This is a genomic window from Streptomyces sp. BK022, from assembly GCF_004217355.1.
Taxonomy (GTDB): domain Bacteria; phylum Actinomycetota; class Actinomycetes; order Streptomycetales; family Streptomycetaceae; genus Streptomyces; species Streptomyces griseoluteus.
This window is the reverse complement of record NZ_SHKU01000004.1, coordinates 863,942-951,417: the sequence shown is the minus strand read 5'-3', so window position 1 is coordinate 951,417 and position 87,476 is coordinate 863,942. Positions and strand designations below refer to the sequence as shown.

The window sequence follows — 87,476 nt, the reverse complement described above, 5'->3', positions numbered from 1 at the left end:
CCCGCGGAGCGGGTAGGAACGCGCTGCGCGCGTCCAAGGGAAACCCGCCCTGCTTCGCAGGGCGACTGGGCTCGCTTCGCTCCCCCAGGAAAGCAACCCCCGCTGCGCGGGGGTTGCTTGACGGAGTGTTGATTGGGGGCCGGCTTCGCTCGGCCCCCAATCAACCGTACTGCTTCGCAGTACGGTCGGCAGGTCCGCTTCGCTCCCCTGCCTCTGGCTTTCCGGCTTCGCCTCCAAGCCTGGCCCGCTGCGCGGGCAGCTGGCTAGAAGAGGTGGCGGGTTGGGGCATTATCCTCCGCTTGAGCTCAGACGGAGTCCTCTTGTCCAAGCTCACATGGCGTCGGGGATGGCCCTGTCATAGTGGGGTGGAAGCTCGGTCTCCGAGCAATGCAATCAAAAATGACTGCGGATAAAGTCTACGCTCAACGGGTAGTGCCTCTGGCGGGTGGCCCCGGGTAAGAGGTGATGTGCTGTGTCGACTCGGTGGACGCTCCGTCCCCATCAGGTCGAGGCTGTCGACGCGGTGGTGCGGGCATTGGAGCAGGTTCCTGGTGCAGGGTCATCAGGTGGCGTGCGGGCCCAGGTTGTCGCCGCTACCGGAACGGGCAAGAGCCTGATCGCCGTGCACGCGGCACGGGCTCTGCGTGCACGGCGGGTGCTGGTGCTGGTTCCCACGCTCGGGCTGCTGACGCAAACGGTGTCTGTCTGGCGTGAGGCGGGGCGCCGAGGCCCGATGTTCGGTGCCTGTTCTCTGTCGGGCGAGGATGCGCAGGTTCTTCAGTGCACCACCGATGAGGCGGAGTTGGTGGGGTGGGCTTCCGGTCTGGAGTTGGTGACGGTCTTTGCCACGTATGCCTCATTGGGGTTGGGGGTCTTGGAGCGGAGTCATCGCTCGGGGTTGGGCGCCTGGGATCTGGTGGTGGTGGATGAGGCGCATCGGACGTCGGGAGCGTTGGGCAAGGCGTGGGCGGGGGTTCATGACAACGCGCGGGTGCCGGCGTTGCGGCGCTTGTACATGACGGCTACGCCACGGCTGTGGGAGGTGACGGATCGGGAGGGGCCGGGGGGTGGTGAGCTGGTTGCGTCGATGGATGACGAGGCCCTGTTCGGTCCGGTGGTGTATCGGCTGTCGTTGTCGGAGGCGATTGAGCGGGGGCTGGTCGCTCGGTACCAGGTGGTGTGTGTCGATATCACGGATCCTGGGCTGTCCGTGGTCGAGTTGGCCGGGGGTGCGGGAAGGACGGCGCAGGTTCGGGGTGTGCGGCTGGCGGCCTTGCAGACGGCGGTGGTAAAGGCGGCCGCGGAGCGGAAGCTGAGGCGGCTGCTGACGTTTCATTACCGCACCAGTGAGGCTGAGGCGTTCTCCAGTGGTCTTGGCGCGGTGGCGAAGGAGTTGTGGGAGAGCAACCCGGAGCTGTATGCGGGGCCTGATGCGGTGTGGGCTGACTGGTTGTGTGGGGAGCACAAGCCGGCGCACCGGGGGCGTGTGCTGGAGAAGTTCGCGTCGGAGCCGGAGGGTGATCTGGGGGCGGCGTGGGTGCGGGTGCTGTCGTCTGTGCGGGTGCTGGGTGAGGGGGTGGATACCAAGGAGTGCGATGCGGTTGTCTTCGCGGACGTGCGGGGGTCGGCTGTCGACATCGTCCAGGCGGTAGGACGGGCGCTGCGGATGCAGCCCGGGGCGGGCAAGGTCGCCTCGCTGGTGGTGCCAGTCTTCCTCGGACCGGGTGAGCAGCCTGACGAGATGCTGCTCTCTCGGGCTTATGGGGAGCTGGTGAAGGTTCTCACGGCGTTGCGGGCCCACGACACCCAGGCCGTGGAGCAGTTGGCCGTTCCCCAGGTGGCCGGCGGCGCTGCCGCCGGGGAGGCGGTCCGGGCGGCGGGCGAGGTGAGCCAGGCTGCCGGGAAGTTGCTGTCGTTCTCCCGGCCGCGGGATCCGGCGCAGTTGGCTGCGTTCATCAGTCTGCGGGTGCTGCAGCCCGAGACGCAGTTCTGGCGGCGGGGTCTGGCTGCCGCGCTCGCCTACCGCAGCGACCGTGGTGATCTGGCGGTGCCGTACGAGTACCGGACTCCGGACGGGTTTGCCCTGGGGGTGTGGATTGCCCGGCAGCGTTCCTCGCGCAACCGCGGGGAGCTGAGTGAGGAGCGGGTGGGTCAGCTGGATGAGCTCGGCATGATCTGGGCGCATGCGGAGGTCGCGTTCGCCGAGGGGCTGTCGGCGGCGCGGGGGTGGGCGGCTGAGCACGGGCACCTGCTGGCGCCGGCTGATGCCATGTGGGAGGGCTATCCGGTGGGACTGTGGCTGAAGAACCAGCGGGCCGTCGCGCGGCAGGACAAGGGCGGGCAGGGAGCGGTTGGGCTGAGTGCGCAGCGGCGGAGGGCCTTGGAGAACATCGACCCGTCCTGGTGTCCTTCCTGGTCGGTGTCCTGGCAGCGGTGCTTCCATCTCGCCCGGGTGCACGTGTGCAGCGGGGAGGTGCTGCCTGAGGAGGCGGGGTGTCTGGTGGTCCAGGGGGAAGATCTGGGGCAGTGGGCGGTGTCGCAGCGGCGTCAGTGGGGCACGCTGGGGGCGGCGCGGCAGTGGCTGCTGCGGGAAGCGCTCGGGCTCGGGCCGCTGCAGGACAGCGAGAAGGTCATCGCGGTGCCGCGTCGTACGCGGGCGCAGGTCTGGGCGGCGAACGTGGCGGCTGCCCGCCAGTACCAGAAGCGGGAGGGGCACCTGGAAGTGCCTCACCGGCACGTCGAGGAGGTAGGGGGCGATGCATGCGCACTAGGGGTGTTCATCGCCAACAGCCGCGCCCGCCGCGCGCGGCTCGCGCCCGAGCGGGTCGAGGAGTTGTCCGAGCTGGGGATGCGGTGGGTGTAGAGCGCGGCTCTTCACGAGAGAGTTTGCTGGGCGGGGTGAGCGGGCGGGGTCCAGTCGGGTTGGGCCGGTGAGTCGTTCTCTCTTGGGGCGGGCGGAGGTCAGTGGAACAGTGCTTGTGCCAGTACGGCCTGGAGTTTTCCGCCAGCGGCTGCGGTGGGGTCACCGGCCAGACCCGTGCACAAGACGACGCATTCCTGTGCCTGCAGCATCTGCCACATAGCGTCGGTGACCCGGCTGTGGTCGCTGTTGCGGATGATCGTCGGCTGTCTCCCTGCGGGCTCGGCGCCGTGCAGGCATTCGAAGGCTCTGGTCTGGGTACCGAAGATGGCCGTCCACTTGTGGCTTGGCTTGGGGATGCCGGGAGCCTGCCAGGTCGGCCAGGCGAAGAAGTCTTTCAGCTGCCTGGCTTCTGGCATGCCGCCGGCTGCGTTCAGGGCGAGGAGGACGGTGCGTGTGGTGGCAAAGCTGGTCTCTACCTGCCGGCCTTCTTGGCGCGCGCTTTCGATTTTTCGGGTCTGCAGGCCGACGTGGGTGACGCTGAAGTTCAGCGCGGGAAGCAGTGCTTCCTGGGGGGTGCCCAGTTGTGCGGTCATGCTTCCAGGATGGTGTCGGACGGATTTTTGGTTCATGGTTTTTCGGTGGTTCGCCACTAAAGTATATGGATCAACTGGATTTTGGCGTATCGAGTCGTTTCGTGTCTGCGATAACGGTGCTGCTTGCCCGTTGCCGGCCCAGCGCGTTGTGCGGGATGCATCAAGGATGCAGTTCCTCGGCCTGGTCGCCGAGCAGTAGTCCGTCGGGGATCTGGTGTCAGAGGCGGTCCATCGGCTGGGCCGCTGCTGCATGGTTCAGCCTCGTCGTGGGCCGTGCGGCTGTTCGCCGGCTGGCTAGTTCAGGTAGAGCGGGAGCAAGGCGCGCGTGAGTTGCTCGCCCCGGGTGGTTACAGCGGTGAAGTCGGCTCGGTTCATTGCCGCGAAGTTGGTTGGGTAGGACGCGACTCGTTCCCGGGGCACGAGATCGGCGGGCGGGGCGGGCAGTCGGTGGTCCTGCATGCCGAGGTAGGCGAGTGTGAAGCCGTCGATGCGCCCGGCGGCTCCCCACTCGTGGAGTCGGGCGCGGCCTGCGTCCTGGTTCTTGCGGTGTACGACCTCGAATGAGCGGCGCAGGCGTCCGGCGAAGAAGTGCGGCGCTTTGGCGGGCAGTTCTCCCGGCCCGGCGTCACAGGCGACGATGTAGGACACGTCGAAGACCTGGGGGGTGAATGCGGGGTTCCTGCCGGGTTCGAGGACGGACAGGCCGAGGTTGTCGAACACGCCGCCGTCGGTCAGCAGAACGGTCTGGCGCTGGCGCTGGCCGGAGCGTTCGAAGGTGAAGGTGCGTTCCAGAGCTGGCAGCAGGACGGGGAAGGCCGCGGAGGCGGCGACTGCGGTGGCGACCTGGACGGGCTCGGTGATGGTGCCGTAGCGGGAGCAGCTGCTGAGGGTGCTGCCGAAGCGGACGGCGTTGGTGGTGGCCAGGTCGGTGGCGGTGAGGACGGTGTCGAGGCCGGGATGGGTGACCTGGTCCATGGTCTTGGTGCCGAAGGCCCGCTCGGTGAGGAGAGTGGCCAGGGCGTCGGTGCGGTTGACGGGGCGGGCGACGGTGACAGTGCGGGAGAACAGGCCCCGGGCTGCGGCCCGGCTTGCGGCGGCGAGGTTGCGGGTGGCGGCGGCAGGGGTGAATGCCTTGCGGATGATGTCTCTTTGCAGGCCGGTGCGCAGCAGTTCGGTGGTGTGGGCGTCGAAGTCCGCGAAGTCGGCGGGTCCGTAGGCCCACAGGGCGGCCAGGAGGGAGCCGCCGGAGATGCCGGAGACGACGCGGATCTGGCTGAGGAGGTCGCGGTCGTTCAGAGCGCGCAGGCAGCCGAGGTGGAAGGCGGCTGCGCGTGAGCCTCCGCCGGACAGGGCGAGGCCGATGTGGCGGGTCATGGGCGGGCATCGTCCGATCGGCGCGGGGCGGGCAGTCGGTGAGGCTGGGTGGCGTAGCCGCCGGGCCACCAGGTGATGTCCGGCTGCCCCGCGGTTACGCGGGGCAGCGCCGGGGTGGGCACCGGGGTGTCGGTGCGGTCGGCGAAGCGGGCGTAGAAGTGGGGTGGCTTGTCGTCCTCGAGCCAGGCCTTCCACACGTGGGTGGGGCCGCCGGCGATGAGGACCAGGGCGCGGGGCGGGGTGTCGTCGAGGGGCAGCGTGAGAGTGCCCATGGCGGCGAGGTCGGTGGGACTGGGTCGGGCCGGGCCGTGGGGGTGGGTGTGCCACATGCCGAGGAAGCGGGTGGTGGCTTGCGTGGCCGTGCGGCGGGCTGCGAGGTGTTCTCGGATGCCGGTGGTGCCGTGCTCGAAGTGGTGCTCGCTGAGCAGGGAATCGGGAGGCGGACCAGTGGCTTCGTCGATCCACAGGATGCGCGTGGCGTCGTCGATGGCGCCCAGGAGCATGCCACCGGTTTCCACCTGGGCGCCGCGGACGCGGGCACCGCGGCGGGCTTCGGCGCGCATTTCGGCGAGGGCGGCCGTGCTGATGCGGACCTGGTAGCCGCCTTCCTCGGTCAGGACGGTGTCGTTGGGCCAGGTCCACCAGCGGGCACCGGGCAGGGCGGGGTCGCTGGGGCCGGTGGGTGAGGGGACGGTGAGGGCGGCCATGGTCTGCTGGGGCTCGGGGGTGGCCAGGGCATGGAGGATGCCGGTCATGAGTTGGCCGGCCAGGCCGGTGACGTCGGCGGCGGAGCCGGTGAAGGTGGCGTCCGAGCAGCCGGGTTCGGGCTGGAAGAGGTCAGTGCGCGGTTGGACGGGGAAAAAGTCGTCGAGGATGTCGGCGTGGGCGCCGGTGGTATTGGCGCGGGCGGCGAGCCCGGTGCGGCGCAGGATGTCGCTGCCGGCGCCGGTGGCGCGGGTGGGCGAGAAGGCGACGATGCCGCGGGTCGCCTTATGGCCGATCATCACGGTGGCCAGGGGTGGCCAGGGGGTGGGGTCGGTGGCGCGGACGGCTTCGAGGTGGGCGCGCACGATGCGGTTGGCGGTGGCGTCGATGATCAGGTCGAAGGAGTGCACGTCGGCGTCGGCGAGGGTGCTGATGATGTTGCCGGGCAGCGGTTCGACGCGGGTGGTGTGCGGGGTGATGGCGGAAAGCCGGTCGGCGAGCGTGCGGCACTTGGAGAGGCCGATGTCGGCGTCCGTGTAGGGCTGGCGGGTCAGGATGCCGGGGTGGATGAGGGACTGGTCGGCGACGGTGACGCGGGCGGCTCCGGCGCGCACGCACATCTCTGCCATGGGGGCGCCTAGGGCGCCGGAGCCCAGGACGAGGATCTGCTTGCCGTTGAGCCATGCGGCCGGGGTGGCGGCGTCCCGGCGCACGGTGACTTCTGGGCGGGCTTCCTGGATGCGGGCCCACCGGGTGGGCAGGCTGCCCAGCCATTTCTCGCTGGTCTGCTCGAGGAAGTTCCGGCCGAGTTCGGCCAGCGGCGGGTAGTCGTCGAAGGCGGCTGCGGACAGGCGCCCCATCAGGTCGGCCAGGTCGGGAAGGTTCCAGGCGACCAGGTGGGGCAGCAGGTGGTCGCTGCCAGCGATGCCGCGGGAGGGGGTGCCGAGCAGGAGGTAGAGCGGGGCGACGGGGGTGTCGTCGTCCGGGTCGGCGACGGGCAGCAGGACGGTGCGGTTGCGGTCGGCGGCTACACCGATCAGGCCGAGGATGACGGCCGGGGTGATCCCTTCGTCTGCCAGGGTCCCGATCAGCTCGCGGGCGGTGTTGGGGTATTCGAAGGTCAGGTGTTGGGTGGCGATCACTGCCGGGGCGAGGAAGACCTCCGACCCTGGTGGCAGCCCGACTGTCTGGCGGGCTTGTTCGGCGCTGGTGGGCCAAGAGCCCAGGGGCAGCCAGCCGACCACGTCCTGGCGGTCGTCGCGGACCCGGTGCATAAGGGCCGCGCCGATCCAGGGCGCGCCCTGCGCGGTGGGGGCGTCGTGGCGGACGACCAGCAGGCCTGCGGACTGGTGGGTCAGGGCGTTGGGCGGGTGGAGGGGCTCGCCGGGTGTGTCGAGCTCCCCCGCGGCGGCGGCCTGGAACCAGTCCCAGACACGGGTGATGAAGCCGTACATGCCATCGGCCGGGTCCCATTCCGTGGCCGGTGAACGGTACATGCACAGGTGGCGGGCCCAGTTGACGTGCGGGGCGCCTGCGAAGCGGGTGTGGGCGGTGCGTACCTGGGGGACGGCGAAGGGGAAGGTGGCCGGGATCAACAGGGTGATCGCTTCGCGCCGCTTGAAGTGCAGGCCGGCGGGCGTGCGGGGCAGGGTGGAGCAGTCCACGCCGAGGCGGGCCTCGATCCAGCCGGGGAATCCGTCGGCGGGATCGGCACGGGTGATGCGGCCCAGCTCGAGGGCGTTGTTGGCGGCGGCAATCCGCTCAAGCTGGGTGATGGCCAGCTGCTGTCCGGGGGTTGCTTCCTGCAGGAGGATGTCGCTCACGCGTCACCGAATCCGACGGAGGTGGCGGGGACGGCCTCGTCGCCGCGGGCCTGGCGCACCGCTTCCCGGCCCGCCTCGATACCGCGCGGCTGCGGAACTGGCGCGGTCTCCGTGAGGGGGACGCTGTGGGTCAGGCCCAGTGCGGTGAGCAGCCTGTCCGAGCGGCCTGCCAGGGCGGCGGACTTCTCTACGAGTTCGCCGGTAGTGACCAGGTCCAGGCCCAGGCCAGGCTCGAGGACGAAGACCACCGGGCGGGGATCCTTTGGGGTGGGGTATTCACCGGTGCACAGAACGGGCAGTTCTGTGATCGTCTCGTAGGCGTCGCGGGCGAGCCGGTGGGGCGGGTTGTCGCCGCTCTCGTCGCTGGTACGGAAGGGCCGGGAGCTGGCTATCACGCGGGCGTCGGGGCCGGCATGGGCTTGCAGCTGGTCGAGGATGTCCTGCTTGAGTTCCTCGGTTCCGTCCTCGCCGGGCGCGTACATGACCTTCTTGGAGCAGTGGTGCGGGGAGAGCAGGACGTCCCACTCGACGCGCTCGGTGCGATTGTGGGATTCGCTGTAGTCGAGGATCTTCTTGATGGTCGGGTAGGCGAGGTCGCCCAGGAGCAGGATGCGGCCCGCCGTGCCGTCTGCGGCGGTCAGTTTCAGCTGCAGGGCGAGCGAGGTCTCGTTGCGCTCGCCGGCACAGTCATCGCGGAACGGGGCGTGGACGAAGGCCTCGAACCGGTCGGAGACGTCGGTGCCGTCGATGGTGCTGATCGCCTTGCCGGGGGCGGTGAAGTAGGCGTCGGGGAGTTCGGCGTAGGAGTGCTGGTCGCGGTCGTCGTCGTACCCGATAATGCGGACCCGGTCACCGCTCTCGGGTTCCTTGCCGAGTTTGATGGCCTTGATGGTGGCCTTCACGCGGCGTTCGACTTCGTCATGGAAGAGCTGGGCGTCCCCACACATCGGGATGTCCTCGTCGAGTTCGCGCCACAGCCGGGGCGTTGCCCAGATTTCGCCGATCTTGATGGAGCTCTCCAGCAGGTCTCCGAAGCCGCAACAGTGGTCCAGGTCCGCGTGGGTGAGCGCGAACAGGGCCAGGTAGGGCGTCTCGTCGTCGAGTTGCGGGAGGGTGTCCGCCAGCCGGTCGATGACCGCGGCCACGACTGCGTCGTCTTCGTCCGCGGCCTTCATGTCCCGCAGGTCGACCTGCATGACCAGGCCGTCGCCCAGCACGACGGTGGTGGAGTCTCCGGTGCCGACCGGCCAGAACACCACGCCCCGCTCGGGCAGTTCCGTCTCGACCATGTCCTACCTCTTCACGCCATTGTGATCAACGAGCCGGTAAAGCACATGACTTCACCGTGGCGTCCAGGTGTACCACCCGCCACTGACAACTGCCCTCACTCTGGCCCCGAGGCGGGCGGAGAAGGGCTACGGGTAGGGCAGGGGCGTTTCCGGCGTCGCCAACGGATTTCGTCGGGCAAGGAGCCCAGGCCAGGGCGACGCACTCGTCTCCCGAGCGCGCAGACGCCCGGAAGACACTCAGACGACTCGCCGCCCGCTCCGGTGTCCTTATCTGAGCACTGCCCGGCCCCACACCAGGCCAGCCGGACAGCCATCGCCACCTCCGCGACAGCAGCGCCATTGTCCTCCTGCGGAAAACGCCTGACGATAGATGCTGCGGGGGCGCTGTTCTCCTCCTGTGGCCCTTCCTTCGGATCACCACGCCTGCCTGGCACGACCGACGCGCAGAACTCGCCAGACGAGGCGGACCATTGCCGGAGCTCCGGCCTGCATGGGTCCGTAGGATGCATCTGTGGAGAGTGTCGAGGACCGATTGAAGGCGTCCGCATCAAGAGCACACCTCGCAGACAGAATCAGGCATTCCGGCTGGAATCGTCGGAAAGCCGCCGCGGTCGCAGAGATCTTGCAGACCACTGTGACCAGCGGCACCGATCTGCGAACCATTGAACTGCCCGATGAGACGCACTTCGGGCTGAGGATGGCGTTCTTCGAGGCCGCGACCTTTCCACTCCGGTGGATCGAGCTTCACCACTTCGATCGGCCGGAGGATCTTGGGCCACTCGCTGATGCGCGGGTGTACGGCACCGATCTCCACGGAGAGTACGCAGGCTCGGGCTACGGCTACGGGGGTTGGGGCCTGAAGTCCCACAATCCTGTCCATTGCGCGAGTGGACGCATCGAGCAGGACTGCATGCGCGTGCCAACCGGCCACCGGAGGGGAGCAGACTGCATCACCCTTGCGACCTTCCTCTACCGCACTCCCGGCTTCCGCGGTTGTTCCTTCTGCGGGGGTGCGGTCATCCAACGCCTGACCGATGAGCAGCACACCCACTACGCACGGTCCTGCGAGACCTCAACCGCACGGCCGTGGCAGGCCGCAAAACGCGATGAGTGGGACGAAGTGCCGCTCGGCGATGGAGACTCAAGCTGAGCCTGGCCGAGGGGGCCATGAACCTTAAGGCGTCGGCGAGGGCGAGGGCTCGGCGCACAGCCTTCGGGCGTCGCCCGGCCTCCATGGCCGCCCAGGTCGAGACGCTGGCGGGTGCGGGTGACGGCTACATACGCGAGGCGGGCCTCGCCGTCGTCGATCGGCCCGGCCACAGTGCGTCCGGTGCCGTCTGAGCTTCTCGCTGTCTTTAGGCGGGGTGAAGGGTCGCGACGATCGCGGCGGCGGCCGCGGCAATCACGGGAGGCGTTCTCCCACCCGCGACCCGCCGTCTGTGGCGAGGCGCAGGCCGCCCGATGACGGCCCGGTCCCCCGCAGCGGGGAAGCCACGGCGGCTCGTGCGTCGGCAGGCCTCACCGTCCGACCGCATGAGGAACAGCCTTTCCTCGGAACAGCGACCGTACATCCCGCGTACTCACGGCGTACCAGGAGGCGATCCCCCGGAACGCGGCGTGGTCGGTCGGATCAGGCGGACGGGGCCCAGGAGTGCTGCACAGGTAAGCACCTCGCGTAGCTGCTCGGCATAGGGCGAGGCTACGCACATGGTGCACGCCGGCCGGTCTCCGCGCCGGTAACGTCCAGAAGCGCGGTTCAGCGCCAGTCGCCGGGGTTCTCCCGGTGCGCTCAGAGGATACGGACGCCGGCGAGACCTGGGCCAGGACCTGGCGGATGGGTCAGTCCGGCCGCCCCGCCACCCTGTCACCGCCGGGGAGTCTAGCTGTGCATGAAGTTCCGGAGGTGGTCTTGGCAGTTGCGGCGGCCTTCCAGCGGCGGCACGCCAGCGGCCTCACCCGCATGCCAGACCACCTCGATCATGATCCCTGCCGCCTCGTGCCACTCCTCGTCTCCACTGCGCGGGACGACGGCCGCGCGGGCCATCGCACGGGCGGCCTTCCTGGCGGCCACGGCGGTCGGCGTTCCGGGGCCGGTGAGGCCGGCGGCGGTGTCGTAGGTGAACGGAGACCGCCCCTTGGAGCGGACGACGTCAGAACACCACATGGGGTCGTCGGCGAAGACGTCGAGGGCGGCGCGGGCAAGGGTTCGGCCGTCCGACAGCGTCCCGGCCTTCGACAGGGCGAGGAAGGCGGCGTGGTACGCCTCGGCGTCGGGGGCGTAGGAGTGGGTGTGGAACCCGGCCCGGCTCAGGGCCGCCTCAGCGGCGTCGGAGCATGCGCTGTACGTTCGCTGGACCCTCTCGTGGTCGGAGGAGTAGAAGAGCTGCTCCACCTCCCCTCCAGCGGAAAACCAGGCGCTCGCCTCTGTGGTCACCGCATCGACAGCCAAGAGCTGGTCGGCGGCCTCGATCAGGCCCGCCGCCCGCAGTGCGCGGGCGAGGCGGCCCCAACTGCTCTCGGAGGGCTCACAGATCTTGAGGCACTGGGTGTACGGCAGGCCGGTGGCGCCCTGGATTCGGCGGGCGAGCTGCGCGGTGCGGGGCTGCTTCTTCGGCATCGTCGACTCGAATTCCGGCGGGTCTTGCCCACGCCGTGCCCGCCCCGGTTGCTCGATGCGCTTGATGATCTCCGGGGAAACGCGGGCCTGTGAGACCTTCACCCGGGGTCGCCTGCTGCGTGGGAGCTGACGGCGGGGGGCTGTACGCGCCTAGCCATCCGGCAGCATAGCGGGCCTTCCTGCGGGGCGGACCCGGTTCAATTGTTTAGCCGGGCTCAGATCGCTGGATCTGCTTCCTGGGAGGCGAGCGCGGCTGGCACGGAGGTCGCCGCGGTGGGGTTGGGGCGCCATACGGTGGTGAAGGGGAAGTCGTTGTTCACCCAGAGCACGCCGGCCAGCTCGGGGGGCATGGTCCAGCGGGGCGGGTTGAAGGGATCGACCTCCACGGGGTGGTGTACGAACGTGTCTCCGAAGTTGAGCTGCACGCTCAGGGTGGGCGCGCCCGCGAGCAGGTCGTCGAGCTGCTGGATCTGAAGGCCGGTGAACTTGTGTGCGCCGGCCGCCACGATCAGCGGGAGTCCGGCTTCCTGGGCGAGCGCGCGGTACTTGCTGACCTTTTTCACGATGCCGGCGGCGACAGAGCTGGCCGAGACGACGCCGGCCATGTTGCTCGGGGGGATGAGGATCGTGCGCATCCCGGGGGGGCACATGGCCTGCCCCGTATTCGGGTCGAGCTGGAGCAGGAAGGTATAGCCCTGGCTCCGGAAGACGGGCTGGTGCAGTGGGGAGAGCAGGGCTCGGCGCAGGTCCTGGGCGATCTTCTTCGCGGTGCGCGCATCGGGGGCCTCAAGCGGGCGTGTGCGGTCACCGGCGACCGTCAGGACGACGGGGACGGCTATCTGCTTGAGGCGCTCGACCAGGGCGTGCCACGCCTTCATCTTCGCGAACGTCCCCTGCTGCGGGCTGTGGGTGAGGACCTCAACCAACGCGACGGGTGCGCCGGCGGCCCCGACGACGGTCCAGTCCGGTGTCAGCGTCCCCCACCGCCGCTCGAACTCCACGCTGAAGCCTCGCCGCCGCAGCGCCGCGCCGGCGGCGAGCTCGATGATGTCGGGCCAGAAGTTCTGGTCGCGCCAAAGGTTCGCGGCGAAAGCCGCCGCGGCCGCCTCCGGCAGGAGATCGAGCTGCTCGTCCAGCCAAATCCGCCAGGGCTCGTACTCGTCCAGCACCGCCAGGTCGTAGGAGAGCATCCGGTTCTCCGGGGGGCGCTTGCCATAGCGGTGGCGCTGTTCGGCGACGAATTGAGAGCCGAAGCGCCGATGGACCTGTTCCGTCTTCATGGACCCGGATTCTCCGCCTACCCGGCCTTGCATGCACCCAAGTTGCCGTGCCGAGATACCGAGACGGGGCGCAGCCCCTTCCCCGGCCCGCCTCAACGACTGCCCTTCGACGAGACGCTCACTGCTGCGTTTCCCTTCGGTCTCCGCCACGCCGGACAAAGTCGCGCGGACCGTACAGGAGGCCGGATGGGCGATCGACGGCCGCGCCTGCCACTGGCTCATCCAGCACGTGCTCAACGGGGCTGCGAACTGACCAATTTAGAACGCCCGTTCGCCTGCGACTTGCCCCCGACTGCACGAGCCGGCTGCTGCGCTGCGGCCAGGGCGGCAGGTGCCGCGAGTGCGGCAACCGGATCGAGTGGTATCACCGCGGCACTGGCATTCAGCAGTTGACCGTCCGCCTCCACCCGCACGAGCTGCCCGTCGCCCAGGTGCCCTTCAGCCTGGCGCTGGCATGTCAGCTCCGGTGTCGCCTACCCGGCCGGGGACGGCAGCGGCTGGTGCCGTCTGCCACACGCGATCGTCTGCCCCGCTCGCAACGCTCCCCCTGTCTCACCCCAACTGACCGAGCTGCGCCGATCGCTGGCCGTGCATACCCGGCGCCTGATCGATGCCGGCGTCTTCATCCCCTACCCGACCGCGCCGGATGGGCCGCCGGCTGTGGGGGTGGTCTCTGCGGGCTGCCGTCCTGCTCGCCCCATCGTGCAACTGCTGTACATGCGCTACCTCGCCGCCCGCCCCGTGGATGAGATCCGATGCATCGCTCAGACCAGCCGCCGCCGGTGCACCAACACCATGATCGCTCCCGGGATTCCGGCTGGCATCTGGATGCTGGTGCCGGGCCCCGCAACGAGCGGTCAGCTGACCGCTGCGGTGATGGCGGTCTACGATCTCAGCAGCCTCCCCTACACAGAGCAGTTGCGGTGGCGGGCCCAACGCTGTCTGAATCACGCTGCAAGCCCGACGGCTGCGAACATCGTGGTGGCCGACTAGGAGCCTTTCGATCCTCTGCGCCACCACGAGCACATCCGCACCCGTCTACCCTTGCGCGTCCGACGCCGCCCTGGTCCCGCTGGTCGTGTGCAGGAGCCAGCCAGTCCGTGCCGTCGTGCCAGGCCATCGAAACCGTTCTGACCAGGCCTGCCACTCACGGTGAGCTCCGAGACGCCGGTCGCAGCATGGCGCTGGCCGCGAACGCGGACCATACCCGGGCTGATGGCTGTGCAGGCCGTACGCAACGCGAGCCGCGCCCGGCACGTGCTGCGGCGGCTGGGCACACGCTTGCCGATCGACGTCCTGGCTACGCACTCCCCCGGCCCGGACTAAGTCCTGCTCAGCGTCACGCTGAGCCGTGCCCCCGACCGGCCCCTGCGCCGTGACGCACAGCCCCCTGGGGCAGCATCCACAAGTAGTGTTCCGCCGACACACGAGCTCGGCCCTCGCCCGGGCGGAACAAGACCGCGCCCGGTGTCTGGAGGACCGGCTCGAGGGCCTGTTCGCCGACTACACGCCTCAGGATGTCCTGGTCGGCCCCCCCCAGCCGGACACACAGCCATCGGCACCACCGCACGCCAACCACGTTATGACGCCTCTCCCCCCACGGGCGGCCCCGCCCGGGGCGGCGTCCTGCCGGCGCAACGGTTGCCGGCATCCCCTCGTTCTCATCTCTGCGGAGCCCTTGTTGCACACGCCCACCGATGAACAGGCCTACGCCATCGATGCTTTCCGGGCCGGCCACCATCTCGTCCTGCAGGCCGGCGCCGGGACGGGAAAAACCAGCACGCTCAGCCTCCTTTCCGCCAGCACCCACCGACGCGGCCGCTACTTGGCCTTCAACAAGGACATCGCCCGGGACGCCGCCACCCGCTTCCCCCGCACGGTGCAGTGCAAGACCGCCCACGCCACGGCCTACGCCGCCATCGGCCACCGCTACACGAGCCGGCTCAACAGCCCCCGCCAACCGGCCTGGAAGATCGGGCAGGCGCTCGGCATCACCCGCCCGGTCCGCATCGGCCATCACGAGATCAGCCCCAGGATGCTCTCTCACACCGTGCTGCGCACCGTGACCCGCTACTGCTACTCCGCCGACCGCTCCCTGGCGCACCACCACGTGCCGTCCGTGCGCGGCCTGAACAACGCCGACGAGCAGACGCAACTCACCCACGAAGTGCTGCCGTTCGCCGAAAAGGCCTGGGCCGACCTGCACAACCCCGACCAGGGCATCGTCCGCTTCGAACACGACCACTACCTGAAGATGTGGGCCCTGAGCAAGCCAAGACTCGAAGCCGACTTCCTCTTCCTCGACGAGGCCCAGGACACCAACCCCGTCCTCGAGGAAATCTTCAGCGCCCAGCGCCGCCATGCCCAGCTCGTCATGGTCGGCGACTCCGCCCAGGCCATCTACGGCTGGCGCGGTACCCGGGATGTAATGACCGGCTTCGACGCCACCTCTCTCACTCTCACCCGCTCCTTCCGCTTCGGACCCCTGATCGCCGACGAAGCCAACCGGTGGCTCGCACTCGCGGATGCCCCATCCGCCTGACCGGCACCCAATCCATCGCCACCGAGGTCGGCGCGCTCGACCGTCCCGACGCGGTGCTGTGCCGCACCAACGTCGGCGCCATGGCTGAGGTCATGCGCCTGCTCGCCGTCGGCTGCCGCGTCGCTCTCACCCGGAGCGGGCAGCAACTGGCCCAACTTGCCCTCGCTGCCCGCGATCTCAAGGACGGCCGCCGCACCGCCCATCCCGAACTTCTTCTCTTCCCCGATTGGGGCGAACTGCAGGACTACGCCGCGTACGACCCGGCCGGACGCGACCTTCAGCCTTTCGTCGACCTCGTCGACACCCATGGGCCCGACGCCATCCTCGCCGCCGTCGACCAGCTCACCGACCAGGCCCACGCCGAGGTCACCGTCTCCACCGCCCACAGCGCCAAAGGCCGCGAATGGCCCACCGTCCAGATCGGCAACGACTTCCCGCCGCCCAACGACACCAGCCAACTCGACAATCAGGGCCGCCCCGTCCCGGAACCCGTCAGCGACGCGGACGCTCGCCTCGCCTACGTCGCTGTCACCCGCGCCCGCCGGCACCTCGACCTCGGCGGCCTCGCCTGGATCGACAACCATCCCGCCACCTAGGCCGAGGGGGCCAACCGTTCCGCGCTACGTGCCGTGGCGGCCGCGGCGGAGGCGGATTCGGTGCACACCTGCGAGTTTTGTGGCGCGCTCCCGGCTGCGTCCGTACCCGCGATGACGAGCCGGGAGGCTGGTGCAAAAACTTGTGCGACATCTGCCATCGCGGGTGGTCCGCCCACCGACTCGTGACCGTTCATCGGGCGGCAAGCCCGACGAATGCTCATCCTGCGGAAGGTGGCCCCCAGCGCGACTGTCCTCGGGCGGGCCTCGCCGCAGGCGTGCCTCACGCAGAGCTCAGCAGTACCTGTTCCAGGTCGTGCCAACGCGGTGGGGGCGCAGCGGCGGATCGCACGACGGTGAGCAGCCGTCCGTCGAGGCAGGCATCGAAACGGCCCTGGGCCCGCGCCAGACGTTCCCGTACACCGACCTGGCGTGGGGGCTGCTCGCCCAGGACCGCCAGCAGCACCTCGTGCCGCGCTGATCCCAGCGCGTCCGCCGGCACCCAGGTGCCGCGGACTGGGATACCCGCGAGTTCCGCATTAGCTTCGGGAGCAGTGTCATACAGCCGCTGCGCCAGGTGTGCGGCCTGCTCTTGCGGGTCGGGTGCAGGCTGCGCGCGAGACACCACCCGAAGCGGGCCCGTGGCGGGCGGTGCGTGCATGCCGGGCGGGCTGGCGTCGGACAGCGGCCCCAGATCAGCGTCTGGTTCCCGTCTGGTAGGTCGCTCTGGTGGTCTGCGTTGCTGCTCCCGCACTGGGAAGTCCCACTGACGGCCTTCGCTATGTCTCTGCCATCGGGGGTCCAGCGCACTGTCCCAGCGTCCGGCCTCGGGAAGGAAGATGTCCGCGGCGACGCCGGAGCGGCCAATCCAGACCCAGCTCATGAAATAGGCGTGGTCGCGGTGCGAGGCGGACCAGAGGGCAAGTTCCTGCAGTCGGCTCTTCTGCTCAGCGAGCGGCTCCTTCGGCAGGAGTGTCTCAGGGCGGCGATGCCGGCCGCGGGCCTCCCCCGCGATACGTCCACCAGGCAGGTGGAACAGCAAGTCGGGGCGGATGCCTATGGCCCGGTAGTCGGTCAGCATGCGGCCTGGCAGGGCATCGAAACTGTGCAGCCCATGCGCGCTGCTGTCCCAGGCGAACAGTGCCTCACTCGCCGCGGTCAGCATGCCCAGGCCCGAGCTCTCGGTGACGAAGCCGCGGATGTGCCGCGAGCTCGCCACGAACGCCTGGTGATCGACCTGAAGCGGGCCGCCCGTCCCAGGAGCATCGAGATAACTGGCAAGAAGGCGGACCTCGAGCTGCTTGGTCCGATAGTCAAGGACGCGGTTCAGGTCGCAGGCCAGTGCGTTGATGTGGATGAGGCGGGCCAGTCCCACCTGCAGATCGTCCTGCCCGACCTCTGTGACTCTCACCTTCGGCCCCTGCACCCGGAACTGCCACACCCGGGCTCGTATCGTATTCACCTTCGTGGTCCTCTCCGAGCTTCCGTCACGCCGCGCAGTTCACCCATCGGCTGGCGCGGGGCCTCCCTTCAGGGTGCAACTCCCCGTACTGCCACGGCGTTTCTCAACTTGAGAAGTCCGGCCACCACCGGCTTCCGATCCGGGGGTGTGCCTGCCCGGTCGTCCCGGACCATCCAACCTCATAGGGCGCGGACGGCGGATCGGTCAGGACCATCTCATGTCGAGGGCTTGTAGAGCGTCTAGTTGTTCGCGGGTGAGCTGGGCGGGGTCGCGGCGCCGTTCTCTGATCCAGCGCCCCAGGTCCAGGGAGTAGCCGTCGACTGTGCACGGGTGGCTGCGGGGGACGTTGAGGTGCTGGTGGGAGCGCCAGAAGATACGGGCGGCGCGCAGGCCGCGGGCGAAGGCCCGGTCGGCCGGGCCGCGGGGCGGCCGCAGGAGGAGGGCGAGAGGGTGATGGAGGGGGAGGGCGCCGAGGAGGTTGTGCTGCATGTCGGTGAGTCTGCCGAGTCGATCGATCTGGTCGTCGAGCCAGCGTGTGAGGGGGCTGTCGTCGCTGTCGGGGCTGAGGTCGGGAAAGGTAAGTTCGCCGCGCCGGGCCGCTTTGAGGGCCCTGGCGTAGGCGCGTTTCCACTCCTCTTTCCATCCGGCGGCCCACCAGGGGTAGATGTCGTTGAGGGCCCGGTGGTAGCAGTACGGGAGAGCGCGTTGGCGGGCGTCTCGGCGCCAGTCGGCGACGTGGCGGCCCAGGGCGATGCCTGCGTGGTGTTCGTTGGCGCGGGGCGCGAGGTGGCCGTGCTGGGCGGTGTAGTCGCGGGCGATGTCGAGTTTGTATTCAATGCTGCGGGGCGGGTGCTCCCAGGCCATGCCCAATGCGGTCAGGCGTTTGATGCGGTCAGGCAGAAGCATGCGGTTGGCGCGTAGGGAACGCTGCTGTCCGAGCCACCAGCCCAGGTAGAAACGGTCAGTGGTCAGGTGTCGGCTGGCGACGTCCAGGTTGCCGTGTTCGTTGTGGTACTGCTGGGCCTGTTCGAAGCCCATTTCCCAGACCTGGTTGGGGGCATCAACGTGGTCGAGGCCCAGGACCGTGAGGATCTCGTCGACGCGGATGGGGTGGGCTGCGAGTTCGGGCTCGGCGGGCTCACCGTCTCCGTTGAGGTATTCGACGCGGTGAAAGACGTGCTCGTCATAGACGCTGAGATCGATGAGGACTTGATAAATCAGGTGGAATCGGGTGCGCCTGGTGGCCTTTCCGATGTCCTCTCCCGGTGCGGTGTAGACGGGGATGATGATGGTGGAGATCTTGCCGTCGCCGGGGGTCTGGCGCAGGGTGCGACCGACGGCCTGGACGATGTCTACGGTGCTTGTCTTGGGGTGGGCAAACAGCAGGGAGTCGATGGCGGGGATGTCGATGCCCTCGGCGCAGCAGCGGCAGTTGGTCAGGACGGCCCTGCGCGGGCGCGTGTCGGTTGGGTGAGTGGAGAGCGGGGCGGTGCGAAAGGCGGCGTAGTTCTGGTAGCGGACGAAGGAGTTCTGTCTGGAGTTGACGGTGTTGACCTGGAGCCGCGAGGGGGCATAGCCGGGCATTCGGGCGGCGGTCTGCGGCAGTGTTTCGGCACAGGCTTCGGCGGCCGCGATGCAGGGGTGGAAGGTGAGGGTGCGCCTGAGGTCATAGCGCTTCTGGGCCACCAGGAGCGCGATCTGGGCGGCGGCGGCCCGCAGTGCTTCGGCGGTGTAGCTGTTGACGCCGGCGTTCAGGGTGCGGCGTAGGTCTTTGTCGGTGATCGTGATGACGGCGATGCGGTAGTCAGCGAGCAGGCCTTGCTGGATAGCTTCGGCCAGGGAGAGGCGGTAGACGACGGGCCCGTACAGGCTCTGGTCGTCCATGGAGGCGACTTCGACGTCGGGTCCCCTCCCTTGGGGTTCGAACTTGCGGAACGTAGCGGTCATGTACAGGCGATGGCGGGCGGGCAGCGCGTCGTTGTCGTGGACGGCGCCCCAGGCTTTGCCGAGGCGGCCCGCGGTGTGGTGGGCCTCGTCGGCGACGACGACGTCCCAGTGCGGCAGGTGGTAGTCGGCGTGCGCCTGGACGACTTTGACCAGCGACTGGTAGGTGCAGAACACGTTGAGAGGGCCGTCGATGTCTGCGGCGGCCTCCGCGAGGCGCTCGGGCGTGTTCGCCACCGTCAGCGTCTTGGCCAGGGAACGGCTGAGGGCCTCGTCGGGCGAGCAGACGCCCAGGTAGCGGCCGGGGCGTCCCTCCCTGCGCCAGGTTTCCGCGGTCTGTTCCAGCAGGGCCTGCGAGGGGACCAGGACGAGGGCCCGGCCCTGGGGTGCGGTCTCCTGGACGGCGTGGAGGGCGACATGGGTTTTACCGGTTCCGGTGGCCATGGTCGTGGTGACGCGGGTGGCGCCTTCGGCGAAGTCGGTGACGATGGCATCCACCGCCATGTCCTGGTGACCGTGCAACGGGGTCTTGAGTCCGTTGAGGGTCAGTGTGGCCACGTGTGGTCCTCCCCTGATTCTCGTGGCGGTCCTGGCCCGAGGGTGAGGAGGTTCCCGGCCGGCCGTGACCGGGGCCGGAAAGGTTCACTCGAAGGAGTTGTCGGGTCTTGACTGCCTGCGCGAAGCGGCACGAGTGTCCTGATGGGGTGTGCCGTGGCGGGGAGGGAAGTCCCATGGACTTGACGGGTTTGCTGGGGCCGAGCCGTCCGCTGCCGGTACAGGTACGGCCGGTGGGCGGAGAGTCGACCGGGTCGTTCGTGCGGCGGCTGGGACGGGCCAACGGTCTGGATCTGGTGTCGTTCCTCGAGCGTGTCGGGCAGGGCGAGGCGTCCCGGGACCCGGAGCAGGTGGAGAAGTATCCGCAGTACACCGAGATGAAGGTGAACGCGGCGGGCCGCACCTATCTGTCGGTGCTGTCGGGCCTGGACGTGGGGCTGCTGCAGTGGGCGTTGCCATCGCTGGCGGATGACCTGCTGCTGCCCGGTACGGGGCCGGCGGTGTGGCAGTGGCCGTGGGAGGCGGAGGGCGGGCATCTGGTGCCGTGGTGCCCGTCGTGCGGACACCGGCGGCGGGTCGGTGAGCGGGTGTGGCTGATGTCGGCGGATAGCTGGCAGCTGTGCGGCCGGCATCTGCGGTGGACGGACGACTCGCGCAGTACCGATCCGGAGGCTGTGTCGGTGGCCGCGCTGGCGGCGTGCGTGACAGCGCACCGGGACAGGCTGCGATTGCAGCGCAGGTTCAAGTCGGCCGGCGAGGAGTTGTTCGCCGACGCCTGCCAGGTCATGTACCAGTGGTGGACGTATGCGCCCGACACGCTGGTGTGGGTGCAGCGGGCCTGGACGGCGGGGATGGAGGCCCGTTCGGCGCGTGCCGTCCCGCTGGTCGTCTTTCCAGAGGCGGTCGGGCTGGCCTGGCTGATGCTGCGGTTCGAGCAGGCCGGGCGGCGCACGCCGCAGGACCGGGCCCGGTGGCTGGCCCAGGTGCAGCATCAGGCGGACGTGTGGGACATCGACTTTTCCGCGGGGAAGAACGCGCTGTTGCAGTGGCTCGAACGCCACAACCGTCCTGCCGCGGCGGCCGTACCCGCTGCGGCAGGACGGCGGCAGCCCGTGCTGGCGGAGCGGCACAACCGGATTGCCGCCCGTACCGGCTCCCTGCAGCAGCGCTCGTGCATGCCCGCCGTATGAGCCCATGAGGAGACCCTTGGGCTGACGAAAGCTGCCTGCGCCACCGGGCGCACGCTGCCCCGACCCAACCGCCCCCCACGGCTGAGTGCCGGCGTGCCGGCGTGCCGGCGTGCCGGCGTGCCGGCGTGCCGGCGTGCCGAACATCCTGCGCGCTGTGCCGCTTTGCCGGCTGACGGCCCCCTCCGCCGCGCTGCTGCCTCGTGACGCATGTCGGCTCTCCCGCCTCGCGGCCGACGCGCCAGAGGCCCCGCCCGCCGGGGCCCCGCTCAAGGGGCGGGGACCGTCGTGACGGTTCTGTCAAGAGCATGCCCCTCGAACGGGGGACGTCTCGCTGCCAGCCCGCTGTGCGCTGCCGGACGCGGCCATCCTGGGATCGGCGGGGAGGTGCCATGCGTGACGTGCGGGTGAGTCATCTGGATGAGCGAGGGGAGCTGGTGTCGGCGGCACCGGCCAGCCTGGTGGGGGTGGCGGTGGAGGAGCGGCGTCCGCCGAGCGAGCCGGTGGCCTTTCACGGTCGTCCCGGGAAGCTCTCGCACTGGTGGTGTGCCACGACCGGTGGGCATGTGGTGTGCGGTTCGCTGCGGCGCCGCCGGGTGGCGCTGGAGCTGGACTTCGATCCGGAGATCGCCTGGATCGGCGGGGAGCCGGCGGAACTGCACTGGCAGGGCGCGCGGGGCAGGCGGCGCTGGCGCCCGGATTTCGTGGTGCGCACGGTCAGCGGGGCACGCCGGATCGTGCTCGTGAAGCCCGAGAAGGACGGCCCCCAGTGGCGGGAGGATCTGCAGGTCACACGCCAGGTCGCGATGGCGGCCGGCTGGCAGGTGTCGGTGCGGCATGTGCCGGAGGGGATGCGCCTGGCCAATCTGGAGTGGGCCGCCGACTATCGGCAGGCGGTGCGGGTACCGGCCGCGGAGCAGGATGCGGTCGAGGAGGCCTTTCGCCGCGAGCGCCCCATCGGTGAGGGCGCGCGGGCCAGCGGCGTGCCGTACGCCGCGGCACTTGATCTGGTGTACCGGCTGGTGTGGCAGCGCCGTCTGGACATCCACTGGGACCAGCCCCTGATGCCCCGTGCGACGGCGTGGCTTGCCGAGGGAGCCGCATGAGCGGGCCGGACGCGTTCACACCGAGGCAGGTGCGTCTGGGCGACCGGGTGCTGTGGCAGGGCGTGACCCACCAGGTGGTGGCCTTTCACGGTGCGAACGTCGTACTCCTGGCCGAGGAGACATCCACACCGGTGGAGGTGCTGTACACCGCAATGGTCTCCGTGCCGGGCTTCGCCGTGCTGGACGGTGACGGCTCCCCCGTCACGTCGGCTCCGATGCCCGCCGTGGATGCTCCGCCGTCCAAGGCCCAGCGCAAGGAGGCCAGGCGGTGGCATCGGCATATGAAGGAACTCGACACCGGGCTGTTGCCTGGCAGCAGCCGGGCCCGGCCCGGATACGAGCCGGGAGAAACGACGCTGGCCCAGCGTTATGCGTGCAAGTCACGGGAGCTGGCGGCTGCAGGTGTTGAGATCAGCGCCAAGACGCTGGAGTCGATGCGGCTGAAGTGGAAGCGCGCGGGCGAGAATCCGCTGGTTCTGATCGAGCGGCGCCCGCGCGAGGTCGGGCATCGCACGGACCCGCGGGTCATCGAGATCATGCGGGAAGTGGTGATGGGCCACGGCCGCGGGTCAGGGGTGGACACCCAGGCCGTTCGGGAGGAGGTGCTGGACGTCGTCCAGGACCGCTTCAAGGCGGAGTTGGAGGATCCCCAGGAGGCGCAGCGGCTACTGCTGAAGCGGGCCACGTTCTACCGGCGGATGGAGGACACCGGGCTCGCCGAGTACCTGGCCGCCCCCACGAAGCGGCGCGCCCAGCGAGCCAGTAAACCGCCTCCTCCGTACCGGCCCTCTCACGCCCTGCGGCCGGGTGAGGTGGTGCAGATCGACACCTCGCCGCTGAAGGTGAGGGCGCTCGGGGACAGTGCCGAGGCCATCTCGGCCGAGCTGACCTCGGCAATCGATGTGGCGTCACGTTCCAATTGCGCTGTGATGGTTGTCCCGGTGGTCACCGGGGAGGGTTCACCGGGCAAGCGGATCGGCGGCCGGGCGACTCGGGCCTACGACCTGGTGCTGCTGCTGGCGCAGTGCTTTGCCCCGCTTGCCTGGCGTCCGCACTGGGATCCCCTGGCGCTGGCCGCCAACTCGGCGCTGCCGTACCAGGACTTGCGCGACGCCGATGAGCGGTTCGCCCGTGCCGTGGCGGCGCGTCCGGTCATCCACCCACGCACGGTGATCATCGACCAAGGCAGCCCCTACCTGAGTGAACACTTCAAGTACGTGTGCGAGATGCTCGACATCACCATCGTGTACGCGCGCAAGGACACCCCGACCGACAAGCCGATCAAGGAGCGGTTCTTTCGCACTCTGGGCAGCCGGTTCAGCCAGCACGTGGTGGGCTGGACCGGTACCGGCTACGCCCACCGAGGGCTGGGGGTCGACAAAGGCCCTCTGTATCCCATCAACACGCTGCAGGACCTGGCCGAGCAGTGGGTCGCCCTCGACTACCAGCAGACACCGCACAAGGGGCTGCGCAGCCCGTTCACCCCGGGCCTGGTTCTGTCGCCGAACGAGATGTACGCGCAGCTGATGCCCATGACGGGCTACCGGCCGCGGCCGATCACCGCGGCCGAGGCACGCGAGATGCTGATCCCGGCCTGGGTGAAGATCTCCGACAAGGGCATCACCATCGAGAACCGCACCTACCAGAGTACGGACCGACGGATGCGGCTGCTGATCGAGCAGCGGTCCGGGATCAACGAGCACAACGACCGGTTCAAAGCGCGCTACAACCCCTACTACCCCGAGGTGGCCCACCTCTTCGACCACCTGTACACGCAGGAATGGATCGAGGTGGAGTTCATCTACCGGGACCTGCTCGACGACCGGTGGACGCAGGATCTGTGGGAGCGGGGCACCGCGGCGGTCGTGGACAACGGCGGCCGCAAGGACGACCAGCTGGCGATCGTCAAAGCGGTGCGGGCACTGCGCCGTTCACTGCGTCAGGGCCCCGGCCGCGCCGGGAAGGCCGCCCCCAAGATCCCGTTCCAGGGGCTGGAAGTGGCCGTAGAGCCCGAGCCGGTGGTGGACCCGTATGCAGGAGTGTCCATCGACATCGAGGCGGTCACCGCCTACCCGGCCCTGCCCATCGCCGGCCGGGAGATCGATCGGCTCCCGGCACCCAACGACGCAGACGCTCCGTAAGAGACAGCTGCCCACCGACCGCGCCCCGTGGGGCACGGCGGGCTCCCCTTCCGTCCCCCAGGAGGACACCGTGGCAACCTCCGCCGCCGCACGCGCCGAGCGGGAACGACAGATCCTTGGCCATGCACGGGCCGCGCCGATGGCGCCGCGCTGGATCTTCACCCTGCAAGGCTGGAACGCCTACGTCCACGAGGTGATCGAGCGCCCCGAGATCGCGGACTCCGCCCCGCTCGGTACCCCGGTCACCTCCGACGACCCCCGCCTTCGCTACCACGGGCATCTGCTGCTGGTCCCTAATCCCCCCTTCGATGCGGCGCTGTTGAAGACGCACCGGCTGCTGCTGGTCAACCGCAACCGGCGCGAGGGATTGGTGGACCGGGTGATCGACGGGCCGCCCGGCACCGGCAAGACCTTTCTGCTGCGGGCCATCGGCCGGGAATTCCAGACCACCATCGAGGAAATGCACGACGACCGGATCCCCGTGGTGCACATCCTGGCCCCGAGGGATGCGGACAGCCTCGTGAACTGGGTATGGGCGATCGCCGAGTTCCTGGGCCTGGCCCCGGCGCCGCTGACCGAGGACGAGGTGCGTCAGCCCAGGCGCACGCCCGACCTCTCCCAGTCCGTGTGGCACGTTCTGGAGCGGCGCTGGACCCAACTGCTGCTCGTGGACGGTATGCAGCGAGTGCACCCCGACCAACTCGTCCCGGTGTTGCACTTCTTCGACGACCTGCGCGAGGAGCTCGGTATCACGACCGTCTTCTGCGGCACCGGTGCCCGCGAGATCGTACGGGCGGCCCGCGTGAAGGCGGACGGCCTCAGCGAGGCATATCAGGGCCTGAGTCTGCGGGCGCCGGTCATCGCTGGCGAGGACGGCAGGCAACACAAGGTCCTCCCCCAGGCGGATCCCAGCCGACTGCCGGTGGCCTGGCTCGACCCCATCCCGCTGTACGACGGTGACCAGGAGACCTGGCCTAGCGTCTTGCGCGGCTTTGAAGAGGCCCTCTGCCTGCACCGGCTCTCGCCACATGCTCTGGTCGGCGAGGCCAAGTACCTGCACCGCCGCACCGGCGGCTATCTCAAACTGCTGTCCCAGCTCATCTGCCAGGCAGCCATCACCGCCATCGAAGAAGGCATCGAGGACATCACGCTGGAGCTGCTGAAGGGCATCGACATCGGCGGCTGACCCCCGTGTCGGAGGGCGCGCTGCCATGTCTGGGGTTCGCCCCTCTGAGCTGCTTTGCAGGGCCTGGCCCAAGCAGCTGCGCCCGATGCCAGCAGTCGGCAGGCTGTCCTCCCCGCCGCAGTAGGGCGGACAGTGAGCACCGGTGCATGAGTGTCAGCGGGTACCGCTAGCGTTCCTCCATGCCGGAAACCGCCCCACCAACCGACGCCGATCGCCGTAAGGCCATAGCAGGCGAGCTGGAACGTCTTGAGGAGAGTGCAAAGTACAGCGCGCAGTCGCAGTTTGAGCAGGCCAAGCGCTGGCGTGTCATCAACCTCTGGCTTGGCGTCCCGGCAAGCGGTCTCGCGGCCATCGCCGGCGCCGCGGCCTTGGTGACGGCCTCCGGGCGCGTGATCGCCGGCCTCGTTGCCCTCACCTCTGCCGTTCTGGGGGCCATCTTGACCACCATCAACGCCTCGCACCGAATGAACCAGGCCGCCGCGGCAGCCAATGCTTACCTGGAGATCCAGACTGCCGCCCGTCAGGCGCGCGAGATCGACCTCCCTTCCTGGACGTTGGAGGAGGCCCGAAGCGCACTGGCTGAACTCACTGCCCGGCGCGACGAGCAGAACAAGACCGCCGAGCCTCCTAGCCAACGCGCCTACCTGCGCGGTAAGGCGAACATCGAAGGCGGCGGGCAGACCTACGGCGTCGACGCGTCCGTCGATGAGCCCGAAGCACAGTAGAAAGCGACGCCATGGTGATCTCGGTGAACCAAGGGTTCGACCTCTTCTTGAAGCAGTTGACGCCCAGGGCGGGCGAGCGCGAGGCCAAGGCGCGGCACCGGGCCAGCGTGGAGGCTTCGTTGCGGGCCGCGTCGTTTGGAGTCTTGTGGTTCAGGGAGACGGGATCGTTTACCCACGGGACCGGTCTCCGGGGACACTGCGATGTGGACTTGCTGGTCAGTATCAAAGCTGTTCGCCCAGCCAGCTCGGAGACGGCCCTCGAATGGGTGAGGTCGGCGCTTAAGTCGAGCTTCCCCTACACCGAGGTCGTGATCCGGCGCCCCACAGTGCAGGTGAGATTCGCTTCTGGGGCCGAGATCTGGGAAGTCCTTCCCGGGTTCGTCACCTATCGCGGCGGTGCCACCTCGGTCTACGACATCCCCGGAGCCGCTCAGGGCTGGATGGACTCCGCCCCGACCGCACACCTGGACTACGTGAACGAAGCCAACGCGCGGCGTGCTGTGGCTGGCGGGGCCAAAGCGTTGGCCAGGTTGGTCAAGGCCTGGAAGTACTACAACAACGTGCCGGTGTCCTCCTTCTACCTGGAGATGCGCGCCGCCCAGCACATGGCAGGCGAACCGAGCTTCGTCCCCGTCTGGGACATATGCCGCCTGCTGGAGAAGCTGGATGGCCACCAACTCGCCGATATGAACGACCCCGTGGGGAAGGCCGGGCGCTTCGCCGCCTGCTCCAGCGAGGCGACGCGACGCGAGGCGCTCTCCAAGCTCAGCACTGCGGCGACCCGTGCCAGGAGAGCACTCGACGCCTACCAGAAGGAAGATCACGCCGCGGCGTTCACCTACCTCGATCTCCTCTTCGCCAGCCGCTTCCCCAGCCGCTGGCAGAGCTAGCGGGAGTTCTCCTGAGGTATTAGGGGCAGGACGAACCTCAGTCCTCACCGTGCTCACCCACTGCACCGTCGACCGTGCGGCGCGACAGCACGCGGACTTCCTGCCGCCGGGAGCGGTCCTCCGCCTTCGCCGTGCGGCGCGTCGGCCGAGGGCCGGTATCGTGGTTGATGCGGTGCCCCACTGCGGCTGTTGGGCCGCCTGAAGAACCTGCGCCTGCGGCGCAACCGGGAGAGACGTTCCGTGATCAGCCGTGAGGAGATCGACGCGAAGAGCACCGAGCTCGGCGTCGGCCCGTCCCACGTGCAGCGAGACTACGTCTTCGGCTGGCTCCTGGCCGGGCTCTACGGCGAGAGCCGGCTCGGCGACCGCCTCGTCCTCAAGGGCGGAAACGCCTTGCGGAAGGGGTACTTCGGGAACACCCGCTTCTCCGAGGACCTCGATTTCGCCTTCCCGGGCCGCATCAACCCGCAGGACTTCCTCGACGCGCTCAACGACATCGGCCGGATGGCGCAGGCCAGGACCGGAGTCCAGTTCCACCTCGACCGCACCGAGCAGCTCAGCAGGGAGAGCATCAACCGCGAGCAGACGGTCTACACGTACCAACTGTTCTTCACCGACTTCTACGGTAAGAGCAGCAACGTGCCGGTGAGCCTCCACTTGGACGTCACCGAGTTCACCCGCCTCCAACTGCCGCCGCGGTCACGTGCGCTCATCCATCCCTACAGCGACCACGAAGCCTGCGCGGCGCACGTATCGGTGATCAGTTTGGAGGAGGCCCTCGCCGACAAGCTGAAGTGCCTCCTGCAGCGCCGCTCCATCCACGACCTGTTCGACCTCGCCTACTCGACCTTCGTCAACGGCGAGATCCAGGTCGACAAACGCAACGTGGTCACCACCTTCCTACGGAAGACCATCTTCGCGCCCAGCCCCGGCGCAGCCCTGAGCCTGCTCGCTGCCATTCCCTTCGACAGCATGCGGCACCTGTGGGACAGCACGATCACCTGCGCCCGCGGCAGCCTTCCGGAGTTCACCGACACGGTGGCACGCTGGAAAACCGAACTGGACCTGCTCTTCGCCGACTTCCCCCGCGGGCAGCGCAGCGAAGCGGCGTTCTACCCGGCACACCTGCGCACACCCATCATGGAGGCGGGCGCCGAGCGCAAGCTCGTCCGCCTGACCTACGACGGACGGGATCGGCTGGTCGAGCCGTATGCCCTGCGCTTCAAACGCCGCAAGGACGGCGTCGGCCAGGAGTACCTGTACGTGTGGGACCGCACCGGCGGACGTACCGGCCCCAACATCAAGTCCTGGCTCCACTACAAAATCGACAACCTGACCGTCACCGATGAGCGCTTCGAGCCGCGGTACGAGGTCGAGCTCGCGAAAGCCGGCGAGTTCAGCGACCGCCTCGGCTTCAGCCGCCGCACACGCCGCCACGTCATTACGCCGCCGTCCGGACGGCGCGTGCGGCGGCGGTAGCGTGAGAGAGGGTGCGAGGGAAGGTGTCTACGGCTTGGCACCGTTGCGGGTCATGTCAGCGCCGCCCCGCGGTGCTGTCGGCCGACAGCACTCTCTTACGCTCGTACTGAATCCGCTTCCCTGGCGAAGTTCCCTGTTCGGGCAGCGGGACTGGTCAGCTGTCCTGCAGGGGCGCCCGGACGCTAACCCAGGTCCGCCAGGTCCATGCAGAAGTCCTCTCCGTGTCTGACCCAGTCCTCGCCGTCCCGGCCGCTTTGCACCGCTTGCGTGGTCAGATCGGCCAGGACGTCAGGCAGGTCACGCAGACCGCGCAGTACGTACGTACCGTTGCGTGGACCGGCTTCCGACCGGCCCACCAGATCAGCGATCTCCCGGTCGGGGACAACGACGTGGCAGTAGGGAACAGCGCGGCTCACCGCGTCGATGTCGTGCACCGTATTGCGGTTCCATTTCCTGGCTGCGTTGCGGAACAGCTCCACCTTCACGTCGACGGCGATGCGCACCGACGGGATGCGGTCGGCGAAAGCAACCATACGAACCCGGGATGCCTTGGGGCGGGCCGGATCGACTCCGGTGGCCCGGAGCAGGTCCAGCCGGTACTCGGCGAACAGATCGCGAAGGAGCTCGTAGTGTTCGTGGATGATTTCGCGGGCCTGGACGCGCACACGCAGCTCCGATCTGCTGACCGGATCGCCGGCCAGCAAATCCGCGAAGAACGTCTCCCAGTCGACTCGGCTCTGGCTGACCCTTTCGACTTCTTCGGGCCGGTATCCGAGTTGCCGAAGCCTTGGAATGTCAGCGTCTTGCGGCCCTGCCAGGAGTTGGTACTCGGTGAACTGAGCGGCCCTGCGCAGGAAGTCGGGGAGCCCTGGCATTGACGCCGGATCGACGGGACCGGATGGCCCGCGCAGTTGCGGCTGCAGGCGCGTGCCGGCGTACGCCCAGCCCCACCCGATTCCCAGCGGTTGGGGAGGTGTGGGCCGGAACGCCGGCCGGCCGAAGCTCAGATGCATGGCCTCCAGGAACTGATGACGCAGCAGGATCCTGCCGGAGCAGAGGGTGCGGCAGCGCGAAATCGACGCCATCGTGCGGGCGAGGTCTGCCCTCTGGCGGGGGTGAGTAATGCGGGCCGTCTCGTGGTAGTGGGTGACGGACAGGGGGAAGGCGACGCCAGCTTCGCTGGCCTGGCGCACCGCGGCGAGCACCTGCAGGTCGGACGGCTCGCGCGGTTGACCGATTGCCGCGCTCGCCAGACGCACCCACACCCATTGATCCAGGTAGGCCGAGGGAACGGCCGTCTTCAGGCTGGCTGGTTGTGCGGCCTGTGCCATCGCGGTCCTGCCTGTCTGGATCGTTGCTCGTGTACGCGTCGGTGAGGCTGCGACCTCTGTTCCGGTGATGGTGCCATCCCCCACTGACATGGGCCCGCGCCTTTCCTGCCGGTGGCCTCAGCCAAGGCTGCCGTGCACGCTGGCCGTCGTACGGGCTGCGGGCAGGTCGTCTGAGTGGTGACAGCTGCGCCTGGGGCCGGTTCGATTGTCAGTGGCCGCCGTTAGGGTCGATGCTGTGATCAGGGAGTACTACCCGCGGGCGTGGCAGCATCTGGACAATGCGCGGCGGGCCGAGGTGGCGATGGCGCGGTTGTGGAACACGCTGCTCGAAGGCGAGCTCGTCGAGGAGGGCGTGGTCACGCATCCGGAGGGGTCGGGGGTCATCACGGCCTGGCTGGCTTGGCCGCCGGGCAGGCAGGCGGAGCTGACCGAGCTGTTTGGCGGGTGCGTGCAGGAGCTGTGGGCCTGCCTGGACGCGCTGGTGACGGAGTCGGTCGAGGCATTCAGTGCGCTGCAGCGGCTGCGCAGGCCGGAGTGCCCCCGGATCTTTCCGGTCGCTGATTCTCTCGAGGGGTTCAGGGAGTCGCTGGCCGAGTCGTGCATGGACGGCGCCCTGCGGTCGCACGTGGCGATGGTGGAGGACTGCCAGCCCTTTCAGGACAGCGATGGCGACGAGGTCATCGACCGGATCCGCCGGGGACTGGGCCATCTGCTGGAATGGGAGGCGGCGCTGGATGCCGGGGCGGTGATGAGTGCGTGGGCGACCCCCGTCGAACCGCAGGTCCGTGCCGCTGCGCCCGCGATGGTCGAGACCGTTAGCGCAGCGGAGCCCGGCGCGCTCGGCGAACAGGAACATGTCCTGGCCCGCTACCGGCTGAGCTCCTACCAGCGCGGGTGTGCTGTGACCGCACAGGCAGGCACGTACGTCGACCTGTGTTTCACGGAGGGGTTCGTCCCGGTCGATGACGAGGACACCTTCGTCCGGCGACTGTCCTTGGCAATCGAGGCGGTCACCCGGTTCGCCATCTCGTTTGCGTGGCTGTCTAGCCAGGTGCCGGGCAGCCGGCGCGTGCTGTCTGCCGGATACGCCGTCCTCGGCGATACTTGGATCGCAGCCACACGCTCGTCGAGGCACTGGTCCGCCGGGCAACTGGCCGCGCTGGCCTCCTCGGATATAGGCCTGGGACGAGTCGAGGACGCCGACACGCTCACGCTGATGGTGAGCACTCCGAGCGGGGTGTTCGAGCGGGTCGTCCCGCACGCGACGCCCTTGCGCAGCCACGATTCGCGGGGCACGGCCGCGGAGAGGGCCGTGCAGGATGCGGCGGCCACCTGGGGCCTGCCGGATTTCGTGATGGCCCCGAGCGTGGAACGCAAGGGGCGAGGCGTGCGGGAGATCAGCGACGGTCTGCTGGTGGTCGGCGACCAGGGGGTCGTTGTGCAGATCAAGGCGCGCGAGGGCGAGCCAGCCTCAGCAGAGCGGGAGACGTCCTGGGTCCTGAAGCAAATCACTGCGGCGGGCAAGCAGATCCAGGGCACCGCCCGCCGGCTGCGGGCAGAGAGCGTACACATGGTCAACGGACGGGGCCGCCGCGTCCGCATCGACGGACCGGCCATCGACTGGGTCGGCGTCGCCATCATCGAACACCCTGACCCTCCAGAGGAGTTGGCTGTCGCGGAGCAGCACGGACACACCCCGGTGATCGCTCTGCTGCGACGCGACTGGGAGTTCTTGTTCAACCAGCTGCGCTCCACCCACGCTGTGGTCGGCTATCTGCACCGGGTCGGCACGTGGGCGCCCGTTCTGGGCGGCGAGCCGGAGCGTTACTACGAGCTGGCCGCTGCGGACGCCGAGGCAGTACCGGGAGAGGCGGACCCGTCCTGGACTCGGCGCGGTGGACAGCCGCACAGCGTGCCCCTGCTGCCCGCCGCCCCCGCCGGCAGTGACGACGACGAAGCCCACACCATGGTCCGCATCATGCTCGAGGACGTAGCTACCAGCCCCCTGGAACCGGACGAGTGGGATACCCGGCAACGCGTCCTGGCCTGCCTCGACAGCCTCCCGGTCGGGTACCGCACAGATCTGGGCCGATTTCTGCTGGACGCGCTGACCGCGGTCGCCGAACCGGAGACCGGCACCACGGTATGGCGGATGCGCACCTTCATCGCCGGACCTGATCGGGATCAGCTTGGCTTCGCGGTCTGTTCCGCCCTGACCGACCACACCCGCGCCGCGTTCTCCGCCTGGCTTCAGCTGCGCCATCACGAACGCGGCGAGCATGCGGACCTCACCCAGCTCACGTCGGTCGGTGTGCTGCTCACTCCCCGCGCCGACGGTTACCGGGAATGGGACACCACCATGAGCGCCATCAGTGGCGATCCGGAACTGACGGGTGAGGAACTACGCGCCTTTCAGGGTCTGTTCAATACACCCAAGGGCCCGGCAGCCACCGCCTCGACGCCGTCGCCCTGACAAGGCGACAGCGGCAAGCAGTCGGCTCAAGCTCCGGGTGAAGGCAAGCAACTGGAGCGGACCGTCAGTTGAAGTGGGGATCTGCCATCGCTCGGTGATCGGCTGGGCTGCCACTGTGGTCAGTGGTGTTCACGCAGCCGGGCGAGGAACTGCCGGACGAGGGCGTCTACTTCGCAGTCGGCGCTGAATCCCTTGAGCAGGATGCGTTCGATGTGAGCGATTCCGCTGCTGCGCCAGAGCCTGTCGAAGGCGGCGTCCGCGGCGAACTGTTCGTGCGGATGCAGGTCGTCGACCTCGATGGCACCCACCTGGCCGGAGGCGGTGACGATAAAGTCCGGGACCCAGACGCTGCCGCTGCCGAGCCAGCCCCTTGGCAGCGGGAAGACCGCGATGGTGGAATCCTGCGGCAGCTGTGCCTGCGCCCGCTTCAACGCCTCGTAGACGAGCAGTTGCTCCTGGGAGTCGGAGGCGAAACCGTCCGGCTGAGAGTCGCGACTGCCTCCGTGCCGCAGAGTCCGGGGCCTTGGCTGGGGGGTGTCTTGTTGATCAGCTTCTCTTGGAGGTTCTGCCGCCATTCGTCACCGGTTTCGGGGAGGGCCGGAATGACGCTGACGTTGTCCACCAGGAGATCGTGACGTGCCGCAACGTGGACGAACAGGGGCTGGATGGCGGCGAGGACCTCCCGGGTGAAGCGGCCAACGAGGTAGAGCGGCACGATGAGGGCGACGTCTTCGCCTTCCTCAGGTCCGGCGCTGGGGAAATGCTCGAGGTCTTCCACGTCCGCCAGTAAGGCTGCGGCCTGGCTTCCTCGTACAGCAGGAACGCGGTCTGGGCCAGGATGCGATGCAAGATGCTCGACAGGGGCTCGTCCGGCTCCAGTGACGTGTCCTCCGTCCGCACGGAGGGGCCTTGGACTTGCCCATCCCGAAATGGCCGCATCCGCACAACCGCGGCTGGGGCCCGTCGGACCAACTCGTCCGGCCCGGTTGGATGCGGCAGCTCGCGCCACACTGAGCAGCCTGGCTCAATCGGCGTGCTGTTCTAGAGAATCCTGCGCCCGACCCAAGACTCCGCGAGAAGATTCACTGGCTCGGTGGCCAGAACACAGCGGGTCACCGGTGCACGCGGTTTCCCGGACCGGCCGAACCACAGCACGCCGGTGAGAGTTGGATGGCGCTGACCGCTGCGAGAGTGAGATGAGCCGGGGGGGAACATGGCAAAGTGGTTTGAGCGTATGGCAGCGATTCCTGGTGTGCGGTTCACCGGGAGCCCGGGCGTCGTCCGCGAGGTGCTCGCAGAGGCGCATGTCCGTCCGCAGATGTCCTACGTCTCACTGATGTGGCCTACCGCTGAGGGCAGCACGTCGGCAACGCCGGCCAGCCGCCATATGCCGATGGAGGCAAGCGGAGCGGACCTGGTCAACCGAGTCTGGGAAGCGCTGGAGCTTCCCGGTGAAGCGATGGACTACCACTTCGTCCTCCAAGGTGCGGTGGACCGCTTGTGGAGCGGCAGACGCTTCTACCCTGAGGGGCTTGAGCTGCTTGAGGTGTTCGCGCTGCTGGACTTGGAGTTGATGGAGGCTGCCCCACAGGCGGTCTCCTTTGACACCGGCCTCGTCCCGGCTTCGTTCGTGCACGTGACGTCCGTTCCCCGACTGGTGATGCTGCTGGAGCGCGAAGGCGCCTTCACCGAAGCCCTAGAAGTGGCACGACGACTGGCTCCTTTCGAGCAGGGTGAGGATGCGGTAGCCCGCCTCTCGGAGAAGATTGGCGCGCTGGCGGCCGAGGCGACGGTTGGCGGGGCGGCATGAGTGCTGGGCTGGAGCAGCTGATCCCCTCGGCGTCCTTCCTGGAAGAGGCCTTCCTGCGCTGGGTACTCACTCCAGCCGCGCAGCAAGGAATCGTGGCGCATGTGCACAGCCAGCATCCGGTGACGGTCAACGAGCGCACCTACCGGCTGGACTATCTGATCGCAGGCGAGTCGCTGCACCTGGCCGTCGAACTGGACGGCTTCACCTTCCACAGTGACCGCACTGCCTTCACCTACGACCGGCTGCGGCAGAACGACCTTGCGGCCACGGGGCTGACGGTGCTGCGGTTTTCCTACGACGCGGTGCGCCTGGACACCGCACGCTGCGTTGCTCAGCTGCAGGCGATGCTGCGCCGGGATGCCGTGCTCTCGCCTCTGATCATTGCCGCGCCGCGCGTCGAGATCCCGGACATGGTGGGCGATCCCCTGCGGGCGGCCGACCCTCCTCGGGTAACACGGTCACCAGCCGATGAGGCCTACTTCACTGGCGTGCGCGCTCAGGTCGCCCGGGAGCCGTTGCGTACTTGCCAGGACGAGGCCCTGGCCGCGCTGGCCAACTACTACGCCTCCGGCGGTCGGCATGCGGCCACGGTGATGGCGGTCGGGGCTGGCAAGACCGCGCTGGGGGTGGCGGCTGCACTGTCGTTCACCAGGCGGCGAGCCCTGGTGGTGACTCCGGGCTCGGTCATCCGCGGCACCTTCGCCAAGGCACTCGACCCAGGAGTGCCGGGCAACGTCCTGTACGGGCTTGCGGGCGGCCCGCTCCTGCCGGGTGCACGGCCGCCGGCCACGCTGGTCCTGGACGCGGACGACGAACAGATCGGCCGGGTGAGTCGGCAGCGGATGCTGGCTGCGGACGTGCTGGTGACGAACTTTCACGCACTGGGCACCGGCGACAAGGACGGCGACCTACTGGCCAAGCTGGAGCCGGGGGATGTCGACTTCATCGTCGTCGACGAGGCCCACATCGCGGCTAGCGCCTCCTATCAGCGGTTGTTCGCCCACTTCCGGGATGCGCGCACGCTGTTGATGTCGGCGTGCTTCCAGCGTCTGGACGGCAAGCCGATCGACGCCGATGTCGTCTACCGCTACCGGCTGGTGGATTCCATCGCGGATGGCTCGGCGAAGAACCTGCGCGTGCACCGGTTCGCCCCGGATGCGGCGGCCACGGTGTACGAGGCGGTGTGGCCCGACGGGCGGCGTGAGCAGATCGTGGGCCGCGACGCCCTGCTGGCCGCGCTCGGAGACGAGCGGAAGATGGCCCGCATCACCGCGCAGTCCGATGCTTCAATCCGGCAGGTGATGGCCGTGACACGGGCCTGTTTGGACGCGCAGGCCAAGCTGCTGGCCCCCGTCAAACCCCGGGTCTTGTTTGCGGCGTTGGGGCAGGCCCACGCCCACCAGATCGCCCGGATTGCCGAACAGCACGGCATCTCCTGCGCCACGCTGCACCACAGCATGTCGGCGTCGGCGATCAAAGCCACCCGGCGGCGTTTCGAGTCGGACGCGGGTGATCTGCAGGGCATCGTGCAGTTGCGGATGCTCGGCCAGGGCTACGACTTCCCACCCATCACCGTGGTCGTGCCCGTGCGCCCCTACGGCAGCTTCGGCGAGTTCTACCAGTTCATCGGGCGCGGGGTACGGGTGCTGCAGCATCCCGGTCTGGCGGCCGATCAGCAGTACCTGGATGTGGTCTGCCATGCCGAACTCGGCCTCGAGGACCACCTGGAGGGCATGTGCGAGGACAACGACATGGATCCCGCGCTGCTGCTCGACGTCCCCCTGATCGATGCCGACACGCTGGAGGCTGGCGTCGTGGGTGGTGACGGCGCTGAAGAGGAGGCATCTGACAGTGCGTTCCTGGGCGGGGTCGATGCGTTCGTGCTGTACGAGCAGGGGCGTGTGGAGCAGCGGGTCGTGCACGACCTGGACCGGGTGGAGGCCCGGAGGGCGGAGCGGGAGTTGCAGCTGATGGCGCAGCGCTACGCCGTCTACGCGCAGAACACCGCGACGCCGATGCCGTTTGAGCAGTTCGTCGAGTACATGCGGAGGCTGACCGGTGGCCGGTGATCTGTCGCGCTGGTGGCAGCCTGCTCTCGACGCGTCTCCCGAGGACTGGCTTGCCCTGGAGGCTGCTGCCGGTCGGCAGCAGCGGTTCGCTCAGCTCGACGCCCTCGCGGCCCGGCTGCTGGCCGCGGCGCTGGCCGGCCGGCGGGTGGCCTCGGTGGTCAAAGGGACAGGGCCGGAGGCAGCCGACAGCGTCAAGGTGTTGAGACTCACCGCCCGGCAGAGAGCATGGTGCGCCGAGGCGTTCGGCGTTCAGGAGCAGCAGCAGCGCGGTGCCTGGTATCTGCCGCAGAAGATGTCACTGAAAGCCGGGGCGGTAAATCTGCCGCACCTGGTGCGCCAACGGCCCGCTCACGCGCTGACGTTGGCCGCGGACGACTCGGCTGGCATCATCCTGGTGGACGGGTCGGCCGACGCGGTGTTGCTGTGGTCGGTGCTGGTCCCGTTGTTCGAGACACTGATCGAGCCGATCCGGGTGCGGGCAACGGGCCCGGCCAAGACAATCGACGACCAGCGGCGGCTGTGGTCCGGCATTGAGGAGCGCTACCGCCTGCTCGGCATTGCCGACGAGGCGCTGGAGGACTTCACCTTCGGCGGCGGCTGGCACCGGTTGGACCGGCCGGGGCAGCAACGCGCCCGTCTGCGTCTCCTGGACTCTCTTACCTCCATCGATCCGATGCAGCTGGCCACCCGCCACCGCAGCCTGCAGCTGCAGGCCCTGATGGCCGCCTTCGCGAAGAAGGCCGCTAAGACCGGCACCGCCCTGGCGCGCCGGGTGCTGACGCGCGCCCTGCAGCCGGTCATCTCCGGCTATTTCGCCGGTGACTGGCTGGCCGTGCTGGACTACCTTCAGGCGCCGCCGCACCCGGACGAGGAGGTCATCACCGCACTGCCTGAGCCGCGCCTGTATGTGGGGATGTCCGCCCAGGCGGCCAGCATGGCGGCCGAGGCGGGCATCCCGGAGGACGAGATTCATGCAATGCTCGCGGCCTTCCTCGGCGGCCCGACCTCCCTCTCTCCCGTCGAGGAACGCGTGGCAGCCCTGCGCAACTGGTGGACGGCCTTCGACCAGGCGCACGCCGCCCAACGCCCCGGCATGCGGTCGCTGTGGGGACTCGTCGATGACAGCATCATGGCCTTCGTGCCGGACGATCACGGCTTCACCCAGCAGCTGTACCGGCAGGTGCTGCCCGCTGCGGTCAACGAGCAGGTGGACCGGCTGTGGCAGTGGGTGACGCTGCAGCGGCACGCCAAGAGCATCGTCAGCAACCCACAACCCCACCAGCTGATGGCCGAAACCCTCGGCCCGGCCCCGGAGTTCTGGCACGGCGTCGCGCTCACCGCCTGGTTCGTGTGCGAAGGCCCCTACTCCCGCGCCCCACTGTCCGGTGTGGCCGACTACTACAGCCGCCCCCTCGCCGCACTGCGAGATACCGGCTGCCCCGTCTCGCCAGACCTTTTCGAGGAACTGCGCACCGCTGAACGGCATTTGGGACCGGAGGAGGCAATCGTCAAGCGGCGCAGCGAGCTCCCGGTGGACACGGACGTCGGTTCCTTCAGCCTGACCATGAGCTACAGCAGCGGCAGCCGCAGGGAAGGCTTCGAGCGGGTCCGCGACATCGTCACCCGCCATCGCCGTGCCTGGGCCGAGCAGTACCTCGACACCTACCTTGAGCAGCGCTGGCGCACCGCGCTGGAAGACGTCGCCCGCGCCCATCACCGGCACGTGGCCGCGAAGAGCCGGCCGCCCACCCTGATCCAGTTCGCCGAGTTCGCCACCACCACGGCCAACCAGTGGACCGGCGGCGACCTCGGCGCGCTGTATACCGCGATCGGCGAGCCCGCACCCACCCAGCAGGAGCGCCCGGCCCGTCTCCTGCCGGGGGGCGACGGCCATGACTTCGCCCGCCGCGTCTACACCGCGCTCGGCGGCATCGCCGTCGACGACGATCTGCGCATGAACCAGCCCGAAGAAGCCGGACGGCAATGGCAACTCAGCTGCCTGGCCGTCGAAAGTCTGCGCTACGTGCAGCTCCACGAAGCCCTCGGCCAACCCCCCACACCCAAACAGTTCGGCTCCACGCGGCTGGCCTTGGTCTGGCCCGGAGGAGAAGCCGAAGGCTGGCCCGTCTTCCAACACACCCTGACCGCGCTCACCAACACCAACCTGCCCTCAGAGCGATCGGACGCCGGGCCGACCGAGAGCCACCGTGATGCCCCGCAAAGCGCCGGGAGGGCGCTGAGCAAGGGGGCGAACGCCCCTCTGGAAGCCGAAGCCGTCACGGTACGCCTCATCACCACCGGCGCACCCGTCGATGTCTCCGCCGTACTCCTCACCAGCCACGGCAGAGTACGCGGCGACCACGATCTCGTCTTCTACAACCACCCCCACCAAGACGGAGTCCACAGCAGCACAGCCGCCATCACCGCGGAACTACCCCACATCCCTGCCGACGTCCACAGCATCGCCGTCATCGCCAGCATCGACCTCGAAGCACTGCCTACGGCCGTCTTCGACCAGCAATCCATATGGCGTGCGGAGACCACCCAACCCTCGGGCACCAACTTTTCCTTCGAGCCAGCACCCTTCACTTCGGGCGAGACCGTCTCCATCGTCGTGGAGATCTATCGGCACGCTTCGGGCTGGAAAATTCGTGCTGTCGGTCAGGGCTACGACACGGGGCTTGCCGGCCTGGCCGCGGACTACGGCATCGACGTCGAACGCTGACAGCGAAGTCAACGCCCGCCGCGCCCTCTGCTGCCTCACTCGCCCTTGCGTGACCTACAACGCCCGCACGGGGCCCGCTGGTGGGCACCGCCCGGAAGGAGAGCAGAGGACAGTCGAGTCATCAATGCGGCGGTTGGCTTCGCCTGGAGATGCATGGGGGTGGTCATGGGGCGCAGGGCCGGTGACGTGGCGAGGGCGGACGGGCAGCAGGTGCTGCGGCTGCGGGCCATGGCTGCCGACATGGTCGTCGAGCTGCAGCGAGCGGATGCCAAAGCCACTGCTGTGTGCGGGGCGGCGGCGGGACTTCTGACGGCTGGCGTGGCGATGTTGTGCGGGGTGAATGCCCCTAGCGGCCTTAAGGTGGCGCTGCTGTCCACCTCGTTGTTGTTGACGGCGGCGGTAGGCGCGGCCTTGTGGGCTCTGCGCCCGGTTCTTCCCCCGGCCGGTGCGCCTGACGAACTGCTCGGGTTGCGGCGGGGAGCGGACGCCGGGTTGCTGGTGGCCTCATTTGCCGAGATGAGCAGTGCGCGCCAACGGGACCTGGCGGAGAAACGGTTGTCGGTGATGGCTGTTCTGGCGCGGCGGAAGTTCCGGGCGGTCCGTCTGGCGGTGGATCTGGTGGGGGTTGCCCTGACGGTGGCCGGAATTGGGCTGTTGATCACCTACATGCCATGTTGAGACCATCCGAATGTGAGGGGCGCCACACCTGGGGGGACTGTGTATCAGCCGCATATCACGATGATCGGTGAACAGTTGTGGTCTCAGTTGCGTGATCTCGCACCGCGGAGGTCGCGGCCGGCGCGCAGTGTGCTGTTACGGCAGGGCGATCCCGGGACGCATGTGATCCTGCTGGATTCCGGTTCCACGCTCGTGACGCTGACCGGCCAGAGCGGGGAACGGACGCTGCTGGCCGTGCGGGGAGCCGGTGAACTGCTGGGTGAGCTGGCGGTGCTGGACTCCCAACCCCGCTCAGCGTCGGTCATTGCGGCGGAGACCTGCATGGTACACATCGTCCCGGCCGCGGACTTCCTCACCTTCGTGGACAAATACGACTTGCTGGCGCCGTTGCTGCGACATGCCATCGCCCGCGTACGTGAGGCGGAGTCGGTGCGGCTCGAGCTGGCCACGGCGTCGGTTCCTGCCCGGCTGGCCTCGGCCCTGACCCGCCTGGCGGACCTCTCCTCAGCAACAACACGCGAGCTGTCGGTCCGTCTCACGCAAACCGAGCTTTCCCAGATGATCGGTGCCTCCCGCAACGCTATCGGCACCGCTCTCAGGCCGTGGCGCGAGCACGGCTGGCTGGACACGACCCCCGGCGGGGGACTTGTGGTGCGCGACATCGCGGCCACCCGACGGCACGTCCGCGCCGAAACGTGACGCACAGCATCACAGTGATGCCCATTCCTGGGCACCACCCGCAGAAGGCCTAAATCAGCATGGCACCTGCTGTGACCGCCATGACTGAAAGGCCCGGCTTCCATGGATGCATCTGTCCTTCCGGACAGTCTCGACGTACCCCCGGAGCATGCGCTCCTGGTCGTCGACATGAGGAACTACAGCCAGCTTCCCGAAGCGAAGATGGCTCCGATCCGCGCCGACCTGGATGACATCATCCTCAACACGGTCTTCCCGCACAGCGGGCTCGACGACCCCCGGTCGCGGGAGGGCGCTTACCGGGACACCGGCGACGGCGCCATCTGCGTGGTGCCGGCGCGTGACACGGCACGACTGGTGGACCCGCTGCTCGGCCACCTGAACGCGGCTCTTTCTCGCTACGACCAGTCCCGGCTGCGCGGCGGATCTGCGATCTGGGTCCGCGTCAGCGTCCACGTCGGTCCCCTCTCTTTGCCTGACCACCGGGGCGACGCCATCAACGAGGCCTGCCGCCTGGTCGACAGCCAGGCAGTGCGGCAGGCCATGACCGCGGCCACGAAGCACGGGGCCTACGTCGCGGCCGTCCTGTCAGGACCGGTGTTCGACCGCACCGTGCACGCCGGGCGCACGCCGCACCTGCAGCAGACGCACTTCCTGACGGCTGTCGCGCGCGTTGAGGGCAAGAGTTTCGAGCAGCCTTGCCAGCTTCACGTCCCGGGGATGGCGGCCGAGACGCTGCAGGGCTACGTCACCGAACGGCCCCCGGCCGCCGACGCGGTCCCGGCTGATCCGCCGCCGGCCCCTGCAGGTTCCGGGACCACGATGCAGTTCCTGGGGTCCATGAAAGACACCAACGTCATCGGCAGCGTCGGCACCTACTACCACAACAGTCCTGGGCGCTGACGCTCGCACTCAGGGTCCGCCGCTCCCCCATCACAGACGAGGCAGTGCATGTCAGAACAGGGTTTCGGGCCGTTAGGGCCCGATCATTCAGCCATCCCCCAGCCCGGTGAGCCGGAGCCGAATGGATCCGGCGGCTGGCGGCCGCCGTGGCGGCGGCAAGCGGACCGGCCAGAGAACTCTCCCCCGAGCGGCGTCCTGCCGCAGGGCTCGTCGGAAGGCCCGCACGCGGGCGCAGGCCCGGCGGATGCCGTGCCGGATGTACTCCTCACCAACGGCGCCGGCACTCATCTGTACGGCAGAGTCGACGTGGTCGCCGGCAGCATCAACAAGTTCGTCAGCCAAACGCGCAAGCTGGACCTGCTGGAGGGCGTGCGGATCGATCGCGGAGAGGTCCTGAGCCGGCCCTTCGTCTGCGAGGGGCAGTGGGCCGAAGCCTGGCAGCAGGCACTCACCCCGGAGGCGCCGCGACCGCGGCAGCGTGTGGTGATTGTGGTGGCACCTCGTTCCTTCGGCGCCACGACCTTCGCGTTGCGGCTTCTGGCCGAGCACACCGACAGTACGACCACGCTGGTCAAACTGGACGGGGACTGGAATGCGCCGAGCCAGGGGCGGCTGCCGTTGGAGGAAGAGCACGCCTACCAGCTGGACCTGAAGGATCCCGAGAGCGACCGGCCGTCGGCGGATTTCCTCGATGCCCTCAGCACATTCGCCGACCACCTCGGGGATGCCCGTTCCTACCTCGTGCTGACGGTCGCCCAAGAGCTGTGGGACGACCGGCTGACTACCCGCAAGGGTGTACAGGTCGTGTATCTCAGCGAGCCTCCGGATGCCCTGCGAGTGGTGGAAACCCTTCTGAACGCGGCCGGGCATGCGCCGCTCGTCGCCGACCTTCGCTCCTTCCCGAAAACCGTGGCCTCGCTGCGGGGACTGCACGCTATGGCAGCCGTACGCGCCGCGAACACCATCGTCATGACGTGGCAGGAGCACAAGCGCCTACAGGACGCCCGCACCTCAGCGACCCTCCCCCGGTCTGCACCGGCCGACGCCGATCTCAGCCTGGAAGACCGCATCACCGCAGCGCTGTCGGACTGGAGGGATCACCTCGACGGGCTCTTCGGCGAGGTGGCGACCACTCACGACAATGCCAAGGGCTCCCTCACGCTGGAGGACCGCTGCCTGCTGCTGGCCCTGGCGGTGCGCCAGTCGGCTCCCCTGCCGATCGTGGCCAGCACCGCACGCGCCCTACACCAAGCCCTCGCCCCGAAGGACGCGGGCACCAGGTCGAGCCTCTCACCCACTCAGAGTTCCTTCGCCGGCCGCGGGCTGCGCCGCCGCATCCAGGACGTCGGCGCAGCCGTCGGCTCCCAGGACACCGTGCTCTTCGACCGGCCCGCCTACGGCCGGGCCATCCTCGAGTACGTCTGGGACAACTACGAGGCCATCCGCGAGGCGATGCTTGCCTGGCTCGTGCAGAGCGCCGCCGGCTACAGCACAGCCGATCTCTCGGTTGCCGCCCTGTCCGCCCTGGTCCTGCGCCACGGCACGACCGCCCACCTCACCACCCTGGGCGCCATCGCCCGCGAATCCCACCCCGACCTCCTCAGCGCCGTCCTGGACGTAGCCGTCCACGACGAACACGTCGGACGCCTGGCCTGGGACGTTCTGTACCGCTGGGCCGAGCAGAAGCCCTACGCGCCCACCGTCATCTCCACTTGCCGCCGCGTCCTGCACGACGACGCCGCCAACGCGTCAACGGCGAAAAGGGCCATGGTGCGACTGCGGCGCATCGCCCACACCACCAGCGAGCCGGACCTGCGCCGTGACGTTCTCAAGGCCTTCGAAGAACTGGCCAGCCGGCCCACGGGCACCGCCCGGCTGGTGGCCGAAGTCCGCGACTGGCAGGAGTCCCAGGCATCCGCGAAGAGCGGGAGCTTGGCCTTTCTGGCCCTGATGCCCGTCCAGGACGACGGCATGCCCTGGCTCATGTCCGACCGCGCGCCGGACATCGACGTCCAGCGGGCCTTGCAGGACCTCCTCAGCAGTCCGGACACGACGGCCGAGGCCATCCCGTACCTCACCGGATGGATCCGTACGTGCGCGCCCGACCCCGCCTCCTACGGTCGCCTGCGCGACCAGCTTCTGCCGGCGCTGCGCGGTCACAACATGTTCCACGCCGGCATGGAGCTGATGAAGGCTCTGGCCGACGTCACCACGCCCCAGGGTGTCAACGCCGGCGAGGACTTCTACCAGCACCTGGTCGACCACCGTCTGCAGCCGGTGTTCTCTCTCACGAGGGACCCGGCATGAGGTGGCCCTGGCAGCGGGCGGAACGCACCACCACCTGCCCGCTTCCACGGCTGCTGGCCAGCGCGACCCCCGGCATCCCGTTCGAAGCGGTCTACACGCTGCGCTGGCGTCCCACACTGCGCCTGCGCCCCAACCTCGACGACCTCGTCCGCGCCGACGTCCATCAGAAGGCCGCCGCGACGGCGGCACGCTGGGACGCCGCCGACCTGCCCGCTGCCCAGGACGCCCTGAACGCCGCTTTGGGCGCTTCGCACGAGGGCAACCGCCACTATCGGATCCTGGCAACCCAGGTGGTGTTGCGTCTGTCGCCGGAGTCCCGGGAACGTCTCGCGCAGCGCACAGCGGACACCGAACGCATCCGGCGCCTGCAGTTCCTCAAGACACACCTTTACGACCACCCCGGCCTCGTCGTGCTCGACCGTCTCGAAGGCCACCCCGGACACCTCCCGGACGAGGAGACTGCCGCGCTGCAACGCCTGGCCCGCACGATCAAAGGCTGTGACCAGTGGTGGTATCCGCTGCTGGAGCAGTGGGAACAACTCGGCGACGGCTTCAGCGATGCCGACAAGCAGCAGCGGGCGATGCTCGCCCTGCTCAACTCCGTCGCCGCGCTCAACGGCAGCGCATCATCCGCGGCGCAGGCGCCCGCCAACTGACGTCCATCACACGGCCCTTGGCACGTGGCGAAACAAGGACTCTCACCGTGAAGCTTGTCCTTTGGAGAGCCGTGCTCTCCCCCCTGACCAGCCTGCAGGCCCTGCTCCTGCAACGGCGAAGCAAGACGCCGCTGTCCTACGACACGGCCTGGCGGCAGGCCCGCACGCTGCACGCACCTGACGAAATGGTCTACCGGCTCCACGGACACCACGCCGCCCCCGTCCCGTCCGACACGCCTGACCCAGCCCGCCCGTCCCCTCCCGACCCGACGGCGCGGCCAGAGGGCGGACCGCGCTGAGTACGCGCTCGGGAAATCCGCCTCCTCCCGGCCGGCCTGCACGCTGCTTCCGCAAGAAACCAGAGCCACGCAGGCGGCGAGTGAAACTGCCGGGCACCCCGGGGCTGGCGACAAGCCTGGGCGGGTCACAGCAGCTGTACATGCTCCAGGCTGGCCCGCAGTACCGGCGAGGCGTCTTCAACGACGTGTCCGTGCTCCAGGCTCTTGAGGATGACCTTTTCCTTGGGTGCACGGTCCACGTGGAAGGTGGACCACAGCCGGCACGTAGGACAGTCCCGGCCGACCAGGAACGGGCGCAGGAGGTGCAGCTCGTGGTCGCTGTCGCGCATGTAGAGGCTGCCGGCCTCGAGGTCGTTGCGGGGCACCGTCATGGTGCGGGTCGGCACGACCGGATGATCGCCTGTCAGCTCACGGTATTCGAGTGCGGCAGTCCGGGTGAGTGCATCCCAGCGGACGGTCGTGAGGTGCAGGAGAGGCCAGTCCGCGAGAAACCTCGCCGCCTCCAACAGGCAAGTCAGGTCGGCAAGGGCCTCTGAGGTAGCCCGCGGCAGGTCCACAGGGTCGATCCGCCGCAGGTGTGCCTGGTCGTTACGGCGGTCGCTGAGTCGTTGGCGAGCCTGGGCGGTCTCCTTGTTGTCGAGCAGAGACCGCAGGTCGTGAAGCGGGTGTCCTGGTGGCAGAGCGCGCAGTTTGCGGCTGGTGGAGACCTCTTGCAGGACGAAGGCCCAATCACCGAACCCGGGACCACCACGTCCAGCGGACAGCTTGTCCTTGATGGCGGTGGCCGATCCGAGTTCGATGCCTGAAGACGAGGCGAGTGCCAATGCCAACTGGGCCGTGTAGCACAACAGAATCTCGGTCGTGTCCAGCACGGCCGCGTAAGCGCCCTGCGATGGTCCGGCGCTTGTCTGGGCCTCAGCCTCACGCCAGCGGGAGGCGACAGGATAGGGGAATCGGGTGCGCACCGTGTGGCCCAGGTCATCCAGCAACGATGCGGCCTCGACACGCAGCCGCAGACCTCGACCCGATGCGATGATCCGCGACCGCGCCGCAGCCGCAGTCCTGTCCAGGAACACCGAGGCCAACAGGGAGTCTGCTTCCTCCTGCCACTCCTCAAGACGCGTCCTCGCAGCGGTGACGTCGTCCAGCGCCTTGGCAAGTGCTTCGTCAGGTTGCGGAATCGGCAAGGCCCGAAGCTTGCTGCCTCCCAGGTGCAGTCCCGCCTGCAGTCCGATGAGCTTGCGGGCCAGCGGCATGCCCAGGAACAACACGGCAAAGCGGCGCTGCTGCGCGTCCAGACCGGGGCGAGGCCTCAGCGGAATGGCCATGTGAGTCGCCGCCGCGGGGAGGTCCTGGGGGGTCAGTTCCGCAACGACGAACCCGCCAGGATCCGTTGGGTGTTGGACGGAACGCACCAAGAGGTCACCGGGGGCCAGCAGATGCGACTCGGGAACATGCCCCCACAGTGTCTCCTCCGTGGTGGGTGCAATCGTCCCGTCACGTCCGACATCGCGCCCTCCCAACAGCCGTACCGCACCGGGGTCTTCTGCCGAGCAGGTCCAGTTCTTCGCGTCGGCAAGATGGAGCGTCGGCAGCTGGTGATAGAGGTCGCCGAGCAAGCTCACGCCACCAAATCCGGCAAGGTCAGAGCGGCGGTCTTCGATGTCCGGGTCGTGAAGATCGAACGCCAATGATGCTGCGGGATCGGGGCGCCTACGGGCCACGTAGCCATGGCGCGCTCGGCCCCCGCCCCGGGAGAGCAGCCCCTGGAAGTCCTTCTCTACGGCGCCTTCGTCGTCCCGCGCAGAGAATCGGAAGATCTTCAACAGCTGCTGGTCAGCTGTGCGGGCGCGCAAGAAGACCGCTGCCGTTTCAAGGCCAGCATGGAAGCCCTCCATGGCGCCGTGACCGTACACCACGAGCAGTGTGTCCCAGTGCTCAGCGACGGCTTCTCTCACGTCCACGGCCCACGGAGCCTCAGACGCGCACATCTGCGAGGGCACAAGAACCCCGAGCACGCTGTCAGAAGAGGCTGGTCGGCATGACCGCAGGACAGCATCTTCCCAATGCGAGGACGTCTTGCCTGCCGAGCGTTTCGCCGATGAGGTCCGCCCCCAGGGCGGCATCAATAGGACGGATCCAGCAGCCAGCAGTTCAGTCGCACGTGCCGACAAGGTCTCCCACGTCGGCTCATGCTCAGCCGGCCACTGCGCAGGAGCTTCGAGGAGAGGTCTCCCCTCAGGGCGACAGATGGTCAACACAGTGGGCGCCGAAGTGCCCAGAGACCTGAACGCCTGCATCAGCAGCCGCTCGAACAGCGGTGTCAGGACTGCAACACGCCGCTCCGCGTGCTCCTCGGCCAACGCTCCCCCTCTGCCTCCCCATGCGCAACCACGGCGAACCCTACGTGATCGGAATCGCTCCACGCGCGCCCTCCAGGAACGAGCCTGACCTGCACCGGAGCCACTCATCCCGATAAGGGTTCTCGACGACGTCAGGGAATCTCAGATGAATCGAGGTCCCGCAGCTCAAACCCATCAACACTTCAGGCCACAGATGCACGCACCGTCAAACCTGCTGGTAATCAACTCGCAAGCGAAGTCAAGATCAATCTCATACACGGGCAGGTACTCAAGTCGACGGAGCGGCGGACAATCTCAGGCACCTGAGACGAGGTGAGAACCCACAGTGGGCCAGGGTCGTCAGCGCCTGGCGGCTGCAGGTCAGCTGCCGCCGGGTGCCGATCTGTCGTCGCCGAGCGGCCAACTCCCGCCGCAGCAGACGCAGCGCGGAGGTGAACAGATGCAGTCGGATGGGTGGGCAATGACTCGAGGCTCTACGCGGCGAAGGCTGCTGTCGGCCGACAACCCATCTACCTGGGGCTTCGTTGTACCGTCACCGCGCCCCCTCGATCTCACAGCCAGGTTGGAAGAGGCTCGGTGTCGATTCATGCTTCGGAGGCGGTCGCGAGGGCGGCCGCCTCCGAGAAGAGTTCGACTTACGCGGGCGGTTATTCCCGAGTGGCTGGGCCCCTCAGAGTGGGTACTTAGCGATGCGTCGACCACGCATCATATACGGTCGTGGACCGTTGATCCGACTGTTCACGGTTGATTCTTCCCCAGGCTCCGAAGGTAGACGTATGTCAAGATCCAGGGGACCACCATGATCGCCAGAAGCGCCCATCCACCCGCGTTTCCTGACGCGATGAGAAATATGGATAGGACCACGCCGAGGGCGACCAGCACAGTGCCCATGGTGAAGTAGCGTTTGACACCCGCTCGCTGCTCCATCGTCCATCCGAGGCGCTGGCGTTCCATACTTCCTCCGTCGAATCTACTAGGCTGATTTCTTCATGTTTTCGCGGTCATATCCCGGAGACCACGCTGGAAGCGACTTGACTGGCTCCCCATGCGCCTGCGTAGCAAGCGGCCGTGCCTGCGACGTCGGAGACTCCACCCGTAGGGATTGTGCCAGCCACCATGACTGATTCGCACAGAATGCCGAATGCCGCACCGGCGATAACTCCGGCTACGTCGCCCCATAGAGCCTGGGTGTCTCCCTGCGCCAGGTGGGCTACGGATTGGGTGATGTCACCGGCTGGCCCCAGGATGTCCCACGAGGCCAGACCGCTGGGGTCAGATCGGTTTATTGGATCACCGCTTGCGTACGCATAGGAGTTGTTCTCCTGACCAGAAGGGTCGGGTTGGGTGAAGCGGCCGAGCGTGGGGTCGGTGTAGCGGGCGCCCATCTTGTACAGCCCGCTCGAGTCCAGGTAGGCGCCGGTGTAGCCGAAGGGCTGGTCGACGGAGGCCGAGTTCCCGGAGCGTGCGTTACCCGTGGGGCTGTAGTCCCAGCGGCCCTGCTTGGCACCGGAGTTGTCCACGAGGGCGGATGGGGCGCCCTGGTTGTCGGTGACGTAGTAGTACGGGTTGCCGCCGCTGGTCACGCCGATCAGCGGCACCGCCCTGGGCGTTGCCCCGGAGAAAGCTCGCGCGCGTGTCACGCACTACCTGCTGCTCGGAGCGGGCGGCATCCGCTGAGCAGCGTCGGCGTCCGCAGTCTTCGGCCGTTGGGATGATGGGAACGGCGAGTTCTCCCCCGGGCGGCTTCCGCTCGGCTAACAACGGGCCATGCTCTCGAAGTTCATGGCTCCTGTGGCCGCCGCGCTCGTCTCCGCTTCCCCGGCTGCGGCCCACGCACCGGCTGCGGCCACGACGCTGCCGCTCACGGCGGCCGTCGAACGGCTCCCGGCTGCCGCCGAGTCCCGTGACGGCTACCAGCGCGACCTCTTCAAGCACTGGGGCGACGCCGACCAGGACGGCTGCGACACCCGCGCCGAAGTACTGATCTCCGAGTCCCGCACCGTGCACACCGGCTGCCGGGTGACGGCGGGCACGTGGTTCTCCTACTACGACGGGGTCACCGTCACCGACGCGGACGCGCTCGACATCGCGACCACGTCGTGCCGCTCGCCGAAGCATGGGACTCCGGCGCCTCGGCCTGGACGCCGGAGCACCGGCAGGCGTACGCCAACGACCTGGATGCCGACAGCAGCCTCGTCGCGGTCACCGCCCGCACTAATCGGTCGAAGGGCGACGGCGACCCGTCCGAGTGGCTTCCCCCGCTGGCCGACGCCCGCTGCACGTACGCCGCGGACTGGGTGGCGACCAAGCTCCGCTGGAACCTGACCGTCGACCCTGCCGAATGCGCCGTCCTCACCGACATCGCGGCTGGGTGTAGGCAGCAGGACGTCACCTATGAATCCGCTGCATAGTCGACTTCGCGTGCGCCGCCCTCTGAGTCGCCAGTGACCTGGCGGATCTGACTCTTGCGGGGGCTCGACCTGTCGGAGGTGCAGGGCGTCGCGCGGTTTGCCCCTGGCGACCCATCAGGTATTCGTCCGTGTGCTGTCCGGTTCGTGCGGCAGCGGGCGCCGCACGAAGGCCGGAGGGGCAGCGCGGGGTGGTCTGCCGGATCAGGTCCTGGATGTCTTGATCGGCTGGCGAGCCGGGGGCGTCACCGTTTTCCGGGTTGGTCGGCGTCGCGGTGAGGGCTGCCTTGACTCGGTCGGCGAAGTCGGCTCCGGGGAGGGGGAGTTCCATGTCGGGTTCGCGGAGGTAGCCGACGGTGACGGCGGTGGGGATGAACGCCATGAGGCGGGCTACCGCTGTAGTGCGGGGGCGGCCGGTGTGGGTTTCCTTGGCGAGGTGGCGCAGGATCCGCAGAACAGTGCTGGTGGATGTGCTGGTGACGCGGTTCAGCGCCGGCGCGTGCGGGGGCGGCCGACGGGCCCGCGCACCCGCACCTTCTTCAGGACGGGGATGAACGGCGGGCTGTCCGCTACCTGGCCCGTAGTCAGGACGAACGCCAGCGGGCGGCACTTCCGGTCGGCGGCGAGGTGGACCTTGCTGGTCTGCCCGCCTCTGGAGCGTCCGAGGACAGCGGCCTTCAGCCGAAGTTTCCGCCGTCGCCGGATGCGTCGTCGTTCCTCCCGCGCGGGATCCTCTTCAGCGTCCTGCCCGCTTTGTTCTTCGAGGCCGTCCCTTTTGACCTGGCCGTCTCCTCCTCGGCTGCGGCTTTCTCCAAGGCGGTGATGACGTCCTCGTGGAGGTGCATCCCGGCCGCGTCGTGGTGGGCCCGGGAGGTGGTGGAGTCGATGCTGACCAGGGACAGGTCCACCTCACCCCGCTCTCTCGTCCAGCTTGAGCGGCTTCAGCGCTCGGCGGGCCGCCTCGGTGGCCTCCTTGGGCACGGTGTAGCCGCGCTTGCGGGCCTCGGAGGTGACCCCGGTGATGCGGCGCTCGATGGTGTTCGGCGGCGCCTTGACCACCTGATCCAGGTAGGTCATGAACGATACGAAGGTGCCGACCGTGATGGAGCTGAGCGGCAGGGGGGTGCCGGTCGTGGCGGCGAGCCAGGTGTGGAACTCGCGCCAGATCTCCGAGTCCCGGGCGTAGCCGTCGCGGGTCTTCTTCGGCCGGATGCGGTTCAGGTAATCCTTGGCGTCCGCGTCCAGAGCCGCCAGGACGGCGGCCACCGGGTCGGGCATGGCGACCTCGCCGGCGCCGGGGACGTCGTCGTCCACCAGTTCGGCGTCGACCACCTCCACAGGCTCCAGCGCGGTCCCGTGCTCCTCTTCGACGCCGGTCACTTGGGCGGCTTCTCGCCTGCGCGCTCCAGCGCCAGGCGCAGCGTCTGGCGGGCCTGGGCTACCTCCTGGGCTGCTTCCTCCAGCCGATCAAGCGCGTGGTCCAGAGCAGCGGCCGCCACAGTGACGCCGGGGGCGGGCGTCGGCTCAGCCCCGGTATTCCGCTCCGCCTGGGCTTGATCGGCGAGGACCTGTGCCGTCTCGACGTCCAGGACGCCGGAAACACCATTGATCATGCTGGTGACCTGCTGGTCGCCGCCCATGAGCCCGTAAATCACGTTCTGGGTCTTGCCGCTTCCAGCGATGTAGAGGTAGCTCTCGCCGCGCACCAAATGCAGGGTCGCCTCGAGTTCCGCGCGCCACTTGTTCCGCAGGTCGCGGTGTTCCTCGAGCGACAGGTCCTTGTACCGGGCGATCGAGTCGATGATTCCGTCCATGGTCTGACGGGTCGGCATGCGTTGTCCGCTGAGCGCGTGCATGAAGGTGGAACGGGCCAACGGGCCGAACTGGGCGAGGTCACCGACTGGCCTGTCCTGCACGGTGTCCTGGACCAGGTCGCGGATTTGCTCGACGAAAGCGGCGACGATCGGGTCGGCTTCGTCGGAGATCGGTTTCATCGGGCGTCCGGGTCCGGCCATCACGCCTCCCCCTCCTCTACCAGCATACTTAGTAGTCTCGGTTTTTCCATGCTATTTTCCACCAAACGAGAAAACTCGTCCAGTACTACGGTCCGACCTCGGGGGGTCCCCGTGTTCCTGCTCGCCGCTTCCGCCAACTCGTCCAACGCCGCATGGATCACGGTCGCCACCTTGGCCGCCCTGGTGGTCTTCCTCGTAGGCTTCTACGGCTCCCAGAAGCCCAAGCCGGTCGGCTTCGAATTCGGCTTCTACCCGGCGCTGTTCCTCGGCGCGGGCGGCGCCGGGGTCACCTTCTTCGGCCTGTTCGGGGTGTTCAGCACGCTGCACCTGATCTGACCGCAACTCCTCGCCGAACACGGCCGGTTGGATCCTGCGCCGTCGCACCCGCACCTGGGGCGCGGCGGCGCACTTCTGCGCGGTGCGTACGGTCGGGCTCATCGGGTCGGCTCCGATCCGTGGCCCGGAACGGGGGCGCGCTGCTGGCCGAGCAGGTCCGTCTGCGTCTGCGGCGTTCCCGCGCGGGTCGCCGTCCCGTCAAGCGCGGTGGCCTGGGACTTCAGGCGGCGGGCGAAGCGCTGGTGGGCGGCCTGCTTGGTGGTGCCCACGGCCTTGCCGATGTCCGTCCAGGAGGAACCGCGCTGCTGGGCAGCGGCCGCGGCGATGATGCCGGCGGCCCCCGTGACGGCCTCCAGTCGGGCGACCGCGGCCAGCGCGGCGAGCGGGCGCTCCTCGGCGAGCACGGCCAGGCGCTCACGCACCTCGGCCAGCAACTCGGTGACGTCGTCGGGCACTGCGGCGCGCTCGGCGGGGGCGACGTGGACGTTCTCCCACTCGGCGTACGGACTGCCCTCCTTGCCGGGCCCCTCGGTCGCCTCCCAGTCGCCGAAGACGACCGGGTAGACAGTGCTGCCGCGCCAGGTCGTCAGGACGCGGGAGTCGTTGACGGCGTAGCAGTCGCATCCGGCCCGCACGCCGACGGCAAGAGGCCTGCCGTCCTTGCCGTCGAAGCACCACCATGCCGAGTTGCCTGAGGCAGGGTTGTCCTCAGCGATGGCGTCCCGCCCGTCGGCGAGCACGGCCACGGCATACCCCTCATGGCGTCCATCCTTGGTCACCCAGCCCATGAGCCCCCTCACACCAGAACGCCAAGGATTCTTGACGCCGAGGACAATCCCACGATCATCGTCCCCTCGTCAAGAATCCTTGACGGCACTATGCGCATGCCCGGTTTATCGCCTCGGATATGGCACGTTATGCGAGGCGAGACGCGTCAGGCTCACGGAGCACGACGCGTGACCCAGGACGACGCCACCCGCTACCAGCTGCCCGCTGAGGAGAACCGCCGCATCTTCGCCGCCGACATCGTTCCCGAGCAGCTGACCGGCCCCACGCCGCAGGACCCGGCCACCGCGGTCTTCCTACTCGGGCAGCCGGGCGCGGGCAAGACGCGGGTGGCCCAGCTGGTGGCCGAACAGCTCGGCCCCCGGGCGGCTTCGCCGACATCGACAGCGACCTCTACAAGCCCTACCACCCGCAGTACGCCCAGCTCATGGCCCAGGACGATCGGCTCATGACGCTCTACACCGGCCCCGACGGACGGGCCTGGATGCGCCAGGCCCAGCAGTTCGTCCGGGGCGAGGACCCGCTCTCCAACGGACAGAAGCTCAACGCCCTGGTCCAGGAGATCGCCATGGGCGATGGCGGAGACGAGGGCCTGCTCGTGCCGCGCCTGCATGCCGGAGGCGTAGCCGCGCAGCGCGGCCGAGCTTTCGACGAGGGTCCAGAACGAGAGGGATTCCGGTGTGGAGAACCATCGGGCGGCATTTCCCGCCCTGGGACGGCGCCGGCCCGCACTCGGGCGACCGCAGCCCCCACGCGCTCTGCTCCCGGCCCGACGGGCATCCGGTGCGCCTGTTCGAACTGCAACGCGGCGGCGACTGGACGCTCTACCGGTGCGGCGTCGGCCCACTGCCCGAGGCCGCCGCGGTCACTGCCTACGCGATCGGCTCCGGCCTGCTCGACCCGCACGCCACGGCACGGTCGGCGTATCAGGCTCACGACGACGAACTCATCCTGGTCCGCCCGGACGGACACGTCGGACTGCGCACCCGGGACGCAGCCGCCGTCACCGCGTACCTGGCCGCCGTGACGCCGAGCTGAGGGGGAACGCGGTCACATCACACAAGAGGCGGAAGACGACGGCTTCGTATGCGTCCTCTGCAGCAGCGATCTTCCTGCGGCAAGGAACGAGGATCCCAGCGCGTGGCTGTGGAGGTCACAGCCACTCCCCCCGCTCGACGGCCAGGTGCAGTTTGGTGGTGAACCCGCCGCGCGAGCGCCCCAGTCCGTGATCCCCGGGCTCTTCATGGACACCGCCTGGTGGCTCCTTCTGCCAGGATGGCGCCGTCGGCCCGAGCCGGCCTGATCCGGAAGAAAGGACCCAGGTCCTGTGTCCTTGACTTCACATTGATCGGACCACGTGCGAGGCTGCTGGCCATGCCGCAGCTCGGTCACCGCCTCCGGTCCTTCAGATTCGCGTTCGGACTCGCTCCAACGAGCTTCGCGGCATGCCTGGAAACAGACGGCTCACTCCTGGAGCACGCCCTGGCGGATGAGGCGACGCTCTGTGGCATCCCTCGGCGCAAGGTGACGGTCTATCGGCATCTGTTCGTTGCGAGGAGGTCCGGGAGGTGCTCGGACTGCCGAGTGAGGGCAGCCGACGCCTCCACCGGGGCCTGAGTCAGGCCCCTGGCGAGCGGCCATCCTCAGTCTTTCCAAAGCGCGTCCAGATCAAAACTTGCCGTACTCGTCCCTACGGTTGACCAGTTGTTCTCCCGCACTCATCACCACCCCGACGTGCCGGCAGCCCAACGCCGCGAACGCGCCCGGATCCGCAGCGAGAAGGGCATCCGATGGGAGGACGCCCCCTGGCCGCAGCAGCGTGAGCGTCCGGGCGCCGCGGTCATCACGGCGGACGACCGGGCTGCCGATCAGCTGACATGTGCGGCAATGGTCCGTGCGCACTCCATCGACTCGGCATGCGTGGTGTCCACCTCCAGGTCATAGGCCATACCCCGGTGGACCACGTCCGCCTGGGAGGCCGCCATTCCGATGACCCGGTCACCTCGTGCGACCTCACGGCCTGCGGCCACCGCACTGTCACACCGGACGCCGACCCACAGCACCCGCAGTTCACCCAGAGCCTTCTGCCATCGCTTCTGCGAGTCCGCTCCGCCGAGGAAGACCTCATCGACGATGACCCGGGCACCCGCACGGGCCATCGCGGCGACCCCCTCGATCCATGCCGCTTCCAGCGCCCGGAACTCCGGGCCGACGATCACCTGTCCGTCCGGAGCGAACTCGATCCCCGCGTCCGACGCCTGCAGGGACGCCGGCATCGCGTCGACCAGCGTGTCCGTCCCGAGAGCCAGGCACGGATCCGGCAGGACCGCCTGCAGACACCGGGCGATCCCTGATTTCCCCGAGCTGGAACCACCGTTGAGAACGATCACCTCAGTCATCACCGCGCCACAGTAGAGGCAGCGCAGCAACACTCGAAACGGATCTCCGCGAACGCGGCCCGCCCACCCCGACCCGGTGAACCTTCACGGTCAGAGCACTACTGAACTTGATTGGGTGATGTCGGTGCCGTTCGGCTGACAGCTGGTTGTCTGCACCGGTAGCCCTGGGGTGTGAGGTACGCGCAGGGCGGCGGGCTGACCGACGCAGAGAGAACCACGCGGGAGCGGTTACGGCTCCAGGCCGTGGAACGTTTCGAGGGCGGGCGGAAGAACGCGGAGATTGCGACTGCCCTGGGTGTCAGCGTGCGATCGGTGAAGCGGTGGCGCCGGGCCTGGCGCGAGCTTGGCGAGGCAGGAGTCCTGTCGAAGGGGTCTCCGGGAAGACCTCGGCTCAGTGAAGTTCAGATCGTTAGGCTGGAGCGTGAGTTGGAGCGCGGTCCGCTGGCTCACGGCTGGGCGGACCAGCGGTGGACGCTGGCACGGATCAAGACGCTGATCGGCCGACTGTTCCATGTCTCCTACACGGTCGAGGGCACCTGGCGGCTGCTGAAGCGGCGCCGCTGGAGCTGGCAGCAGCCCGCCCGGCGGGCGATCGAGCGCGATGACGACGCGGTCGAGGTGTGGAGGAAGGAGACCTGGCCGCGGGTAAGAGCACCGCGGCGGAGCGCGGGGCCTGGATCCTCTTCGAGGACGAGGCCGGGCAGTCGATGACTCCGCCGCGTGCCAGGACCTGGGGCCGGATCGGCCAGACCCCGGTCGTGAGGGTGAGGGGACGGGGCTCCGGGCGGGTGTCGATGGCGGGCATGGCCTGCTACAAGCCGGGCGAGCGGTCCCGGCTGATCTACGCGATTCGCGAGTACCGGGGCCGCAGGGACGAGCCGAAGGGCTTCGGCTGGCGCGAGTTCCGCGCCCTGATCGTCCGCGCCCGTATCCAACTCGGTGGCCCGATCGTGCTGGTCTGGGACAACGTCCGCCTGCACCTGACGGCTGGCATGCGGGAGTTCATCGCCGCGAACGCCGAGTGTCTCACCGTGTTCCAGCTGCCCACCTATGCCCCGGACCTCAACCCGCAGGAAGGTGTGTGGTCGCTGGTCAAGCGCGACATCGGCAATCTCGCCGCGGCCGACCTCGGTCAGATCACCCGGGCCGTGAAGCGCAAGCTCAAGATGCTGCAGTACCGCCCCGAAGTGATCGACGGTTGCCTCGCGGGCACCGGTATGGCCCTTTGATCGAAGCAGCGCGCAGTCAAGAACAATCTGAGCGGTAGGCGAAGGGCCTGTCGGAGCAGCTGGTGCATTCGAACAGGTAGATGCCGCCCATGTCGCCGAGCATGAGCCCAGGGGGGCATTGGATCTCGGTGCGTTGTTCGTATGGAAGGTCCCAGATGGTTCCCATGGCCGGGGTGTCCTCGATGGGCAGCCACGTGCGCCAACTCTCGCCATCGAACTCGTTGCTGCTGATCGTCAGGAGATGCTCCATGCGCACACGGCATGTCGGGCACGTCGGCCAGTTGGGCTCCTGCGTCCACGTCGGATACCCGCCGACCTTGACGCCGTCCGACACGGAGAGGTGGGACCAGTAAGACCAGCCGGTTTCCTCCTCCAGCTGTTCGAACCTGGCTTCGAGCGCGTCGGCGACCTCGTCCGGGAGGTCCCAGTTGGGGTAGTCGGTGACACGCTCAGGGTGCAGGACGCACGGGTCCGGAAGGTAGTCGTTGTCAGCGCCGGTCGGGCGGGGTCGGTTGGCCGGCTGCAGGTCGCTCAGGGAGCCGTCTCGCCAATAGATCTCAGGGCGGGGAACGTAACCGTCCTCGTGATCGAAGGGGCACCACAGCACCTGCAGCAGATCAGTGGCGCTGGGGAAGGCCAGGTCAGGCACGTCGGCCGCGAAGAGCTGGAGGACCGGGACGAGCGGGATCGGTCCCTGGGCGGGAGGGGAGAACGCCGTGCGCGGGTGGTCGTCCTCGCAATGGGGCCAGGGCTCCGAGAGCGGCCAGAGCACGGGTCCGCCGAGCGAGCTTTCCCGCGCGCTCGGATCGCCGAGGCGCGGATGCAGGCGAACGGCCGTCTTCCGATAGCTGGCCACCTCAGGGATCAGCGTCTCGACATCGAGCGGACGTGGCGGGGTGGTGCGAGCCATCGGAGTGCTCCTCACAGACCAAAGCGTTGGCTTGGCCACGGCCGAGGCCGCGGTGGGCTGAGAGTAGCCGCACGGTCCGTCGGATCCAGCAGCAGGCCCCGTTCTCGGTCACGGGACAGCGCGCGGTCGGCCCTGACAACACCCGACATCACGAGTTCAAGTTCAGTAGCTGACGCCGTGACCGGGTTGCACGCGATGGACCTGAATTGCTGAACACCGTTGTCACCGAATGCGGTTGAGGCAGCCGGGGGGTCGCGCGGCCTGGTGGCACGCGACGGCATGTCGCCGGCGGCTGCAAGTCACACCGCGCGGGTCTCGGCCACCAGCTCCTGTATCTGATGGGCCGTCCGAGGCCTTTGCCATGCGAGCAGTTCGACCGCGCGGCCCAGCCAGTCCGCGTCGCCGAACCTGTTCGCCTCGCCCGCGTCGGCGGTCTGCGCGAGCAGCGCCCCGAACAAGACAAGTTCGGTGGGGTAGTACCAGTGGGGGCGGCGATCAAACGGGGCCACCCCGTCCTCATACGAGTGTCGCAGCGTCATACGCAGATAGCCGCCTCCGCATCCCCTCCAAGAGCCCGGCAACCCGCCGAGCACCGCAGTGGGTCCCTTGCTGGAGGGGACGGCCGCCGGGCGGTGCGGATGGACAAGGTCGCGGTCGGTTGACCTTCGCACTGACGCCGCGTACAGCGTGAGGGAACCCGGTACCGGGTTCCCTCCCCCCCTCACGCTGCACGGTGTCGCGGCCTGATCATCCGCCGAACCGGATCCCCAGCCAGATCCCCAGGCAGGTCATGAGCGGCAGAGTGACGATGATCCTGATCTTCAATGACGCGGGAATGGAGGGCAGGTCGTCATTCGGCACACCCGCCTCCCGAGCGACGACCCGGGGTACCAGGCTCCTGTGCTGACCGGCGATGGCCAGCGGCAGAGCGATCATCGCCCCTGTGAACGCCCCCAGGTACGCCGGGGCGTCGCTGCCGTCCCTGGCGTAGAAGACCGCCACCAGCAAACCGATCATCAAGGGCCCCACCAGGACCGACCGTGTCGTCTTCTGCGTCGGCATCAACCGCGGGTACACGGCCAGATAGACGATCGCTGCTATCGCGGCGGCAGCCCACCACACCCCCACCGGCAGCACACCCGAATCCACAGCAAGCACTCTCCTTGGACGAATCGTCTGGCTGCGCGCCCCCACCGGATCCGCGCAGCGAGACACTCTCACACCCGCAGGGCAACCGGACCCGTCGGTCCTCGAACCACTCGACGATCGGCGTGACCAGCTCCGCGGCGACCTCCGACGCCCTCATCTTCGTGCCTCCGCCGCCTCCAACAGGGCGCTCACGCCTTCGGTGCGCCCACCGAGCGCGAAGATCCCGGCGGCAGTCTGAAACTGCTGCTGCCGAAGCCCGATGGTTGTCACATGGGCAGACGTGCTGTCGGTGTGGCGGGGGCTGCGTGCGTCGGACTTGACCGGCTGAACAGCGTTGTCACTCAGGCTGGTGGAGACGGCCAGGGGTTGTCAGTGGCTGGTGAGAGGATCACTTGCATGGTTCTCGTACGTACGACTCCGCGGCGGCCCGTGGATGTGACCAGTGTCTTCCCCGAGTTGGCGCCCTTGGCACGTGCTGTGATCCGTCTGCACCCTCGTCCCGGGTCACCCTCGGTCCAAGAGAGTTCTGTCGGGGGGCCGTTGCTGTGGCCGGCGGATGAGCAGCCATGGCCGCACTGCGAAGCCTCGCACCTGCACGTGGACAGCGGATTCCGCGAGTCGCCGGACGACGTGCGTCTCACCCGGCGCATGCGGGTCCGGTGGCACGGTGATCACGGTCGCGGTGGCATGACGCCCGAGGAGGCGGCACTCAAGGAGCGGAACGCCGCGAGGCTCGCGGAGCGGCTCGGCGCCGGCCCTGCGCCCGCGGACTGCCCGGTCCCCATGCTGCCCGTGGCCCAACTGTATCTGCGCGACATACCCCTGTTGCGACCGCCCGGAGAGGCCGATCTGCTCCAGGTTCTGTGGTGCCCCTACGACCACGATCCGGATCACAAGCCGTCGACCGCACTGTTCTGGCGGTCCGCCGCCGAGGTCGTCGACGTCCTCGCCCCGCCGCCGGAACCGTACGAGGTGAACTACGAAGGCTATCTGCCGGAGCCGTGCGTGCTGGCACCGGAAGCGATCACCGAGTACCCCCACAGCCTTGATCTGAGCCCGCAGATGCAGCTGATGGTGGGGGACTGGAACAGATGGCAGGCGGCCGGCGCCGACGTGGACAGCTCCTACGCCGAGTACCCGCGGGACTTCTACGACGTCCACCTGGCTGACGCGCCCGGCTGGAAGGTCGGCGGCTGGCCTCCGTGGGGCCGCACCGACCCCTACCCCCAGTACTGCACTGTCTGTGAGGTGCAGATGGTCCCGCTGCTGACCATCGCCTCCCGCGAATGGGACGGCGGCGAGGGACACAGCTGGGCACCTCAGGAAGACCAAGCCGCCGCCAGGGCCGCCGGGTACTGCTGCGGTCAGAGCCCGTCGCAGCCGACCAAGGTCGAAGTCGGCAGTACCGACAGCATGCAGATCTACGTCTGCCCGGCCTCCCCCGAGCATCCGCACACCGACCTGATCCAGTGAGCTGCCGGGTCTGACGGCCGGACAACTCGGTGGCAGTGACAGGGATCGGCCGACAGGACGGGCTGTGAGGGTTGACGGGTGAGGGGTATGGGTGCGTTGGATCTGATCCATCTCTCGGATGGGGACAACAGCTTCCGAGTGCGTGTGCTGGGCCGCCGGATGCCGGGAGTGCTGCCACTGCACGACCTGCTCGACACTGAGGTGCTCATCGAGAGTGGTTTCGTGACCGGACGGCTGGACCTTGGCTTGTCTCCGGACGACCTGGACAGCTGGTCACACGCCCTGGACATGCTTGCCGCCGGCGGTGACGTCCGCTGGATAGATGACAACCGCAGCCCTGAGATCCGGATCCAGGCTCTCAACGAAGAACACGAGACGCCCGCCGTCCACGTTGACGACGTGGCACGCTCCAGCATCTCTGTGTTCCTTCCCTTGTGCCTTGAGGATGGGTGGATCGACGACCAGCGGAAACTGCTCCAACTGGTGCGGCGGGAGTGGCCGAGCGAGGTCCTCCAGACGTCACCGGGCACTTACGTGTGGCGGCGCTGAACTGCGACCAGTCGGCGTCAGCAGATGACCGCGCAGGCCAGTGCCAGGAAGGCTTGGTGGATGTCATCGCGGACCTCCCAGCGGATCCGGGTGGTGCGGGCGGAGAGAAGCGCCTCGTGATGAACCATCCGCATAGGATCACCCCAATGGAGGGGTGGTGGCGTGTTCATGAGAAACGTCCGATGGTTCGTCGCGATCGCTGCGGCGTTGCTGGCCGGCTGTAGCGGTGGTACGCAGATCGACACGGGGAACGGCAAAGCAGTGGCACTCACGAAGGCACAAGTACAACAGACGCTGCCGGACGGCGGGGCCATGACGGACTGGAAGGCTTCCTCCCAGCCCGCGGCTGTCAAGATGAACAAGCTCTACCGTTCCGCGGTCTGCCCCATCAAGGACAACGCGGGCTGCGAGAACTCCCGCTTCTACGCCACCTCTGTCTTCCGGCGCGACGACGGCGCCGCCGCCACCACCTTCCTTATCGTCGCCTACGACAGCGGACAGGCCGCGCGCGAGGCGTACGACGTGCTCTGGACCTACTACGGCAGGAGGACGGGGCAGCGGGCCACAACGTTCAGCCTCGGCCCGATCGGCGAGCAACGCGACGCCCGGATCGGCTCCGCCGGCTTTTACGGCGAGCCCGGTACCATCACCCAGACCCGGGTCGGCACGACACTGCTGTGGACGATGACGGATTCCACGGACAAGAATAAAAACGCCGTCACCGAGGACAACGCCCGGCATCTGGCCACGATGCTTGCCAGACGAGCCCGCCAAGCCCAGAACGGGGACACACCTTCCGCCGCACTCTGAGCGCCGCACGGAGGGGACTTCACCTCAGCGTCCCCGACCCCGGCCAGGCGGACACCACCAGCACCCTGGGAACGATCCACGACCAGGTTCCGCTGGGCGGATCATGCGGCCTTCCGACCGGCCGCTCGCCGGATCGACCCGGGCCGCAGGCATCTGACGAGTCCCGACCGGTCTTTACTGGAACCGCCCGGCCATCCCCGGGGGGCCGGGCGGCGGTTGCACGACCACCGCACCCTGGCCCACGGGATCCAGACCCGGACCCGATGTCCCGAAGCGTGACCTGCCGGAACATTACGACTCACCGAAGACCGCCGATGAACGGCACCGCCGCCGGCCGGCTGACGGAACCCACCGCATCCACGGCGAGCGACCGGACAACGGAACCACGTAGACAGGCGTCCCACCGCACACGGCCGACCGCGCGGGCGGGCCGCCGTGTCCGGCTGTGCCGGGTATCGCCTGAACCGTTCCCGACAGCCTTTCCCGCCGTTCAGGCCCCCTGCCGCGTCACCCCCGCGGGGTCCGCGACGTCCTTGCGGGTCACGGCGAGGTACACCACCAGGCCGAGGATGACGGCCAGGAAGAGCCCGCTGGTGACGACGGTGCCGAACCCGAGGCCGCCGTCGCCGGTCGGCTGGGACAGGTAGTCGCCTATCGAGGCCCCGAGCGGGCGGGTGAGGATGTAGGCGATCCAGAAGCTCCACACCGCGTCCAGGCCGAGCGCGAAGTGCGCGATCGCCACGGCGGCGATGGCCAGTGCGAACAGGACCGCCGCGAGCCAGTAGCCCAGGTCCATGCGCTCGGAGACCAGATCACCGCCCGCTGTTCCCAGGGCGAAGGTGAACAGTACGGCGAGCCAGTAGTACGCCTCGCGGCTGGTGGTGTCGATGCTGTGGATGGAGAGGGTGCGCTCGCGCCGGTACCAGACGACGAAGGCGACGGCGAGAAGGACGGCGAAGACGGCGGTGGTCGTCTCCAGCGGCACCCCTATGTTGTCGGTCAGGTTGTCGCTGATCAGTGTGCCCACGACGCTGATGAGGGCGACGGCGAGCCAGTACACGCCCGCGCGGTACGCCCTGGTGCGGAACTGGACGACGAGGACCACCGCGAGCAGCGCGCTCATGAGCACGGACACGCCGGTCAGGCCCAGACCGGCCTTCTCGTTGAGCAGATCGGCAGCGGTCTCGCCGACCGTCGTGCACAGGACCTTGATGATCCAGAAGTAGGCGGTGACCTCGGGGACCTTGTTCCAGCGCGGACGGTGGGACGGGCGGGCGGAGGCACTCGGGCCCGGTTCGGCCTCGGGCGTCTCGGAGAGTTCATAGGTCATGGGCAGGACGTTGCCAGCGGTCACCTGAACGTATCCTGACTGCCGCGTGGCCATCCCCGCCCGCCGGGGCCCGGCCTGATCACCATGGGGCCATGCACACCCGCGCCGCTTCCTGGCTGCGGCACCGGCTCGGCCGCGCCGTCGTCCTCTCCTACGCCCTCGCGCTGCTCCTGCCCGCCCCCGGCCTGTGGCTACGCCACCCCCGGCCCCTGCCCCCCTCGCACCTGACCCTGCACACCCCACCGCTCCTGCTGTCCCTCGTGCTCTTCTCAGCCGGACTCCAGGTTCCTGTCCGCGCGCTGGGTACCCTGCTGCGGCATCCGAAGGCCCTCCTCGCCGGCCTCGTCCTGCACCTGGCGATCCCGCTGGCGGTCGTGCCGTTCGTCGCCTTCCTGCTGCGGCGCACCCCGGACACCGACGGCGGCAGCGGACTGCTGACCGCGATGATCCTCGTCGTGGCGATGCCGGTCGCCGCGGGGGCGACCGTGTGGACCGACAAGGGCGAGGGAGACCAACCGACGATGGTGGGCCTCGTCCTGGCCTCCACCCTGCTCAGCCCGCTGACCACCCCCGTGCTGCTGGCGACGCTGTCGCCGCTGCTCAGCGGCGGCTACGCGCACACCCTCACCGACACCGGGCGGCTGGCCGAGAGTGGAGTCGCGCTCACCTCGGTGGTCCTTCCCTGCGCCGCGGGCCTGCTGGGCGCGCTCGTCCTGCCCGCCCGCCGGCTGGGCCGCCTGGTCACGACGGTGGCGCCGGCGGCCATGGCCGGTTCGCTGGTCCTGACCTACGTCAATGCCAGCGGCGCCCTCGGATCCGTCCTCACCCGGCCGCGCCCGCTGCTGTTCGCTGCTGCCCTGGGCGTGGCCGCCCTGGTCTGCCTGCTCTCCTTCGTCCTCGGCCGGGCCGCCGCCCATCTCCTGCGGCTGGAGGCGGGCACCGCCTCGGCGCTGACGCTCGCCTGCGGCATGAACAACAGCAGCGCGAGCGCGGTGCTGATCACCACGTCCCTGCCCGACAAACCGCACCTCCTGCTGCCGGTCCTCGCCTACGGGGTGCTGCAGAAGACCGCCGCGAACCGGATCGTCGCCCGGCCGCGACCGGCTCCCCTCGCGGCAGGCGCCTGACCGGTCCTCAGGGGCCGCCCCCGGAGCCGGACTCCTCTCGGCGTACGAGGGCCGGCAGGGTGCAGGCGGCCGGGCGGGGAGAGGCTGCCGCCCTGAGAGACGCCCGGGTTTTCGACGGGCCCCGCGGTGCGGCGGCAGCGAGCAGGCCGCCCGCCTCCCGACCGCCGCTGGCCGGCGTCAGTCCGCGTTGGGCCGGGCGAGGCCATGGTCGTAGGCGAAGATCACGGCCTGGATGCGGTCGCGGGCTCCGATCTTGGCCAGGACGCGGCCGACGTGGGTCTTGACGGTCGACTCGGAGAGCACGAACCGGGCGGCGATCTCGCCGTTGGTCCAGCCCTTGCCGACGGCGACGAGGATCTCCCGCTCGCGGTCGGTGAGGGAGCCGAGCCTCGGGTCCTCGGCGGCGTCACCCCGGTGGGCGGGGACGTACCGGGCGAACTCGTCCAGGAGGCGGCGGGTGAGGGCGGGCGCGATCACGGCGTCACCGGAGGCGACGGCGTGGATCCCCGCGAGGAGCTCCTCGGGGCGGGCGTCCTTGAGGAGGAAACCGCTGGCCCCGGCCCGGATCGCGGCGTGGACGTACTCGTCGAGGTCGAACGTTGTGAGTACCAGGACGCGTGAGCGGCCGCCGCCGGCGACGATGCGGCGGGCGGCCTCGATGCCGTCCATGCCGGGCATGCGGACGTCCATCAGGACGACGTCCGGGCGCAGTTCGGCGGCCTTGCGGACGGCCTCCGCACCGTGGGCGGCCTCCCCCACGACGTCGGTCTCGGGGACGGAGTCCAGCAGCAGGTGGAAGCCGTAGCGTTGCAACGGCTGGTCGTCCACGACGAGGACGGTGGTCATCGGTCACCGCCCCGGGATGCGAGGTCGAGGACGGCCTCGACGCTCCATCCTCCGCCGTCCGCCGGTCCCGCGCCGACGGTGCCTCCGTACAGAGCGGCCCTTTCCCGCATGCCCACCAGCCCGTGCCCTTCCTGGTTCGGCGGTCCCGGCCGTGCGGCCGGGCCGGTGTCCTGGACCCGGATGCTCAGCCGGGTGTCCGTCACGGCGACCGCCAGGCGCACCCGGGCGTCGTCGGCGGCGTGCTTCATGGTGTTGGTGAGGGCTTCCTGGACGATGCGGTACACCGTCAGCTGGACCCCTCCGTCCAGGGCCTCGACGTCGCCGGAGGTCCGGTAGACGACCTCGAGGCCGGCGGCGCGGACCGTGGCGCACAGTGTGCCGATGTCCGCGATGCCGGGCTGCGGGCTGAGCTCGGGCCCGCCCGGCGGACCGTCCCCGGTCTCGCGCAGTACGCCGAGCACGCGCCGCAGCTCGCCGAGGGCCTGCCGGCCGGTGTCGCCGATGAGCCGCAGGGCCTCCTCGCCCCGTTCGGGGGCCGTGCCGGCGGCGTAGGCGCCCGCGTCGGCGAGCGTGATGATGACGGACAGGTTGTGGCCGACGATGTCGTGCATCTCGCGTGCGACCCGGGTGCGTTCGGTGGCCGTGGCCAGCCTGCTGCGCTGGTCACGTTCGATTTCCAGCCGGGCGGCCCGCTCGCGCAGTCCGGCGAGCTGGGCCCGGCGGATCCGCACCACGAGGCCGAGCGCGAGGGCCGCCGTCGCCGTGCTCAGCAGGAAGAACAGCGCGTCCCAGACGGGCACGACCGAGGACGCGCGGACCGCGACCAGCAGCACGGCTCCCGCCATGACCGCGCCGGCCCACGGCAGTTGCCGCAGCCGGCCGTGCAGGGCCAGGCTGTAGAGGGCGACGAAGAGCGCGACGTCAGCGCGCAGCGCCTCGCCCAGGGACCACTGGAGGACGAACACGGCGGCGATGACGCCGAAGGCCGCCATGGGCCTGCGTCGCCGCCACAGCAGGGGCAGGACCAGTCCTGCCTGCAGTGCCAGCATTCCCGCGACGGGCAGCTCGGTGAGGGCGAGCCGGAAGCGGCGCGGGCCGTCGCCGTCGTCCGCGCCGCGCAGCAGGTCGGGCAGGCAGAACACCAGGAAGACCAGAGCCACGACCCCGGTGTCCAGCACCCACGGGTGCGTCCGGTCGGCCTGCCGCAACCGCTGGCCGCCCCGGGACAGTCGGGCGACCAGCGGTCCCATCCCGCTGCTGTCATCGGTTGTCACGGACGTCACCTGTTCCTGGTGCGGGCGTCAGACGTCGGTGCGCGTGAGCCGGTACGCCGCGCCGCCCAGCGCAAGCGCCGTCCAGCACAGGAAGACCAGCAGCCCGGCGCCCGGCGACAGTGACGTCGAGTCGTGGGTGAGCGCGAACGTCGACTGACCGGCGTTGGACGGCAGGTAGGGGCTGATGTCGCTCTGCCACGAGCTGGGCAGCAGTGAGACCAGCCCTGGGATCAGCATCAGGGCGGTCACCAGCACCGAGATCCCGCCGGCCACCGACCGCAGCAGCGCGCCCAAGGCGACGCCGATCACGCCGACCAGTCCGAGGTAGAGGCCCGCGCCGAGCAGGCTGCGCGGGACACCCGCGTGCGACAGGCTCATGGCCGCGGGCGTACCGGAGACGATTCCGCTGCCGAGCAGGAAGGCGACGAACGCGCCGAGCGTCCCCACGACGAGGGCGACCAGCCCGAACACGGCCGCCTTGGACCACAGCACGGGCAGCCTGCGGGGCACCGCCGCGAGCGTGGACCGGATCATCCCGGTGGAGTACTCGCCCGCCGTGACCAGCACGCCGAGCACACCGAGGGCGAGCTGGGCGAAGTTCGTACCGAAGAGGGACAGGCTGACTGCCGTCGAGGCGGCGAAGTCCCGGTCGATGTGGGTGGAGCCGATCTCGGACTTGTAGCGGGTCGCGGCGATCAGCCCGAAGGCCACCAGGAACAGCAGGCCGAGGCCGAGGGTGATCCAGGTCGAGCGCAGGGACCACAGCTTGGCCCACTCGGAGGCGAGCACGCGCCGTCCGGTCACCCGGTAGGCGGGGCGGACGGGGGCGGTACGGGGTTCTTCGGCCGTCTCCGTGAGGGTGCTCATGCGGGCCTCCCGAGCGTCTCGATCGCGGTCGTGGTGCCGTGGTACTCCACGGCATCCCGGGTCAGGTCCATGAACGCCTCTTCCAGCGACACGGTCCGCGAGCTCAGCTCGAACAGCGCGATGCCGTGTTCGGCGGCCTTGAGTCCGATCTCGCGGGCGGTCAGGCCGCTCACTTGGAGTTCCTCGGAGCCGATCCGGCCGGTGACGTCCACGCCGGGTCCGGCGAGCACGTCGCGCAGCCTCGCCGGGTCCGGCGTGGCGACCTGCACGGTGTCGCCGCCCGCCTCGCGGACCAGGTCCGCGACGGTGGTGTCGGCCAGCAGCCGGCCACGCCCCACGATGATCAGGTGGTCCGCCACCAGGGCCATCTCGCTCATCAGGTGGGAGGACACGAACACCGTCCGACCCTCGTCGGCGAGTCCTTTGAGGAGGTTGCGGATCCAGAGCACCCCTTCCGGGTCGAGCCCGTTGACCGGCTCGTCGAGCATCACCGTCTGCGGGTCGCCCAGCAGCGCGGCCGCGATGCCCAGCCGCTGACCCATCCCCAGGGAGAAGGCGCCGGCCCGCTTGTTCGCCACGCTGTCGAGACCGGCGAGGCCGATGACCTCGTCCACCCGGCTGCCGGGAATGCCGTGGGTGAGCGCCAGCGCCCGCAAGTGCTGGTACGCCGAGCGGCCCGGGTGGACCGACTTCGCCTCCAGCAGGGCGCCGACCTCCTGCAGCGGCGCCTGATGGCGGGCGTAGGGGTGGCCGTTCACGGTGACGGAGCCGCTGGTCGGGGCGTCCAGGCCGACGATCATGCGCATGGTCGTGGACTTGCCCGCGCCGTTGGGCCCCAGGAAGCCCGTCACCGTGCCGGGCTTCACCACGAAGTCCAGCCCGTCGACGGCCGTCTTCTCGCCGTACCGCTTGGTCAACCGCCGTGCGTCGATCATTCGCGTTCTCCCTGTCGGGCTTCGGCGTGCGCCACTTCGGGCACCTCACCGGCAACGCTAGGTGCTGGATCACCGGATGCGGTGGTACCGGGAGGCTGAACCGCGGCGGTCGGGTGGTACCCCGGTACTACACGCCTACCTGCGGTGTCTCCGTGTCGGCCCGCACTCGCCCTGGCGTGGACGGGGCGCCGGCGGCCCATCGGGCGCCCATGACGGCGGCCTCGAACTCGCCGGCCGGGCGCCGCTCGTCCCTGGCGTCGGTCATGGGAACGTTCCTCACTCCACCATCGTCTACAGTGCAGTAGACCGTCTACACGATTGTAGTCAGTCGCCGGATGCCGTCGCGACACCGTCCGCCGCCTCCGGCAGTCCAGAAGAACGGTGAAGGGGCCCCCGACGATGACCACAGCCATGCACCTGTCGTCGCGGCTCGCCGTCGACGCGCTCGACGCGCGGCCGCCGTTGACCGCGTCCGGCGTGCCGGGCGTCGGCGTGGCGCTGTTCGCCGAGGCCGGGCCGGGGGCACGCGGATGATCATCGCTCTTGACGGATCGTCGATCGACGGCTCGGCCTACACCGCCGTGGTGAACGTCGCCCGGCGCTCCCCCGTCTGGCTGGACGACGCGGTGTCGGCCTGGTCGGCGTACGGGCTCGTCCTCTTCGCGGTGCTCATGGCCGCCGGCTGGTGGCGCGCCCGGCGGGTGAGCGCCGCAGCGTCCGTGACGGCACTCGCCGTGCCCTTCGTCGTGGTCGTGGCCTACGGGGTGAACGCGGCGGTGAAGCTGCTGGTGCGCGAGGACCGGCCCTGCCAGAGCCTGCGGGTGGCCACACTGGAGGCGTGTCCGGCGCCCGGCGACTGGTCCTTCCCCAGCAACCACGCGGCCATCGCCGCGGCGGCGGCCGTCGCCCTGCTGTTCGTCTCCCGCCGACTCGGGGCGGTCGCCGTGGTGGCCGCCTGCGCGATGGCCGTCTCGCGTGTCTGGGTGGGCGCGCACTACCCCCACGACGTGCTGGCCGGCGTCGCGGTGGGCGCCGTGTCCGCCCTGCTCGCCATGGCTGCGCTGCGCAGGTGTGCGGAGGCCGCGGCGCTGCGGCTCTCGGCCACCCGTCTGCGTCCGCTGCTGGTGGCGTCGTGAAGCGCGACGAGGTCGCCGAACTGGCCGGCAGCTGCGGGCTCGGAGCGTGGACGGCGTTCGGCGTGCTGGCCATGGTCATGGTGGGCCACGACGGCATACCGCTGTTCGCGGACGCCGACCTCCTGTCGTGGTCCGTCGGCCACCGGCCCGGCGTGGCGGTGGCGCTCGCCCGCGGGCTGACCGACACCGGGACCGGTGTCGTCCCGTACGCGCTGGCGGTGCTGGCCGCGCTCGTCGCGGGGCGCACCCTGCGGCAGCGCGCGCTCGCCGTCGCGCTCTGTCTGGGCTGCCTCGGGACGGGCCAAGCGCTGCGGTACGCGGTGATGGCACTCGTCACCCGACCGCGCCCACCCCTGACGGACTGGGCGACGCATGCCTCGGGATGGGCGTTCCCCTCAGGCCACACCACCACGGCGGCCCTCACCGCGGGGCTGTTGATCATCGCCGTCCGGGTGCGCGGCCCGCGCGGCACGACCCTGCTCACCCTGGTCATCGGCGTCTGGGGCGCGTCGGTCGGCCTGACCCGCGTCTACCTCGGAGTGCACTGGTTCACCGATGTGGTCGGCGGCTGGCTGTTCGCCCTCGGGTGGATCGGCTTCTGTCTGAGCGCCGTGGCCCGCTGGCTTCCCGGCCGGTGGACCCCCGGTACGACGGACACGGACACGGCGCGCGGGGCGGCAGAACCGACAGACGGCACGGCAGGGCCGAACGCACACGGCACCGGCACAGACGGACGTGCCACGAAAGCAGAGCGGGGGGAGGGCCATGCGCCAGACGATCCTGGTCGTCGAGGACGATCACGCCCTGCGTGACGTGCTGTTGCGCGGACTGCGCGACGAGGGCTTCGACCCCGTGCCCGCGCCGGACGGCGCCACCGCCCTGCGGCTTGCCACCGCCGACGTCGGTGCGGCCGTGCTCGACATCGGGCTGCCCGACGCCGACGGGAGGGACGTGTGCCAGGCGATGCGCGCGAACGGATTCCTCTCCCCCGTCATCTTCCTGACCGCCCACCACCGGCTGAGCGACCGGCTGTCCGGGTTCTCGGCCGGAGGCGACGACTACCTGCCCAAGCCGTTCCACCTCACCGAACTGGCGGCCCGCCTGCGGGCAGCCCTGAAACGGGCCGCACCGCCGCCTGCCGCCCAGGCCGCGGACCTGGCACTGGACGCGGTACGGCACGTGGTCAGCGTCCGGGGCACCCGAGTCGACCTGACACCGACCGAGTTCCGTCTCCTGGCGGCGCTCATGGCGGCTTCCGGCGACCTTGTGCGCCGTCGCGAGCTGGTCCGGGCGGCCTGGCCCGAGGGCGCCCGGGTCCACGACAACACCCTCGACCAGTATCTGACCCGCCTGCGACGCAAGCTGCGCGAGGCGGGCAGCGACCGGACCATCGGCACGGCCCGTGGGATCGGCCACCGGCTGTCATGAGCGGGGACCGCCACCGGCCGCGACCCGCTGTGACCGCCTTCCACCGTCTGGCGCCGCGCACACTGCGCGGCCGGCTCTCCCTGGTGGCCCTCACCACGGCCGCGCTGCTGATGCTGGTCCTCACCGTCGCCTTCAACGCCGTGACCCAGCACCGTCTCCAGCACCAGGCGGACGACGAACTGCGCACCCGCGCCGCCGCCGTCGCCACGACGATCGACACCACCGGCACGAGCGTGCGCGTCCTGGAGACGTCCCACGACGCCCTCCTCGACACCAACGTGTGGATCTACGCCGGCGGACGCCTGCTGGAAGAGCCCCCGAACGCCGGCCGCCTCACCCGCGTCGCCGACGCCCTCGCCGGGCGCGGCGGGCGGCGGTGCGTCACCGCCGACGTGGACGGCCCTCTCCGGCTGTGCGCGCAGCCGGTGTCCGGGGACGGCAGCGAGGCCATGGTGATCACCGCGCTCGACCTCTCCCCCTACCGGAGTTCGGCCGACACCCTGCTCCTGGGATCGCTCACGTTGGACGTCGTGATGCTCGCCTGCACCTACGCGCTGACCCGGCTGGCCGTGGGCCGCGCGCTGCGCCCGGTCCGCACGATGACCGACCAGGCCACGCAATGGAGCGCCGTCACCTCCGCGGAACGCTTCGGCCATACGCGGCACCCGGCCGAACTCGCGCGCCTCGGCACCTCGCTGGACGCCATACTCGATCGCATCCGCACCCTCCTGCGCCACGAGCGCCGGCTCACCGGGGAGCTCTCACACGAGCTGCGCACCCCCCTCAGCCGGATCATCGCCGAACTCGACTGGTGGCGGGCCCACCCCCGCACCGCCGGCCAGACCCACGCCACCCACAAGGTCATCGCGGAAGCCGCCCAGTCCATGCGCACCATCTGCGACACCCTCCTCGACGACGCCCGCGACGGCACACTCACCGCCCCAGGCACCGCCGAGGTCCTCCCCACGCTGCACCGCCTCACCGAAGTCCTCGACGCGTCGAGTCACCTGACGGTCGCCGACGACGGGCCGCCGCTGAAGGCCGGAGTCCCACCCGCCCTCCTCGAACGCATCGTCAGCCCGCTTCTGGTCAACGCCTGCCGGTACGCCCACTCCGAGATCGCCGTCCGCGCCTACCGCGCACCCGACGGCGTACGCGTCGACGTCATCGACGACGGGCCCGGCGTACCGCCCGCGTTCGCCGGACAGCTCTTCGAACCCGGCCGGCGCGCGGATCCCGGCGACGGACACGGCGGAGCGGGCCTGGGACTGCCGCTGGCGCGACGCCTGGCCCGCTCCGCCGGGGGTGAGGTGACGTACGACCCGGCACACGCTCCCGGGGCGCGGTTCGTGGTCAGCCTGCCTGCCGGGTGACCACGCCGCTCCGCACCGGTGTGTCAGGGCGCGATGTCGCGCTGGACGTCCTTGCGGGAGACGGCCAGGTAGCCGACGAAGCCGAGGATGGCCACCGTCCAGTACAGCGTGACCGGCCCCAGGCCCAGGCCGAGTCCGTCCCTGTTCTGGCCGACGGCCATCCAGTCGGCGACAGAGGCGCCGAGCGGGCGGGTGATGACGTACGCGGCCCAGAACGCGGCCACCGCGTTCAGGCTCCCCCACCGGTGGGCGACGGCCGGGACGGTGATCGCGGCGGCGTACAGGACCGCGGAGCCCAGGTAACCGAGGCCGATCGAGGCGGTGAGGTCGCCCGCGGCGGTACCCAGCGCGAACGTGGCCAGTACGGCGGCCCAGTAGAAGGTCTCGCGGCGCCGGGTATGGATGCTGTGGATGGACAGGGTGCCCTCGCGGCGGTGCCAGAGTGCGAAGACGGCGGCCAGCGCGACCATGAAGAACGGAGTCGAGAGCGTGTAGGGCACGCCCAGGCCGACGTGCAGGACGTCGGCGGCCATCGTGCCGAACACGCTGACCATGACGATGGCCGTCCAGTAGATCCAGGCCACGTACCGGCGGACGGCGAACTGCAGCACCAGAGCGGCCGCCAGGGCGATGCCGCCCAGGCCGACGGCGGGGATCGGGCCGAGCAGGTGGGCCAGGAAGTCGGACGCCGTCTCGCCCATCCCGGTGGTCAGCACCTTGATGATCCAGAAGTAGACGGTCACCTCCGGCACCTTGCTCGCCGCGTGACGGATGTGGCCCGTGGGCCGGTGGTGAGTGAGGTGATCAGTCGACATGGCAGGCACCCTGACATGGTGTTCAGCCCTCGCTCCAGACCCTTTTGCCAGAGCTTTGGCGCTTCCGGTACGGGAGTTGCCCAAGGCCCCTCCGAACCTGAACGCGACCTGAGCACAGAGGCGAATGCACTGGTCAGCAGCGTGCGGCCGGTGATATCGGCGGTCTTCGGCACCGGCCCGGCGGCTGAACGCCACCGACGCCGCCTGCTGATGGGCGACGACGGCGTACGCCCGGCCGTGCACGGCAACGGTGGAGCGCGGCTTTCTCGCGGACCGCACCTCCGGCACGGCCCGTTCGTACTGCGATGGCCGAGGGGCGGTCCTCAGCCCGCTCTGTAGCCTGTTGATCTGTTCGAACGGGATGAAGGTGGGGCATGGAGAGGCTGGTGGAAGGGGCCGTCGCGGAGGCACTTCATGACGGAGGTGCCGAGGCGGTCCGCCTGTATGCCGCCGCCTGTGCCGAACGTATGGCGCCGCTGTTCGTGGGCCTGCGGGCGGGCGCGCCGGGGCGGGAAGCCGATCTGGACTTCTACGCGGAGTCCGTCCGCGACCTCTGGCATGCCGACCGGCCGCTCGCCGACGCCGCCGAGCGCGTGCGTCAGTTGGAGCGGTTTCCGGATCTTCAGCCGCGTGAGGAGGGGGTCACCGATGTCGCCGACACCTACGCCATCCTCGCTGCCCTCTGCCTGAGGTATGCCCTCCTGGCCCACGGCTCGGGAAACGCTGACGACGCGGTGTCCTGCGGCCACGCGGCGCTCACCGCGACGGGGATGCTCGACCAGAACGTGGCGGGTGCTGGTTTCCTCCCCGAGGAACATCGGCTCCAGTCCTACTCGGTGCGCGGCGACGCCTCAGGCCTCTGGGACGCGAGTGTCACGGCAGGGCGGGAGAGGTTCCGGGCTGTGGTGGGCCGCCTGCCCCGCTAGGCATGCTCCCGACCGCTGCCGAGCGGTATCGGCTCCAGGTGCCGTCGGCTTCGGTGACCAGGCAGGTGGTGCTCTTGTCGTGAGTTCCGCACGAGTGCCGGCGCTGGGGGCAGTTGCCTGCTCTATCGCACCGGCCCGCGCTCGTCGACGAGCACGGTCGGCTCCGACAGGAAGACATCCCGGTCGACGGGGCCGTAAGCGATGTTGAACGTGTCGAGCCAGTACGACCACCCGCGGATGCCCAGGGCGCTGGTGAACCGGTAGTTCAACTGCCAACGCACCCATTGCCCGGGAAGCAGTCGCACTGCCGGCGGCCTGCGCGTCCGAGGCGGCAGACCGAAGAGCGGCTCCACACGAGCGAGCACTCGGAGCCGATCACCTTCGTCGCGCAGGCTGACACCGACCTCGCGACGGCCCTTCTGGCTCGAACGTGGCTCGAAGCCGTCACGCTCGGCCATCAGGACGAAGTGGGCAGTCTCGGAGGGCACCTGAGGCAATGAGAAGCCGACCGGCGCCGCGTTCCGGCGGGCGGCGGCCTCCCCGCCCCGCGAGTGCTTCGTCCATGACGTCTTGATCCATTGCACCGTGATGTCCACTGCACCCGCCCTTCGCCCACCCGAGCTTACGGTCCACGTTCACTTGACGTCGCCCAGGTTCCTGCGCGGGCGCAGGGGCGACCGCTCACTGACGTGATTCCGGTGGACGACGTCGGCGGACGGGAGACCAAAGCTTCATCACACGACAACCCGCGCATACCGGGTCGGCGTCTTATCCGGCCAACCTGGGAATCACGAGCGTGCCAGCGCGAGACGCGAGTTCACCCCGCGCCTCGCCGGGCGGGATGTCGTCGCGCGCCCCTCGCGCCCTCTCGTCCCATGGGGCAGAGCAGCCTGGCCGGGCTCCCCGCTTCTGCCCACGGGTGCGGTCTCCAAGGCGCGCGAAGCCGTCGCGAGATGCCTGAAAATCGCCGTGGGAGAAGTTTTGGGGAACGGTGGCGCATATCCGCTATTCGGACCAGGGAAGTCTCCCGGCGTTCCTCATCCCACACGGAGGTGTCTCGATGAAGCTGCTCTTCGCCCTTCGCAACAAGGTCGCTGCCGGTAAGAGTCTCAAGGCCAGCGCTTGGTACATCTGGTACTGATCCACCGGCGGTCCGACATCGTTGTCCGGTCCTCCCCCAAGGAGGCCACCGGGCGACGATGCCCGCCACCGTGTCTCCCCTCGCCCCTCCCAGCCCGTCGAGCCCCCGACCGGCCCCGCCGCCGACCGCACCGGAGAACGTATGCCGTCGTCATCCGCCACGCGTACACGCACCACCGTGTTCGCCCCGCGGCTGGCCGCACTCATCAGCGGTCACCTCGGCCAGGACGTCTTCCGTCTGGAGCCGGACACGATCGGGGTCGCCGGACCGGAGATCACCGACCGAGTGCTCGCCGCGCGCCGGGCCACGGAGTCGGAACGGCCGACGTTCAAGCCGCTGCACGGCCGCTCCATCACCCGCACCGAGGCGTCCTCGGTGACCCGCACCGTCGCCAACGACGTACGGCGGGCCCTGACCGGTCCACTGCGCGAGACCGTCGACCTGTCGGGCTCCTGGCCGCTGGCCGGGCACCTCTTCCTGCGGGACATCATCCTGGGCGGTGACCCCCGCCGGCTGCGCATGCTCATGAGCCGCTATCTGGAACTGACGCCCAAGCTCACCTGGACGGTCATCGCCATCGGCGCGGCGCTGCCCGGCTGGCCCCGGCCTGGCGACGAGGGCCTCACCGGACTGGCCGCCCGGACGGCCGAGGCCACCGGCTACCAGGAGCGCCGGTACGCCATGGGCATGTACCGCAGGGCCGCCGCACCGGTCTGCTTCACCGTCTCCACGCTCGTGGCCAACGCCTTGTGGCTGGGGGCCCCGTTCGACGACGCGACGCCGAACCGGAACATCATCCTGGAGTCGCTGCGCCTGCTGCCACCCTCCTGGAACATCCTGCGCAACGCCTCGCCCGAGTACCCCGCCATCGACGAGCGGATAGGCGCCGGCGACGACGTGCTCGTGCTGCCCCTGCTGTCCCACCGCGACCCGGGCCTCTGGGACGACCCCGAGAGCTTCCGCCCCGAACGCTGGGACGACCTGGACCCCGACAACACCCCCGGATACCTTCCCTTCGGCCACTCGTCCGAGCGCTGCTGGGGGCGGCACATGGTCATGCCGCTCGCCGAACTGCTCCTGGACCACGTGCGCCGGTCGGGGCTCATGGTCGACCCCGAGCAGACCACCGGCAAGGTGCCACTCCTCGGTCTCCTGGGTGTCGAGGACGTGCGCATGGTCCGGGCCGCCCGAGCGCGGGGATGAAGCCGGCCGCTGCCCGCTCAGCGGCCTGACGGAACATCACCATCGGCCGGACCAGACGAACACCCCGGGCGCCCGCCGTGCCTCGCAGGCCGTGCGTCCACGGGCAGCCGCCGACCCTCCCGTGGGGAGGACGGGAGGGTCGGCGGGGCCCGCCGTCACAGGAGCGGAGGGAAGGGCCGGTCAGGGGTCCCACCTCGGGGATCGCATCGCGCCCGTCCGCACACCGTGCACCAGGAACCGGCCGCACGGATAGATCCTGTCAGCTGGTGAAGAGGGCGAGGAGCCACTGCTCGGGGGCGGGATCGGGAGATGCGAGGAAGTGGAGCATGGCGGTGCGCAGGTCGGCTTTGGTGAGCGAGCCGTCACCGTCGCGGTCGAGCTGGCTGAACTCGGCGCCGACGTTGAGGTTGTGGGCCTTCAGGTACTGCTCGAACTCGGCCTTGTCGACCTTCCCGCTCTTGTCGGTGTCCATGAGGCCGAAGACGGCGTCCGCGGTCGCGGTGAGGTAGGCAGGCATCTCGTCGACGCGCTTGCCGACCGCGGCGCGTTCGATGTAGGCGAGCAGCTCGTTCGTGCTCACCCTGCCGTCCTTGTTGGCGTCGGCGGCCGTGACGAGGTGGCGAATGAGGTCCGCGGTGACCGCCTTCTCCGCCTCCGTCTGCCCCTTCCGCTGGTCCCCGACGCTGATCTCACCGGACCTGTCGGCGTCGAGGCGGTCGAAGAGCTGGAGGACCCGCGTCGTGTATGCACCCATGATGGGCATCGTCCTTCCGCGTCAGAATGTCGGCCGAGCCGTGATCCGCCGACGAACTTAGTGGCCGGCCGGCCTGTGACACGGTGGCTCACGCCGGAGCCACCCGATGAGACGAACAGGGAGCAGCTCCCTCCGGAGGACTGCGCATCCTGCCCCTCGTCACCGGGCCAGCCCCCGCCTGCCTGTGTCCGGGGGCAGGGGCCGGCTCGGGCTCGATGGTGCCCCCGAGCGGACCAGCGGAGCCGGTGGGGCGGGTCGTGATCGACGCCGGTTGTGAGAAAGCTTCTGCTCAGTGGTCCGCCGGCCCTGTCCGATGGCCCGTTCGAGCTGATCAGGGACATGCTCTACCGTTCGCTGGAACGAAGGGGATCGCATGGCACGCGATACGGCTGAGGTGGAAGCAGGGATGAAGGGGATCACGTTTCCCGCCTGGCACGGAAAGCACTACGTGACGCTGGCCGAACTCCTGGTCCGCCTCGGCAGCTTCGGCCTGGACCTGACCTGGCGCATCGAGTTCGACGAGGTCGTCGACCCTCGCTGTGCCGAGATGGCGAGGCGTTCCGCCGACGGCGGCATGGGCACGTTGACGTTGCTGTCGCTGACGACCCCCTTCCTCCAGTTGATCGACGCCCGGGCACGTGGGTTCGCCGGGGACGAACTGGTCGTCTCCCTCACCGAGTTCGACAGTTCCTCGTGGGACGTGAGGGCTGTCGACGAGCGCGTACTCGGCGAACTCCGCCACCACTACCCGGGTAGCGAGGATCTCTGAACGGGGCGCTTCACTCCGGACGCGGCGTGGCCCGCCGACCCCGACGCGCGCGCTGATCAAGCGCCGGGGAACGGAAGACCCCCACGCCGCGGTGCGGGGTTCGGTACTGGTCGCGTTGCGCGGCATCGCTCGCGAAGACCTCGATGCCCGCTCGTTCCTCATCGACAGCCTGCGCTCGCAAGCCAATCCGGCGCTACGCCAGACGGTGCCGGACCACCTTGCCTACCTGGACGCCGAGCCACAGGTACTGCAGGCCCTCCGGAGGAGCGCCGTCAGCGACCCGGACGACCGGTGCCGAGTGGCTTCCCTCGTGAGGCTGAGCCAGATCGGGAGTCCGAGTGACAGCGTGCGGTCCTTCATCGCGACACTGGCCGACGACGATCCGAGCGACGTCGTGCGAACGGCCGCACAGCGATGCCTTGAGTCGTTCTGGCCGACCACGCCGGCCCGTGTCCGCCCCCTGGCCGCCCTCCGCCGTCGCGTCCTCGAGGACACGTCCGAGAGCTGCTTCGAGTACCTGCTGGAAGAGCTTCACCAACCTCTCGACCCTGACGTGCGGGTGGCGGCGGCTCAGCTGCTGGCCACGTGCTGGGCGACGGACCGCCGTACCGTGCCCGCCCTCACCGAGCGGGCCGGTGTGGAGGAGGACCCCGACAGCCGCGCCCGGATCGAAGCAGCCGTAACCACCGCCACCGTCTACGCACCCGTCCACGACCTGCTCTTCTGAGAGACCGGACACCACCGCGGGGCGCGGCGGTCGAGCGGCGGCGCGCGGTGGGCCACCAGCCGACAGGGGCGTTTCAAAGTCCTGGTGATCACGTGAGTCCGCAGGCCAGAGCCGTCCCGCTGGCCCGTCACGTACGCAACGAAGCTCCGGTTGAACGGGGTGACCTTCCCAAGTCGCCCTGATCCACGGGAGCTTCGATAAACTTCGGTGACGCACCCGGCTCCGTACGCGATCATCGGTGGATGACCGACAACCCAGGCACGGATCAACGGCTCCGGAGACTGGCCGCATGGCGCGGTGCGACGCGGGTGCTCTCCCGCATCGCCGCCGAGCACCGAATCAGCGACCGGATGGCCGACCTCGCGGCTTACGCAAGCAGCGTGGACGACTGGGTCGACATGTACGGCGACGGCATCGTCGGAGAACTGGAGCGGCGCACCGCCCACACCCTGGGCATGGAGGCCGCCCTCTTCTTCCCCACCGGCACCATGGCCCAGCAGGTCGCACTGCGCTGCTGGGCGGGCCGGACCGGGAACCGCACCGTGGCCCTGCATCCCCGGTCGCACCCCGAGACGGACGAGCGGGGCGCCTTCTCGGCGGTGAGCGGGCTGCGTACCGTGCATCCGACGACCCAGTCCCGGTTGCCGACGGCCGACGAGGTCCGCGCTCTGGACGAGCCCTTCGGTGCGTTGATGCTGGAACTGCCGCTACGCGAGGCCGGTTTCGTCCTGCCGACGTGGGACGAGCTGACCGACGTGGTGGATGCGGCCCGGGAGCGGGACGCGGTCGTGCACTTCGACGGGGCGCGGATCTGGGAGTGCACCTCGCACCTCGGCCGTCCTGTGCAGGAGATCGCGGCGCTCGCGGACAGCGTGTATGTGTCGTTCTACAAGTCGCTGGGCGGGATGTCGGGCGCGGCGCTGGTGGGACCGCGGTCGCTGATCGACGAGGCGAGGGCCTGGCGTCATCGTTACGGAGGCGATCTCTTCCACCAGTATCCGGCGGTGCTGAACGCGCTGCTGGGGCTGGAGAGGGAGCTGCCCCGGTTGCCGGAGTATGTGGCGCACGCGAAGGTGGTCGCGGCGGCACTGGCCAAGGGGTTCGAGGCGGCAGGGGTGCCGTGGTTCCGGGTGCATCCCGGGGTGCCTCACATCCACCGGTTCCAGGTATGGCTGCCGTACGCCCCTACCGTGTTGACGGAGGCCGCGGTACGGCTGGCCGAGGAGACGGGGACGACGCTGTTCCACCGATGGTTCCCGGCCCCGGGGGGACCGCCCGACATCGGGGTCACCGAAGTGACGGTGGCGGCCGAGGGACTGGAGTGGACAGCGGAGGACGTGATGGCGGCAGTGACAGCGTTCACCAGTCGGCTGCCTGAGAGCTCTTGACGGAACACGAGTCGGTGCGGAAACAGGCCCCGGGTCGGATACGGGTGCTGGACGGGTAGGCGTGGCGCGGGCCACACTGTGGCAGCCGAACGCTCCTTCCCAACGCCCACCGGAGCTTCGATGTGCCGTCCGTCTGCCACCGGCTGTCTCGTCAAGTCGCCTCCTCCGGAGGGTGTGGCCGGGCTCTCGCTGGTGGAGCGGCTGCGGATGCTGCCCGATCCGCGTCGGCAGCGCGGTGTGCGTCACCCGTTTGTGGCGGTGCCGCTGGTTGCCGCTTCGGCTGTGGTCGCCGGCGCGCGCTCGTATGCGGCGATCGACCAGTGGTCCGCGAGTGCTCCGCAGCACGCCCTAGCCCGGTTAGGTGCCCGCGTGGTTGGTCCGCTGAGGGTGCGGGTCGCGCCGAGTGCCGCCACGATCCGACGGGTCATCAGCCTTGTGTGCCCCGGCGGCCTGGCGGACCTGACCGGCGCCGATCCCGTTGGCGCGGACTCGGTGGCCGTGGATGGCAAGGCCGCCCGTGGCTCGCGGCACGGTCAGAGCCCCGCCGCCCACCTGCTGGCCGCGATGACCTGCGACGGCAGGACCGTCACCCAGCTGCGGGTTCCCAACAAGACAAACGAAATCACGTGCTTCGCCGCGCTGTTGGAGCCTTACGACCTGACCGAGGTCACGGTCACGGCCGACGCTCTGCACACTCAGCGGGGCCATGTGCGTTTCCTGGTGGAGGAGAAGAAGGCGCACTACCTGTTGGTGGTCAAGGCCAACCAACCCGGGCTGCACAGCAGGCTCCGGTCGCTGCCGTGGAAGGAGGTGACCGCACGGCGCTACGACCGCGAGACCGGGCATGGCCGCAAGGAGACCCGCGTGACCGGGGCCTTGACCGTCACCGGCCTCGGCCTGGACTTCCCCCATGCCGCCCTGGCCGTGCGCATCCTGCGTCACCGCACCGACCTCAAGGCCGGCAGGTGCAGCCGACAGACCCCTACGCGATCACGGACCTGACCTCGCAACAAGCCTCGCCCCAGAGGCTCGGTCGGCTTGCCCGGTCACAGTGGACCATCGAGAACCGGCTCCACTTCGTCCGCGACACCACCTTCGGCGAGGACGCCTCCAAGATCCGCACCCGCCACGGGCCCGGGAACATGGCCCCCTTGCGCAATCTGGCGATCAACGCGCTCCGCGCCGCCGGACACCGCAACATCGCCGCTGGCCTCCGCCACGCCTCCTACGACCCCTTTAACCGGCCGCTGGACCTACTGAACATCTCCTGACCAGCAGGTCTACATGATCACCGCGACTTTGAAACGTCCCTGCACCAGCCGACGCCCGGGTCCCCGGCCCGTGCCCCCACGCAAGGGCATCTGGCGGTGTGTGGGGCCGGCGGCAAGCGGCGCTTGGCTCGCTGCGGTTGGCGAGCGCGAGAAGCTCCTCGCCGCTGGATCGCAAAGAGTTCTTCGCGAAGAACTCTTTGCGAAGAACTCTTCGCGGATTATCGTACGGCCCATGACAGATGCGGCGAAGAGGCCGGACGGCCCGGACGGTGAAGAGGACTCGGTCGTCCTGGATGCCAAGGGGCTGCGGGCCCTGGCGCATCCGGTGCGCGTTCAGCTGGTCGGGCTGCTGCGCAAGCACGGCCCGTCGACGGCCACCCGGCTCGCGGAGCGGCTGGAGGTGAACTCCGGTACGGCGAGCTACCACCTGCGCCGGCTCGCCGCGGCCGGCTTCGTGGCGGAGGACACGGAGAGGGGGAACGCGCGGGAACGGTGGTGGCGTTCGGTCCACCAGCTCACGCGCTTCGACCACGAGGATCTCGCTGAACACGAGCCGGAGGCGGCACTGGCCTATCTGCGGTCGGTGCACAGCGCGTACGTCCTGCGCACCCAGCAAGGGCTCAACGGTCTGCAGACGCTGCCCCGGCCGTGGCGGGAGGTGTTCGACATGAGCGACGCCACGCTCCGGCTCACCCCCGCGCAGGCCCAGGAGTTGCGCGATGAGATCCGGTCCGTGATCGACCGGTACCCGCGGACGTCTGCCGCGGAGGACTCCCGGGGGACCGAGCGGGTGTGGGTGAACTTCCAGGTGCTGCCGGAAGGGGACATATCCCCGCAGGAGGAGGACTGATGGGCTACGAACAGACCGAAGCCGCCGGCCGGGGGCGGTTACGGCCGCTCGGAGGGGTTCTCGCGGCACTGCTGGTCGCACACAGCGGTACCAGGATCTCGGCCATCGCCATTCCGTGGTTCGTGCTGGTCACGACGGGCAGCGCGACGCAGACCGGTCTGGTCGCGTTCTGCGAGATGGGTCCCTATGTGGTGGTCAAGGCCTTCGCCGGGCCGCCGGTGGACCGGATCGGGCCCCGCCGGATCTCCTGGATCGCGGATGTCGTCAGCGCGACCGCCGCCCTGTTGATCCCCCTTCTGCATGCCGAAGGGCTGCTTTCCTTCGGCGGCCTGCTGGCGCTGGTCGCGGTCATCGGCACGGTCCGCAGTCCCGGGGACCTGGCGAAGGACGTCATGATCCCGCAGGCGGCCGAACTCAGCCGGGTGCCGCTGGAACGGGCGACCGGGCTGCAGGGCGTCTTCGAGCGACTGGCGGGAACCGTGGGGCCTGCCGCCGGCGGCGCTCTGGTGGGGCTGGTGGGTCCCATGGTCGGGCTGGGCGTCAACGCCGCCTGTTTCGCGCTGGGTTCGCTGATCATCGCCGTAGCGCTGCCCAAGGGCATGGGGCGGCCGCAGAAGCACCCTGCCGGAGCGGAGGAGGCCGGGGCCGGTACCCAGGGGGGCTACTGGCACAGCCTGCGGGAGGGCTTCGCGTTCCTGCGTGGCCAGCCGATACTGCTGGCGCTCTACGCCATGCTCGGCGTCACGAATCTGCTGGACGCCGCGTATGTGGCCGTGCTGGTCCCGGTCTGGGCCGCGGGGTCGGGTTACGGTCCTGCCACCATCGGGCTGGTGCTGGCATCGTTCAGCGTCACGGCGACGGTCGGCAGCCTCGTCGCCGCCGCGGTGGCCCATCGGCTGCGACGCCGGCCGGTGTTCTTCCTCGGCTGGCTCGTCACCGGGGCGCCACGGTTCCTGATCCTGACGGCGGACGTGCCGCTGTGGTGCGTGGCGGTGGTGATAGGCCTGGGCGGCCTGGGCGGCGGCTTCATCAACCCGATCATCGGCGCCGTCACATACGAACGCATACCCCCCGACATGATGGGCCGGGCGCAGGGCATCGGCGACGCCATCACCTGGGCCGGGATTCCCCTGGGCGGTCTCCTCGCGGGCGCCGTCGTCGCGGGAACGGGTCTCACCCCCGCGCTCCTGATCGCGGGCGCCGTGTACTTCCTGACGACCAACCTCACGGGCCTGCGCCCGGAATGGCGTGAGATGGACCGCCACCGCGGTGGGGGACGAGCCGGGCGGAGCCCGCACGTCACCCCGGCCGAGTCTCCCTCGGCAGCGCCGTAAAGCCGCTCGTCGCGCGTCCGCCGGGGGTTGTGGGACGGCCCTCCGGTGACCAGGGCGCCCCGCGTGACGGCGGGGCGCCGGTGCGCACGCGGTCCCTGTCACCCCCCGGGTGGAACCGAGTTGGAACTTCGTCTCCGCGGAGGAGACGGAGCGGCGGTGAGCAGCGGATACGTCTCTGTCCGAGGGGGACCGCGACGCCTGCGCGGCAATGTCTGCGCGTGCGGGGCCGGCTCGCCGGGACCTATATTCCTCGCGTCCGCTGCCGCAGCCTCCCCCGCCTGTGGAGCGCCGCAGCAGTTGTCGGATCGCTCAGATCGATTGATCACACATCACCGCTGTGGGCCTCTCACGCCTGGCGCCGACGACAGGGCCGGCGTCGGGGCACACGGAAATCCGGAGTGCGAGCTGCCGGAGTGATCGTGCCCTGCTTCCGTTCCACGATCCGGGCCGCGCGCACGAGGGGTTGAGTCAGATATCGGCCGATCAAAGCTTGGAGACATGATGACGGAGTCCAGCGGGTCGACATCTCCGGATCCGGCGGCCGGGTCCGGCACAGCGGTGCTCGCCCCTGCGGCGGAGCCCCGTGCTCGCGGGGCCCTGACCTCGCGCGGCGCCCTCGCGGGGTGGGCCCCGCGGCGTGCCATCCGGGCCAAGACGATCCACAGCGGGTTCGAGGCCCAGGCCGCGCTCGTTCCGCACGGCATCGCGCTGCGCGTGCGAGGTCTGGAGCTGACCTACGAGGAGCTCAACGCGCGGGCGAACGTCCTGGCACGCCGGCTGCGCGCCCACGGCGTCGGAGCCGAGTCCCTGGTCGTCGTGTGTCTGCCGCGGTCCGTGGAGTTGCTGGTCAGTTTCCTCGCCGTGATGAAGGCCGGTGGCGCGTACGTGCCGCTGTCGGCCGGTGACCCGGACCAGCGGCGGCGGCACATCGTGGAGGACGTGCGGCCCACGGTCGTCATCACGGACGCCGCCCACCGCGACGACAAGGAGTTCGCCGGCTCGACGGCCTTGTGTGTTCACGAGTTGCTGGAGTCGTTCGGGACCGCCGGCCCGGCCGAGCGGGGCAACCTGGACGAGGAGGTCAGGCCGGAGCAACTGGCCTACGTCATCTACACCTCCGGATCGAGCGGCCGGCCCAAGGGCGTGATGTGCCCGCACCACGGGGTGGCGAACTACCTGGACTGGGCCGTCGAGACCTACACCGGGCTCGGCACCGACGGTGCTCCGCTCTTCTCCTCGGTCGGTTTCGACATGGTGGTGCCCAACATCTACGCACCCCTGTGGTGCGGCCAGTCGGTGCGGCTCGTCCCCGACGACCAGGATCTTCCGGCGCAGATATCCGAGGTGCTGTCCTCGGGCCCGTACGGGTTCATCAAGCTGACGCCCGGTCAGCTCGACCTGATCACCTCGATGACCGATGCGAACGGGGCGCGGAGCCTGGCGGGGCTGCTCGCTGTGGGGGCGGACCTCTTCCCGGTGCAGTCGCTGCGGCGCTGGCGCGCCCTCGACACCGCGACGCCCGTCCTCAACGAGTACGGGCCGACCGAGGCCTCGGTGGCCAACGCCTTCTTCATGACCCCGGACGGCTTCTCCGGGGAGACCATCCCGATCGGCAAGCCGATCGAGAACACCTCGATGTACATCCTGGACGACGACCTCCGGCCGGTCCCCGAGGGCGCGGAGGGTGAGATCTTCATCGGCGGGGTGTGCTGTGCCCGCGGCTACCTGGGCCGGCCGGAGCTGACCGGGGAGAAGTTCGTTCCCGACCCCTACGCACCTGAGCCGGGGGCCCGGATGTACCGCACCGGCGACCGGGCCGCCTGGGACGACCGGGGCAACGTGGTCTTCCTGGGCAGGTCGGACCGCCAGCTGAAGATTCGCGGCTACCGAGTGGAACCGGGCGAGACCGAGTCGGCGCTCCGGCGGCACCCGGACATCCGTGACGCGGCCGTCGTGGGCCACCGCAGCGCCCCCGACGCGCCGCTCGTGCTGAAGGCCTACCTCGTCGTCGACGGGAGTGTGCCGGAGGGGCTGGTCTCGTGGCTGGCCGAACAGGTTCCGGACTACGCCGTCCCGCGGCAGTACGCCACGGTGGACGCGATCCCGCTCGACGCGAACGGGAAGGTGGACCGCTCCGCACTGGCGCCGCGGATTCCCGAGCCCGAGCAGGTCGCTGCCGGCCACGCGGCCCAGAGCGTGGAGGACGTGCTGCGCGAGGCGTGGAAGTCCGTCCTGGGCGTCGCCTCGGTGGAGCCCGACGCGAACTTCTTCGAGCTCGGCGGCGACTCGATCTCCACGGTCCGCCTCGCCTCGAAGCTGCGTGAGCAGGGCTACGAGCTGAGCCTCACGGACGTGTTCCGCAGTCCGACGCTGCACGCGCTCGCGTCACTGGTGGTGCGCGCGGACACCGTGGAGGACACCACGGTCGACGTCAGCGGGCCGCTGTCCCTGACACCGATCCAGCAGTGGTTCTTCGATCGTGAGCCGGTGGACCGGGACCACAACAACCAGTCGGTCCTCCTGGAGTGGAAGGGCGAGCCCGAGGTCTTCGCGCTGGAGTCGGCTCTCGAGGCGCTGGTCGACGCCCACGACGCGCTCCGGCTGCGCTTCTCGCGCGAGGACGGCCGGTGGCAGCAGGAGGCCGGCGAGGCGCCGCCCGGGTTCGAGCTGCTGTCCGAGGTCTTCCTCGATCAGGACGCCGGTGGTGACCAGGGGCTGCGGGACGTGGCGGACGAACTGCAGCGCTCGCTCGACATCGAGAGCGGGCGGGTGCTGCGCGCCGCGCTGATCTCGGGCGCCGGACGCCCGAGCCTGCTGCTGATCGCCGTCCATCACCTCGCGGTCGACACCTTCTCCTGGCCGACGATCGTGCGCGATCTGGACGTCGCGTACACGAACCTTGTGGCCGGACGTGAACACGGCCTGTCCGAGGACTCGTTCGCCTTCTCGCAGTGGGCGGGCGCACTGGCTGCCGTACGACCGCGCGCGGCCGCCCGGTCCGGAGGCGGCCAGGACGGGCGGCCCGAGCCGGTGTCCCTCCCCCGGGAAGTCGCGGACGGCGCCAACACCGTGGGCGGTGCCGAGTGCGTCGAGACGCGGCTGTCGGTGTCCGCCACCAGACGTCTGCTGCGGATGACGCCGACCGACTACGGCAGCCCGGTGGAGGCGGTGCTCCTGACGGCGCTCACCGACGCGCTGAGCGCGGCCCATGGCCTGCCGTCGGTGGCCTTCGACGTGGAACGGCACGGCCGGGACAGCCGCGTTCCCGGACCCGACCGCACTGCCGCGGTGGGCTGGTTCGCGGGCATTCACCGGGTGACGCTGGACTCGTTCTCCCTGGACACGGAGAGCGACCCGGGTCTGCGGGAGGCGGTGCACCGGGTGCGACACGCGATGACCGCCGGGCCTTCTGGCCGGCTGGAGTGCGACATCGAGGCCGCCCCCACCAACCCGGGCATGATCATGTTCAACTACTCGGGCCATCTGGAGACCCAGTTCCAGGCGGTGAGCTTCAGCGCGGTCATGGGCGCGGCCGGCGAGGAGCGCTCGGCCCGCCAGGAGCGCAGCCACGACATCGAGCTCGAAGTGGAGGTCGCCGACGACCGGCTCACCTTCCGCTGGCTCTACGCACCCACGCTCCACAGCAGGCAGACGATCGAGTCGGTCGCACGGCGTTGCCTGAGCGCCGTCGAACTTCTGGTCCGGCGCGGGCCGGGGGCACGCGCGGCGCGGGTGCCGTCGGACTTCCCGCTGTCCTCGGTCACACGGGAGCAGTTGGACCAGGTGCTCAAGGAGGCCGGCCGCGCGGAGGACCTGTACGACCTCACGCCCCTGCAGAGCGGAATGCTGCTGCACAGCCTGACGGGCGGCGGCTACGGGGGGTGTCACGTCATCGAGTGCGCTCCCGGCCTGGACGAGGCCGTGGTGGCCGAGGTGTGGCGCGAGCTGGTCCGGCGGCACCCGGTGCTGCGCAGCAGCGTGCACTGGCAGGGTCTGGAGCGGCCGGTCCAGGTGGTGCACCCGGCGGAGTCGGTGGAGATCGCGACAGCCGAATGGTCGGAGGACCTCATCGACACGGCGAGCGACCGGAGCAGGGACTGGCGCCCGCGGGTGACGGTGGCGCGTGCCGGTGACCGGCTGAAGGTGGTGCTCAACTGCCATCACCTGTGGATCGACGGCTGGAGCGTCGGCGTGCTGACCGAGGAGGCGAGCCGGCTGTACGGGGCCCTGCCGGGCGGCGCAGAGGAGTTGCCGTCGCCGGTGCCCTACCGCCGCTACGTCGAGTGGCTGCGCGACCCGGAGCGGCAGCATGAGGCGCGCACGTACTGGACGCGTCGGCTCGCGGGCAGTCGTGCGTGCTATCTCGCGCCGCGCGGCCATGGCGCCGGGGGCGGGGAGCGCCTGCTCACCCTCGACCTGCCGGCGGCCACCAGGACACACTTCGAGCGTCTGGTGAGTGCGCACGGTGTGACACCTGCCATCGCCACCCTCGCGGCGTGGGCGGTCACGGTGTCGGCGACCGTCGGCCGGGACGACGTCATGGTGGGCTGCGTGGTCGACGGGCGGAGCTGGGACCTCGCGAGGATCGACCGCGTCGTGGGGCTGGTGATGAACACCGTGCCGGTCATCTGGGATCCGGCCGGTCCGGCGACGGTGGCGGCGGCGCTGGCCGGCCTCAGGGACCAGCTGAGCGACACCGTGCGCCACGGGCACCACTCCCTGGCCGACCTCCAGCGCGGGGTGCCGGGTGCGCAGGGCGAGCCCTTCGACACCGTCTTCGTCGTCGAGGACGTGTCGGACGCCGGCTCCGCCCGGACGTTCCAGCGGGGGCTCGGGTACGAGGAGGTGCACTACCCGCTCTCGCTCACCCTCCTGGTGGAGAGCGGTCAGCCGGTCGCGCTCCGGTTCGCCTTCCACGACGGGGGACTCGACCCGGCACTGGTCCGTACGCTGGCCGACCGGGTGGTGCGGGCGCTCGGGCTGATGGTGTCGCACGCCGGCGGGCCGGCGGCTGCGCTCCGGACGATGCTGTAGGGAGGTCCGGCGCTCGACGGCGGGCGGCCGTCCGGTCGGACGGCCGCCCGCGGTGGTACTGGCGTGGTCCGCGGCTTGTCGAACACCGCGGGTGGAGGCCCTGCGGGAGACCCGCCGGGGCCCGGCCGGGGGGGTGGCCCCCGCCCGCCCCCGCGGGGCGCCCGGGAAGGTGGGGGGGGCCCAGCGGGGCCCTTTGGTGCCGCGCCCCGGGACCCCCCCC

Annotated in this window: 72 protein-coding genes and 9 pseudogenes; 48 read left to right on the top strand and 33 right to left on the bottom strand. The window is 69.4% G+C overall.

Annotated elements, in window-relative coordinates:
• The first annotated feature begins 472 nt into the window (after positions 1 to 472).
• Positions 473 to 2,863, top strand: coding sequence for a DEAD/DEAH box helicase (locus EV284_RS21075; RefSeq protein WP_130336357.1), 2,391 nt, complete (start codon positions 473 to 475; stop codon positions 2,861 to 2,863).
• A 98-nt stretch (positions 2,864 to 2,961) separates the two neighbouring features.
• Here the strand turns inward: EV284_RS21075 and EV284_RS21070 are convergent, their stop codons facing one another.
• The 4 genes from EV284_RS21070 to EV284_RS21055 form a co-directional block, all read right to left on the bottom strand.
• Positions 2,962 to 3,456, bottom strand: a complete 495-nt coding sequence (locus EV284_RS21070; RefSeq protein ID WP_130336355.1) for a hypothetical protein — start codon at positions 3,454 to 3,456, stop codon at positions 2,962 to 2,964.
• Between the two features lie 294 nt (positions 3,457 to 3,750).
• The gene (locus EV284_RS21065) at positions 3,751 to 4,830 is read right to left on the bottom strand and encodes a patatin-like phospholipase family protein (RefSeq protein ID WP_130336353.1); all 1,080 of its coding nucleotides are present in this window, start codon (positions 4,828 to 4,830) and stop codon (positions 3,751 to 3,753) included.
• Positions 4,827 to 7,358, bottom strand: a complete 2,532-nt coding sequence (locus EV284_RS33590; RefSeq protein ID WP_130336351.1) for a ThiF family adenylyltransferase — start codon at positions 7,356 to 7,358, stop codon at positions 4,827 to 4,829. Before EV284_RS33590 ends, EV284_RS21065 begins: the two co-directional genes overlap by 4 nt.
• Positions 7,355 to 8,647 (bottom strand): hypothetical protein, encoded by a 1,293-nt coding sequence (locus EV284_RS21055; RefSeq protein ID WP_130336349.1) that lies wholly within the window; start codon positions 8,645 to 8,647, stop codon positions 7,355 to 7,357. The genes EV284_RS33590 and EV284_RS21055 overlap by 4 nt, the downstream gene beginning before the upstream one ends.
• Positions 8,648 to 9,158: 511 nt before the next feature.
• Here EV284_RS21055 and EV284_RS32780 point away from each other — a divergent pair.
• On the top strand, positions 9,159 to 9,797 hold the full coding sequence (locus EV284_RS32780) for a hypothetical protein (RefSeq protein ID WP_165425551.1): 639 nt from the start codon (positions 9,159 to 9,161) through the stop codon (positions 9,795 to 9,797).
• Here EV284_RS32780 and EV284_RS33385 read toward each other — a convergent pair.
• The 3 genes and pseudogenes from EV284_RS33385 to EV284_RS21035 form a co-directional block, all read right to left on the bottom strand.
• Positions 9,698 to 9,967, bottom strand: a pseudogene (locus EV284_RS33385) (hypothetical protein); the annotation flags it as partial. The gene EV284_RS32780 and the pseudogene EV284_RS33385 sit on opposite strands and share 100 nt — an antisense overlap.
• A gap of 559 nt (positions 9,968 to 10,526) precedes the next feature.
• A complete protein-coding gene (locus EV284_RS32775) occupies positions 10,527 to 11,264 on the bottom strand; it encodes a hypothetical protein (protein WP_165425601.1) in 738 nt (245 codons plus the stop codon).
• Between the two features lie 215 nt (positions 11,265 to 11,479).
• On the bottom strand, positions 11,480 to 12,766 hold the full coding sequence (locus EV284_RS21035; RefSeq protein WP_130336341.1) for a hypothetical protein: 1,287 nt from the start codon (positions 12,764 to 12,766) through the stop codon (positions 11,480 to 11,482).
• 20 nt (positions 12,767 to 12,786) lie between these two features.
• Between EV284_RS21035 and EV284_RS33380 the strand changes: the two are divergent.
• From EV284_RS33380 to EV284_RS21025, 4 genes and pseudogenes are all read left to right on the top strand, one after another.
• A pseudogene (locus EV284_RS33380) lies at positions 12,787 to 12,924 on the top strand (DUF6083 domain-containing protein); the annotation flags it as partial.
• A gap of 97 nt (positions 12,925 to 13,021) precedes the next feature.
• Positions 13,022 to 13,096 (top strand): annotated as a pseudogene (locus EV284_RS33375) (DUF6083 domain-containing protein); the annotation flags it as partial.
• Between the two features lie 36 nt (positions 13,097 to 13,132).
• On the top strand, positions 13,133 to 13,537 hold the full coding sequence (locus EV284_RS33370; protein WP_242625771.1) for a hypothetical protein: 405 nt from the start codon (positions 13,133 to 13,135) through the stop codon (positions 13,535 to 13,537).
• Between the two features lie 688 nt (positions 13,538 to 14,225).
• Positions 14,226 to 15,682: pseudogene (locus EV284_RS21025) on the top strand (UvrD-helicase domain-containing protein).
• Between the two features lie 280 nt (positions 15,683 to 15,962).
• Here EV284_RS21025 and EV284_RS21020 read toward each other — a convergent pair.
• Positions 15,963 to 17,141, bottom strand: a complete 1,179-nt coding sequence (locus EV284_RS21020; RefSeq protein ID WP_130336339.1) for a hypothetical protein — start codon at positions 17,139 to 17,141, stop codon at positions 15,963 to 15,965.
• A gap of 204 nt (positions 17,142 to 17,345) precedes the next feature.
• Positions 17,346 to 19,643 (bottom strand): DEAD/DEAH box helicase, encoded by a 2,298-nt coding sequence (locus EV284_RS21015; protein WP_242625751.1) that lies wholly within the window; start codon positions 19,641 to 19,643, stop codon positions 17,346 to 17,348.
• A gap of 173 nt (positions 19,644 to 19,816) precedes the next feature.
• Here EV284_RS21015 and EV284_RS21010 point away from each other — a divergent pair, with 173 nt between their 5' ends.
• The 7 genes from EV284_RS21010 (at position 19,817) to EV284_RS20980 (ending at position 28,354) form a co-directional block, all read left to right on the top strand.
• Positions 19,817 to 20,830 (top strand): TniQ family protein, encoded by a 1,014-nt coding sequence (locus EV284_RS21010; RefSeq protein ID WP_130336337.1) that lies wholly within the window; start codon positions 19,817 to 19,819, stop codon positions 20,828 to 20,830.
• Positions 20,831 to 21,219: 389 nt separating this feature from the next.
• The gene (locus EV284_RS21005) at positions 21,220 to 21,933 is read left to right on the top strand and encodes a TnsA-like heteromeric transposase endonuclease subunit (RefSeq protein ID WP_165425600.1); all 714 of its coding nucleotides are present in this window, start codon (positions 21,220 to 21,222) and stop codon (positions 21,931 to 21,933) included.
• Between the two features lie 29 nt (positions 21,934 to 21,962).
• On the top strand, positions 21,963 to 24,074 hold the full coding sequence (locus EV284_RS21000; RefSeq protein WP_165425599.1) for a DDE-type integrase/transposase/recombinase: 2,112 nt from the start codon (positions 21,963 to 21,965) through the stop codon (positions 24,072 to 24,074).
• 70 nt (positions 24,075 to 24,144) lie between these two features.
• Positions 24,145 to 25,260: an ATP-binding protein gene (locus EV284_RS20995; protein WP_165425598.1), complete on the top strand. Its 1,116-nt coding sequence runs from the start codon at positions 24,145 to 24,147 to the stop codon at positions 25,258 to 25,260.
• Between the two features lie 179 nt (positions 25,261 to 25,439).
• A complete protein-coding gene (locus EV284_RS20990) occupies positions 25,440 to 25,985 on the top strand; it encodes an SLATT domain-containing protein (RefSeq protein ID WP_130336329.1) in 546 nt (181 codons plus the stop codon).
• Positions 25,986 to 25,996: 11 nt separating this feature from the next.
• Entirely contained in the window at positions 25,997 to 26,875 is an 879-nt protein-coding gene (locus EV284_RS20985; protein ID WP_165425597.1) for a nucleotidyltransferase, read from the top strand.
• Positions 26,876 to 27,115: 240 nt separating this feature from the next.
• Positions 27,116 to 28,354 (top strand): nucleotidyl transferase AbiEii/AbiGii toxin family protein, encoded by a 1,239-nt coding sequence (locus EV284_RS20980; protein WP_165425596.1) that lies wholly within the window; start codon positions 27,116 to 27,118, stop codon positions 28,352 to 28,354.
• Between the two features lie 182 nt (positions 28,355 to 28,536).
• On the opposite strand, the gene EV284_RS20975 is transcribed toward EV284_RS20980, so the two are convergent.
• Positions 28,537 to 29,685 (bottom strand): hypothetical protein, encoded by a 1,149-nt coding sequence (locus EV284_RS20975; RefSeq protein ID WP_130336325.1) that lies wholly within the window; start codon positions 29,683 to 29,685, stop codon positions 28,537 to 28,539.
• 235 nt (positions 29,686 to 29,920) lie between these two features.
• On the opposite strand from EV284_RS20975, the gene EV284_RS20970 reads away from it, so the two are divergent.
• Complete coding sequence (locus tag EV284_RS20970) at positions 29,921 to 32,158, top strand: hypothetical protein (RefSeq protein ID WP_242625750.1); 2,238 nt, start codon at positions 29,921 to 29,923, stop codon at positions 32,156 to 32,158.
• A 119-nt stretch (positions 32,159 to 32,277) separates the two neighbouring features.
• Here EV284_RS20970 and EV284_RS20965 read toward each other — a convergent pair whose 3' ends face one another.
• Together EV284_RS20965 and EV284_RS20960 are read right to left on the bottom strand one after the other, a co-directional pair.
• On the bottom strand, positions 32,278 to 32,589 hold the full coding sequence (locus tag EV284_RS20965) for a hypothetical protein (RefSeq protein WP_130336323.1): 312 nt from the start codon (positions 32,587 to 32,589) through the stop codon (positions 32,278 to 32,280).
• Complete coding sequence (locus EV284_RS20960; protein WP_130336321.1) at positions 32,586 to 32,936, bottom strand: hypothetical protein; 351 nt, start codon at positions 32,934 to 32,936, stop codon at positions 32,586 to 32,588. The genes EV284_RS20965 and EV284_RS20960 overlap by 4 nt, the downstream gene beginning before the upstream one ends.
• Positions 32,937 to 33,392: 456 nt before the next feature.
• On the opposite strand from EV284_RS20960, the gene EV284_RS20955 reads away from it, so the two are divergent.
• The 8 genes from EV284_RS20955 to EV284_RS20920 all read left to right on the top strand — a co-directional run bounded on the left by EV284_RS20955 (position 33,393) and on the right by EV284_RS20920 (position 44,002).
• Complete coding sequence (locus EV284_RS20955; protein WP_242625749.1) at positions 33,393 to 33,968, top strand: hypothetical protein; 576 nt, start codon at positions 33,393 to 33,395, stop codon at positions 33,966 to 33,968.
• Positions 33,965 to 36,037 carry a DEAD/DEAH box helicase family protein gene (locus EV284_RS20950; protein WP_130336317.1) on the top strand — a complete coding sequence of 691 codons (2,073 nt, stop codon included), beginning with the start codon at positions 33,965 to 33,967 and terminating at the stop codon, positions 36,035 to 36,037. The genes EV284_RS20955 and EV284_RS20950 overlap by 4 nt, the downstream gene beginning before the upstream one ends.
• A complete protein-coding gene (locus EV284_RS20945) occupies positions 36,027 to 38,762 on the top strand; it encodes a TerD family protein (protein WP_130336315.1) in 2,736 nt (911 codons plus the stop codon). Before EV284_RS20950 ends, EV284_RS20945 begins: the two co-directional genes overlap by 11 nt.
• A 153-nt stretch (positions 38,763 to 38,915) precedes the next feature.
• Positions 38,916 to 39,440 (top strand): Pycsar system effector family protein, encoded by a 525-nt coding sequence (locus tag EV284_RS20940; RefSeq protein ID WP_130336313.1) that lies wholly within the window; start codon positions 38,916 to 38,918, stop codon positions 39,438 to 39,440.
• Between the two features lie 60 nt (positions 39,441 to 39,500).
• Positions 39,501 to 40,139, top strand: a complete 639-nt coding sequence (locus EV284_RS20935; protein ID WP_242625748.1) for a Crp/Fnr family transcriptional regulator — start codon at positions 39,501 to 39,503, stop codon at positions 40,137 to 40,139.
• A gap of 102 nt (positions 40,140 to 40,241) precedes the next feature.
• Positions 40,242 to 41,039 (top strand): hypothetical protein, encoded by a 798-nt coding sequence (locus EV284_RS20930; RefSeq protein WP_130336309.1) that lies wholly within the window; start codon positions 40,242 to 40,244, stop codon positions 41,037 to 41,039.
• Between the two features lie 249 nt (positions 41,040 to 41,288).
• Positions 41,289 to 43,346 (top strand): hypothetical protein, encoded by a 2,058-nt coding sequence (locus tag EV284_RS20925; protein ID WP_242625747.1) that lies wholly within the window; start codon positions 41,289 to 41,291, stop codon positions 43,344 to 43,346.
• Positions 43,343 to 44,002: a hypothetical protein gene (locus EV284_RS20920; protein WP_237546978.1), complete on the top strand. Its 660-nt coding sequence runs from the start codon at positions 43,343 to 43,345 to the stop codon at positions 44,000 to 44,002. Before EV284_RS20925 ends, EV284_RS20920 begins: the two co-directional genes overlap by 4 nt.
• Before the next feature lie 424 nt (positions 44,003 to 44,426).
• On the opposite strand, the gene EV284_RS20915 is transcribed toward EV284_RS20920, so the two are convergent.
• The 3 genes from EV284_RS20915 to EV284_RS20905 form a co-directional block, all read right to left on the bottom strand.
• On the bottom strand, positions 44,427 to 46,265 hold the full coding sequence (locus EV284_RS20915) for a restriction endonuclease (protein WP_130336307.1): 1,839 nt from the start codon (positions 46,263 to 46,265) through the stop codon (positions 44,427 to 44,429).
• Between the two features lie 1,137 nt (positions 46,266 to 47,402).
• The gene (locus EV284_RS20910; protein WP_130336305.1) at positions 47,403 to 47,618 is read right to left on the bottom strand and encodes a hypothetical protein; all 216 of its coding nucleotides are present in this window, start codon (positions 47,616 to 47,618) and stop codon (positions 47,403 to 47,405) included.
• A gap of 47 nt (positions 47,619 to 47,665) precedes the next feature.
• Positions 47,666 to 48,262: an RHS repeat-associated core domain-containing protein gene (locus tag EV284_RS20905; RefSeq protein WP_165425595.1), complete on the bottom strand. Its 597-nt coding sequence runs from the start codon at positions 48,260 to 48,262 to the stop codon at positions 47,666 to 47,668.
• Positions 48,263 to 48,431: 169 nt separating this feature from the next.
• Here EV284_RS20905 and EV284_RS20900 point away from each other — a divergent pair.
• A pseudogene (locus tag EV284_RS20900) lies at positions 48,432 to 49,075 on the top strand (HNH endonuclease family protein).
• A gap of 561 nt (positions 49,076 to 49,636) precedes the next feature.
• Here the strand turns inward: EV284_RS20900 and EV284_RS33365 are convergent.
• The 4 genes and pseudogenes from EV284_RS33365 to EV284_RS20885 form a co-directional block, all read right to left on the bottom strand.
• Positions 49,637 to 49,744 (bottom strand): annotated as a pseudogene (locus EV284_RS33365) (IS5/IS1182 family transposase); the annotation flags it as partial.
• A 5-nt stretch (positions 49,745 to 49,749) separates the two neighbouring features.
• On the bottom strand, positions 49,750 to 49,980 hold the full coding sequence (locus EV284_RS33360; RefSeq protein ID WP_242625746.1) for a hypothetical protein: 231 nt from the start codon (positions 49,978 to 49,980) through the stop codon (positions 49,750 to 49,752).
• A gap of 1 nt (position 49,981) precedes the next feature.
• The gene (locus EV284_RS20890; protein ID WP_130336301.1) at positions 49,982 to 50,452 is read right to left on the bottom strand and encodes a hypothetical protein; all 471 of its coding nucleotides are present in this window, start codon (positions 50,450 to 50,452) and stop codon (positions 49,982 to 49,984) included.
• Positions 50,449 to 51,090 (bottom strand): hypothetical protein, encoded by a 642-nt coding sequence (locus tag EV284_RS20885; RefSeq protein WP_130336299.1) that lies wholly within the window; start codon positions 51,088 to 51,090, stop codon positions 50,449 to 50,451. The genes EV284_RS20890 and EV284_RS20885 overlap by 4 nt, the downstream gene beginning before the upstream one ends.
• Before the next feature lie 108 nt (positions 51,091 to 51,198).
• Between EV284_RS20885 and EV284_RS20880 the strand changes: the two genes are divergently transcribed.
• Complete coding sequence (locus EV284_RS20880) at positions 51,199 to 51,423, top strand: hypothetical protein (protein ID WP_130336297.1); 225 nt, start codon at positions 51,199 to 51,201, stop codon at positions 51,421 to 51,423.
• A gap of 98 nt (positions 51,424 to 51,521) precedes the next feature.
• Here EV284_RS20880 and EV284_RS20875 read toward each other — a convergent pair whose 3' ends face one another.
• Entirely contained in the window at positions 51,522 to 52,202 is a 681-nt protein-coding gene (locus EV284_RS20875) for a hypothetical protein (RefSeq protein ID WP_130336295.1), read from the bottom strand.
• 386 nt (positions 52,203 to 52,588) lie between these two features.
• Between EV284_RS20875 and EV284_RS33700 the strand changes: the two are divergent.
• The 3 genes and pseudogenes from EV284_RS33700 to EV284_RS33690 form a co-directional block, all read left to right on the top strand.
• Positions 52,589 to 52,654, top strand: a pseudogene (locus EV284_RS33700) (hypothetical protein); the annotation flags it as partial.
• A 233-nt stretch (positions 52,655 to 52,887) separates the two neighbouring features.
• Complete coding sequence (locus tag EV284_RS33695) at positions 52,888 to 53,247, top strand: hypothetical protein (RefSeq protein WP_165425550.1); 360 nt, start codon at positions 52,888 to 52,890, stop codon at positions 53,245 to 53,247.
• A gap of 687 nt (positions 53,248 to 53,934) precedes the next feature.
• Positions 53,935 to 54,153, top strand: a pseudogene (locus EV284_RS33690) (hypothetical protein); the annotation flags it as partial.
• Here EV284_RS33690 and cpt read toward each other — a convergent pair.
• Positions 54,078 to 54,608, bottom strand: coding sequence for a chloramphenicol phosphotransferase CPT (gene cpt / locus EV284_RS20855; RefSeq protein WP_130336538.1), 531 nt, complete (start codon positions 54,606 to 54,608; stop codon positions 54,078 to 54,080). The pseudogene EV284_RS33690 and the gene cpt sit on opposite strands and share 76 nt — an antisense overlap.
• A 171-nt stretch (positions 54,609 to 54,779) precedes the next feature.
• Between cpt and EV284_RS20850 the strand changes: the two genes are divergently transcribed.
• Together EV284_RS20850 and EV284_RS20845 are read left to right on the top strand one after the other, a co-directional pair.
• Entirely contained in the window at positions 54,780 to 55,319 is a 540-nt protein-coding gene (locus EV284_RS20850) for a winged helix-turn-helix domain-containing protein (RefSeq protein ID WP_130336293.1), read from the top strand.
• Entirely contained in the window at positions 55,316 to 55,837 is a 522-nt protein-coding gene (locus tag EV284_RS20845) for a transposase (RefSeq protein WP_242625768.1), read from the top strand. The genes EV284_RS20850 and EV284_RS20845 overlap by 4 nt, the downstream gene beginning before the upstream one ends.
• Before the next feature lie 16 nt (positions 55,838 to 55,853).
• Here the strand turns inward: EV284_RS20845 and EV284_RS20840 are convergent, their stop codons facing one another.
• The 3 genes from EV284_RS20840 to EV284_RS20830 form a co-directional block, all read right to left on the bottom strand.
• Positions 55,854 to 56,747, bottom strand: a complete 894-nt coding sequence (locus EV284_RS20840) for a DUF1963 domain-containing protein (protein ID WP_130336289.1) — start codon at positions 56,745 to 56,747, stop codon at positions 55,854 to 55,856.
• 299 nt (positions 56,748 to 57,046) lie between these two features.
• Positions 57,047 to 57,286 (bottom strand): hypothetical protein, encoded by a 240-nt coding sequence (locus EV284_RS20835; RefSeq protein ID WP_130336287.1) that lies wholly within the window; start codon positions 57,284 to 57,286, stop codon positions 57,047 to 57,049.
• Positions 57,287 to 57,494: 208 nt separating this feature from the next.
• The gene (locus EV284_RS20830) at positions 57,495 to 57,896 is read right to left on the bottom strand and encodes a hypothetical protein (RefSeq protein ID WP_130336285.1); all 402 of its coding nucleotides are present in this window, start codon (positions 57,894 to 57,896) and stop codon (positions 57,495 to 57,497) included.
• A 396-nt stretch (positions 57,897 to 58,292) separates the two neighbouring features.
• Here EV284_RS20830 and EV284_RS20825 point away from each other — a divergent pair, with 396 nt between their 5' ends.
• The 3 genes from EV284_RS20825 (at position 58,293) to EV284_RS20815 (ending at position 60,728) form a co-directional block, all read left to right on the top strand.
• Entirely contained in the window at positions 58,293 to 59,369 is a 1,077-nt protein-coding gene (locus EV284_RS20825; protein WP_130336283.1) for a hypothetical protein, read from the top strand.
• 87 nt (positions 59,370 to 59,456) lie between these two features.
• Positions 59,457 to 59,918, top strand: coding sequence for a DUF5959 family protein (locus EV284_RS20820; protein WP_130336281.1), 462 nt, complete (start codon positions 59,457 to 59,459; stop codon positions 59,916 to 59,918).
• A gap of 168 nt (positions 59,919 to 60,086) precedes the next feature.
• On the top strand, positions 60,087 to 60,728 hold the full coding sequence (locus EV284_RS20815; RefSeq protein ID WP_242625767.1) for a hypothetical protein: 642 nt from the start codon (positions 60,087 to 60,089) through the stop codon (positions 60,726 to 60,728).
• Between the two features lie 490 nt (positions 60,729 to 61,218).
• Here EV284_RS20815 and EV284_RS20810 read toward each other — a convergent pair whose 3' ends face one another.
• Complete coding sequence (locus tag EV284_RS20810; RefSeq protein ID WP_130336536.1) at positions 61,219 to 62,058, bottom strand: hypothetical protein; 840 nt, start codon at positions 62,056 to 62,058, stop codon at positions 61,219 to 61,221.
• Positions 62,059 to 62,150: 92 nt separating this feature from the next.
• Here EV284_RS20810 and EV284_RS20805 point away from each other — a divergent pair, with 92 nt between their 5' ends.
• Positions 62,151 to 63,185: a sodium-dependent transporter gene (locus EV284_RS20805; RefSeq protein ID WP_130336277.1), complete on the top strand. Its 1,035-nt coding sequence runs from the start codon at positions 62,151 to 62,153 to the stop codon at positions 63,183 to 63,185.
• A 177-nt stretch (positions 63,186 to 63,362) separates the two neighbouring features.
• Here EV284_RS20805 and EV284_RS20800 read toward each other — a convergent pair whose 3' ends face one another.
• From EV284_RS20800 to EV284_RS20780, 5 genes and pseudogenes are all read right to left on the bottom strand, one after another.
• Entirely contained in the window at positions 63,363 to 64,031 is a 669-nt protein-coding gene (locus EV284_RS20800; protein ID WP_130336275.1) for a response regulator transcription factor, read from the bottom strand.
• A complete protein-coding gene (locus EV284_RS20795; RefSeq protein WP_165425594.1) occupies positions 64,028 to 65,305 on the bottom strand; it encodes a sensor histidine kinase in 1,278 nt (425 codons plus the stop codon). Before EV284_RS20795 ends, EV284_RS20800 begins: the two co-directional genes overlap by 4 nt.
• A gap of 27 nt (positions 65,306 to 65,332) precedes the next feature.
• Positions 65,333 to 66,172: an ABC transporter permease gene (locus EV284_RS20790; RefSeq protein WP_130336271.1), complete on the bottom strand. Its 840-nt coding sequence runs from the start codon at positions 66,170 to 66,172 to the stop codon at positions 65,333 to 65,335.
• On the bottom strand, positions 66,169 to 67,107 hold the full coding sequence (locus EV284_RS20785; RefSeq protein WP_130336269.1) for an ATP-binding cassette domain-containing protein: 939 nt from the start codon (positions 67,105 to 67,107) through the stop codon (positions 66,169 to 66,171). Before EV284_RS20785 ends, EV284_RS20790 begins: the two co-directional genes overlap by 4 nt.
• A 160-nt stretch (positions 67,108 to 67,267) precedes the next feature.
• Positions 67,268 to 67,372, bottom strand: a pseudogene (locus tag EV284_RS20780) (BlaI/MecI/CopY family transcriptional regulator); the annotation flags it as partial.
• Positions 67,373 to 67,506: 134 nt separating this feature from the next.
• Here EV284_RS20780 and EV284_RS33580 point away from each other — a divergent pair.
• The 5 genes from EV284_RS33580 to EV284_RS20755 are packed head-to-tail and all read left to right on the top strand — an operon-like array spanning position 67,507 to position 71,044.
• Positions 67,507 to 67,641: a hypothetical protein gene (locus EV284_RS33580; RefSeq protein WP_278045845.1), complete on the top strand. Its 135-nt coding sequence runs from the start codon at positions 67,507 to 67,509 to the stop codon at positions 67,639 to 67,641.
• Positions 67,638 to 68,243 carry a phosphatase PAP2 family protein gene (locus EV284_RS20770; protein WP_130336267.1) on the top strand — a complete coding sequence of 202 codons (606 nt, stop codon included), beginning with the start codon at positions 67,638 to 67,640 and terminating at the stop codon, positions 68,241 to 68,243. Before EV284_RS33580 ends, EV284_RS20770 begins: the two co-directional genes overlap by 4 nt.
• Positions 68,240 to 69,055, top strand: a complete 816-nt coding sequence (locus EV284_RS20765) for a phosphatase PAP2 family protein (protein WP_130336265.1) — start codon at positions 68,240 to 68,242, stop codon at positions 69,053 to 69,055. The genes EV284_RS20770 and EV284_RS20765 overlap by 4 nt, the downstream gene beginning before the upstream one ends.
• On the top strand, positions 69,009 to 69,671 hold the full coding sequence (locus EV284_RS20760; protein ID WP_130336263.1) for a response regulator transcription factor: 663 nt from the start codon (positions 69,009 to 69,011) through the stop codon (positions 69,669 to 69,671). The genes EV284_RS20765 and EV284_RS20760 overlap by 47 nt, the downstream gene beginning before the upstream one ends.
• Complete coding sequence (locus tag EV284_RS20755) at positions 69,668 to 71,044, top strand: HAMP domain-containing sensor histidine kinase (protein ID WP_130336261.1); 1,377 nt, start codon at positions 69,668 to 69,670, stop codon at positions 71,042 to 71,044. The genes EV284_RS20760 and EV284_RS20755 overlap by 4 nt, the downstream gene beginning before the upstream one ends.
• Before the next feature lie 23 nt (positions 71,045 to 71,067).
• Here EV284_RS20755 and EV284_RS20750 read toward each other — a convergent pair whose 3' ends face one another.
• Positions 71,068 to 71,859 (bottom strand): hypothetical protein, encoded by a 792-nt coding sequence (locus tag EV284_RS20750; RefSeq protein ID WP_130336259.1) that lies wholly within the window; start codon positions 71,857 to 71,859, stop codon positions 71,068 to 71,070.
• A gap of 374 nt (positions 71,860 to 72,233) precedes the next feature.
• On the opposite strand from EV284_RS20750, the gene EV284_RS20745 reads away from it, so the two are divergent.
• Positions 72,234 to 72,785, top strand: coding sequence for a hypothetical protein (locus EV284_RS20745; RefSeq protein ID WP_130336257.1), 552 nt, complete (start codon positions 72,234 to 72,236; stop codon positions 72,783 to 72,785).
• Between the two features lie 122 nt (positions 72,786 to 72,907).
• On the opposite strand, the gene EV284_RS20740 is transcribed toward EV284_RS20745, so the two are convergent.
• On the bottom strand, positions 72,908 to 73,381 hold the full coding sequence (locus EV284_RS20740) for a hypothetical protein (RefSeq protein WP_130336255.1): 474 nt from the start codon (positions 73,379 to 73,381) through the stop codon (positions 72,908 to 72,910).
• Between the two features lie 686 nt (positions 73,382 to 74,067).
• Here EV284_RS20740 and EV284_RS20735 point away from each other — a divergent pair.
• Positions 74,068 to 75,129 (top strand): cytochrome P450, encoded by a 1,062-nt coding sequence (locus tag EV284_RS20735; RefSeq protein ID WP_130336252.1) that lies wholly within the window; start codon positions 74,068 to 74,070, stop codon positions 75,127 to 75,129.
• Positions 75,130 to 75,388: 259 nt separating this feature from the next.
• On the opposite strand, the gene EV284_RS20730 is transcribed toward EV284_RS20735, so the two are convergent.
• Positions 75,389 to 75,883, bottom strand: coding sequence for an EF-hand domain-containing protein (locus EV284_RS20730; RefSeq protein WP_165425593.1), 495 nt, complete (start codon positions 75,881 to 75,883; stop codon positions 75,389 to 75,391).
• A 373-nt stretch (positions 75,884 to 76,256) separates the two neighbouring features.
• Here EV284_RS20730 and EV284_RS20725 point away from each other — a divergent pair, with 373 nt between their 5' ends.
• The 8 genes from EV284_RS20725 (at position 76,257) to EV284_RS20695 (ending at position 87,256) form a co-directional block, all read left to right on the top strand.
• The gene (locus EV284_RS20725) at positions 76,257 to 76,652 is read left to right on the top strand and encodes a hypothetical protein (RefSeq protein ID WP_242625745.1); all 396 of its coding nucleotides are present in this window, start codon (positions 76,257 to 76,259) and stop codon (positions 76,650 to 76,652) included.
• Positions 76,653 to 76,767: 115 nt separating this feature from the next.
• Positions 76,768 to 77,379: a HEAT repeat domain-containing protein gene (locus EV284_RS20720; protein ID WP_165425592.1), complete on the top strand. Its 612-nt coding sequence runs from the start codon at positions 76,768 to 76,770 to the stop codon at positions 77,377 to 77,379.
• A gap of 242 nt (positions 77,380 to 77,621) precedes the next feature.
• The gene (locus tag EV284_RS20715; RefSeq protein ID WP_130336246.1) at positions 77,622 to 78,767 is read left to right on the top strand and encodes a beta-eliminating lyase-related protein; all 1,146 of its coding nucleotides are present in this window, start codon (positions 77,622 to 77,624) and stop codon (positions 78,765 to 78,767) included.
• A gap of 174 nt (positions 78,768 to 78,941) precedes the next feature.
• The gene (locus tag EV284_RS20710) at positions 78,942 to 79,769 is read left to right on the top strand and encodes an ISAs1 family transposase (protein WP_207229086.1); all 828 of its coding nucleotides are present in this window, start codon (positions 78,942 to 78,944) and stop codon (positions 79,767 to 79,769) included.
• On the top strand, positions 79,733 to 80,038 hold the full coding sequence (locus tag EV284_RS33685) for a transposase (protein ID WP_207229085.1): 306 nt from the start codon (positions 79,733 to 79,735) through the stop codon (positions 80,036 to 80,038). The genes EV284_RS20710 and EV284_RS33685 overlap by 37 nt, the downstream gene beginning before the upstream one ends.
• Positions 80,039 to 80,270: 232 nt before the next feature.
• Entirely contained in the window at positions 80,271 to 80,888 is a 618-nt protein-coding gene (locus EV284_RS20705; protein ID WP_130336244.1) for a helix-turn-helix domain-containing protein, read from the top strand.
• On the top strand, positions 80,888 to 82,222 hold the full coding sequence (locus EV284_RS20700) for an MFS transporter (RefSeq protein WP_130336242.1): 1,335 nt from the start codon (positions 80,888 to 80,890) through the stop codon (positions 82,220 to 82,222). The genes EV284_RS20705 and EV284_RS20700 overlap by 1 nt, the downstream gene beginning before the upstream one ends.
• Before the next feature lie 498 nt (positions 82,223 to 82,720).
• A complete protein-coding gene (locus tag EV284_RS20695) occupies positions 82,721 to 87,256 on the top strand; it encodes a non-ribosomal peptide synthetase (RefSeq protein WP_130336240.1) in 4,536 nt (1,511 codons plus the stop codon).
• Positions 87,257 to 87,476 lie beyond the last annotated feature (220 nt).

Coding starts and splice junctions, on each gene's coding strand:
- EV284_RS20985 (WP_165425597.1), top strand. CDS start 25,997: ATGGTGATCTCGGTGAACCAAGGGTTCGACCTCTTCTTGAAGCAGTTG.
- EV284_RS20725 (WP_242625745.1), top strand. CDS start 76,257: ATGGCACGCGATACGGCTGAGGTGGAAGCAGGGATGAAGGGGATCACG.
- cpt (WP_130336538.1), bottom strand. CDS start 54,608: ATGACTGAGGTGATCGTTCTCAACGGTGGTTCCAGCTCGGGGAAATCA.
- EV284_RS20950 (WP_130336317.1), top strand. CDS start 33,965: ATGAGTGCTGGGCTGGAGCAGCTGATCCCCTCGGCGTCCTTCCTGGAA.
- EV284_RS20800 (WP_130336275.1), bottom strand. CDS start 64,031: ATGACCACCGTCCTCGTCGTGGACGACCAGCCGTTGCAACGCTACGGC.
- EV284_RS20845 (WP_242625768.1), top strand. CDS start 55,316: ATGACTCCGCCGCGTGCCAGGACCTGGGGCCGGATCGGCCAGACCCCG.
- EV284_RS20805 (WP_130336277.1), top strand. CDS start 62,151: ATGCACACCCGCGCCGCTTCCTGGCTGCGGCACCGGCTCGGCCGCGCC.
- EV284_RS20715 (WP_130336246.1), top strand. CDS start 77,622: ATGACCGACAACCCAGGCACGGATCAACGGCTCCGGAGACTGGCCGCA.
- EV284_RS20785 (WP_130336269.1), bottom strand. CDS start 67,107: ATGATCGACGCACGGCGGTTGACCAAGCGGTACGGCGAGAAGACGGCC.
- EV284_RS21005 (WP_165425600.1), top strand. CDS start 21,220: ATGCGTGACGTGCGGGTGAGTCATCTGGATGAGCGAGGGGAGCTGGTG.
- EV284_RS21070 (WP_130336355.1), bottom strand. CDS start 3,456: ATGACCGCACAACTGGGCACCCCCCAGGAAGCACTGCTTCCCGCGCTG.
- EV284_RS20755 (WP_130336261.1), top strand. CDS start 69,668: ATGAGCGGGGACCGCCACCGGCCGCGACCCGCTGTGACCGCCTTCCAC.
- EV284_RS32775 (WP_165425601.1), bottom strand. CDS start 11,264: ATGCCGAAGAAGCAGCCCCGCACCGCGCAGCTCGCCCGCCGAATCCAG.
- EV284_RS20700 (WP_130336242.1), top strand. CDS start 80,888: ATGGGCTACGAACAGACCGAAGCCGCCGGCCGGGGGCGGTTACGGCCG.
- EV284_RS20735 (WP_130336252.1), top strand. CDS start 74,068: ATGCCGTCGTCATCCGCCACGCGTACACGCACCACCGTGTTCGCCCCG.
- EV284_RS20750 (WP_130336259.1), bottom strand. CDS start 71,859: ATGTCGACTGATCACCTCACTCACCACCGGCCCACGGGCCACATCCGT.
- EV284_RS20745 (WP_130336257.1), top strand. CDS start 72,234: ATGGAGAGGCTGGTGGAAGGGGCCGTCGCGGAGGCACTTCATGACGGA.
- EV284_RS21065 (WP_130336353.1), bottom strand. CDS start 4,830: ATGACCCGCCACATCGGCCTCGCCCTGTCCGGCGGAGGCTCACGCGCA.
- EV284_RS20910 (WP_130336305.1), bottom strand. CDS start 47,618: ATGGAACGCCAGCGCCTCGGATGGACGATGGAGCAGCGAGCGGGTGTC.
- EV284_RS21035 (WP_130336341.1), bottom strand. CDS start 12,766: ATGAGCCAGTGGCAGGCGCGGCCGTCGATCGCCCATCCGGCCTCCTGT.
- EV284_RS20810 (WP_130336536.1), bottom strand. CDS start 62,058: ATGACCTATGAACTCTCCGAGACGCCCGAGGCCGAACCGGGCCCGAGT.
- EV284_RS20840 (WP_130336289.1), bottom strand. CDS start 56,747: ATGGCTCGCACCACCCCGCCACGTCCGCTCGATGTCGAGACGCTGATC.
- EV284_RS20990 (WP_130336329.1), top strand. CDS start 25,440: ATGCCGGAAACCGCCCCACCAACCGACGCCGATCGCCGTAAGGCCATA.
- EV284_RS33580 (WP_278045845.1), top strand. CDS start 67,507: ATGACCACAGCCATGCACCTGTCGTCGCGGCTCGCCGTCGACGCGCTC.
- EV284_RS20760 (WP_130336263.1), top strand. CDS start 69,009: ATGCGCCAGACGATCCTGGTCGTCGAGGACGATCACGCCCTGCGTGAC.
- EV284_RS20705 (WP_130336244.1), top strand. CDS start 80,271: ATGACAGATGCGGCGAAGAGGCCGGACGGCCCGGACGGTGAAGAGGAC.
- EV284_RS20940 (WP_130336313.1), top strand. CDS start 38,916: ATGGGGGTGGTCATGGGGCGCAGGGCCGGTGACGTGGCGAGGGCGGAC.
- EV284_RS20815 (WP_242625767.1), top strand. CDS start 60,087: ATGAGAAACGTCCGATGGTTCGTCGCGATCGCTGCGGCGTTGCTGGCC.
- EV284_RS21010 (WP_130336337.1), top strand. CDS start 19,817: ATGGACTTGACGGGTTTGCTGGGGCCGAGCCGTCCGCTGCCGGTACAG.
- EV284_RS20930 (WP_130336309.1), top strand. CDS start 40,242: ATGGATGCATCTGTCCTTCCGGACAGTCTCGACGTACCCCCGGAGCAT.
- EV284_RS21055 (WP_130336349.1), bottom strand. CDS start 8,647: ATGGTCGAGACGGAACTGCCCGAGCGGGGCGTGGTGTTCTGGCCGGTC.
- EV284_RS20975 (WP_130336325.1), bottom strand. CDS start 29,685: ATGGCACAGGCCGCACAACCAGCCAGCCTGAAGACGGCCGTTCCCTCG.
- EV284_RS20920 (WP_237546978.1), top strand. CDS start 43,343: ATGAGGTGGCCCTGGCAGCGGGCGGAACGCACCACCACCTGCCCGCTT.
- EV284_RS20695 (WP_130336240.1), top strand. CDS start 82,721: ATGATGACGGAGTCCAGCGGGTCGACATCTCCGGATCCGGCGGCCGGG.
- EV284_RS20770 (WP_130336267.1), top strand. CDS start 67,638: ATGATCATCGCTCTTGACGGATCGTCGATCGACGGCTCGGCCTACACC.
- EV284_RS20820 (WP_130336281.1), top strand. CDS start 59,457: ATGGGTGCGTTGGATCTGATCCATCTCTCGGATGGGGACAACAGCTTC.
- EV284_RS20825 (WP_130336283.1), top strand. CDS start 58,293: ATGGTTCTCGTACGTACGACTCCGCGGCGGCCCGTGGATGTGACCAGT.
- EV284_RS20955 (WP_242625749.1), top strand. CDS start 33,393: ATGGCAGCGATTCCTGGTGTGCGGTTCACCGGGAGCCCGGGCGTCGTC.
- EV284_RS20790 (WP_130336271.1), bottom strand. CDS start 66,172: ATGAGCACCCTCACGGAGACGGCCGAAGAACCCCGTACCGCCCCCGTC.
- EV284_RS20730 (WP_165425593.1), bottom strand. CDS start 75,883: ATGGGTGCATACACGACGCGGGTCCTCCAGCTCTTCGACCGCCTCGAC.
- EV284_RS20935 (WP_242625748.1), top strand. CDS start 39,501: ATGATCGGTGAACAGTTGTGGTCTCAGTTGCGTGATCTCGCACCGCGG.
- EV284_RS20835 (WP_130336287.1), bottom strand. CDS start 57,286: ATGACGCTGCGACACTCGTATGAGGACGGGGTGGCCCCGTTTGATCGC.